Below are 103,744 nucleotides of genomic sequence, written 5' to 3'. Positions count from 1 at the left end.
GAGCGCATGGAGAACGAGGGCATCGTCGGACCCGCAAACCACGCCGGCAAACGCGACATCCTCGTCGATGGCGGCCGCCCGCTCCCCGACGACGAGGATTGATCGGGCGCGCACTGCCCGATCCCACAGTGACGCCATGACGAAAAAACCGGCCCAATGGGCCGGCTTTTCTCATGCTGCGTTTTCGAGGAAGTCCTCGGCGAAGTGGCAGGCAACGAGGCGCCCGTCGACCTCGCGCTTTTCCGGACGCTCGGCCCGGCAGCGATCCTTCACGAAGGGACAGCGCGTCGAGAACACGCAGCCCTTCGGAGGGTCGAGCGGAGACGGCAACTCGCCGCGCAGCACGATGCGCTCGCGCTTGCCGGCATCGACGCGCGGCGTCGAGGCGAGCAATGCCTGCGTATAGGGATGCAGCGGGCGGGCGTAGATGCGTTCCTTCGGGCCGTGCTCGATGGCATTGCCGAGATACATCACCATCACGTCATGGGCGATGTGCCGGACGACGCTGAGATCGTGCGAGATGAAGAGATAGGCGAGCTTCAGCTCTTCCTGCAGATCGGCGAGCAGGTTCAGCACCTGCGCCTGGATCGAGATGTCGAGCGCCGAGACCGGCTCATCCGCGACCAAAAGCTTGGGCGACAGGATCAGCGCACGGGCGATCGCGATGCGCTGGCGCTGGCCGCCGGAAAACATGTGCGGATAGCGGGCGTAGTGCTCGGGACGCAGGCCGACCTTGGCCATCATGGCGCGGGCCTTCTCGGTCCGCTCGGCCTTGGAGAGCGTCGTGTTGATCTTGAGCGGCTCCTCGAGAATCGTGCCGATCTTCTTGCGCGGGTTGAGCGAGCCATAGGGGTTCTGGAAGACCAGTTGCACGGTGCGGCGCAGGCGCTTGCGCTCGGCTGCCGGCGGATGCACCGCATCGAGCCCATCCAGCGCCAGAGCGCCGGAGGTCGGGGTCTCGATCAGCGTCGCCATGCGCGCCAGGGTCGATTTTCCGCAGCCGGATTCGCCGACGATGGCGAGCGTGCGCCCGGCCTCCACCGAAAAGGAGACCTTGTTCACGGCCTGCAACTGCGCCGGCGGCTGGAACAGGCCGCGCTTGACCGGATAGGTCTGAGTGAGCTCGCGCGCTTCGATGACGGGGTTGCTCATCGCGTCGCCTCCGTCGTCAGGCCGGCCCCATCGCGGGCGCGCTCGGCGTCCCGGTCGGGGTCGCCGAGCGGGTAGTGGCAGCGCACGCGCCCGTCCATCCAGGGCCGCAGCTGCGGCTGGACATTGCGCGAATGCTCGGTCGCATAGGCGCAGCGCGGGCTGAACAGGCAGCCCTTCGGACGGTCGTTCAAGCCCGGCACCATGCCGGGAATGGTGGCGAGGCGTCGCGCGTTCTCGCTGCGCTCCGGCAGCGCCGCCAGCAGCGCGGCGGAATAGGGATGCTGCGGATCGGCAAAGAGCGCGTCGACCTTGCGCTCCTCCATGATCTGCCCGGCATACATCACCATGATGCGCTGCGCCGTCTCGGCGACGACGCCCATATTGTGAGTGATCAGCACCAGCGCCATGCCGCGCTCGCGCTGCAGCGACATCAGCAATTCGAGGATCTGCGCCTGGATGGTGACATCGAGCGCGGTCGTTGGCTCGTCGGCGATCAGCAGCCGCGGATTGCAGGCGATCGCCATCGCGATCATGACGCGCTGGTTCATGCCGCCGGAGAGCTGGTGCGGGAAAGCGGTCAGGCGGCTTTCCGGCGCGGGGATCCCGACCTGCTCCAGAAGCTCGATGGCGCGGCGCTTCGCGGCCTTGCGGTCCATGCCTTCGTGCTTGCGCAGAGTCTCGGCGAGCTGGAAGCCGATGGTGAAGCAGGGGTTCAGGCTCGTGCTGGGCTCCTGGAAGATCATCGCCACGTCCTTGCCGGTGAGCTGGCGGCGCTCGCGGGCGGACATGGTCAGGAGGTCGCGGCCGTCGAAGCGCAGCTTGTCGGCGCGGACGCGGCCGGGATAGCCGACGAGACCCATCAGCGCGAGCATGGTGACGCTCTTGCCGGAGCCGGATTCGCCGACCACGCCGAGCACCTCGCCCTCGTCGAGGGTGAGGTCGATGCGGTCGACGGCGCGCAGCGTTCCCTGCGAGGTCGGGAATTCGACGCTGAGGTTTTCGATTTCGAGCAGGGGCATGGGATCAGCGCTTCAGCTTGGGGTCGAGCGCATCGCGCAGGCCGTCACCAAGAAGGTTGAAGGCGAGCACGGTGATGAGGATGGCGAGGCCGGGGAAGGTGACGACCCACCAGGCGCGCAGCACGAATTCGCGCGCATCAGCGAGCATGGTGCCCCATTCCGGTGTTGGCGGCTGGGCGCCGAGGCCGAGGAAGCCGAGCGCGGCCGCGTCGAGGATCGCGGTGGAGACGCCGAGCGTCGCCTGCACGATGAGCGGGGCGGCGCAGTTCGGCAGGATCTCGGAGAACATCAGCCTGACCGTCTCCGCCCCGCTGACCCTGGCAGCCACGACATAGTCCTTCGAGGACTCCGCGATGACGGCGGCACGGGTGATGCGCACGTAATGCGGCAGCACCACGATGGCGACGGCGAGCATCGCGTTCATCAGTCCCGGGCCGAGGATGGCGACGATGACGATGGCCAGCAGCAGGCTCGGCATCGTCATCAGGATGTCCATGAAGCGCATGATCGCGATGTCCGCGATGCCCTTGAAATAGCCGGCGATCAGGCCGAGCACGACGCCGACGACGATGGCCAGCGCCACCACGGCGATGCCGATCACAAGGGAGAGCCGGGCGCCGTAGATCAGGCGCGAGAGGATGTCGCGGCCGATCGCGTCGGTGCCGAGCGGATAGGAGAACGAGCCGCCATCCTGCCAGAAGGGCGGCTTCAGGAAGACCGCATTGTTGGTCATGTCGGGGTCATGCGGCGCGATCAGCGGCGCGAAGAGCGCGCAGAGCAACACCACGACGATGACGACGAGGCCGGCGACGGCGCCGCGATTGGCGCTGAAATAGCTCCAGAATTCGCGAAGGGGGTGCGGCGGCGCGCCGCTGGCGGCCGCTGCGGCGGGGGCTTCGAGGGTTTCGGCGCTCATGGGCGTTGGCTCCGGTGGGCGCAAGTCGTGAGGGGGCGGCGGATCATCGGGCATGCCGGATGCGCGGGTTGATCAGGCCGTAGAGCAGGTCGACCAGCAGGTTCACGCTCATCACGACCATGCCCAGCAGCAGCGTCCCGCCCTGCAGGACCGGGTAGTCGCGCCGGCTGATCGCCTCGATCAGCCATTTGCCGACGCCCGGCCAGGAGAAGATCGTCTCGGTCAGGATCGCGCCGGTGAAAAGCGTGCCGACCTGCAGGCCGATGACCGTGACGACCGGAATCAGCGCGTTGCGCAGCGCATGCAGAGCGACGACGCGGATCGGCGCCATGCCCTTGGCGCGGGCGGTGCGGATATAGTCCTCGCCGAGCACCTCCAGCATGGCGGATCGGGTCATGCGGGCGATGACCGCAAGCGGCACGGTGCCGAGCACGATCGCCGGCAGCACGAGATGCGACAGCGCCGACCAGAAGGCGTCGATGTCGCCGGCCAGCAGGCTGTCGATGGTGAGGAAGCCGGTGACCGGCTCGATGAAATACTGCACGGCGATGCGGCCCGAGACCGGCGTGATCCCGAGTTGCACCGAGAACAGCAGGATCAGCAGCAGACCCCACCAGAAGATCGGCATCGAATAGCCGGTCAGCGAGATGCCCATCACGCCGTGATCGAAGATCGAGTTGCGCTTGACCGCGGCAATGATCCCCGCCGGCAGGCCGACGAGCAGCGCGATCAGGATGGCGCAGAGCGCGAGCTCGATCGTGGCCGGGAAGAGCTGGCCGAACTCGGACAGCACGCTCTCGCGGGTCACGATCGACTTGCCGAGATCGCCATGCACGACCCGCTCGATATAGACGCCGTACTGCGTCAGCAAAGGCTTGTCGAAGCCGTATTCCTTCACGAGCTGGGCATGGCGGGCGGGATCGATCCCGCGCTCGCCGGCCATGGTCTCGATCGGATCGCCGGGAACCAGCCGCACCAGAAAGAAGGCGAGCAGGGTAATGCCGACAAAGGTCGGAATGACGAGGCTCACCCGGGTCAGGATGAAACGGAGCATGGTTCTCCCAGTCTTATCGGCCGAGACGCATGGTCGCCCGCGGCGTTTTGTCTTGTGGATTTATTCAAAAGCGAAAGCCGGCGCAGCGCAAACACCAGATCGAACGAAAGATCAAGGAGGGCTGCTTTAAGAATCCTCGCCGATATTCGTAACCGACGGTACGCTGCGGCGAGTCAGACAGAAGAGTTGCGAAGAAACGACCGCAGGCGCGCAACATTGTGACCGAGACTTGTGCCGGCGCGGCAATACATGCAACGCCGGCACAAGGCTGGAAGAGCAGCGCCGTCGCGCGGCGCCACCGGTTATTTCGCGATCGAGACGCCGTAGAACGGCTGCCCGCCGAAGAAGTGGATCTTGTAGTCCTTCACTTCCTTGCGCACCGGCGTGAACGCCTGCGCATTGGCGAAGAGCAGGCCCGCGACATCCTGGTGGAACAGCTCCTGGAAGCGCTTGTAGAGCTTGGCTCGTTCGGCCTGGTCGGTGATCGTATTCGCCTTGGCGAGCGCGTCAGAGGCCTCCTGGTTGCACCAGCCGGCGCGGTTGGCCCCGGTCTTCACGCCCTCGCAGGTCCAGCCCGAGAGCAGGATCTGGCTCGGATCGGGATAGTCCCAGGTGTAGCCGAACATGCCCACCTCATGCTCGCCGGCGCGCCCGCGCTTGAGATACTCGCCCCATTCGAAGGTCTGGATCGTCGCCTTGACGCCGATCTTGGCCCAGTCGGCCTGGATCAGCTCGGCCGCCCGCCGCCCGTTCGGCATGTAGGCGCGCACGACGGGGATCGCCCAGAGCGTCGTCTCGAAGCCGTTCGGCAAACCCGCCTCCTTGAGCAGGGCCTTGGCCTTCTCGGGGTCGTAGGGGCGCGGCTTGAGATCATCGTCATGCGACCACAGCGCCGGCGGCACCGCCGCGGCAGCGGCCTTGCCAGTGCCCTGATAGACCGCATCGATGATCGCGGGGATGTTGGTCGCATAAGCCAGCGCCTCGCGGACCCGCCGGTCGTCGAACGGCTTCTTGCGCTCGTTGAAGGCGAGGAAGCTCTGGTCGGCGATGCTGCCCTGCAGGACGTTGAGATTGGCGTCCGCCTTCATCGCCGGCAGATCGCCCGGGTTCGGATAGCGCGCGATCTGGCACTCGCCCGACTTGACCTTGGCGAAACGCACAGCGGCGTCCGGCGTGATGACGAAGATCAGGTCGTTCACCAGCGCCATCCGGTCGCGGTTCCCGACCTTCTTGCTCCAATGGTCCGGCACCGCCTTGAAGCGAACCGTCGAATCCTTCTGATAGGCGACCAGCGAGAAGGGCCCGGTGCCGATCGGCGACAGGTCCAGCTGCTCGGGCGTGCCGGCCTTGCTCATCGCCGCGGCATATTCCGCCGAAAGAATCGACATCGGCTCGACCGAGAGCGCCGACAGCAGCGGCGCGTTCGGCTTGGAGAGCGTGAGCTTCACCGTGTAGTCGTCGACCTTCTCGATCGACTTGAAGCTCGGCTTCACGATCTCGGTGAAGAACTGGTAGTTGCCGCTGCCGACCTTGTTGTAGGGGTTCTTCTCGTCGGACATCCGGGTGAAGGAGAACACGACGTCATCGGCATTGAAGTCGCGCGTCGGGGTGAAGCTCTTGTTCGAATGCCACTTCACGCCCTTGCGCAGCTTGAATGTGTAGGTCAGCCCGTCATCCGAGATCGTCCAGGATTCGGCGAGGCTGGGGATGATCTGCGAACCGCCGCGCTCCGTCGCCGTCAGCCGCTCGTAGATCTGCGCCGCGACGTCGTAGGCCGTGTTCTGGCTGCTGAACTGGGGGTTGAGGAAATCGGGGCTCGCCTCGGTGCAGACCACCAGCGCCTGGGCCTGGGCGGCGGCTGGAAGAAGGCAGGCGCTGAGGCCCAGCGCAAGGGCGGCGGACAGGACGTGGCGTGACATGGTCCATCTTTCGAAATCGTGGGGAGAGCCGGGATCGGGCGTCGGGCCTTGCGTCCCGGCGCCTCCCCGCTCCTTGTGCCGCGGCGCCCGACGGAGCCGCGGCCATCGCTTGCATTTGCCGCGCCAGCTTCGCGCCGGCACGGCAAAGAGGGGCGGCCCTCAGTTGGCGATGTCGACGCCGTAGAAGGTGTGGCGACCGAAGGGCGAGAGCTTGAAGTCCTTCACCTCCTTGCGCACCGGCTTGAGCTGGATCGCGTGGGCGATGGTGAACCAGGGCGACTGCTCCTTGAAGATCACCTGCGCCTGCCGGTAGAGCTTCTCGCGCTCGGCCTGGTCGGTGATCGACTTGGCCTTGGTCACGAGCTCCTCGAAGGGCTGGTAGCAGAACTTGGCGACGTTCGAGCCATTGGTCTTGGCGGAATCGCAGCCGAGCAGCGTGTGCAGGAAGTTGTCCGGGTCGCCGTTGTCGCCGGTCCAGCCGAGCATGCCGGTCTGATGCTCGCCCGCCTGCATGCGCTTGCGGTACTCGCCCCATTCATAGGTCTTGATCTCGGCCTTGACGCCGACCTTGGCGAGGTCCGCCTGCATCAGCTCCGCGATGCGCTTGGCGTTGGGGTTGTAGGGGCGCTGCACCGGCATGGCCCAGAGGTCGATTTCCATGCCGTTCGGATAGCCGGCCTCGGCCAGCTCCTTCTTGGCCGCCTCCGGATCGTAGGGGTCGTCCTTGATCGTCTCGTTGTAGGACCACATGGAGGGCGGGATCGGGTTGATCGCCGGGATGCCGCTGGAGAGATAGACCGCGTCGATGATCGCCTTCTTGTTGATCGCCTTGTTGATGGCGTGGCGAACGCGCACGTCGTCGAACGGCTTCTTTGTGGTGTTGTAGGCGAGATAGCCGATGTTCAAGCCCGGCTGCTCCAGGATCTGGACGTTGGCGTCCTTCTTCATCGCCTCGAGATCGGCCGGGTTCGGATAGGGCATGACATGGCATTCGCCCTTCTGGAGCTTGGCCCAGCGCACCGAGGCATCCGGCGTGATCGCGAAGACGAGGTCGTCGATCTTCGCCTTGCCGGCCCAGTAGGCGGGGAAGGCCTTGTAGCGGATGATCGCGTCCTTCTGGTACTGCACGAGGTAGAACGGCCCGGTGCCGATCGGGTCCTGATCGAGCTTCTCGGGCGTGCCGGCCTTCAGCATCGCATCGGCGTATTCCTTCGACTGCACGCCGGCATACTGCATGGCGAGGTCGGCGAGGAACGGCGCCTCGGGCCGGTTCAGCGTGATCTTGACCGTGTAGTCGTCGACCTTCTCGACCGACTTGAGCAGCTTCGGCATGCCCATGTCGTTGAAGTAGGAGTGGTTCGAGCTCGTCACCTTGAAGAAGGGGTTGTCCTCTTTCCACTGCCGCTCGATCATGAACAGCACGTCGTCGGCGTTGAAGTCGCGCGTCGGCTTGAAGCTCTTGTTGGACTGCCACTTGACGTTCTTGCGCAGGTGGAAGGTGTAGGTCAGCCCGTCCGGCGAAATCTCCCATTTCTCCGCAAGCGCCGGCTGGACCTTGGTGCCCCCGCGCTCGAACTGGACGATGGTGTCGTAGATCTGCGTGCCGGCATCGAAGGAGGTGCCGGTCGTGTTGACGCTCGGTGCGAAATTCTCCGGGCTGCCCTCCGAGCAGTAGACAAGGGTCTTGGCCGCGAGCGGCTGCGCGGCCATCAGCGCCGACGCCGACAGCGTCGCCAACAACAATCTCTTCATGGGAACTCTCCTTGACCCCTCTGCGCCGGTTTCGGCGGGTTACGGCTCCGTTGCATCGGAAGCTCCGTGGGCGGAAACCCCCGGGCCGCCTTGCCAACAAGCTTATTGAAAGAGACGGGGCGGCGATAGTCGTCCGAAAGGCGGGCCGCAGCGCATGACGGCGGACGGTAAACGGCACCATGCGCCCGCATCGGCAGGCGCCGCCCGCCATCACTCCTCGTAGGCCGCGCGGGTGATGCCGTAGCGCGCCAGCTTGTCGTAGAAGGTCTTCCGCGGAATGCGCAGCGCCTCCAGCGTGGCCTTCACGTCGCCGCGGCTGGCCTCCAGCGCCTCGCGGATCAGATTGGCCTCGATCGCGCCCAGGCGCTCGGGCAGGCTGAGTGCCGCGGCGTCCCCGCGGATCGGTTCCGCCGGCAGGTCGCCGGCCAGCCCGAGCACGACCCGTTCGGCGAAATGGACCAGTTCGCGCACATTGCCGGGCCAGTCGTTCTCGACGAGATGGCGCTCGACGGCGCGGTCGAGCCGCGGCAGCTCCCGTCCGTATTTGCGCGCGGCGCGCCCGAGGAAATGCGCGAACAGCAGCGGAATGTCGCGGCGACGCTCGCGCAGCGGCGGCAGGCGCAGCGTGACGATGTTCAGCCGATAGTAGAGATCCTCGCGAAAGTCGCCACGCCGGTTGGGGTCGCCGAGGTCGAGCTTGGTCGCGGCCACCACCCTCAGATCGACCTTGCGAATGTCGTTGGAGCCCAGCGGCGCGATCTCGCGCATCTCCAGCACGCGCAGCAGCTTCACCTGCGCGCCAACCGGCATGCTCTCCAGCTCATCGAGGAAGAGCGTGCCGCCGCTGGCGTGCTCGATGCGGCCGACGCGCTTTTTCTGCGCGCCGGTGAAGGCGCCCGGCTCATAGCCGAACAACTCACCTTCGATGACGCTGTCGGGCAGAGCGCCGCAATTCAGCGCGACGAAGGGCTTTTCGCCACGCCGGCCAAGGCGGTGAAGCAGGTTCGCGACAACCTCCTTGCCGGTGCCGGTCTCGCCGAGCACGAGCACGTCGACATCGACGTCGGCGAGATCGCGGATCGTCTGGCGCAGGCGCAGGATCGCCGGCGTCTCGCCGATCAGCCCTTCATCCTCCACGGCCGCGATGGCAAGAGCACGCAGCCTGCGGTTTTCCAGAACCAGGGCGCGCTTCTCGACGGCGCGCCGCAGGGTCTCGGCCAGGCGCTCGCCGGCATAGGGCTTGGCGATGAAGTCGTAGGCCCCCTCGTTCATCGCCCCTACGGCCATGGCGATATCGGCGTGGCCGGAGATCAGCACGACCGGAATGTCGGCATCGAGCGCCTTGAGGCGGCGAAACAGCTCGATGCCGTCCATGCCGGGCATGCGAACGTCGCTGACGACAGCCCCGGTGAAGCCCGGACCGATCTCCGCCAGCAGCGCATCGGCGGAGGCAAAGGCCTCGACCTTGAAGCCCGCGAGCTGCAGGGCCTGCGCATTGGCTTCGCGCAGATCCGCGTCGTCGTCGACGAAGGCGATATCGAGGCCGGCGAGGTCGGTGGTAGACGTCATCGGACAGGCTCCGCGTCGGCCCTGCGGAGGGTGATGATGAAGGTGCAGCCCTCTCCGGGCCGGCAGGCCGCCACAAGCGTGCCGCCGAACCCCGTGACGATGTCGTGGCAGATGACCAGGCCGAGGCCCAGGCCGCGCGGCTTCGAACTGCGAAACGGCGTGAACAGCGTCGCGACCGCTTCCTCATCCAGGCCCGGGCCGCGATCGATGATGGCGATCGAGGCGCCCTCCTGCGTTTCCGCGACGCTGAGCGAAAGCAGCGGCGGCACCGGGTGCTGCGCGACCGTCTCGATGGCCTCGACGGCATTGCGCAGCAGATTGACCAGCACCTGCTCGAGCTCCACCGGCCGTGCGAGCACCCGCAGCCCCGCGGGACCCGTCTCGACCTGGGGCACGATGCCCGCCTGGCGCAAGGGCGCATCGAGGATCATGAGTGCGCCAGCGACCGCCTCGCTGAGCAGGACCGGCACGAGGGCCCCGCTGCCGCGCCGGGCGAAGCCGCGCAGGGTTTCGGTGATCGTCCCGATCCGCTCCGTCAACCCGATGACCTTGCCGAGCGCGCCGGCCGCGCCTCCCGGATCCGCGCCGGCGACGAGGGCGCGGGCGTTCTCGGCATATGTGCGCAAGGCTGCAAGCGGCTGGTTGATCTCGTGCGCGACGCCCGCCGTGACCTGACCGAGCGTGGCCAGGCGGTTGGCCTTGGCCAGTTCCTCGCGCATGTCCAGGAGGCGCATCTGCGCGCGGGCACGCTCGGCCATCTCCTCCAGAAGCTTTCGATTGCTGCCGGCGAGCTCTGCCGTGCGCTCCTCGACGCGGCGCTCCAGCTCCGCCTTCGCCTCCGACGCAGCGAGCAGCCGCATCGTGGCCTGCTGGCGCCGCCGCAGCAGAAGCGCCGCCAGCAGCAACCCGACGAGCAGCACGAAAGCGACCAGCGTCTGCAGACGCGACTGCTCGGCGCGAATGGCCTGGTCGACCGGCAGCAGCATGTCGAGATGCCAGCTCGTGGTCGGCACGTCCCGGCGGGCCAGCACGTTGAGGGCGCGGGCAGGGGCGGTGCTCTGGACGAGATCGCCATCCTGCGTCAGCGGCAGCGGTTGAAGCGGTGCCTCGCCGAACTGCAGCGAGCGGCGGATCTCCTTCTGCGTCTCCTCGTCGAGCGGCGTCTCGACGTGAAAGCGCCAATCGGCGGTCGTCGAGAGCAGCACCACACCGCGCTGATCAGCGACGTAGATCTGCCCTCCCAGCGCGCGCCAGTCGGCCTCGACCCGGTCGAACTCGACCTTAACCACGACAACGCCGAGCAACCTCTCACCGTCCTTGATCCGGCTGGTCAGATAAAGGCCGGGGCGCTGGCTGACCGTGCCGAGCGCGAATTGTTCGGCGGATCCCTTGAGGATCGCGCCGAGGTAATAGTCCCGGAAGGCGTAGTCGTTGCCCACGAAGCTCGTCGGCTCGTCCCAGTTGCTGGCCGCGATGGTCATGCCCGCCACGTCGAGCAGATAGATCACGGCCGTGCGCGTTTCCCGGGCGATGCTCGCGAATTTGAGGTCGAGCGTGTGGCGGCTGCCGCCGGACAGCGCGCTGCGGACGTCCGGGTCGCGCGCCAGAATGACCGGTAGGGCGCGCTGCTTCTCCAGCTCGCCGCGCAGGATCGCAATCGCGAGCGTCGAGCCATCCTCCGCCCGGGCCGTCACCGCCGCGACTGCGCGGCTGCGGCCAAGATCGGCGGCTCCGATCAGACCGACGGCGAGCAGGAGCGCGGCCGCAAGCCCGAAGGCCAGCCAACTCCAGCCGAGCGGCGAAGCGGGAACGCGAGCCTGCGCGGCCATGCGGCGGACGAAACGCATGCCTCGATCATGAGCGATTTTCCACACAGGACAAGCGATGATTGCGCGGATTATCGCATACCGATTCCAGAATGAGTCCACGGATTTCTGATAAACTATTGATATTGTTGGTATTTATAACTTCATCCCGGCTGGCATGTCGCTTGCGAAAAGCCGCTCGCTTCGCCCAGAGCCAAAAACAGCCAACCGGAGGAAACCATGGCTGCCCATTTCGAACCCGCGACGGCTGCGCCGGCGCGTCCCCGCAAGTTCTACCAGCATCTCTATGTTCAGGTTCTCGTCGCGATCGCGCTCGGCATCGCGCTAGGCCATTTCTGGCCGCAGACCGGCGCCGCGATGAAGCCGCTCGGCGACGCCTTCATCAAGCTGGTGCGCATGATCATCGCGCCCGTCATCTTCCTGACGGTGACGACCGGCATTGCCGGCATGAGCGACATGAAGAAGGTCGGCCGGGTCGCCGGCAAGGCGATGATCTATTTCCTGACCTTCTCGACCTTCGCCCTGATCGTCGGGCTGATCGTCGCCAACGTCGTCCAGCCGGGCTCCGGGCTGCATATCGATCCGAACACGATCGATACCAAGGCTGTGCAGAGCTACGCGACCAAGGCGCACGATGCCAGCATCGTGGCCTTCCTGATGAACATCATCCCGGACACCATCGCGGGCGCCTTCGTCTCCGGCGACATCCTGCAGGTCCTGTTCTTCTCGGTGCTGTTCGGCCTGTCGCTGGCGCTGGTCGGCGAGCGCGGCGAGCCGGTGCTGTCCTTCCTGCAGTCGCTGACCTCGCCGATCTTCAAGCTGGTCTCGATCCTGATGAAGGCGGCGCCGATCGGCGCCTTCGGCGCCATGGCTTTCACCATCGGCCGCTATGGCATCGGTTCGGTCGCCAACCTGGCCCTGCTGGTCGGCACGTTCTACCTGACTGCGGCCCTGTTCGTGCTGGTCGTGCTCGGTGCCGTCGCCCGTTACAACGGCTTCTCGATCCTGGCGTTGATCCGCTACATCAAGGAAGAGATCCTGCTGGTCATCGGCACCTCGTCCTCGGAAGCGGCGCTGCCGGCGCTGATGGAGAAGATGGAAGCCGCCGGCTGCAAGCGCTCGGTCGTCGGCCTCGTCATCCCGACCGGCTATTCGTTCAACCTGGACGGCACCAACATCTACATGACGCTCGCCGCGCTGTTCATCGCCCAGGCGATGGACATCCACCTGCCGCTCGCGGACCAGGTTCTGCTGCTGCTCGTCGCCATGCTGAGCTCCAAGGGAGCGGCCGGCATCACGGGCGCAGGCTTCATCACGCTGGCGGCGACGCTGATGGTGGTGCCCTCGGTTCCGGTGGCCGGCATGGCGCTGATCCTCGGCATCGATCGCTTCATGTCCGAGTGCCGCGCCATCACCAACTTCATCGGCAATGCCGTCGCGACCATCGTCGTGGCACGCTGGGAGGGCGAGCTGGATCAGGCCCGCCTGCAGGCGGCGCTGAGCGGAGCGACCGTCACCAGCGAGGATGGCGAGCCGCTGCCTCTGGCGGCCTGAGCGCACCGGCAACAGAATAGCCTGACGCAGCGCCGACCGGGTTAAATCAGCCCGGCCGGCGTTTTCATGAGCGAGCTCTCGCGCCGTTCAGCCGGCGCGGACCGTCGCCAGCGCCGCCTCGATCGCAAGCCCGACCGCGAGGATGCGACGATCCTGTCCGCCGGACCCGGCCACCATCAGGCCGACAGGCGCCTCGCCCGGCCGGTGGCAGGGCAGGCTCGCAGCGCAGCCGTCGAGAAAGTTGATCAGGGTGGAGTTGCGCAGGATCAGCAGGTTCGTCGCGCCGTAGGCCGCCTCTTCGGCCAGGTCCGCGATCCGCGGTGCAACGATCGGCACCGTCGGCATCAGCAGCGCATCGAAGCCGGCGAGCCGCGCTTCGACAGCCGCGATCCAGCCCTGACGCGCCGCCAGCAGATCGAGATAATCCGCCAGCGCCATCTCGGCACCGCGCTGGATACGGACCAGCACGCGCGGATCGTAGCGGTCGGCGGCTTTCGCGATCAGCGCCCGGTGCCAGTGCCAGGCCTCGGCACCGGCAAAGCTGCCCTTGGCCTGCAGGCCCGCGAGCGCGCCGAATTCCGGGACGGCGATCTCGCTGATCCGGGCACCGGCCTTGGACAATGCATCGAGCGCACGCCGAAAGGCCGTGGCGACCGTCTCGTCCACGCCGTCGAGCGCGAGCGTCGTCGGCACGGCCAGGCGCAGACCTGCGATGTCGGCCCGCGCGGGAATGCCCTCGCCGGAGCCGGACAGCACCGCATCGAGAAGCGCGCAGCAGGAGAGGCTGGGCGCCAGCGGACCGATCGAGTCGAGGCTGGTCGAGAGCGGCAGGCAGCCCTCGCGCGGCACGCGCCGCGCCGTCGGCTTGAAGCCGGCGATACCGCACAGCGCCGAGGGAATGCGGACCGAGCCGCCGGTATCGGTGCCGATCGCGCCCGCGGCCATGCCATCCGTCACCGAGACGGCCGCGCCCGATGACGAGCCGCCGGGGATGCGGGCCGCGGCGCGATCGTACGGGTTGAGCGGTGTGCCGTAATGCGGGTTGATGCCGAGCCCGGAAAAGGCGAACTCGGTCATGTTGGTGCGGCCGACCAGCACGGCGCCGGCGGCCAGTAATCGCTCAACGACGGGCGCATTCGCCGTTGCCGCCGGCGCATCGTCGAGCGCGGTGCTGCCGGCCCTTGTCGTCTCTCCCGCGACGTCGAACAGGTCCTTGATCGAGATCGGCAGCCCTTCCAGCGGCGAACGCACGAAGCCGGCCTGGCGCATGAGGTCGGATGCACGTGCCGCGGCGAGCGCCCTGTCACCATAGAGGCGGGTGAAAACACGCGGCCCCTCGCCCGTGCCGGCGCGGGCCAAGGCGCCCTCCACCAGGGCTTCGGAGGTGGTGCGGCCCGCGCGGAGCGCATCCTGCAGCGCGGAGAGGGTCTCGGTCATCGTCTGCTCGCCATGGTCGCCGGCCGAACCGGCTGAAGACCCCGAGGCCTAACAGAGTCCCAGCGGGCGGGCGATTGATTTCCGCCCCGAACATGGTTTCCTGCGCCGCAGGACGAATGCGGGGCTTCGATGAGTCACCAGGAACGAGGCGCTGCGGCGCCGGGCCGGCCGATCGCCGGCATGAAGCCCAGCCTGATCGGTTTCGGCGGCGCACCGCTCGGCGATCTCTACCAGCGTCTCGACGAAGGACTGGCGCAGGCGACGGTCGCAGCCGCTCTGACGGCCGGGATCAACCTCGTCGACACCTCGCCGCTCTATGGCCACGGCCTCTCGGAACATCGCATCGGCGCCGCCCTGCGGCGCGTGCCGCGCGAGAGCGTCATCGTCTCGACCAAGGTCGGGCGCTGGATGAAGCCCGGCGCTCCGAAGACCGACGGCTCCGGCTATCGCGGCGGGCTGCCGCATCCTGCGGTGATCGACTACTCCTATGACGGCGCGATGCGCTCTCTGGAACAATCGCTGCTCCGGCTCGGTACCGACCACGTCGACATCCTGCTGATCCACGATGTCGATGTCTGGACCCATGGCGACCGGATGGAACAACGCTTCGCCGAGGCGATGAACGGCGCCTACCGGGCCCTGGAACGACTGCGCTCCTCCGGCGCGGTGAAAGCCATCGGCGTGGGCGTCAACGAAGCCGAAATGTGCGAGCGCTTCGCCAGAGCCGGCGATTTCGACGTGATGATGCTGGCGGGGCGTTATACACTTCTGGAGCAGGGCGCCCTCGACGGCTTCCTGCCGCTGGCGCTGGAGAAGAAGATCGCCGTCATGCTGGCCGGCGTCTTCAATTCCGGCATCCTCGCAACCGGCGCCCGCAAGGGCGCCTATTACAATTACCGGCCGGCGCCGCCCGACATCCTCGCCAGGGTCGCGCGGATCGAGGCGGTCTGCGCCGCCCATGGCGTGGCGCTGCCGCAAGCCGCACTCGCCTTCGCCGCCGCCCATCCGGCAGTCGCGACCGTCGTGCTCGGCGCGGTCGCACCGGAGGAGGTCGCGCGCAATCTCGACCTCGTCGCCCGGCCCGTGCCCGCTGCGCTCTGGCCCGCGCTCAAGGCCGAAAAGCTCATTCCCGACCACGCCCCGGTGCCGACATGCTGAAGACCATCGACCCGATCCTCGGCCCCGATTTGCTCTGGCTCCTCGCAGCGATGGGCCATGGCGACGACCTCGCCGTGGTCGATGCCAACCATCCGGCCGAGACGATCGCGCGGGCGACCACCTCCGGGCGGATCGTCCGGCTGCCGGGGCTCGCCATGGCCGAGGTGGTGCGCGCGATCCTGACCGTGTTGCCGATCGACGATTTCGAGCCCGAGCCGATCCGCCGCATGCTGGTGGTCGACGATGCCGCGGTCGTGCCCCCCGTGCAGAAGGAGGTCGAGGCCGTGGTCGAGGCGGCAGGAGCCGTGCCGACGCCGCTGCCGGGCATCGAGCGTTTCGCCTTCTACGAGGCGGCGCGCAAGGCTTTCGGCGTCGTGCAGGTCGGCGACGCCCGGCCTTACGGCTGCTTCCTGCTCAGGAAGGGTGTGATCGCCGGCTGAGCCGGCCATCCCCATTCGCCATCAAACGGCTTTGGTGACACCACCGTCGACGCGGATGTTCTGGCCGGTGATGTATCCGGCATCGGCAGAGAGCAGGAAGGCGACCGTGCCGGCAACCTCGTCGGCGCTGCCGTAGCGCTGCATCGGCACGCTGGCGCGGCGGGCGTCGGTCGCCGGCAGGCTGTCGATCCAGCCGGGCTGGACATTGTTGATGCGGATGCCCTCGGCCGCGTATTTGTCGGCATAGATCTTGGTGAAGGTCGCGAGCCCGGCGCGGGCCATCGCCGATGTCGGGAACATCTCGCTCGGCTCGAAGGCCCAGGCGGTCGAGATGTTGACGATCGCGCCGGATTTCTGCTGCTGCATCACCGGCGTGACCAGCCGGATCGGCCTGACCGCGCTGAGGAAATAGACGTCGAGGCCCTTGTGCCAATCCTCGTCGGTGAGATCGACGATCGGGGCGCGCGGCCCGTGGCCGGCGCTGTTGACCAGTGCATCGACGCGCCCCCAGCGGTCCAGCGTCGCGTCGACCAGCCGCTTCACATCGTCGTTGGACTGGTTTGAGCCGGTAATGCCGAGGCCGCCGAGTTCGGCGGCCAGGGCCTCGCCCTTGCCCGAAGAGGACAGGATCGCCACGCGATAGCCGTCCCTCGCCAGGCGGCGCGCCGTGCTCGCACCCATGCCACTGCCGCCGGCGGTGACGATCGCTACCTTTTCCATGCCCTGCTCCCACGGATGACCATTGTCAGGTCACCATAGTTGGCAAGAGCGGGCGCGCGATGCCACAGCAATGCTGCATGGGCAGGTTCGCGCGACCGCATGACGCCGGGTCGGATCAGATGTCGTCGCTGATCCGACGGATCGCGATCCGGTCGACGAAGGGCGCATCCTCGCCTTCCTGCGTGATCGCGATCTCGCCGTCGCGGACCCGGAAGCGAATGAGGGTTCCGCCGGTGCCGCGCCAGTCGGCCGTCTCGCCGTCGTCCTCGTAAAGCTCGCCGGTCGCCCCCTCGACCAGCCCGCAGACCAGCACCTCGCGCAGATCACCGATGCCAGTGGGATCGCCAAGCGGGATCAGCGCACCGGCGCGCACGAAAACCGGCAGGCGACCGAGCGGTGCCGGCACGGTCACGCTCGCGCCGCCGTCGAAGTGCTTGCCGGTATGCCAGTCGTACCAGCCGCCTGCGTGCTCCGGCAGGTAGGCGCTGCGTTCCAGGGCGCCCTCCTCCAGCACCGGCGCGACCAGCACGTCCGGTCCGAGCATGAAGGCATCGTCGGTCTTCACGGCCGTCGCGTCCTGCGGGAAGTCCCACAGCAGCGGGCGGATGGCCGGGGTGCCGTCGCGGCTGGCGCGCCACATCAGCGTGTAGAGATAAGGCATCAGCCGGTAGCGCAGCGCGATCGCTTCGCGCACCTGCGGCACCATCTCCGGGTACATCCAGGGCAGGTTGACGACGCCGTCATCGTTCCAGGAGTTCATGACCATGCGCGGCCAGAGGCTGCAGAACTCGTTGAAGCGCACGAAGAGTTCGGGACCGGGTGTCGGGCCGTGGAAGCCGCCGACATCGTGGCCGGTCGAGAACATCCCCGACAGGCTCATGTTGAGGCCTTGGGTCAGGTTGTAGCGCAGCGTCTTCCAGGCGGTCTCGTTGTCGCCGGACCAGGTCTGCGCATAGCGCGAAATGCCGGCGCAGCCGCCGCGCGTGATCGCATATTGCCGCTTGCCCGGTTCGCGCGCAGCCTGCGCTTCGTAGGAGAGCTTGGTCATCAGCAACGGCTGCGCCGGGCGCGCCAGAGCCTGGCGGAAGGGGCGCCCGTCGCCGTCGCACAGCGCGTCCTCGTCCCAGATCTCGTATTCGTTGTTGTCGTTCCAGACGGTGGTGAAGCCGTAGTCGAGCAAGGCTGTCTCGATGCCGTTTCGCCACCAGGCCCGGCCCTTGGGGTTGGTGTAGTCGAGATGGAAGCCGAGCCCGTCCCAGAACTGGGCGACGGCCGGCTTGCCGCTGTCGCCGTCGCGCACGAGGAAATCGCCGTCGAGCGCCTCTTGCAGGCGCGGGTGGTCGTCGAGCAGGCAGGGCTTGAGATTGGCGACCGTGAAGATGCCGGCATCGTTCAGGCGTTGCATCGTCGCTTTCGGATCCGGGAACTTGTCGCGGTTCCAGTTGAAGGCGTAGCGGCGATGGCCGATCTGCGTGTAGCCCGAGCCGAAATGAAAGCTGTCGCAGGGGATGCGATGGGTCTCGAGCTTGCCGATGAAATCGCTGATGCGGGCATCGGCGTCGGGCGCATCGGCGATCGCCATCGAGGTGACGCCGAAACCGAAGGACCAGAGCGGCGCGAAAGCCTGCCCGCCGGTCAGCCAGGAGAAGCGCCGCACGACATCAGGCACGGTCGGGCCGGCCACGACGTAATAGTCGAGGTCGCCGTCATCGCCTTTCCAGGAGCGGAACAGGCCGTGGTAATTGTCGAGCGTGCAGCCGAAATCGACGCTGCCCGTCGAGAGGTTGTCGTAGTAGATGCCATGCGCTCCGGCCGGCCCGTCGACGATGAAGAAGGGCAACATCTTGTAGAGCGGGTCGGAGAGTTCGGCGTCGAAGCCGCAGGGATCGACCGCGTCGATGGCGAAGCGGCGGCCGGTGCGGTCGAGGGGACCTGCCTTGTCGCCGAGGCCGTAATGGCGCTCGCTGTAGTCGCGGGTCATGAAATGCGCGAGCGCGCCGGTGCGGGGCGAGACGAGATAGGCCTGGGTGGTGCGGTCCTGCAGGAAGGGCTTGTCCTCGCCGACGCGATACCAGGCGATGCCGAAGGGCGAGAGCGTGACCTCGGCGCTCAGATGCCCTGCCGTGAGGAAGACCTTGCCTTCGTCCTGCTTCACCAGCGTCCGGGGGCATGAGAAGCCCTCCACGCTGTCGCGCGGACGGCCCTCATAGGGCGGCTCCACCCCTCCAGGCGCGATCGACCAGCCGCGATCGAGCCGGTAGCCGTCCCGCGGCTTCAACGTGACGCGGCCGATATCGCCTTCGAGGATGCGCAGCGAGAGCGTGTAGCCGAGCCCCAGGTCGAACAGGGCGGCTTCGCCATCGCGGCCGAGATAGCGGCCTTGGCTGAGGGCTTTCATGGAATCTCTCTCGGCAGTCTCTAGGGCCGGATCGCCCGGCCGGCTTCGTCGAACAGGTGAAGGCTCTGCTGCGGGAAGGCGAGCGCGACCTCGTGGCCTCGCTCATGCTCGCTCTGGCCGTCGAGCCGGAGCGTGATCTGCGGCAGGCCGGCGGCGGTTCCGTACAGGTAGCTTTCGCCGCCAAGCCGCTCGACCAGTTCGATCGAGAGCGGCAGCCCCAGCCCGCCCGGCGCCAGCGCCAGATGCTCCGGGCGGATACCGAGCGTGACCTTGCTGCCGGCGGCGAGGCTGCCGGTGGCGCAGGCGACCTCATGGGCGCCCTCGCCCAGGGCGACCTTGCCGGCTGCCGTCACGCGGCCGGGCAGCAGGTTCATGCGCGGCGAGCCGATGAAGCCGGCGACGAAGAGGTTGTCGGGGCGGTTGTAGAGATCGAGCGGCGTGCCGACCTGCTCGATCCGCCCGCCCTGCAGCACGACGATGCGATGCGCCAGCGTCATCGCCTCGACCTGATCGTGGGTCACATAGATCATCGTGCCGCCGATCTCGGCATGGAGGGCGGCAAGCTCCTTGCGGGTGGCGACGCGCAATTCCGCGTCGAGGTTCGAGAGCGGCTCGTCGAACAGGAAGATCTTCGGATCGCGCACGATGGCACGGCCGATGGCGACGCGCTGGCGCTGGCCGCCGGACAACGCCTTGGGCCTGCGCTCGAGATAATCGGTCAGCCGCAGCATCTCGGCAGCGCGCTTCACGCGCTTGTCGATCTCCGCGCGTTGCAGGCCCATGTTCTCCAGCGCGAAGGCCATGTTCGCCCGGACGGTCATATGCGGATAGAGCGCGTAGGACTGGAACACCATGGCGAGGCCGCGCTCGGATGCCGGCAGGTGGGTTGCGTCAGCGCCGTCGATCGCGATCGTTCCGCCGGTGATCTCCTCCAGCCCCGCGATCGAGCGCAGCAGGGTCGACTTGCCGCAGCCGGAGGGACCGACGAAGACGACGAACTCGCCATCGGCAACGTCGAGATCGATGCCGTGCAACACCGTGGTCGCACCATAGGCCTTGCGGACACCGGAAAGCTTCAGGCCGGCCATTATTTCATTCCCGTGTTGGCGATGCCGGTGGTGATGAAGCGCTGCAGGAAGACGAAGACCAGCGCGACCGGCAGGAGCGACACGACCGTCATCGCCAGCAGGTAGTGCCATTGCGTCTGGAGCTCGCCCTGGAAGGCGTTGAGGCCGATCTGCAGCGTGTAGGACTCCGTCTTGGTCAGCACCGCGAGCGGCCAGAGGAACTCGTTCCAGCGCCACATGATCGAGAAGATCGCGAGCACGGCCAGCGCCGGCATGGCGAGCGGCATGACGATACGCCAGTAGATCTGCCATTCCGAGGCCTTGTCCATGCGCGCGGCCTCGATCAGGTCCCGCGGGAGCGTCAGCATGTACTGACGCAGCAGGAAGACGCCGGTCGGGGTCGCCGCGCCCGGCAGGATCACCGCCCAGAGCGAATTGACGAGGCCGAGCTTGGTGACGACCAGATAGACCGGCACCAGGATGATGGTGATCGGGATCATCAGCGTGCCGATCACCATCAGCATCACCGCCGTCTTGCCCTTGAACTCGTAGATCGAGAGTGCATAGGCCGCCATCGAGTTGATGATCAGCGTGATGATCGTGGCGACCAGCGTGACGAAGACGGAATTCCACAGGAAGCGGGTGAAGGCGAAGCGCTCCAGCGGCTCGGTATAGTTCTCGGTGGCGAGCTTGAACTCGCGGACGGGCGTGCGCTTGTCGATGGGAACGCGGATCGTCTCGCCCGGCTTGGCCGGGTCGACCATCTGCGCCTGGATGCCGATGCGGCGGAGCTGCGCCAGCACGCGCTTGGAGCCGTCCGGCATCTCGACCTCGAAGAGCGGCAGCGGCTGGGATTGACCCGGGACCGTCACCTCCTTTTGCGACATCGGCAGCAGGGTCGGCGGGAATTCGAGCAGGCCGGCCTGAGTCTTGAAGGAGGACAGGCCGAGCCAGAGCACGGGCCCGAACATCAGCACGACGCCGAGCGCCAGATAGGCATAGGCCGCGACATCGGTCCAATGCCAGCGGCCGGGCTTGCGCCGGGCGGTGGCCAGTTTGGCGACGAGGCTCATGCGGCCCCCTTGCGGCGGCTGACCGCGAGCTGGAGCAGGGTGAGCGCGAACAACACGACGCCGAGCACGACGGAGGCCGCGGCCGCCAGCCCGAAATTCTGGACCTGATTGGCGAAGGCCGTCTCGTAGATGTAGTGCACGATCATCACGGTGGCGGTGCCCGGCCCGCCGCCGGTCAGCACGAAGACCTCGTCGAAGGTCTGCACGCCCTTGATCAGCGCCAGCACGATGACGACGATCATGTTGGGCCAGAGCAGCGGCAGGGTGATGCGCCAGAAGACCCGCCAGCGCGGCGTGGCGTCCATCTCGGCCGCCTCGTAGAGATCGGCCGGGATCGCCTGCAGGCCCGCGAGCAGGATCAGCGTGTAGAAGCCCATATGGGCCCAGACCGAGACGAAGACGATCCAGAACATCGCCCAGCTCGGATCGACCAGGAACAGGATGCGCTCGCCGCCGAGCGAGGTGATGGCGGCGTTGAGCAGACCGTCACGCTGCAGGATCCACTTCCAGGTCAGCGCCACGACAACGGGCGAGAGCAGCACGGGGAAGAAGTAGACCGCCCGGAAGAAGCCGCGCGCGCGAATCCGCATGTTCAGCACCACGGCGGTCAGCAGCGAGAACAGCACCATCGCCGTGACCTGGAAGACCGTGAAGCGGGCGGTGTTGGCGACGCCGCGCCAGAAATGATCCTCGCGGCAGGAGGATGGATCGAGATATGATCCGCAGTCGAAGAGATAGCCGTACTGCTCGGCTCCGACATAGGGGCGCTCGCTCGGGAACAGCCCCGCCCCGCCCGTCACCGAGAAGACGAAATTGATGACGAGCGGAAGGAAGACGAAGAGCGAGAAGAAGGCGAGGTTCGGCAGGATGAAGACGTAGGCCATGCGCCGCTCGCCGATCAGGCGCTGCAGCGCCTGCATCGGCCAGTCCACGAGCCGCATCAGGAGCGCGAGCGGCGCGGCGAAGAGGCCGGCGGCGCCCGTACCATGGCGGCGCGGCGTTGTTTCGGCGGAGGCCATGGGCCTTACTTCTTGCGCTCGGCAATCTGCTGGGCGACGTCGGATTCAATGCGCTTGTAGGCCTCGTCGAGCGTGGTCTCGCCCGAGATCGCCTGGCCGAGACGGCTGATCACGGCGTTGAAGATCACGCGGTTGTTGACGTAGCCCTGCAGCCTGTAGGCGACGGGCGAGAGCTGGGCGACCTGGTCCGAGAAGACCTTGAGCGCAGCCTTGGCCTGCGGGCTGGCGTTCTTGTAGTCGAGCCCCTTGGCCGCGATGCCGAGATGGCCCGGCACGAAGAGCGAGCGGGCGTAGAACTCGCTCAGCACGGGCTCGCTGGCGAGGTAGTCCATCACCTTGGCGACGGCCTCGGGATGCTTGGTCGTCTTGATGGCGACGAGTCCCGCCCCGCCGGGCATGCCGGAGCAGCCGCCCGGGCCGCAGGGCGAGGGCACCGCGACCCAGTCGAACGCGTCGCCCACCGTCTTGTCGAACTGGGAAATCTGCCAGGAGCCAGACTGGTACATCACGACCTGGGCGTTCTTGAACTCGTCATTGGCGCCGCGATAGGCCGTGCCCGAGACCGAGCCCCAGAGCTCCTTCTTCATCACACCGTCGTTGTGCCAGTCGTAGACGAGTTTGGCGGCGCGCTTGAAGCCGTCGTCGATCACGGCGGGCTCGCCCTTGGCGTCGAAGACCTTCGCGCCTTCGGACACGGCGACCGAGAAGAAGCGGTGGCCGGAGCGATCCATCGCCAGCGGGAACGGCACCTGAACCTTCTCCGCCACGGCCTTGACCGCCTTGCCCCACTCCTCCCAGGTCGCCTTGGCGCCGGGCATGGCGATGCCCGCCTGCTCGAACAGCGTCTTGTTGACGAAGGGGCCGGTGACGGTGAGCTGCGTCATGAAGCCTGTGATCGCGCTGGAATCGCCCTCGGGACGCATCCAGGGCAGGAACGGCCCGAAATTCTTTTCCCAGTAGGAGGCGTCCTTCAGATACGGACGCATGTCGAGCGCGTAGCGGGCGACGCCGCCGAGATCGACGACGCGGGCGATGTCCGGTCCCTGCCCCGAGGCGAGCTGAACCGGCAGATTCTCGGTGATCGCCTTGTAGGGCACCTGGTCGAGCACGACCTTGATGTCCTGGTTCTGCGCTTCGAAGCGCTTCAGGAGATCGGAGACGACCTCGCCCTCGTTGCCGTCGGAATACCAGGCGATGCGCACCGTGGTCTGGGCGAAAGCGGTCGTGGCGAGGAGGCCGATGGCGAGGCCGGCCGTCGTGGCGAACGCGGAAATCCAGTGCTTCCTCTGCATGGGCTCCATCCCTGAACGAGCACGACGCCTCATCGGGCGTCTTGACAACCAGTAAGGCAAACGTTTGCCTTGATTGTCAACCGGTCGATGAAACGGCATGGCTGGGTAAGCCGGGCCGATCCGGCAGGCGGCGGACAGGGCGCAGGAGGCGGGCCACGACATGACGCCCAGAGCGATAGGGAAGTCAGGCAGGCTGCGGCACGAATCCGTTTCGCTCGCGACGGTGGCGCAGGATACCGGCGTCTCTGTCGCGACGGTGTCCCGCATCGTCAACGGTAAGAACGGACGCGCCTCGGCCGAGACCGTCGCCCGCGTCGCCGAGGCGATCGAGCGCCTCGGCTACCGCCCCAGCCCGGTCGGCCGCGCCCTGCGCCGCCGCACGAGCCGAGTGGTCGCCATGCTCTCTCCCAATCTCGACAACCCGGCAATGGCCGCCATCGCCGTGTCGACGGAGGCGGCGCTGCGAAAAGCCGGTTACGTCATGATCCTCTGCGACACGCACGACCGCCCCGAGCTGCAGGACGACTATCTGCAGGCGATGCGGGACCAGCTCGTCGCCGGCTACGTTCTGGTGAGCGCCGTGCGCAGCAAAGGGCTGGAGCAGACGCTCGGGCGCGGCGAGCCCGTCGTCTTCGTCGCCCGGCGCAACCCGCTGGGCGGCGGCCCCTATGTCGGCATCGACAATCGCGCGGCAGGCGCCGACGCCGCCGATTTCATGCTGGCGCGCGGCATCGAGCGTCCGGCGGTGCTGCTCGCCGCCGAGAACGCGTCCAGCACCGCCGAGCGTGCCGCAGGCTTCGTCGACCGGCTCGTCGCGCAGGGCGTGCCGGCCGACGCGATCCGCCGGGCGAGCGCGCCCGGGCTCTCGCACATCGAAATCGGCTACGCCGCGGCGCGGGCTCTGGTCGCGGGCGGAGGCTGGCCGCGCGGCGTGCTCTGCGTCAGCGACATGATTGCCTACGGGGCGTATCGGCTCGCGGCCGAATCCGATCTCGCGATACCGCGCGACTGCGCGCTGGTCGGTGTCGACGGCAATGCGATCAACAACTGGATCGCACCCTGGCTGACCTCCATCCGCATCCCCTACGAGACGTTCGGCCAGCATGTTCTCGAGCAGCTGCGCTCGCAGTGGAGCGGGGCCGAGGCCTCGGAGGTCTACGTGCCGCATCAACCGCTGATCTAGCGCAGCGGGGCCAAAGGGCCCAGGCATACAGGCAGGCCATCGGGCGCGAGCCACTGGCGACCGGAGGCTTCAGCCGCCGAGGGCAGGAGCCCGGGCCGGGACCGGCGACGCCTGCCGCTCGAAGAAGTGCTCGCACGCCTCGCCGACGCGCTGCACGGCAGCATCGTCGACGTCGAGATGGGTGACCCAGCGCAGTGTCCCGTAGCGGCCGCTGACGCCGATGCCGCGGCTGCGCAGGAAGGCAGCGAAGGCGCTGGTGTCGAGTGCCTTCGGCGTCATGAAGACCATGTTCGTGCGGGCCGGCCCGGCGCCGAGTTCGGGATAGCGCATCAGCAGTTGCGACAGAGCTGCTGCGCGGCGGTGATCCTCGTCGAGGCGCGCGATATTGCGTTCGATCGCATAGATCGCGGCCGCAGCGAGAACGCCGGTCTGGCGCATGCCGCCGCCCAGCATCTTCCTGATCCGGCGCGCCGTCTCGATGAATTCCCGCGGGCCGACGAGCACCGACCCGACCGGCGCCCCCAGCCCCTTGGAGAGGCACATCGAAACGGTGTCGAACTGGGCGGCGATCCAGGCCGCGTCCCGGCCGCTCGCCACGGCGGCATTCATCAGGCGCGCGCCGTCGAGATGGGTCGCAAGACCGCGGGAGCGCGCAAGCCCGGTCGCAGCCTCGAGATAGGCATCCGGCAGCACCTGACCATTGAACGTGTTTTCCAGCGCCAGGAGACGCGTCCTCGCGAAATGGAAATCGTCCGGCTTGATTGCGCCGGCGATCGCATCGAGCGCGATCGTGCCGTCCGGCTCATTGGGGAGCGGCTGCGGCTGGATCGAGCCCAGCACGGCCGCGCCGCCGCCCTCGAGTCGATAGGTGTGGGCCATCTGCCCGACGATGTATTCATCGCCACGGCCGCAATGAGCCATCAGCCCGGCGAGGTTCGCCTGTGTGCCCGTCGGGAAGAACAGGGCGGCTTCCTTGCCCAGCCGCTCGGCGCTCATCGCTTCCAGCCGCCTGGTCGTCGGACAATCGTCGTAGACGGCATCCCCGACTTCCGCGGCCGCCATCGCGGCCCGCATCCCGGCGCCGGGGCGCGTCACCGTATCCGAACGGAAGTCATCCACGATCATCGATCCGATCCTTACTGGCAGCCTGCGTACCCTATCGGGCACGCGCCCTGCCCATCATGCAAAAAGCGGGGGGTGGCCTCAGCACTCCGGCAGGTTGACCGCGAGGCCTCCGAGGCTGGTTTCCTTGAAGCGCTCATTCATGGCCTCGCCGGTTTGCCTCATCGCCTCGATGCAATTGTCCAGCGGCATGAAATGCGAGCCGTCGCCGCGCAGCGCCAGCGACGCGGCTGCGACGGCCTTGATCGCGCCGATGCCGTTGCGCTCGATACAGGGCACCTGGACCAATCCGGCGGCCGGGTCGCAGGTCATGCCGAGATGGTGTTCCAGCGCGATCTCGGCCGCGTTCTCGATCTGGGCCGGCGAGCCGCCCAGCACCGCGCAGAGCCCGGCCGCGGCCATCGCAGCGGCCGAGCCGACCTCGCCCTGGCAACCGGCCTCGGCCCCGGAGATCGAGGCGTTGTGCTTGATCAACCCGCCGATCGCCGCGGCCGTCAGCAGGAAGTCGGCGACCTTGCCGGGCTCCGCTCCGATGCAATGGTCGAGATAGTAGCGCAGCACCGCCGGCACGACGCCGGCCGCGCCGTTGGTCGGCGAGGTCACGACCCTGCCCCCGGCGGCGTTTTCTTCGTTGACGGCCATCGCGTAGACGCTGAGCCAGTCCGCCGATGCATGCGGCTGCAAGCGGTTGGACTGTCGCTCCGCCAGCAGCTGCCGATAGATCTTCGCCGCCCGGCGGCGCACATGCAGCCCGCCCGGCAGCTCGCCCTCCCGATCCAGGCCGCGTTCGATGCAGTCGTTCATGACCGACCAGAGATCGGCGAGGCCACGCTCGACCTCCTCCCGCGATCGAAGGTGCAGCTCGTTCGCATGCTTCATCTGCGCGATCGAAAGTCCACTCTCGCGGGCCATGCCGAGCATCGCCGCCGCATTCGCGAAGGGATAGGGCCAGCCGGCATCCTCACTGGCATTGGGGCGCGCATCACGCTCCTGCGCCGTCACCACGAACCCGCCGCCGATCGAGTAATAGGTCTCGGACAGCAAGACCGCCCCATCCGCAGCCCGGGCCGAGAGCACCAGCCCGTTGGCGTGTCCGGGCAAAGGCGGGCCGTAGTCGAAGACGATATCGACGGCTGGATCGAAGGCCAGTGGCGGCAGCCCAGCGAGCCGCAGCCTGCGCTCGCGCCCCAGCTCGGCGAGCTGCCGTTCGGCAGCGTCGCCATCGAACCGGGCCGGCGTCCAGCCGAGCAGGCCGAGCGCCACGGCGCGGTCGGTGGCGTGGCCCTTTCCGGTGAAGGCGAGCGAGCCATGCAGCGTTGCCCCCAAGGCCGCTGCCTCCGCACGGGAGGGATGCTCGCGCAAGAGATCGAGGAAGCGTCCCGCGGCCGTCATCGGCCCCATCGTGTGCGACGACGAGGGCCCGATACCGATCTTGAACACGTCGAACACGCTCAGGAACATGACCACCCCCCTCGAAAACCGTCTGCTGGCACCCGAAGGGCGGCTTCGGCTGTCGGCCGCGCCCCAGGCGGAAATCGCCGCGCCCGTCGCGCTGCGGGTCGGCTCCGCCGAAACACTGACCATCGACGCTTCCGATCGCATGACGGGCGGCGAAAGGAAACGTCTGGACGGAGCGTTTGACGTCATAACCCGTCTCGACGAGCTCGGTGGCGGCGCTGCGACGGATGCGGTTGGATGTCGACGCGGCGATGGCGCCGGGGTCGCGACGGCCTCGGAGGGCGACATGCCGAAGTCGAGCATGTCCACGAGGTCTTGCGCCCCCGCCGGCGCGATGACGTTGTCGCCCGGCGCCCCGATGACGATGCGCGGGGTCTCGCCGCCGAAGTCGTTAGCCGGCGCGGCCGACGAGACGCGGCGCCTGACGGGCGGCGAACCAGATCGCTTGCGATCGATGCCACGTCCTGCCCGGCCTCGACGGGCTCGACCGGGTGTCGGGCTGTCAGCGCTGCGCGGCGGGCCAGCCGCCCGGATAGATCAGGCTCTTCACCATGCCCGCCTCGTTGGCGGCATGACGGCGGAAGGCAGCCGGCCCCTCAGAGAGCGGGAAGCGATGGCTGACCACGGCCTCGACATCGACCTTGCCCGCCTCCACCAGCGCGATGGCGCGCGGATAGACATGCCCCATCCGGCGCGAGAACTTGATGTTCAGGCCGCGGCGCCGGGCCTCCGCCGCCGGGATCACGTAGCTGTCGCCGTCCGGGATGCCGACCAGCACGACGCGACCGCCGATACGGGCGGCACGGATGGCGTCGCGAAACCCTTCGGGCGCATTGGTCGCCTCGATGACCAACGGCAATCCTTCACCACGAGTCCATTCGCCGATATCCGCGACGCTGGCGCCGACCTTGCTCGCTCCCAGCCTCAACGCCAGCTCGCGGCGATGCGGCTGCGGATCGCAGGCGAGAATCTCGCCGGCTCCGGCAGTCCGCAGGACTTGCAGGATCAGCAGGCCGATCGGTCCGCAGCCGATCAGCGCAGCCCGCTCCAGCAACCGCGGCCTGGCCAGATCCACCGCATGAATCGCGACGCCGAGCGGTTCGAGCATCACCGCATCGCTCGGCGAGAAGCTCTCCGGCACAGAGACGATCTGCGATTTCGGCACCCAGATTCGTTCCGTCATCGCCCCGTCATGCGGAGGAGCCCCGATGAAGACGACCTCGGGACACAGATTGGGATGCCCGCTCCGGCAATGCTCGCAATGCCCGCAGGCCTGATTGGGATCGACCGCGACCAGCGTTCCGCGAGCCAGACCGAGTCCCGGCAGGTCCTCCGTCAACCAGCCGCTGAATTCATGGCCCGGCACGAAGGGCGTCGAGATCACGGCAGAGCCGATGCCACCGTCCTTGTAATAATGCAGGTCGCTGCCGCAGAGCCCCACGGCCGCGACGTCGAGCAGCGTTTCGCCCGCTGCCCCCTCGCGCAGGTTGAACGGCGCGACGCGGGCATCCCCCGCGGCGTGAAGGAAAAGGGCATGTGACATCGGAGGGCGGTACCCGGTTCGCAACGCGATTCTTCAACATATGTATTTTCTATTTTACATTGGTTTGCGTCAAGCGCGAAGCGGCGCGAGCCTGCACGTTGTGGGAGAGCGCGAAAGCGATGTAAGCCAAGCTGGTAGACCATGCCGACCCCGCCGCGCCGAGCCGCAGGCGGGCCTGCCCATCGCATCAGGATGCCGCTATGCCGGAGGAGCCGCAGACCCAGGTACGAGCCGCCTGGCTTTACTATATGGAGGGGCTGACCCAGGCGGAGATCGCCGACCGGCTGAAGATGACGCGACTTCGCGTCAACCGGCTCCTGGTCGAGGCCCGCGGCAGCGGGCTGGTCAACATCACGATCAACTCCCGGCTGGAGAGCTGCGTCAGGCTGGAGCGCGAGCTGATCGCCGCGTTCGGTCTCAAGGAGGCGGTCGTCGTCCCGAGCCCGGTCGATCCCGATCAGGTGGCCGCCCAGATCGGCAAGGCCGCAGGCGACTTCGTCTCGCGGTTCGTCGAGGACAAGCCGTCCGGCATCGTCGGTGTCGGCTGGGGCGGCACCTTGCGGGAAACCATCCGCCACATCCGGGGCGGGCAGTATCGCGATCTCGCCGTCACCGCGATGATGGGAGGCCTGACCTACGGCATCGAGATCAACACCTTCGAGATCGCCAGCCGCTTCGCCAGGCTCTGGCAGGCCGAATGCCACTATCTCGCGGCTCCGATCTATGCCGGCACGCCGCAATCACGCGATACGATCGTGGCCCAGGACGTGTTCGAGGCCGCCTTCCGGCGCATCCAGGCAACCGATGTCGCGATCCTGAGCGCGGGCGACCTGAGCGAACGCTCGCTGCTGGTGCGGTACGGCCTGCCGGGCGACGTCGGTGTCGGGGAGCTGGCCCGGGCGGGCGCGGTCGGTGACATGCTGGGCCAGTTCGTCGATCGTCGCGGCCGGGCCATCGACCACCCGATCAATCACCGCGCGATCGCTCTGCCGCTAGAGGATCTGCGCCGGATTCCCACGGTGATCCTGGCGTCCGGCGGGGCCAACAAGGCCGAGATCATCGCGGCTGCGCTGCGCGGCGGGCTCGCTTCGGTGCTGATCACGGACGAGGATGCGGCAGCCGCCGTCCTGGAGAGCCCAGCGCCCGCCCTAGCCTGACGGCGAGGCTCAGGCGCCGGCGATGGCGTCCAGCAGTTCCGCGTGGATACGGCCGTTCGTCGCGACCTTCTCAAGATCCTCATCGCGCGCGTCGAGGCCGGCGACGGTCGTCACCTGCCCGCCGGCGGCGCGCACCAGCGGCATCGCGGCGGCGTGCGAGACGATATCGGCCTTGAGCCCGATGAAGGCGTCGAGCCGGCCGGCCGCCACCAGAGACATCTCCAGACCACCGGAGACGATGACCCGCACGCCCCGGCAGCGGCCGGCGAGGCGGCGGATCACCGCGCTCGTCCGGTCCGCTTCGCCGGCTGCATAGTGCGACGTCAGGCAGATCGAAACGACGGCATCGCTCAGCCGCCTCGTCTCCGACACGCGCGCCGGCCGGCCATCCACCGTCGCGATACCACCTTCCGCGAAGCGTGCGGAGAGACCGGCGAGCGGCGCATGCGTCAGGCCGAGAACGGTCCGGCCGTGTTCGCGATAGGCCAGCGTCACGGAAAACCACGGCAGGCCGGAGGCATAGTTCACCGTGCCGTCGAGCGGGTCGATGATCCAGCGCGGCGCCTGCTCCGAACCCGAGAAGCCGGCCTCCTCCGACAGGATCGCCGCTTCCGGAGTCAGGGCACGCAGGCCGTCGATGACGAGGCGCTCGGAGGCGAGGTCGGCCGCGGTGACCACGTCGTTGAGCTCCTTGCGCGCGACGGCGAGCTCGCCGCCCTGCATCCGGACCAGCGTTTCGCCAGCTCGGCGCGCCAGCGCTTCGGCTTCATCGAGCAGCTTCAGAAGACGCGGCTCGATCATTGTGCTGCGGTCGCCTCCGTTTTGCCGGGATAGGCGGGATCGAGCACGAAGTCCCGGATCGGCCCGTAGTCGCCGATCGGCTGCAGATGGCTGACGATCCCGGCTTCGGGATCCCAGGCATGCACGGCGAAGGCCGGGGGCTCCATGACCATGCGGTTCTCGGTTCCGCGCCGCAGATCGAGGGCGACCTGATGGGCCGTGCCCGGCGCGACATAGCCGACGGTGCCGGCAAAGCGGCGCTGTATCGGGCGATGATAGTGACCGCAGACGATGCGCTCGATCTCCGGGTGCTTGGCGATCAGGCCGGCGAACCCCGGCGAGACCCGGCAGAGGATGCCGTCCATGCCATCCACGGCGACGCGGAAGGGCGGGTGGTGCATGAAGACCAGCGTGGGGCGCCCTCCCCCATCCGCCAGCGTCTCCGCCAGCCACGCCTCGCTCGCCGGGCTGAGTGCGCCGCCACTCTCGCCGGGAACCAGCGTGTCCAGCCCGATCAGCCGGACGGGAAAATCCTCGATCACGTAATTCAGGGGGCCATCGCTCGGCAGGTAATCCCGCTGCGCCGACAGCGCCGCCACGAAATTCTCGCGGCGATCATGGTTTCCGGGCACCAGGTAGACCGGCATCGGCAAGCGTTCGAGCTCGTCACGCACGATCGCGTATTCCTCGGCGAGACCGCAATCCGTAAGATCGCCGGTCACCAGCACGCAGTCCGGCTGGAGCGGCATCGCGAGCACGGCGTCGATGGCCCGCCGGATCGCTGCATTGGTGTCGATGACGCCATAGGCGGGCCGGCCATGCGGCCGGGCGTGGAAATCGCTGAGCTGGGCGATGATCATCGGACATATCCAAGGTAGGGAAGAGACATGACCGCCCGGCTGTCGCGCCGGGCGGCCGCATTGACGAGCGAAGCCTCGGCCTACTTCATCAGGGCTTCTGTCTCGGACACCATGCGCTCGATGCCGGCCTTGGGCTGGATCTCGCCGCGCATCACGCCCGCGACGACCTCGCGCTGCTGGCGCCAGATGCGCACCGAGTTGCCGCCCGGATAACCCTGCCAGGGCGAAGCGCGGTTGACCTGTCCGTTGATGGTCCGGAAATTGGCGTTGTCCTTGTAGAACGAGCCGAGGAACGCGTCCTCGCCGGTCCGCAGATTGGTCGGCATGTAGCCCGAGGTCTCGACGACGATCTTCTGCGCCTCCGGCCCGGTGACGAACTTCACGAACTCCCAGGCGGCCTTCTGCTTGGCCGGGTCCTTCGCGGTGATGATCGCGGCGTTGCCCCCGGTCGGGAGCGTACCCTTGGCCTTGTCGTCGATCGGGAACAGCGCCGTCTTCAGCGTGAAGCGATCGCCGACGAGGTCGGTCACCTGGCGCAGGCGCGCAGGGGTGTCGAAGAAGATGCCGATCTTGCCGGCGATGAACTGCTGGCGCGACTGGTCCCAGTCGATCAGCGGCATGCCGGCTTCGGTGACGAAGGAGCGCAGGGTCGTCAGCGCCTTCAGGCCGACATCGCCCCCGAAGGCGACCTTCTTGCCGCTGGCATCGAGCAGGGTATGCCCGCCCTGCTGGATGATGCCGCGCCAGAGCCAGTCATCCGGCCAGTCATGGATGTTGTAGGCAAGTCCGGCCGTGTCGCCGCTATGGATCTTCTTGGCGAGCGCGACCGTATCGGCCCAGTTGTCGGGCATCTTGTCGGGGTCGCCGCCGGCCTTCTTCACCAGCTCGGCATTGACGTACATCAGCGGTGTCGAGGCGTTGAAGGCGAGCCCGACCTGCTTGCCGCCGACCTGGCCGAGCGAGAGCAGCGCATCGGAATAGTTGGCCTTGCGCCAGGCTTCCGGTTCGGCCTTGAGCAGCGGGCCGAGGTCGACGATCTGCTTGCGCTTGTCGAGCGCTTCGGTGAGCTCGGTCAAGAGGTGGAAGCCGGAGTAGTAGACGTCCGGCAACTGATTGGTGACGGACTGACGCAGCATCGTCTGATGCCCTTCGTCATAGCTCGCCGCCGGCGCCCTGAAATTGATCTTGATGTCCGGATGCTTCTTCATGAACTCTGCGGCGATGGGCTCGTGGAACTTGGCGAAGGCCGGGAAGGCATAGAGCACGTCCAGCGTGACCTGCTCCGCCCTGGCCGCCGTCGTGGCGAAGAGGGCGAATGCTGCCACGGCAAAGGCTTTGCCGAGAGGTTTCATGCGTGATCTCCTTGGCATGGACAGCACAGCCGTCCGGTTTCAGTTGCTTCAGGCCTGAATTCTGGGTGGCGTAGCGGCTGCGCCGCCTACTTCACCCCCGTCATGGTGATCCCGTCGATGAATCTGCGCCGGGCGACGAGGAAGGCGATGACGAGGGGCGCGGTCAGGATCGTCGCAGCCGCGGTCAGCGCGCCGTAGTTCGATCCGGTCTCGGCATCGGCGAAGAACATCATGCCGAGCGGCGGCGGCGCGAGCTTGGCGTCGGAGATGACGATCAGCGGCCAGTAGAGGTCGTTCCAGTGCGCCACGGCCGAGAAGATCGAGAAGGCGGCGATCGCCGGCCAGGCGCTCGGCGTGACGATGCGCCAGACGATCTCGAACTCGCTCATGCCGTCGAGCCGGGCGGCGTTGATGATGTCGTCGGGAAAGCTGCGGAAGAACTGGCGGAACAGGAAGATGGCGAAGACCGAGAGGAAGAACGGCACCATCATCGAGAAATAGGTGTTGAGCAGGCCGAGCTGGGCCAGCCCGATATAGAGCGGCATCGCCGGCACCTGGACGGGAATGCACAGGCCCAGCAGCACCAGCACGAAGAGCAGGTTGCGGCCGGGAAAGTTCAGCTTGGCCAGCGCATAGGCGCAGGGGATCGCGACGAGGAGCTGGACGATCAGGATGCCGCCGCAGAGGATGACGCCGTTCAGCGCGAAGCGCAGCAGCGGCGCCTTTTCCATGGCGAAGCCGTAGTTCTCCAGCCCGTAGAACTGCTTGGGCCAGAGCGAAATCTCGGCGCTGAAGATCTCGGCCGGCGGCTTGATCGAGGTGACCAGCATCCAGACGAAGGGCGCCAGCATGAAGATCGCGCCGGCGATCAGGACGCCGTGGACCAGCATCAGCGAGAAGAAGCGGCGCAGCATCGGTTGGACGGGCGCGGCCGGAGCGGCGGGCAGCGTGGGATCGGTCATCAGTAGTGCACCTTCCTGTCGAGGGCGAAGGTCTGCACGGCCGAGAAGACGAGAATGAAGGCGAGGAAGATGAAGGTCAGCGCCGCGGCGTAGCCCGTGTGGAAGTACTGAAACCCTTCGAGATAGATGTTGTAGAGGAGCACTTCGGTGGAGCCGATCGGCCCGCCGCGCGTCATCACCGCCACCGTGTCGAAGATCTTGAAGGCGGTGATCATGGTGGTGACCAGGACGAACATCGTCGTCGGCCCGAGCAGCGGCCAGGTGATGGTCAGGAAGCGGTCGATGCCGCTGGAGCAGCCGTCGATGTCGGCGGCCTCGTAGAGATCGCGCGGGATCGCGGTCAGTCCGGCCAGGAACAGGATCATGTTGAAGCCGAGAAGCTGCCAGATGCCGATCACCGCCAGCGTCGCCAGCGCGGTCGAAGGCTCGCTCAGGAAGGCGACCGGGCCGATGCCCAAGCCTTTCAGCAGGCCGTTGACCGGTCCCAGCGAAGGGTGGAGCAGGAACTGCCAGACCGTCGCCATCGCGATCAGGGTCGAGGTGACCGGCAGGAAGTAGACCACCTCGTAGAAGGAGCGCGTGCGCGTGCGCCGGTGCACCAGAACGGCGATCAGCAGCGCGCCGAGCACTCCGCCCGGCACGACGATGGCGACATAGAGCAGCGTGTTGACCAGCGAGCGCCGGATGATCGGATCGGCCAGTGCCTTCTGGAAATTGGCGAGGCCGACCCAATCCATGTCTACGCCGCCGAATTCGTAATTCGTGAGGCTGAGCCAGAGCAGCACCGCGAGCGGCAGCAGCATGGTCAGCAGCAGCAGAACGAAGGCCGGGAGAGCGAAGCCGAGACCGGTCAGCCGCTCGATCCTGATGCGGCGGCGTGCGGGCCGAGCAAAATCGGCGGGCGATGCTTGTGCAAGCGTCATGGTCAGGCCCTCAGGGGCACGACGGAACCCGTCATGACGCCATGCCCGCGTGGCTCGATCCGATGCCCATCGGCCGCGAAGAGATGGGCGGCCGCCTCGTCGAATCCGAGCGTGACCACGGCGGTTTCGTGCAGGCCGGCCGCGACGGCGGGGCTCGTCCGCATCGTCACGTTCACGGCATCGTGCCCGGCATGGTCGAAGTGCAGGATATACTCGGCGCCGAGGTTTTCCTTGCGCCGCAGCCGGGCGGAGAACGAGGCGCGCCCGCCCTCTCCCGGCTCGCCCTGGGCGAGCGAGAGCGCTTCGGAGCGAATGCCGAGAGCCACCGCCTGCCCCTGCGGGAGCGGCACGGCCAGAGCCAGTGGCCGGCCGAAGAGCTCCAGCCGCCCGCCGCCGATCACCGTGGCCGGCAGCAGGTTGATCGCCGGGCTGCCGATGAACTGCGCGACCTTCAGCGAGGCGGGCTTCTCGTAGAGTTCGGACGGCGTGCCCAGCTGCAACACCGCGCCCGCATCCATCATCGCGACGCGATCTGACATCGTCATCGCCTCGACCTGGTCGTGCGTGACGTAGATGAAGGTGGTACCGAGCCGCTTGTGCAGCTCGGCCAGCTCCGTGCGCATGTGGACGCGCAGCTTGGCGTCGAGATTGGACAGCGGCTCGTCCATCAGGAAGACGTCCGGATTGCGCACCATGGCGCGACCGAGCGCGACGCGCTGGCGCTGGCCGCCGGAGAGCTGGGCCGGCTTGCGATCGAGCAGATGGTCGAGCTGGAGCTGCTCGGCGACCGCCGCGACATCGGCCTCGATGCCGCGCATCACGCTGCGGCGCCGGCGGGAGAGCTGCCGCAGCAGCGGCAGCCGTTGCCAGAGCGAGAGACGGGACATGGTCAGCGGCAGGGCGATGTTCGCGCCCACGCTCATATGCGGATAGAGCGCATAGGACTGGAAGACCATGGCGACGCGCCGCTCATGCGGACGCAGCTGGTCGACGCGGCTGCCGCCGATCGCGACGCTGCCGCCGTCCTGGTGCTCGAGCCCGGCGATGATGCGGATCAGCGTCGACTTTCCGCAGCCCGAAGGGCCGACCAGCGTCAGGAACTCGCCATCGGCGATGTCGAGATCGATGCCGCCGAGCACCTTCGTCGGCCCGAAGGACTTGGCAATCGAGGAGAGTGTGACCTTGGCCATGGCGTTCGCCTTTCTGCGGCCCTGCGGGCTCTTCGTGGGGCGTGTTTCGGCCCGGCGCCCACAGGCGGCCGGGGCGGCGTGTCAGGCGGCGCGCGGCGGATAGACCTCATGGATGACGTCGTCGATCCAGAGCGTCTTGAGCGCGGGTATCTCGTGGATCTCGGCCGTGAAATCCGGCCCGTCGAAGGCATAGGAGACGGCGCCGAGCGTGGTCGTGCCGGCCATGCCGGGCTGCAGTTCGGGGCCGACGACAAAGCCGGAGGATGGACCCCAGATGTAGCGCGTGCCGGCGATGGTGAAATCATGCGCGCGGTGCAGATGGCCGCTGGCGACGAAGGCCACCTCGTTGCGACGCACAAGATCGAGCAGATGCGCGCGCGGACGGGGCGGCACGCTCCAATAGCCCATATCGCCCTCGTCGGGCTCCTGGATGAAGAGGGGGCGATGGAGGAACCAGCCGAGCCTGCGGCCCTGCGCGCCGGCGATCTGCCGGTCGAGCCAGGCGAGCTGACGCTGTTCCTCGGCCTCGTCGCTGCCGAACAGCATCGCGTTGAGGCCGATCAGTCGCCATTCTTCGAGATCGCGGACCCAGAAATCCTCGCCGAGATGCCGGCGCCAACGCGCAAGACGCGCGTCGTCCACCGGCTGGTGCGGATGATGCGCCTCGCCCACATCGTGGTTGCCGGGAATGCTGATGACGGGAGCGCCGATGGCGTCGAGCAAGGCACGGCAATGGCGCATGTCCTCATCGACGTCCGCACCATCGACGGTGACGTCACCGGTATGGATGACGAGGTCCGGCGCCTGTGCCACAAGCCACTCCGTCAGCGGCTGCCAATTGTCGGCGAAATGCCGCTTGGTCGGGCTGAGATGGGTGTCGGAAATCTGCACGATACGCTGCATGTTCCCTCCGGAGTTCGCCACGTAATCGGGCGACCGTCTGTCCCCGAAGCAAGCATCGGGCAGCGGCTTTGCCTTGAACCATACAAATGAATGTTTTGTGACACAAATGTATTTTCGAGCCTTGTCGTTCCTGGGAGCGAAGAGGATTGCCGGCTAGAGATCCGTGCTTTGCGGCAGGATGACGAGGTCTCGGATCGTGACATTGCGCGGGCGCGTCAGCATGAAATGCACCGCTTCCGCCACCTCCTCTGGCTCGATGAGTCCGCCGCGGGCGCGCTCGGCGTCGAGCTTCTCCTGCGGCCAGTCGGCGATCAGGGCCGTGACGACGGGGCCGGGCAGCACCGCCCCCACGCGTAGGCCATAGGGGATCACCTGCCGGCGCAACGTATGGACGAAGGCCTGAATCGCGTGTTTCGAGGCGGTGTAGACGGGCTCCCAGACCACTGGAACGACGCCGGCTACCGAGCTGGTGACGAGGATATCGCCGGTCTTGCGTGCGATCATGTGCGGCAGCACGGCATGGATGCTGCGGAAGACGGCGTTGATGTTGAGGTTGAGCATGCGGTCCCAGGCATCGGGATCGCCCTCGCTCACAGGCCCGCCGACATAGGAACCGGCATTGGCATGGAAGATGTCGAGCGCACCGGCCTTGTCGAGGATCGCCGGCAGCATGCTGGCGACGGAGGTGGGGGCAGTCAGGTCGACGACGAGCGGAATGGCGTCGGGGCCGAGCGGCTCACAGGCCCGCGCGAGAGCCTCGCCGTCACGATCGATGAAGACGACGCGCGCGCCGGCCGCGAGCAGCCGCTTCGCGCAGGCCAGCCCGATCCCCGAGGCCGCGCCCGTGATCGCTGCGGTTTTTCCGGTCAGTTCCTGGGTCACGTCGGGGTCTCCGATACGGCTTGAGGTCGGGCCGGATGCATCAGCCCCCTCGCCTGGCGCGCGGCCACCTGCAGCGTCTCGAAGGCGGCAAGGCGCCGGGCGTGCCGTTCGGCGATCTCGCCGCCGGCAGGGGTGAAGACGGCGGCCCCCGGCGCCATCGCAGTCATCGCTTCGCCAAGGTCGGGGTAGGCGCCGGCTGCACTCGCGGCCAGCATGGCCGAGCCGAGAAGCACGGGATCGACGTCGTCGGGGACGAGCACTGGCAGCCCGGAGCAGTCCGCGAGCAATTGTCGGATCAGGGGATGGCGCCCGGCACCTCCGCTGAGCACGACGGCCTCGATCGTGGCGCCCATGGCGCGGCTGGCCTCGATGATCTGGCGCAGGCCGTAGCCGATGCCGGTCAGGCCCGCGACATAGAGCGCGACGAGATGGTCGAGATCGCGCTCCATACCGAGCCCAGCGATCACGGCGCGCGCCTGCGGATCGGCATGGGGCGAGCGGTTGCCGAGGAAATCCGGCACGACGATGAGGTCGCCGGCGAGGCGGGCCGCTTCCGAAGGCGAGGCGGCATGCCGGGTCGCCCGCGTCGCGAGCCAGTCCGCCAGCGAGAGGCCCTCGGCTTGGGCAAGGCGCTGCGCTTCGGGCACGGCCGGATGGAAGTCGATCAATTGCTCGATGGCGGCGCCTGCACCGGATTGTCCGCCCTCGCTCAGCCAGAGGCCCGGCGCCATCGCCGAGAAATAGGGCCCCCAGATGCCGGGGATGAAGATCGGTTCGGCGCTGCTCGCCATGGTGCAGGCCGAGGTGCCGAAGACATAGGCCATGCGGGTCAACGCCGTGCCGTGCGGTGCGCGTGCGCCGATCGAGCCGACACCGCCGGCATGAGCGTCGATCAGCGCCGCGGCGACGGCGGTGCCGGGGTTCAGGCCAAGCTCGGCGGCGGCCTGTTCGGTGAGCCCGTTGCCGAGTGCGGTGCCGGCCGGAACGATCTCGGTGCCGATGCGGGAGAAGCTGTCATCGGCGAGATCGTCGAGACCAATCTCGCGGAAATAACTCGGGTCCCAGCGTCCTTCATGGGCAAGATAGGTCCATTTGCAGGTGACCGTGCAGGTCGAGCGCGCCAGCGAGCCGCTTGCGCGCCAGGTCAGGAAATCCGGCAGGTCGAAGAATTGCCAGGCGGCGTGATAGGTCTCAAGCAGGTTCTCCCGGAGCCAGAGCAGCTTCGGCGTCTCCATCTCGGGCGAGATCGTGCCGCCGACATAGGTGAGGACCGGATGCTTCGTCGCGTTGATGCGCTCGGCCTGGTCAATGGCGCGATGATCCATCCAGACGATGATGTCGCGGCTGGCGTCGTCGTGAGCACCGACCGGCAGCGGCTTGCCGCCCGGCCCGAGCACCACCAGCGAGCAGGTCGCGTCGAAGCCGATCCCTGCGATATCGTCCGGCCCGAGCCCAGACTGGGGCATCGCCTCCCGCACGCTGGCGCAGACCGCCTGCCAGATATCCGCGCTCGACTGCTCGGCTATATCCGGCCCGTCGCGATAGAGCGCGATGTCGCGCTTGGCGGTCGCGACCATGCGCCCGGTCGGGTCGAAGATGCCGGCCCGGACGCTGCCGGTGCCGACATCGATGCCGATGAAGTGCCCGGCCATCTCAGGCGGCAGCGCGGTTCGGCGGCCCGGCGCGGGTGCCGTCGGGGTTGCGCAGGTAGACGCCGCGCTCTAGCTGCTGGCGGCGCAATTCCTCAATGTCGATGTCGGCCGGGGGCCGGTTGCCGCGCACCGAGATCTTGGCGGCGCGGCCGGCGGCCTCGCCCATCGCCATGCAGGTTGCCATCACGCGGATCGCGCCCATCGCCTCATGGGTCGCCGAGATACTGCGCCCGGCGACCAGCAGGTTGCCGATCTTCTGCGGCACCAGCGAGCGATAGGGGATGTCGTAGCAGTCGCCGCACCAGATCAGCGTGCAGCCATCGTCGGATGGGCGGTGGATGTCGATCGGATAGCTCGCCACCGCGATCGCGTCGTCGAAATGGGTGCAAGCGAGCACGTCCTCCTGCGTCATCACGTATTGGCCGCGGATGCGGCGCGTCTCGCGGATGCCGAGGAAGGGCGCGGTTTTGGTGAAATAGGCCTTCTCGAAGCCCGGCACGTAATTGACCAGATAGGTGACGATGTCGTCGATCTGGGCGCGGCCCTCGATCTCGCCCTTGGTCAGGCTGCGGGCGTCCGTGCCATCGGTGCCCTTGACGCGGGTCATGTTGATCCAGACCTCGCCCTTCTTCAGGCCGGTGATGATGATGGTGCGCTCGTTCGGGATCTGCAGGCCGCGCTCGGCTTTGGCCTTGGCCATCAGTTCGCGCATGCCGACGACGATGAACTGGTGGTTCTGGCCGAAATACTCGGCGGGAATGAAGTCGGTGAGATAGGTGCGCGCCGCCGGCGGAGCGTTGGCGATGGAGAGCCTGAGTGTATCGGTGTCGACGCCGGCGAGGCAGAACATCAGCGTCGGCGGCTGCATGCCGCCATGCTCGTTGCCCTTCTCTGTGGGGACGCCGGCGCTGTAGGCGACATCGGCATCGCCGCTGCAATCGATCACAACCTTGGCGAGAATGGCGTTGCGGCCGCTCTTGCTCTCGGTGATGACGCCGCGGATCGTGTCGTTCTCGACCAGGGCGCCGGCGAAGAAGGTGTAGAACAGCACGTCGACGCCGGCTTCCGTCAGCATCTCCAGCGCCACCGTCTTCACCGCCTCGGGCTCGACCAGCGTGATCCCCATATGCAGCGGGCAGGGTCGGTGTTCGCTCGCCCCGTCGCGCTCCTTGCGCAGGCGCTCGATGAATTTCTGCGGGAGACCGTCGATGATCTGGTTGCCCTTCTGGCCGAGGAAGCCGAGCACGGGCAGGCCGATCGTCATGTTGCCGCCGACGAAGCTGCGGCTCTCGATCAGCCCGACGCGCAGGCCGTCCTCGGAGGCGGCCAGCGCAGCCGTGATGCCGGATGGCCCGCCGCCGACGATGAGCACGTCGTATTCGGCCGAGACGGGGATGGAGCGGGCCGGCTCCTCAATGAAGCGGGTCGCAGCGGTCGACATGGCTAGGTTCCTTCGGGGTGTCACGGATGGAGCAAATGCCTGCGGAGCGGCTTTGCCCCGCAGGCGGAGAGCGATCAGGCCGGCATCATCGGTTTGACGCGTTCGATGATGGCGGAGACGGCGTCCTTGACCGGCTTGCGGCCGAGTACGGCGAGCTGAACCTCCTCCAGGAAGGTCGCCTGGGCCCGGGCCGCTTCCGGGAAAGGTGGGAAGGCGCCGCGCGCCGTCGCCAGCACCTTGGCCTCGACCGCGGCGAGCGGGTTCTTCGCCTTCAGGCCTTCGTCGGCATAGGAGGAGACGCGGACCGGGCCGTTGCCGTTGATGGCCATGCCGAGCGTCACGCGCTTGCTGGAGACCTCCCTGATGAAGCTCCAGGCCAGCGCCTTGTCCCTGGCGTTCTTCGGGATGACCATGGCCCAGGCCTCGACGACGGAAGCCATCGGCATCTTGCCCTGAATCGCCGTGGAACCCGGGAAGGGCACGGCCTTGATCTTGCCGGGGAACTTGCTCTGCTCGGCATTGTTGAGCTGCGCCCCCCGGGCGAAGGGCAGGACGGTGAAGGCGGCGCGGCCCTGCTGCAGCCAAGTCACCTGATCGTCGTTCTTGGTCGTGGCGTAGCTGCGCGGCAGGCTGCCGGCCTCGAACATGCCGCGCAGGGCGTTGAGGCCCTGCTCCAGCGCCTCGCGGTTCGGCACCAGCTTGAGATCGGGGCTGATGAAGTCTCCGCCATAGGCGCGGGCGAACATCACGGGGAAGACGGCGAGGTCGCTCGCCAGCACCATGCCGGTCACTGGCGTGCCGGCCTTGGAGGTGAAGGTGGTCTTCTTCGCCTGCTCGATCAGCTCTTCCAGAGTCGTCGGCGGGGCGGAGATGCCGGCCTCCTCCAGCAGCGCCTCGTTGTAGAACAGGCCTTGCGTCGCGTGGCGGACCGGGATTCCGATCAGCTTGCCGTCGACGGTCATGCCCTGGACAAGGCCGGGCGCGATATCGCCGAAGTCCTCGATCGCGTCCTTGTCCTGATAGGGGCCGAGCGGTTCGAACAGCGCGGCGATCTGCGAGGTCGGCCGGTTGTCGATGAGATAACCGACGCCGTAGTCGGTCTCGTTCAGGCTGGCCTCACGGAAGAGCCGGTCCTGCAAAGGATTGGAATCGAAGGTGGTGAAGGCGATCTCGGCATCGTTGGCCTTGCGCCAGCCTGCCATCAGGTCGCCATCGCCGCTGCCGAGCACGGTCTGGTGGACCTTGTGGCTGAGGACGTTCAGCGTCTTGCCAGCTGCGAATGCGGGCCGGACGGCGAGCGCGGCGGCAGCGCCCGTGGCTCCGGCGACGAAAGCACGGCGGGTGAGCTTGGTTGCAGGCTTGTTCGACATGGTTTCCTCCCTCTTTTTTGGTTGGCTACCCCTTCGTCGAACCGGCGGTGAGGCCGGCCACGAGGTAGCGGTTCATGAAGACGACGAAGAGAAGGACGGGCACGAGCTGCACCGTCGCGGCGGCGAAGAGGATTCCCCAGTCGACGCCGTCGATGGAGCCGATCATCTCGGAGATCACGAGCGGGGCGGTCTTGGCCCTGGTCGCGGTGAAGATGAAGGCGAAGAGGAACTCGTTCCACGAGAAGACGATGACGAAGACCGCGACCGCCAGCACGCCTGGCATCGCCAGCGGCGCGATGACCTTGCGCAGGATGGTCAAGCGGCTGGCGCCGTCCATCGACGCCGCCTCGTCCAGCTCGCGCGGGATCTGGTCCATGAAGGTGCGCATCAGCACCGTGCCCAGCGACACGAAGAAGGTCGCGTAGAGCAGGATCAGCACCAGATGCGTGTCATTGAGCCCGAGCCAGTTCACGATTGGGAAGAGCGGCAACGTCACCACGATCGGCGGGATCAGGCGGGCGATGATGAGCCCGCCCATGCTGGCGTTCAGCCAGCGGCCAGAATGGCGCGAGTAGACGTAGCCGGCGCAGGCGCTGGCGACGATGGCGAGCAGCGTCGCGCCGACCGTGATCAGCAGGCTGTTCATCAGCCCGTCGAAGAATACGCCCCAGGAGCGCCACAGCTCGGCATAATGCCGGAACGTCGGCGTGAACAGCCATTTCGGCGGCACCGCAAAGATGTCCTGGCCGGGCTTCAGCGACGACATCGCGATGAACAGGATCGGGAACAGCGACCAGAACAGGATCGCAACGACCGCGACCGCCTTCCCCAGCCCGGCCAGAAGCCGCTCAATGCGCATGGCCGAGCCCTCCGCGCTTGAGCAGGAAGAGATAGGCGCCGGCCAGGGCTAGCGAGATCAGGACCATGATCCAGGCGGTCGCGGACGCGGTGCCGAAGGCGTTGAAGCTGAAAGCTTCCTGGTAAAGGTAGATCGCAACCACCTCGGTCGAGCGCGCCGGGCCGCCTTTGGTCAGGAGCCAGGCCTCCGAGAACAGCCGGAAGGCGAAGATGTAGCGGAAGAGCAGCGCGATCAGCATGGCCGGGCCGAGCAGCGGCAATGTCACCCGCCGAAACGCCTGCCAGCGCGTCGCGCCGTCGATCCGGGCGGCCTCGTAGAGCTCGGCGGGGATGGCGAGGCGCGCCGCATAGACGATGACGAAGGTAAAGGGCAGATGCAGCCACATCGTCAAAAGGCCGATCAGGATCATCGCGTGCGAGGGTTCGAACGACCAGTCGAGCGTCGGCAGGTGCAGCGCCCGCAAGGCCAGCGTGATCGGCCCGGCATCGGGATCGAACAGGAAGCGCCACATCACCACCGCGGTGACCTCGCTGACGGCATAGGGCGCGAGGACAGCGACGAGCAGGAAGCGGCGAAACGGCAGGCCGCTGGCGAAGAGCAATGCCATGCCGAGGCCGATCGCCAATTCCAGATGCACGGCCACGACGACGAGGACGACCGTGTTCACGAGCGCGGAATGGAAAGCCGGATCGGTGAGGACGCGCCAATAGTTCTGCAGGCCGACAAAGCTCGGCGCCTGGCCGAAGCTCGACGTGTTCAGGCTCAGCCAGACGACATAAAGCGACGGCAGCACGATGACGCTCAGGATGAGCAGATGCACCGGCGCCAGCAGCGGCAAGAGACGTGCGGTTCGTTGAAGCTGCACGCGTTTCCTCCAGAATGTCTTTCGCTCCGGGCTCTCTCGGCCCGGTGATTGCGGGCGCCATGCGCCCGTCAGTGAACGGCTTTGGGCGCGGCTGCCCTTTCCTCCATGCGCGGCGAAGCATCGAGACCATCACTCTCATCGGCAGCGCGGGGCGAGAGTTCGCGCACGGAATCGCGGACTTGCAGGCTCGCTGGCAGCACGATGGTCCGAGGCGCCGCCTCTTCGCCGGCCATGCGCGCGCGCAGGCGTTGCCAGGCCGCCGCCGCAAGCTCGGCTATCGGCTGCCGGATCGCGGTCAGCCCGGTCTTACGGGCGCTCATCCAGGGGTAGTCGTCGAAGCCGACCACCGAGACGGGATCGGGAATATCCACCCTGAGCCGCGCCAGCGCCGACAATGCGCTGAGCGTCGTGACGTTGGTCAGCGCGATCACGGCGCTGGGCTGCTCGTGCCGCTCCAGCCAATGCCGGAAGATTTCCGCCCCAGGCTCGGCTACCGAACCGAGCTCGATCACCCTCGCGTCACGGCCCGTCATGGCCCGGATCAGATCGCAGGCGCCGCGAATTCGCTCCCGGATCGGAGAGATGGCAAGGCTTGAGGCGGCGATGACGATGTCACGATGGCCGAGGCCGAGCAGATGGCGTGCCGCGATCTCGCCCGCCTCGCGATTGTCGATCGCGACCGTGTCGACGACCGAGCCTTCCGGCGGCACGCGGTCGGCAAAAACCATCGGCAGCCTGCCGATCTCTCCGGCAAGGACCTGCGGCGGCTCGCCGAGGCAGGGCACCACGATGAGGCCGGACGGGCGCCATGCGAGCAGGGTGCGCAGACGCGATTGCTCCAGGCCGGCATCGTCGCGCGAGCTGGCGACGAGGATATCGTAGCCGTCCGCCTGCGCGAGAACCTCGATCCGCGAGACGAGCGAGGTAAAGAAGACGTCGTCGAGATCGGGCACGAGCACGCCGACGACTCGCGCCTGACCGGAGCGCAGCTGCGACGCCGCCCGATCCACCTGATAGGCGAGCTCCTTCGCGGCCAGCAGCACGCGCTCCCGCAAATCCTCGTTCACCGGCTTGTTGCCGCTGAAGACGTTCGAGACCGTCGCGATGGACACACCGGCGCGACCAGCGACATCCCGGATCGTCACGCGCCTGCCGCTCATGCTGCATCCTGTTAAACGTTTAACTGTAAAACGTTTAACAGCGAGATCGGCGGTTGGCAACAGCGAAGGCTCGCTCTCTTGCAGCGTCTTCGTCGCCTCTTTCCTTCAAGTGCCCGGGGGCCAGGCTCGATCGATGCGGCGCCCTGCTGGCTCAGGCGTCACCCGGTTCGAGCCACGCCCGCTCCTGACGCTTCCTGCCCGCGGAGTCGCCGCGCCCGCGGGAGAAGCGGAAGCTAGGCCAGCATCCTGGTGTCGCCGCAGACGGAAATCTCCTGACCCGACGTCGTCCTGCCGAAGGGCGAAGCGAGGAAGACGATGTGCCGTGCGATGTCGCCGGGGTCGACAAAGCGCTTGATCGAGACGCCGCCGAACAGCCGTTCCGTCATCTCCTCATGCGAGATGTTGAAGCTGCGCGCCTTGTTGGCGATCACGCTCTGGATGCGCGGCCCTTCGACGAGGCCGGGACAGATCGCATTCGCCCGGATACCGAATTCGCCCAGCTCGGCCGCAAGCGCCTTGGTGAAGCCGATCACGCCCCACTTCGCTGCGCCATAGGGCGAGCGCAACGGAAACCCGTGCTTGCCGGCCTGGCTCGACAGGTTGACGATGCTGGCGTTTCCCGACTGCTTGAGGTGCGCGACGGCCAGACGCGTACAATTGAACTGACCGGTCAGATCGACCGCGATGCATTGGTCCCAATCGACCGGGTCGATCTCGTCGACGCGCCCGGTCGGCCCGGCCACGCCGGCATTGTTGACGAGGCAATCCAGCCCGCCGAGGACCGCCAGCGCCTCCTCGAACAACCGCGCCACCGCGGTACGGTCCGAGACGTCGCAGACCGAGCGCGTGATCGCGGGGTCGCTCTGCGCCATGGCGGCCAGAGCGTCACGGTCGACGTCACAGATATGGACGCTGGCGCCTTCGGCCGCAAAGGCACGGGCAGTCGCCCGGCCGATGCCGCTCGCCCCCGCGGTGACCAGCACCCGCAGGCCCTTGATGTCCAGATCCATCCGTTCCTCCTCGTCATCCGGCCGGAAGGGCGCGCCGGGCCCGCGTTGCTTCAGGGCGCGAGCCGCCCCGTGCTTTCGATATGGGCCGCAGCCGCCGAGATGTCGGCCACGAGCGCCGCGCGCGCTGCGGCGGCGTCGCGCCGCCGCAGCGCGTCGAGCAGAGCGGCATGGGCGACGACGGCGCTGCCTCCGTCGAGACGGCGCGGTTCGTGACGCATGTCGAGATTGAGAATGGGACCGGCCTTAAGCCAGAGCCGCTCGATCATCTCGACCAGACTGGGCATTCCCGCCGACCGATAGAGCGCGAAATGCAGCTCGCGGTTGGCGGCAACCGCCGCCGCGGCATCAGGGAGAGCAGCACGAGCCGCCCGCTGAAAGGCGGCTTCATGGCCGGCAAGCACCTCGATCCCGGCCTCATCGGCAACGCGCGCCGCCTCCTCGGCGGCAAAGCCCTCGACCAGCAGCCGCAGCCGCGTGAGCTCGCGAAACTGCGCCAGCGTGAGCACAGGCACGCGCACGGCCCGGCCCGGCCCGGCAAGACCTCGAGTGCTCCGTCGGCGGCAAGCCGGCTGACGGCTTCCCGAACCGGCATCATGGAGACGCCCAGCGCCTCGGCCACGCGCCTGAGCGAAAGCTTTTCGCCCGGCCCCAGCCGGCCGGCGATCAAGAGCATCCGCAATTCCCCGGTGACGCGGTCGCCAAGCGTCTCATGGCTCAGCGCGCCGACCGCGTCGAGACCGGAGGGATCCATTCGCGCGGGTCGGCGTCCGGCGGCAACTCCGCCTGACGTTGCGGGGGACTGGACAGGGGCAACCATGTCTGCCAACCTAACTGTGATCACAGATCACGACAAGAGGATCACGACCGCAAAACGGGAACACGCAGCTTTCGAAACAGCAGCGCTCAAGCGCGCACCGTTCTGGGAGGAACGCCATGACAGATCGACAGCACCCGACATTCCGCCTTTCGCGACGACAGACCCTGGCCGGCCTCGGCGCCGGAGCAGCGGCCGGCATCATCGCGAGCCCGTCGCTCATCCGCGCCCAGACGGCCGACGCCATCCGCTTCGGCCACCTGACGCCGCGCACCGGCTTCCTGGGCCCTCTCGGTGAATACGGCGTGATGGCCGTCGATCTGGCGGTCGAGGAGATCAACGCAGGGGGCGGCGTCAACGGACGCAAGCTCGAGGTGCTGAAGGAGGATTCGGTCAATCCCCAGACCGCCTCCACCAAGGCCGAGCGGATGTTCGAGCGTGACCAGGTCGCCTGTATCCTCGGCGAGATCTCGTCGGCCTCCTGCCTGACGATCTCCCAGGTCGCCGCGCGCAACAAGAAGCTCTTCGTCAATACCGGCGGCAACTCCGACGCGCTGCGGGGCGAAAGCTGCAACCGCTACATGTTCCATGTCGAGCACCAGAACTCGATGTATGTGAAGAGCTGCGGCCGTTCGCTGATGCAGCAGGGCCTGGTCAAGGGCAAGAAATGGTTCTCCCTGACCGCCGACTACGCCTTCGGCCATGATCTGCTCAAGGTCGCCAAGCGCTTCATGGAGAGCAATGGCGGCCAGTTCGCCGCCGACAAGCTGGTGCCGACGGACGCGACCGATTTCTCCGCCTTGCTGCTGGAGATCAGGGCCGCGAAGCCGGATATCGTGATCTCCAACCTCGCCGGCAACCAGATCACCAATTTCCTCAAGCAATATGCGGAATTCGGCCTGTCCTTCCCGGTCGCCGGCTTCGGCTTCGATACCGCGCTCGCCTGGGCTGCCGGCAAGGACAATTTCGGCGGCATCTGGCCCTGCGTCTGGCATCACCTGATCGACACGCCGGCGAGCAAGGCTTTCGTCGCCGCCTTCACCAAGAAATACGGCAAGCCGCCGGAGAACCAGGCCTGGGGCGACTACATGGCCGTGAAGATCATGGCGCAGTCGATGAACGAGCTGAAGAGCACCGACACGGCCAAGATTCTCGAGCACTGGGAGAAAGGCGCGAAATTCGACGTCATGAAATCCCGCGAGGGGTACTTCCGCGCCTCAGACCACCAGCTCATCAGCGAGATGTACACGATCACCGCCCTGCCGGCGGCCCAGGTCAAGAACCAGTGGGATCTCTTCACCTCCTCGCCGCCGGTGCCCGGCCCGAACGAGGATCTGGAAGTGATCGCGACGCAGGGCGACGAAGCCGTCTGCAAGATGAGCTGATCGCGCGCCGCCGCTTCAGGGCGGCGAGGCGCGGCCTCGCGAATCTCACGACCGGGAGGCGCCGTTCGGCGCCTCCCGTCCGCTCCGCGATGGCCGGGCCAAGCCCGGGAGTCGCCGCGGCGCCTGTCACACCGCACCATCCCGCAAAGGCCATCCCTTGCTTACCCTCTTCATCCAGCAGGTGCTGAACGGGTTGCTCGACGGGGTCTATTACCTCCTGATCGCGCTCGGACTGTCGCTGATCTTCTCGCTCGGCGGGATCGTCAACCTGGCGCACGGCGCCTTCTATGCGATCGGGGCCTATCTCACCATCGTGCTGGCGCCGCATGTCGGCTTCGGCGGGGCGATCTTCGCCTCTCCCGTGCTCGTCGCGCTCATCGGCATCGTCATCGAACGCGGATTGTTCCGCCACTTCTACAGGCGCGATCCGATCCTGTCGCTGCTCCTCACCTTCGGGCTGGCCATGGTCGCGGAACAGTCGCTGCGCATGATCTTCGGCGCGCCGCCGCTCTCCTTCTCGATCCCGCCGGCGCTGCGCGGCCAGATCTTCATCGGCGACTTCATCTATTCACGCTACCGCGCGCTGCTGATCGCCATCGCAGCCGTCTGTGTCCTCGGCCTCTGGTTCCTGCTGCAGCGGACGGCCTTCGGCCGGGTCGTGCGAGCCGGCGTGCAGAATCCGGACATGGTCGGAGCGCTCGGCATCTCGTTGCAGCCCTACATGATGGCCGTGGCCGGGATCGGCATCGGGCTCGCCGGCCTGGCCGGCGTGCTGCTGGCGCCGATCTATTCGATCCACCCGGCCATGGGGCAGGAGATCATCACGCCGGCCTTCGTCGTGGTCGTGATCGGCGGCCTCGGCTCGTTCTGGGGCGTCGTGGTCGCGGCGCTGATGGTCGGCCTCGTCAAGGGCATCACCATTGGGCTCGGCTACACGCAATGGTCGACGGCGGTGATCTATCTGATGATGCTGCTCGTCCTCCTGTTCCGCCCGCGCGGCCTGTTCGGCGAGCGCATCCAGCGCTTCGAGTGAGGTGGCGATGAACCCGGAAACCCGTGACCATCTCCCGCTCGCCATCGCCGCGGCCGGCCTTCTCGCCCTGCCGGCCCTGATGCACCTGATCGGCCTCGGCACCACCTCGGCCACGGAGATCGTCGTCTTCGCCATCGCCTGCATGGCGCTCAACGTGCTCGTCGGCATGACCGGGCTCGTCTCCTTCGGCCACGGCGCCTGGTTCGGCATCGCCGCCTATGCGGCGGGGCTGATGCAGCGCAACTGGTTTCCGGGCCAGTTCGCGCTTCCCCTCCTGCTCTCGACCGCATTCGTCGCACTCCTCGCGCTGGCCTTCGGGGCGCTGATCCTGCGCCGGCGCGGCGTCTACTTCTCGCTGCTGACGCTGGCGCTCGCGGCGATGACCTATTCCATCACCTTCCGCTGGACCTCCGTAACCGGCGGGGAGGACGGGCTCGGCGGCATCACGCGGCCGCTTTTCCTCGGCATCGACTTCGAAGCGGCGATGCCGTTCTACATGCTGGTCGCGGCAATCGCCTTCGGCGTGGTCTATGCGCTCTGGCGCTTCCAGCACTCGCCGGTCGGGACGGTCCTCGTCGCGATCCGCGAGAACGAACAGCGCGCGCGCTTCCTCGGCTACGAGACCGCGCGCTACAAGCTCGTCGCGTTTACGGTTTCGGCCGCGCTGACGGGGCTCGCCGGCAGCCTGCTGCTCTTCAACAACCGCATGACCTCGGCGGAACCGATCTCGGTCGCCTTCTCCGGCGAATTGCTCGCGATGGTGGTGATCGGCGGCATGCGCTCCTTCCTGGGTCCCGCCCTGGGGGCGCTCTTCTTCGTCGTCTTCCGCGACTACCTGTCGAGCGCGACGGAGAACTGGCTGTTCTGGTTCGGCCTCCTCTTCGTCAGCTTCATCGTGTTTTCGCCGGACGGGCTCGTCGGCGTCGGCCAGCGGCTCCTGAGGCCGTTCTCCAAGCAGCCGCCGGAGGACGCGGCGATGTCCGCCCGCAAGGCGGGCGCCATCGACCTGCCCGATTTCATGCGGCCCGACGACGCCGGCGACGGCACGATCCTCACCGCGCGCGGACTCGCGAAGAGCTTCGGCGGCATCAAGGCGGTCGAGAATGTCGATCTCGTCATGCGCGACCGGCGGCTGCACGCGCTGATCGGGCCGAACGGCGCCGGCAAGACCACGGCCTTCAACCTCATATCCGGGATGTTCGCCCCGGATCGGGGCTCCGTGCGCCTGCGCGAGCGCGAGGTCGCGGGCCTGGGTCCCGACGCGATCACGCGGGCCGGCATCGGCCGCGCCTTCCAGATCACCAATCTCTTCCCCTCCCTTTCCGTGGTCGAGAACGTCCGTCTCGCTGTGCAGGCCAGGGCGCCGGAGCGCTTCGGGTTCTGGCGAGCGGCGGCCCTGCTCGGGCAGGTCAACGACGAAACCCGCCAGGTCCTGGCGACGATGGGCCTGTCCGGAATCGAAGCCGCGCAGGCCGGTTCGCTGAGCTATGGCGGCCAGCGCCTGCTCGACATGTCGCTGGCGCTGGCGACCAGCCCGCGCGTGCTGCTGCTCGACGAACCCCTCGCCGGCCTCGCCGCGGCCGAGCGCGAGCGCGTCGGCAACCTGATCCGGTCGATCTCGCAGGAGCTGCCGGTGCTGCTGGTCGAACACGACATCGACCGCGTCTTCGCCATCGCCGACCATGTGACGGTGATGAACGAGGGCAGCGTCCTGATCGACGGCACCGTCGAGGATGCACGCTCCTCGTCGCGCGTGCAGGAGATCTATATCGGCTCCGGCGCCCACGCCCTCGCCGCCAAGCCGCGCGAAACCGCGGCAGCCGAGAGCGTCCTCCTCGGCCTGAAGGACGTCGACACCTTCTACGGCAAGAGCCACATCCTGCGCGGCGTCTCCCTCGACGTGCACGACAACGAGATCGTGGCACTGCTGGGCCGCAACGGCGCCGGCAAATCCACCCTGCTCAAGACGATCACCGGCATAGCCCCGCCGGCGGAGGGCAGCATTCGTCTGGCCGGCGCGGAGATCGCCGCGCAGGCACCGGCCGCGATCGCGCGTGCCGGCATTGCCTATGTGCCGCAAGGGCGCGGGCTTTTCGCCGGCATGAGCGTCAAGGACAACATGGAGCTGGGACGGCTGCGGCGGCTCACCGGCAACGGCACGCATTGGGACGACGAGAAGATCTTCTCGTTCTTCCCGCGCATCCGCGAGCGCTGGGCCTCGCCGGCCGACTATCTCTCCGGCGGAGAGCAGCAGATGGTCGCCGTCGCTCGCGCACTCGCCGGCGACACGCGCGTGCTGCTGCTGGACGAGCCATTCGAGGGCCTGGCGCCCGCGGTGGTCGAGGAGCTTTTCGAGGCCTTCGACAGGCTGCGCCGCGAGATCGCGATCGTGATCGTCGACCATCATCTCGACCTCGCGCTGGCCTTGTCCGATCGCACCGTCGTGCTGGAACGGGGCCAGGTCACCCATACCGGCCCCTCGCGCGCGCTCAGCCGGGACCTCGCGCTGCGGCGGCAGGTGCTGTGGCTGTGAGCATTGCGATGTTTCCCCTCCCGAGCCGCGGCAAGGACCCGTTGCCATGACCAAGATCGCCATCGTCGGTTCCGGCCTGATCGGCCGCGCCTGGGCCACCGTCTTCGCCAGCCACGGCTTCGACGTCGCGCTGCAGGACGTCGCGCCAGGTGCCGCCGAGGCGGCACGAACGCACATCGCAACCAATCTCCGGGAGCTGGCCGAGCACGGGCTGGTCGACGATCCGAAGGGCTCCCTCGCCCGCATCCGGGTGGCGTCGGGCCTCGCCGACGCCCTGGCCGGCGCCGACTTCGTGCAGGAGAACGGGCCGGAGACCGTCGAGGCGAAGCGTGCGCTCTTCGCGGAGATGGACTCGCTTGCCACTCCCGAAGCCATCCTGTCTTCATCAACCTCCTTCATCATGGCCTCGGTCGTCAGCGAGGGACTGAAGGGCCGCGCCCGCTGCCTCGTCGGACATCCCGTGAACCCTCCCCATCTCGTCCCGATCGTCGAGATCGCGCCGGCCCCCTGGACCGATCCGGCCGTCGTCGAGCGCGCCAAGGCGATCTATGAGAAAGCGGGTCAGGTACCGATCACCCTGCGCAAGGAGAAGGCCGGCTTCGTCCTCAACCGGCTGCAGGCGGTGCTGCTGGCCGAGGCCTTCCGCCTCGTCGGCGAAGGCGTCGCCAGCGCCGAGGATGTCGACAAGACGATCCGTGACGGCCTCGGACTGCGCTGGGCCTTCATGGGGCCGTTCGAAACCATCGAGCTCAATGCGCCCGGCGGCATTCCTGACTACTGTTCCCGCTACGCCGCCTCGCTCGATCGGATGGTGAAATCGTCGGAAGGCCTGGCAAACCCGTTCGAGACGACGACCGTGGCCGAGGTGATGCGCGAATGGCGCGGCGCCCAGTCCCCCGACCGCGTCAAGCGCCTGAGCGACTGGCGCGACGGCAGGCTCGCGGCGCTGCGAGCGCACAAGCGCACCGCTGCACGCAAGCCGGACTGAAACGCAGAGCCGCGCGAGAAGAGGAGCCGAAGCATGGCGAAGAACCGCAAAGTCATGATCACCTGCGCGGTCACCGGCGCGATCCACACACCCTCGATGTCGCCGCATCTGCCGGTGACGCCGGAGCAGATCATCGACGCCGCCGTGGGCGCGGCGGAAGCGGGCGCGGCGCTGGTGCATGTCCACGCCCGCAATCCGAAGACCGGCCAGCCCGACCAGTCGCCAGAAGCCTTCGAGCCGTTCCTCAAGGTGATCAAGCAGCGCTGCGACGCCGTCATCAACATCACCACCGGCGGCGCGCCGACCATGGGCGTCGAGGAGCGGCTTGGTCCTTGCGCCCATTTCAAGCCGGAGGTTGCCTCGCTCAACATGGGCTCGATGAATTTCGGCCTCTACCCGATGCTGGGACGCTTCAAGACGTTCGAGCATGAGTGGGAGCGCCCCTATCTCGAAGGCTCGAAGGACCGGATCTTCAAGAACACCTTCCAGGACATCGAGAACATCCTGACGACCTGCGCTGAAAACGGCACGCGCTTCGAGATCGAGTGCTACGACATCGGCCATCTCTACACCCTCGCCCATTTCGCCGACCGCGGGCTGGTGAAGCCGCCCTTCTTCGTGCAGTCGGTCTTCGGAATCCTCGGCGGCATCGGCCCGCATCCGGAGGATGTCGCCCATATGAAGCGCACGGCGGACCGGCTCTTCGGGGATGACTACCAGTGGTCGGTCCTCGGGGCCGGACGCCATCAGCTCGCCATCGCGGCGATGGCCGTCTCGATGGGCGGCAACCTGCGCGTCGGCCTCGAGGATTCGCTGTGGCTCGGCCCCGGCCAGCTCGCGAAATCGAACGCCGACCAGGTCCGTGCGGCCCGCCAGATCGTCGAGGGACTCGGGCTCGAGGTCGCAACGCCTGCGGATGCACGCGCCACGCTCCAGCTCAAGGGGGCAGACAAGGTCGCGTTCTGAAGTCGCCGGAGCCGGCGGCTTCCGCAACGCAGAGCCGTGCGACGCCAAGATATATAGCCGCGCCGCGCGGCCGCCGCAGTGGCCCAGACCGGCAGCCCGGCTGCCAGCGGTCGAGCGGACGGTCGGCTCGACTCCCCGAGAGAGGAAGCGCGGACGTCCTGTCTGCGCGATTGCAGCGTTGCGAGCCCCAGGGCCGAACGCGGGCCGGATAAGCACGGTCGGCATTTCCGGCGAGGTACGCCGAGTAGCGCGGCGCGGCGAAGATTCGGCTCGATTGACATTCCGAAACGTTTCGGAATAGCGTTCTGGTCGAGGTCGCTGCCCGTGTCGCTAGCCAAGATCGCCGCCAATCTCAGCCTCTCCATCACGACCGTATCGCGGGCGCTCGGCGGCTTCAGCGATGTCGCGGAGGCGACGCGCTGCCGCGTGGAGGCGGAGGCGCAACGGATCGGCTACCGCGCGAATTCCGCGGCGCGGCGCTTGCGCGGTGGCCGCAGCGACGCCGTCGGAATCGTGCTGCCGACAGCGCCCGGCCAGCTGGGCGAGCCGTTCTACCTGCGCCTGATCGCGGCGATCGGACCGCTGCTGGCCCAGGCCGGTCTCGACCTCATCGTGTCCAGCGCCCATGCCGGCGCGACCGAGCTGGCGCTCTACCGTCAACTGGTCGAGAACCGCCGTGTCGATGCGATGATCGTCGCGCGGACCCGGCTCGACGACGACCGCATCGGCTATCTGCGCGAGGCGCGCCTGCCGTTCGTTACCCATGGCCGCACGCGAGCCGGCGGCCATGCGAGCGTGGATGTCGACGGGACGGCCGCCTTCCAGATGGCGACGCGGCGCCTCCTCGCCTTCGGCCATCGCCACATCGGGTTCATCGGGGCACCGCTCGAATACGGCTTCGGCTTCTTTCGCGAAGCCGGCTGGCGCTCGGCATTGCTCGAGGCGGACCTGCCGCCCGGCCCGGCCCGCTTCGCCGAACCGAGCGAGGAGAACGGCCATCGGCTGACGCGCGAACTGCTGCAGGAGCCGGAGCGCCCGACCGCGCTGCTTTGCGCCACGGATCGCCTCGCGATCGGCGCCCTGCATGCGCTCGGCGACGCCGGCCTTCGTCCCGGCCGCGACGTCTCGGTCATCGGCTACGACAATTCCCCCGTCGCGAGCTATGCGGCAACGCCGCTGACCAGCTTCGAGCCCGATATCGAAGGCGCCGCCAAACGCATGCTCGACATGCTGCTGGCCCAGCTCGCGGGCGGCGACGGCGCCACGATGAGCGAGCTGCGCGACGCGACCCTGATACCCCGCCGGTCCGATGGACCTGTTCCGAGCGATAACGGCCGCAACAAGAGCCGCACCATCTCCAGGGAGGAGACATCCGATGACGAAAGGCCCCACGACGCGGCTTAGGCATTCCGCCGTCCTCGCCGCCCTGACGTTCGCCTGGCTCGCGACGCCAGCCGCTGCCGAGGTCGTCTTCCTGTCGACGCAGCTGCGCCCGATCGAGTCGGCCCAGAAGCTGCGCTCGGAGATCCTCAAGGACTTCCCCGGCGGCGCCGAGTTCGTCACCGAGCAGCCGCCGCAACTCGGCGTGCACATCCGGGCCGAGCAGCAGGCAGGCAAGCCGGTCTCGAGCCTCATCGGCGCCCTCCATGGCGAATTGCAGCCCCTGGCGGCGGAGTCGCTTGTACCGCTCGACGACGTGCTGGAGACGCTCAAGGACCGCGGGCTCAATCCCGGCATGGTCGAGGCCGGCAAGCTCGGCACCACCAAGCAGATGTTCATCCCCTGGATGCAGGCGACCTACATCATGGTCGCCAACAAGCAGGCGCTCCCCTTCCTGCCTGCGGGCGCCGACATCAACGCCCTCACCTACGACCAGCTGGCGCAGTGGGGCGCGAACATCCAGGCCAAGACGGGCAAACGCATGATCGGCTTCCCGGCGGGGCCGACCGGGCTGATGCACCGCTTCTTCGAGGGCTATCTCTATCCGTCCTACACCGGCGGCGTGGTCACGACCTTCAAGTCGCCGGACGCCGTGGCGATGTGGACGACGTTCCGCGATCTCTGGAAGACCGTCAATCCGAACTCGACCAATTACGGCTTCATGCAGGAGCCGCTGCTCTCCGGAGACGTCTGGATCGCATTCGACCATGTCGCGAGGCTGATCGACGCGCTCTCGCGCAAGCCCGACGATTTCGTCGCCTTCCCCGCCCCTTCGGGCCCGAAGGGACTAGGCTACATGCCGGTCGTCGCGGGGCTGGCCATCGCCAAGGGCGCGCCACAGGCGGAAGAGGCGAAGCAGTTGATCGCCTACCTCACGCGGCCCGACATGCAGGTCAAGACGGCCAAGGCCGTCGCGTTCTTCCCCGTGGTCAAGGTCGATCTTCCGGGCGACATCGACCCCGGCCTCAAGCTCGAGATCGACGCGGTGCAGAAGATGACGAGCGCCAAGAATGCGCTGGTCAGCCTGCTGCCCGTCGGCCTCGACCAGCGCGGCGGCGAGTTCGACAAGGTGTATCTCGATACCTTCCAGCGCATCGTCCTGCGCGGCGAGGATCCCAAGGCTGCGCTCGATCGGCAAGGCCAGGCGTTGAAGCGCATCATCGCCGAGACGAAGGCGCGCTGCTGGCTGCCGGACAAGCCGAGCGACGGCCCCTGCCCGGTCGAATGAGGCGGAGGCTGCAGCGATGCGCGAGCCGAAGGCACTGCCTTATCTGCTGATCGCCCCTTCGGCGCTCTTCCTGACGGGCCTGTTCCTCATCCCCCTAGCGCAGACCGCGGTGCTCGCCTTTCAGGAGAGCGGCGGCGCCTGGGGGCTCGGCAACCTGCGCCGGATGACCGACGAGCTCAACTTCCCCGACGCGCTGGCCAACACTTTCAAGGTCGTGCTGCTCGCCGTGCCGCTGCAGCTCGTGCTGGCCCTCGGCATGACGATGGCCCTGCGCAATATCCGGCGCGGCCGCGACCTGCTGGTCTGGGTGTGGTCGATTCCGCTCGGCATCTCCGATCTGGCGGCCGGCCTCGTGTGGCTCGCCATCCTCAACGACCAGGGCTGGCTCAACTCGGCCCTCTTCCGACTCGGGCTGATCGCACAGCCGCAGGCCTGGCTGACCTACGAGACGCCGGCGGCGCTTCTCGCAGCGATCGTGATCGCCGAGATCTGGCGGGCGACCGCGATCGTCTTCGTCATCCTCCTTGCCGGCGTGCAGCTCCTGCCGAAAGAGTACGAGGAAGCGGCGGATGTGTTCGGCGCCACGCCGTGGCAGCGCTTTTTCCGCATCACCGTGCCCTTGCTGAAACCATCGATCCAGACGGCGCTGATCCTGCGCACCGTGCTCGCCTTCGAAATGTTCGCCATGGCGATGGCGCTCGGCGGCCGCAACTTCCCGGTGCTCGTCAGCGAAGCCTTCAACGCACAGTATTTCAGCCAGGACTACGGGGTCGCGGCGGCCTATGCCGTTCTGGTGATGACGATCTCGGTCGCGGCGACAGTGCTCTATCTCGTTGCGTTGCGGGTTCCGGCGGAGCAGCGCTGATGAGCGAGGCCCGCCCGCCCTCTTCAAATCGCGCACTGCTCTGGGCCGGCGTCGCCGTGCTCTGCGCCTGGACCTTGCTGCCGATCTATCTGCTGGCGCTGGGGGCCCTCGGCGGCCGCGAGATCGTCTCGCAATGGCCCAAGCCCTTCGCTCCTCTCGGGCTTTCCCTCCAGACGCTCGGGACCTTCCTGGCGATCGAGGGCGTCTGGCGGGCGACATGGGTCAGCGTCAAGGCTGCCGCGCTGACCATGGCGATGGCGCTCGCGCTCGGCGTCCCCGCTGGATACGCGCTCGCGCGCTTCCGTTTCAGAGGCGCTGGTGCCTATCGCGTCCTGATCCTGATGACGCGGGCCTTCCCGGTCGCGATCCTCGCGCTGCCACTCACCGTCTCCTTCATCCGGCTCGGCGTCTATGACACGCCGCTCGGCGTCGCGCTGGTACATGCGGTGCTCGCGACACCCTTTGCGACCCTGGTCTGCGCCAGCCTGTTCATGGGCATTCCGAAGGAGCTGGAGGAGGCGGCATGGGTCTTCGGCTGCTCGCGCTTCACCGGCTTCCTGCGCGTAGTGCTGCCGCTTGCGCTGCCGGGGATCGCCGCCGCGTCGATCTTCGCCTTCGTGCTGTCCTGGAACGAGGTGTTCGCCGCCTCGGTGCTGACGGTGAGGCAGCGCACGCTGACGGCGTATCTGCTCTCGGTTCTCTCCGAATCGCCGCTGCACCTGCAGTTCGCCGGGGGCCTCGTACTGATCGTGCCTTCGGTCCTCTTCATCTTCCTCGTCCGCCGTCGCCTCTTCGCGATGTGGGGCATCGGCAATCGGTAAGGCGGCATGGCGAGCATCACCATCGAGCGCGTTGCCAAGAGCTTCGGCGAGGTCAGAGCCCTCGCCGAGGTCGACCTGACCGTCGCCGACGGCGAATTCCTGGCGCTGCTGGGTCCTTCCGGCTGCGGCAAGACCACGCTGCTGCGGATCGTGGCCGGGCTGGAGAGCCAGACGACCGGGCGCGTGCTGATCGGCGCGCGCGATGTCTCGGCGCTGCCGCCGCGCAAGCGCGGCCTCGCCATGGTGTTCCAGAACTACGCCGTCTTCCCGCATCTGACGGTCTACGAGAACGTCGCCTTCGGCCTGCGGATGGCCCGCGCCGACAAGGCCCGCATCGCCGCGCAGGTGGAGAAGGCGGCGGCGCTGCTCCATATCGAGGCCCTGCTCAGGCGGCATCCGGCACAGCTCTCGGGCGGCCAGCGCCAGCGCGTCGCCGTGGCCCGTGCGCTCGCGGTCGAGCCGGCCGTCCTGCTGATGGACGAGCCGCTTTCCAATCTCGACGCCCTCCTCAGGCTCGAGATGCGCGCCGAGCTGAAGGCGGTTCTGAGCGAGGCCGGGACGACGACGATCTACGTGACGCACGACCAGACGGAGGCGATGGGCCTGGCCGACCGCATCGCGGTGATGCAGGCCGGGCGGATCGAGCAGATCGGCTCCCCTTCCGAAATCTACGATCGCCCCGCGACGCGCTTCGTCGGCGGTTTCGTCGGCAGTCCGCCGATGAACTTCCTGGAACTGCCCGTGCAGGACGGCAAGGTCGATCTCGGCGGCCTCGCGCTCGCGGCGCCACCAGGTGCCGGAGCCCGGGTTCTCCTCGGGTTGCGTGGCGAGGACATCGCCCTGGCTCGTCCCGCGGAGGCGGGATTCGCCTTCACCCTCAAGGTCGCCGAACTGCTCGGCCCGCAGGTCCTGCTGACCGGCGTGGCTGCCGGCGGCCAGCCGCTGCGCATCGTCCTGCCTGCGGCGGGGCCGCTGCCGCCGCTGACCGCGGGCGGCGACATCCTGCTGAAGCCCGACCCGGCACGACTGCGCTGGATGAACGAGGCGGGCAAAGCGCTCGAGGGCAGTCCATGAACCGTATCGCCAGCGCCCGCGCCATCCTCGCCGCCAATGACCGCGGCGGCTACACGGTCCCGACCGACCGGCTCTATCCCTTTCAGTGGAACTGGGATTCGGCCTTCGTCGCGATGGGCTGGGCCACCTTCGACGCCGCGCGGGCCTGGCGCGAGATCGAGCGGCTGCTCGAAGGCCAATGGGAGGACGGGCTCGTTCCGCAGATCGTCTTCCACGCCCCTTCCGACGATTATTTCCCGGGCCCCGAGGTCTGGGGCGTCGAACATACCCCGCCGACCTCGGGCATCCCGCAGCCGCCGGTGCTGGCGACCGCGGTGCGCTTCGTGCTGGAGCGCCAGGGCCCGGCCGGCATCGAGCGCGCCCGGGCGACCTATCCGAAGCTCGTCCGCAATCATCTGTGGTGGGAACGGGCGCGCGATCCGGAGCGCAGCGGCCTTGTCGCGACGCTGCATCCCTGGGAGACGGGGATGGACAACAGTCCGGCCTGGGACGCCGCGCTCGACCGGGTCCCGACGGAGACGACGACGGAAATCCGCCGTCGCGACATCGGCCATGTCGACGCCGCGTTCCGGCCGCGCGGCATCGAGTACCAGCGCTTCATCCATCTCGTCGATCTGTTTCGAGAGACCGGGTGGAAGGCGCGGCGCATGCTGGAGATATCACCTTTCAAGATCGCGGATGTCGGCACCAACGCGATCCTGCTGCGGGCCGAGCGTGACCTGCTGGCATTGGCGGAGCAATTCGGAGACGGTGGGGAATGCGCGGCCATCGCGGAGCGGATCGCCCGCAAGGAGACCCTGCTCGGGGGGCTCTGGGACGAGGCGCTCGGCCATTATCTGTCGCGCGACCTGATCGGCGGCCATCTCATCCCCATCCGCACCTCGGCCGGGTTTCTGCCGATCTTCGCCGGGCTGCACGGGCGCGCGCCTGCCCTCGCCGGGCGGCTCGAAGGCTGGCGCGATCGCGGGATCGCCCTCGTGCCTTCCACCGACCCCGACGCGCCGTCGTTCGAGCCGCAGCGCTACTGGCGCGGCCCGGTTTGGGCGGTCGTCAACTGGATGATCGCCAGCGGGCTGCAGGAGGCCGGAGAAGCCGCCGCCGCCCGCTCGGTCGCCGCGGATACCCGGCGGTTGATCGGCGACGCCGGCTTCAGCGAGTATTTCAACCCACTCGACCGCGCGGGCATCGGCGGCGAGGCCTTCTCGTGGACCGCGGCGATCGATCTCCTGCTCGGCGAGGGCGAAGGCAGATGAGCGCGACGGCCACCGGCGGCATCGACTGCGACCTGCACCCGGCCGTGCCCGGGATTGCGGCGCTCGTGCCTTATCTCGAGCCGCAATGGGCCGAGGCGGTGGCGCAGCGCGGGGTGCACGATCTGGAACCCACGAGCTACCCGCTGCGCGCGCCCCTGACCTCAAGGCCCGACTGGCGCACCGCCGGAGCCAAGGCTGGCTCCAGTCCTGCGCAGCTCGGCGCCCAGGCGCTCGACGCCTTCGGCAGCCGCGCCGGCATCCTGAACTGCCTTTACGCGGTGACCACGCTGTTCAGCGAGGACATGGCTGCCGCCTTCGCCCGCGCCGTGAACGACTGGCTGGCGGCCGAATGGCTCGATGTCGACAAGCGGCTGCGCGCCTCGATCGTCGTGCCGATCCAGAGCCCGCAACTCGCGGCCGCCGAGATCGAGCGGCGCGCGGCCGACAGGCGCTTCGTCCAGGTGCTGCTGCCCTGCCTCGCGGACCAGCCGCTCGGCCGGCGCAGCCTGTGGCCGATCTACGAAGCCGCGGCGCGGCACGGCCTGCCCATCGGCATTCATGCCGGCTCGACCTATCGCCATCCGGTGACGCCGGTGGGCTGGCCGTCCTATTTCACGGAGGATTACGTCAACCAGGCGCAAGGCTTCCAGACACAGTTGACGAGCCTGGTCTGCGAGGGCGTTTTCTCGAAATTCCCGATGCTCAAGGTCGTGCTGATCGAATCCGGCTTCACCTGGCTGCCGGCCTATCTCTGGCGCCTGCACAAATACTGGCGCGGCCTGCGCATGGAGATACCCTGGGTCGACCGCCCACCGCCGGACATCATCCGCGAACAGGTGCGCTTCACGCTGCAGCCCGTCGATGCTCCGATGGAAGGGGATGCTTTGCTGCGCATCCTCGATCAGGTGGGATCGGACGATCTGCTGCTGTTCTCGACCGATTATCCGCATTGGCAGTTCGACGGGCAGGACGCGCTGCCGCCGCTTTTGGCCGATAGCCTCAAGGCCAAGATCCTGATCGACAATCCGTTCGCGACGTATCCCCGTCTGAAGGAGGATTTCGCATGAACATGGAGCTTCCGGCGCGGCCGAAGCCCGGGTCCGCCATCGTCAGGCCGACCATTGCCGATTGCGACATCCATCCCTGCCTGGCCAAGCCTTCCGACATCCTGCCCTATCTGCCGAAGCGCTGGCAGGACCACGCCATGACCTACGGCATGCTGCCGCGCCACGGCTATCAGAGCGGCCCGGCCTACCCCAAGGGCCAGCCCGATGCCGCGCGCCTCGATTCCTGGCCTCCGGACGGGCGCCCCGGCTCCGATCTCTCCTTCATGCAGGCCCAGCATCTCGACGCCAATCAGGTCGAGCTCGGCATCATGACGGTGATCGCGCCGGCCGCGGGCGCCGCCCAGAACCTCGACTATTCAGCCGCGCTCGCGCGTGCACTGAACGAGTGGCAGGTCGCCGAGTGGGCGAGCAAGGACAGCCGGCTCAAGGCGTCGATCGTGATACCCTATGAGGACGGCGCAGCCGCCGCGGCCGAGATCGATCATTGGGCCGGGCATGACGCCTTCGTGCAGGTGCTGCTGCTCAGCCGGACCGCGGAGCCGCTCGGGCAACGACGCTACTGGCCGATCTACGAAGCGGCACAGCGCGCCAGGCTGCCGGTCGGCGTCCACGCATTCGGCTATGGCGGCTATCCGGTTACCGCCGGCGGCTGGCCGTCCTACTACATCGAGGAAATGGTCGGGCATTCGCAGTGCTGCCAGGCGCTGCTGACCTCGATGGTGATCGAGGGCGTCTTCGAGCGCTATCCCGGCACCCGCATGGTGCTGATCGAGGCCGGACTCGCCTGGCTGCCTTCGCTGAGCTGGCGGCTCGACAAGCACTGGTCCCGGATGCGCGATGAGACGCCCCATCTGCGGCGCCCCCCGAGCGAGTACATCCGCGATCACGTCTGGCTGACGACGCAGCCGATGGAGGAGCCGGAGAAGCGCAAGCACTTCCACGACATCGTCGAATGGATCGGCATCGATCGGCTGCTCTTCGCCACGGATTATCCGCACTGGGACTTCGACGACCCGCTCTGGGCCGTGCCGGTCAAGCTCGACGAGGCCGCACGGCAAGCCTTGTTTCTGGACAACGCCAAGGCGCTCTACGGGCGCGCCTGAGATGGCGAGGCATGTCATCGCACCGGCCTCCGCACTCCCACCCGGAGAGCGCCTCGTCGCAGAGGTCGCCGGCCGGAAGGTCGTGATCTTCAACCTCGATGGAGCGTATTTCGGCCTGTTCGGCCGCTGCCCCCATCAGGGAGGCGATCTCTGCCTTGGCCGGACGACGGGTCTGGTCGAAGCCGGCGCCGAACCGGGTGAGTACAGCTATACACGCCGCGGCGAGATCCTGCGCTGCCCCTGGCATGGCTGGGAGTTCGACATTCGGACCGGGCGATCGCGCGCCGAGCCTGCGCGGGTACGGGCGAAGACCTACGATGTCGAGGTTAAGTCCGGCGCAGAGCTCTTCGACGGCCCGTACCAGGCAGAGACGATCGTCGTCAGCATCGAGCAGGATTATATCGTGGTGCAGGCGTGAGCCTGCCGGACCGGAGCAATCGCCCGCGGTGCTCGCTCATGCGGAGCGTGGCCGGTGACAGGAGCGCGGCGTTCGGCGCGCCCCTGCGGGCGCTGCATCGACGGCTCCTGAAGGAGCTGCACTACTCGCCGCGACGAGGGTTCAGGACAGCGCGCAGCTGGCATCGAGACGCGGCAGGGATCGATCGATGGGCGGGCTCGGCGGGGCAAATCGCCGCAGTGGCGCCGCCATCCGTTTCGTTTGAGGCAGCCGGTATCACTGCCCCGTCCAGCATCGCGAATTTCGCCCTCCGGCTTCGACTGGCGGGATTGCGCTGAGGGACTCCGGCAGCAGGCGCAGGCCCGGGTCACGCGCCCCGGAATCGAAGGATCCCCGCGGCCGCCCCGATAAATCCCGGCAAAAGCCTCCGTGATTGGCCCATGCGGCCGTCTGCGCGGGCAGGGAAACGATCCCGGAGTGCTGCGCAGTGAGCTTGCCGCAGGCCGCGCCCAGGAGGTTGGCCCAGGCGTCGAAAACACGATGCGGAAGCCGGTTCGCGGCACAGATACAGCCGCACGGTCCAGGCCTGATCGCGCTCCGGAAACGCCGAGATAATGGCCGTAAACTCGACCTTAACCCTGATCGGTCATTTCGTCGGAGCAGTAGTGGCTTCGCGCGGGCTGTACCTGTTGCGGTGCGAGGGTGGCAGACCATGCGGCTGATCGTCGGCACAATCATCGTCTTCGTCTGTGTCCTGGGCAGCTACGCGGCGATGGGTGGCCACCTCGAGGTACTTTGGCAGCCTTTCGAGTTCGTCATCATCCTCGGTGCCGCGATCGGCGCCTTTGTCATCGGCAACCCCGGCCCGGTGCTCAAGGCCGTGCCCGGCATGCTCGGCACGATCGTGAAGGGGCCCAAGTACAAGCAGGAATGCTATGTCGAACTGCTGGGCATGCAATATTCCCTGTACAAGCTGGTGAAGCAGAAGGGCATGCTGGCGGTCGAGCAGCACATTGAAAATCCGAGTGAATCGACGCTGTTCAACGCCTTCCCGACTTTTGCAGCGAACCATCACGCGGTCGAATTCGTCTGCGACTACATGCGCATGTTGACGCTGGGCGCCAACAACGTCCACGAGATCGACGCTCTCATGGACGAGGAGCTGGAGACGCACCACCAGGAGCAGGAGCGGATCGTTTCGGCGATGCAGTCGCTCGCCGACGGGACACCGGCGCTCGGCATCGTCGCCGCCGTGCTCGGCGTGATCAAGACGATGGGGGCGATCAAGGAGCCGCCGGAGGTGCTGGGGCATCTGATCGGCGGCGCACTCGTCGGCACCTTCTTCGGCGTCTTCGTCGCCTACGGTTTCTTCGCGCCCATGGCGTCCTCGCTCAAGAGCACCTTCGAGGCGGAATCGAAATATTTCCAGTCGCTCAAGGCGGGACTCCTCGCCCATATGAGCGGCCAGCCGCCGGTGATGGCGGTCGAATTTGCGCGCAAGGCCCTGATGAGCGACGTGCGCCCGACCTTCAGCGAAGTGGAAGCGGCGACCGCCGCTCTGCCCGCCAACATCTGACCCATCTCCAGCAGGACTTCGATGGCCGACCCCACCCAGCCGATCATCATCAAGAAGGTCAAGAGGGCCGCGCACGCGCACCACGGCGGGGCCTGGAAGATCGCCTATGCGGACTTCGTGACCGCCATGATGGCGTTCTTTCTGCTGATGTGGCTGATCAGCATGACGACGCAGGAGCAGAAGGAAGGCTTGGCGGAATACTTCGCGCCGGCCGCTCTCAGCCCTTCGACCAGTGGCTCTGGCGGCGTGCTGATGGGCACCGCCCTCGACAAGGCAGGCAACAAGCCGTCGGCCCCCCGCGACGCGGCAAGGGGTACGTCCGGGCAGGACGCCAAAGCGCGGCCGACCAGCTCGGGCGGCGCCAGTGACCGCGAGGTCAGCCGCCCGGCCGCCGGCACGCAGGTCAACTACAGCGCCATAGCCAGCCTGCGGCAGGCGATCCAGAACATGCCCGAGATCGCCGATCTGTCGCGCAACATCGTGATCGAGCAGACCAAGGAGGGGGTGAACGTTTCCCTCGTGGACGATAACGGCCGTTCCATGTTCCCCGAGGGCTCGGTTAAGCCCTACGAGCGCACCCGCCTCGTGCTGGAGGCGATCGCGCCCACCCTGCGCCGGCTGCCCAACCAGCTCTCCGTCAGCGGCCACACGGCCGCGGCGCGCCCGGGCTCGGTGCAGGCCGTCGATTCCTGGGGGCTCACCGCGGGCCGCGCGCTCGCCGTGCGCGAGATCCTGTCGGGCGCGGGACTTCCCAACGATCGCTTCACCTCCGTGGTGGGACGCGCCGACACCGAGCCGCTCTTCCTCGACAATCCCTATATTCCGCCGAACCGGCGGGTGACGATCACGCTGCTCAATGCGGAGCCGCCGCTGCCCCCGGGCGCCTTTCCCTGACGCGAAGGCGCCCCGGCCGCCTCGGCGCCCGTTCGAGAGCTAACGTCGCAGCTGACAGGGTAAAACAAAAGCTGGGCGCGCCTCGCTGCGTCGCTCTGGAGGCCGCTCTGCCCTTCCTCGGACTCGGCGCCCCGCCGCCGACACTCTCCTGCGGCAGGATGATCGCGGAAGGGCCGGCGCGGGTCTCCGCCGCCGCCGCGCCGGGAGCTGACGTCAAACGGCCTTCCGAAAAGAGACATTCGGCACTTCAGCCAGACACGCGCCTTCCGATAGCGGAACGAGCCCAGCTTCATCACATCTCACGCGCAGCGGATGTCGCTCGCAGCGATATCGGGAGCGCCACTCCTTGCCTGAGAACGAGCCGGGCTCGGGTAATGCCGCCTTCATGCGCTATGGAAAGTTCGCCTCCGTGTGCTGCTGCGACCTCCGATGCGATCGCGAGGCCTAGACCTGAGCCACGAGAGGCGGTGCCCTTGACGAAGGGCCGCATGAGCTCCGCTGGCGAAGCGGAAAAGCCGTCGCCGTCGTCGACCACTTCGATCCAGGCTCTGGTTTCGTCAGCGCCGACCGTAACGAGAAGGCGGCTTCGGGCGCCGTGTGTCAGAGCATTGTCGATGAGATTGCCGAGAGCTTCACGCAGGCTCACGGCATCGCCGTTCACCACCGCTGATGTCTCGGCCGGCACGAAGGCGATGTCGACCTCGCGGGGCAGCGAGAGTGGCACGGCCTTGGCCAGAACCGACTTCGCGAGCTCGTTGAGATCGACCGGCGCGGCGGCAGCCGCGTCCTTGCGGTGGATGACCATCGCATGATCCAGCAACTGGCCGGTCAGGCGTCCGAGTTCCGCCGTCCGCTCATGGATGCGCTTGACGGTGTCGGCCTTGCGCCGCGAGGCGGGCGTGCCGATCAGGATCTCGACCTGGGCATCGAGCGCGGCAAGCGGCGTGCGGATCTGATGCGCGGCATCGGCGATGAAGCGCTGCATGACCGCCATCCGCTCGGAAAGACGGCGCATGAAATCGTCGATGGCTTCGACGAGATTGCGGATTTCCAGCGGCGGCTCGACTCCGATCGGGCGCAGGTCGTCCGACCGTCGTGCGGCGATCTCGCGCTCGATGCGGGTCAACGGCTTCAGTGCCAAGGTCACGGCATAGGCCGCCGCGGCCAGAGCCAGCACGCTCATCACGGCGATGACGCCGAGCGCTTTCAGCGTCAGGTCGCGCGCCAGAGCGCGCCGCGCCTCGGTTGTCTGGGCGACGACGATCGTCGCCCAGTTGTTCGTGCCGGGAAGGTCGATCTGGCGTGCCAGCGTGGCGATGCGCACCGGCTGGCCTTGATAAACTCCGTCTTCGAGAACGACTCCCGCGCGTGTTTCCACCGGGTCGGCGTCCGACGGGACATCGTCGTAGCCGGCGACGACGATGCCGCGCGGATCGACCACCTTGTAGAAAACGAGGTCGTAATCGGCGAGCGTCGCGATCGTGGAGACCGGCGGATCGACGGTCACGACACCGCCCTGGATATAGACATTCTCGGCGATCTGCACCGCGCCGCCGCGCAGGAGCCGGTCATAGGCATGCTGGGCGGCGAGCGACGAGGAATGCCAGGCGGCGGCTCCGAGCACGACCGCCCCCGCTGCCAGCACCGCCGTGAGCACGGCGATGATGCGGAAGCGCAGCGACAGGCGCAGTTCAGACAACCGCAAGCTGGTACCCCAATCCGCGCAGGGTCCTGATCTCGACCGAGGCATCCGCGAGCTTGCGGCGCAAGCGCGCGACGAACTGCTCGACAGCGTTGGGGCTCGCCTCCTGGTCAAAATTGAAGAGCTGCTCGACCAGCTCCTCCTTCGGCACGATCCGGTCCGGGCGCGCGGCGAGGATTTCGAGGACGGTCAGTTCCCGCCTGGTGAGGTTGAGCGGCCTTTCATTGACGCTGGCGACGCGCCCTGCCCGGTCGATGACGAGCGGCCCGACGCGCAGGAGATTGTCGGACTGCCCGGCACTGCGCCGCAGCAGCGCCCGCGCACGGGCTTCAAGCTCGCCATAGTCGAAAGGCTTGACCAGGTAATCGTCGGCACCGAGATCGAGCGCGCCGATCCGCTCGTCGACCGCCGAGCGCGCCGTCAGCACCAGCACCGGCGTCTTCAGGCGCCGCGCCCGCATCTGGCGGAGCACCGCCAGACCGTCCTGACCGGGCAAGCTCAGATCGAGCACGACGAGGTCATAGGCCTGCACATGCAGGAGCTCGGAGGCCGTGATGCCGTCCTGCTCCCAATCGACGGCGTGGCCGATCTTCTCCAGCCGCATCACCACGGCCTCGGCGATATCGGCGGTGTCCTCGACAACCAGCACGCGCAAGCGGATCTCCTCCCGGCTCCGAGTCAGGCTGGAGTCAGTCTCGCAGATTATCACCCTCGGCAAGCGCCCATAAGTGCGCAGGGAAACGAAACAAGGGAGGGTACATGCTGGCCCCGTTCGACGCTGCAACCGCGACTCCGCTCCTCTCGGTGAAGGGCGTGACGCTGCAATACAAGACGCCCGACGTGGTCGTGACCGCGACGCGGCGCGTCTCGTTCGACGTCTATCCGTCCGACCGCTTCGTCCTGCTCGGCCCGTCTGGCTGCGGCAAGTCGACCCTGCTCAAGGCGATCGGCGGCTATCTCACGCCGGTCGAGGGCGAAATCAGCCTGAAGGGCCGCAAGGTCTCAGGCCCCGGCCCCGACCGGATGATGGTGTTCCAGGAATTCGACCAGCTCCTGCCCTGGAAGACGGTGCGCGAGAACGTTGTCTTCGCGCTGACCGCCTCGGGCCGCGCCACGCAGGCCGAGGCCGAGGAGCGCGCCCGCTCCTATATCGACAAGGTCGGGCTCTCCAAGTTCATCGACAGCTATCCGCATATGCTCTCGGGCGGCATGAAGCAGCGCGTTGCCATCGCGCGCGGCATGGCGATGGAGCCAGACGTCCTGCTGATGGACGAGCCCTTCGCCGCCCTCGACGCCCTCACCCGCCGCAAGATGCAGGACGAGCTGCTGCGGCTCTGGGACGACACGAAGTTCACCGTGCTCTTCGTCACCCACTCGATCGAGGAGGCGATCAAGATCGGCACCCGCATCCTGCTGCTCTCGCCGCATCCGGGCGAGGTCAAGGCCGAGCTCAACAGCGTGCCGCCCGAGGAGATGGGCTCGGGCAAGCAGGCCGCGCTCGAAACCCGCATCAACGACATGCTGTTCGCGCATCATTGAACCGGAGGAGACCGACATGACCGACCTCGTCAGCTTCCGTCCGGAAATCATCCGCGACGTCAATTCCAGCGACGCCCCCGTTGTCGCCAAGACCATCGGCTGGGCCGAGCGGGTCTATCGCCTCGGCTTCGTCCGCAAGGGCCTGATCCTCGCGGTGCTCGCCCTCGCCTGGGAGGCCTATGGCCGCTGGCTCGGCAACCCCCTGCTCTTCCCGACCTTCGGCCAGACCGTCCAGGCCTTCGTCGAGAACATCGCCAACGGCGTCATTCCGGCGCGCACGCTGGTCTCGCTGCAGACCCTTGTCATCGGCTACGGCATCGGCATCGTGCTCGCCGCCCTGCTGACGACGCTGGCGATCGGCTCGCGCATCGGCGCCGACCTCCTGGAAACCCTGACCTCGATGTTCAACCCGCTGCCGGCGATCGCGCTCCTGCCGCTGGCGCTGATCTGGTTCGGGCTCGGCACCGGCAGCGTCATCTTCGTGCTCGTCCATTCCGTGCTCTGGGCGATCGCGCTCAACACCCATGCCGGCTTCCGCTCGGTCTCGAACACGCTGCGCATGGTCGGGCAGAACTACGGGTTGCGCGGCCTGAAGCTGGTACGGCTCATCCTGATCCCGGCCGCCTTCCCGGCGATCCTGACCGGCCTCAAGGTCGGCTGGGCCTTCGCCTGGCGCACCCTGATCGCGGCCGAGCTCGTCTTCGGCGTCTCCTCGGGCTCCGGCGGCCTCGGCTGGTTCATCTTCGAGAACCGCAACCAGCTCGAGACGGCCAACGTCTTCGCCGGCCTGTTCACCGTCATCCTGATCGGCCTCTTCGTCGAGAACGTCGTCTTCGCCACGATCGAGCGCAGGACGATCCGCCGCTGGGGCATGCAGCACTGATATCGGAACTTCACAAGGCCGAACGGCCGTCACTCGGAGGAAAGCAACCCATGGCATTCAAGACATTCCTGCGCACCGCCTTCACGATCGCAGCCCTCGGCGCAGCGCTCGCCACCGCCCCGGCCCGGGCCGAAGTCTCGGAGGTCCGCATCTCCAAGGGCTTCGGCATCCTCTACCTGCCGCTCATCGTGATGCAGGACCAGCAGTTCCTGGAGAAGCGCGCCAAGGCCGCCGGCCTCGGCGACATCAAGGTCACCTGGCTGATGCTCGACGGCGGCAACGTCATCAACGACGCGATGATGGCCGGCACGCTCGACTTCGCCGGCACCGGCGCGCCGGGCTTCGTCACCCTCTGGGCCAAGGCCAAGGGTATCCCGGGCGTCGAGGTCGTCGGCGTCTCCGGGATGAGCTCGACCGCGCTGTGGATGATGTCGAACAAGCCGGAGCTGAAATCACTGAAGGACTTCACGTCGGGCGACAAGATCGCCCTGCCCGGCATCAAGACTTCGCTCGCCGCCGTCGTGCTTCAGATGATTGCCGCCAAGGAATTCGGCGACGCCAACTACGCCAAGATGGACCCCATGACCGTGAGCCTGCCGCATCCGGAGGCGCTCGCCGCGCTGGTCGGCGGCAAGACCGAGATCAAGGCGCATTTCACCTCTCCGCCCTTCCAGTACATCGAGGCCAAGAGCCCCGGCATCCACCGCGTGCTCAACTCGGTCGACTATCTCGGCAACCTCACGCTGGACGTAACCTTCGCGCCGAAGAAGTTCGTCGACGCCAACCCGAAGATGACGCAGGCCTTCATCGACGCGATGGACGACGCCAACGCCCTGATCGCCAAGGACAAGAAGCTCGCCGCCGAGATCTTCGCCAAAGGCTCCAAGGTGAAGGTCGACCCAGCCGATGTGCAGGAGATGATCGAGGACAAGGATGCTCGCTTCACCACGACTCCCGAGGGCGTGATGAAGTTCGCCGAATTCATGCACAAGGCCGGCTCGATCAAGGTGAAGCCCGCCAAGTGGAGCGACATGTTCGTACCGCAGCTCGCCGGGCGCTCGGGAAGCTAAATCTTCGCGAGCGAGGGAGACACCACGCCGCCAGACCGCCTCTGGCGGCGTGTTTCCTGCGAGCTGACTCGGATTATCTGAACAGCTTCGGCGCTGTTTGCTAAGTGGGTTTCCGTCTCGGCTATGCCGCCGCCGGATTGGCGGCAGCGCGTTGAAGGAAGCCTGGTCGGGCGTCAGCCATCCCAGGCCCCGATGAGGCCTTCGTGCGGTGGAGAACTCGAGATGCCGGCCGATCGAGGCACGGGCCTCCGACACGCTGGCATAGGCCCGCGGGACAGAGCTCCTCGCATTTGACCGATTTCCAGAGGCGCTCGACGAACACGTCGTCGCGCCAGGCGCCGTTCCCGTCCATGCTGATCCTGATGTCGACTGCGATCAGCAAGGCGGTGAACTCGCGGCTGGTGAACTGCGAGCGCTGGCGCGTATTGAAGCTCTCCGGCTCGCCGAAGCGGGCCATGGCGTCCTCGACGGCTTCGATGCGAAAGGCGGTGTCCATCGCGATCGGGAGCCGCCAGGCCTCGCCCTCCAGAGAGTAGCGGTGGCACGATTCCTGATTGAGTGATGCGGATCACGACAAGGGAACGATCGAAAGGCATGCAGCCCAACCTGCGGATCCTCATCGTGGACGCCAACCAAGTCCGGGCCGCGATCATCGAGGAAGGCCTGCGGGAAGCGGGATACGATCAGCTCGTCCGCATGACGGCGACGACGGGTCTGGTCGCCGCCATCGAAACCCATGACCCGGATGTCGTGGTGATCGATCTCGAGGATCCCAGCCGCGATGCGCTCGCCGACATGTTCCTCGTGAGCCGGCATATCCGCCGCCCCATCACCATGTTCGTCGACCAGTCGGACTCGGCCTCGATCGAGGCGGCGGTCGAGGCCGGCGTCTCCGCCTATATCGTCGACGGACTCAAGAAGGAGCGGATGCAGCCGATCCTGCAAACCTGCATCAGCCGCTTCAATGCCTTCCGCAGGCTGCGCGAGGAGTTGGACGAGGCGCGCTCGCAGCTCGAGGACCGCCGAACGATCGATCAGGCCAAGCGCATCGTCATGCGCCTGAAGGGTCTCTCCGAAGACGAGGCCTACGCCCTGATGCGCCGCACCGCGATGAACGAGAAGCGCAAGCTCGTCGACATCGCCCGCTCCCTCATCACCGCCGCGGAGATGCTGAAATGACGACGCTGCACCTGCGGGTCGGCTTCATGCCGCTGGTCGATTGCGCGCTGCTCGTGCTGGCGAAGGACGAAGGCTTCGCCGAAGCGGAAGGCCTCAATCTCGAGCTGGTGCGCGAAGTCTCCTGGTCGAACCTGCGCGACAAGCTGAACGTGCGCCTGTTCGATGCCGCCCATATGCTCGGACCGGCAGCCATCGCCGCGACGCTGGGCATCGGCGGCGTCCGGGCGCCGATGGCGGCGCCGCTGGCCCTTAATCGCGACGGGGCCGCGATCACACTGTCGCTGCCCTGCTTCGAGGAGCTGTCACGCCTGGCGGAGGGCGACTTGTCCGACACCGCCGTCTCGGCCCGCGCGCTCGCCGCGATGGTCGCCCGTCGCAGGGCCTCCGGCCTGCCGGCGCTGACCTTCGCGGCCGTGTTCGGTTTTTCGACCCACATCTACCTGCTGGGGGAATGGCTCGCAAAGAGCGGGCTGGTCCTGGGCGAAGACGTCCGCTGCGAGGTCGTTCCGCCGCCGCAGACCGCCGAGGCGCTCGCCGGCGGGCGGATCGACGGCTTCTGCGCCGGTGCGCCCTGGAACTCTGCCGCGGTCGCGGCCGGCGTCGGCGCCATGGTGCATGCGGGCGTCGATCTCAGGCGCGGCTGCCACGACAAGATTCTTGCCTGGCGTGCCGACGACGTGCTGCGCCGTCCGGCGGCGGTCACGAAACTCGGCGTCGCGATCCTCAAGGCCAGCGCCTGGGCTTGCCGACCGGAGAATTTCGCGCGCATGGCGCAGCATCTTTCGGCGCCGGACCGGCTGGCGCTGCCGACGGCGCTGATCGAGCGCATCCTGCAGGGCGATCTTATTCAAGGTGCCGGCCGGCCGGCCCGCCGGATCGCGCCCTTCGTGCGCTTCGATCGCGAGGCGCTGCGGCCCGAGCCCGACGACGCCGACTGGGTTCTGTCAGGCATGCAGCGCGCCGGGCAGATCGCAGTGACTTCGGAGATCCGCGAGATCGCGCGAGGCGTCTTCCTGCCTGCATCTTTCGAGGGCATTTCGGCCGCCGAGGGGCGCTAGCCTAAAAAGAAGGCAGATGCATCTCCATTTTGCATCGCAACAATGCGGTCGCCCAGGCCGAACCGGTGTCATCCCCAATTCAAGTTGTTGCGATTCCAAAGCAGCCGGTTGGCTCTCACGGTTGGCACGATCCTTGTAACACCTGCTGCGACGCGGCCAATGCTGCCCGCGCTCCCCAATCCGGAAGACACAGCAACGTCGCTGTCGGAATGCGCCCGCCCGGGCGTCTTTCGCGCGGCGTTTTCTGCATTTCGGCCCGATCTACGCAGGCAGCTTTCCAGCAACCGAGAGGCGATCGATGACGCATAGCTTCAAGACCGGAACCAGGGCGGCCGCATCCCGGAAGCCCGGCACCAGCCGCCGGCACTTTCTCCGGCTGTCCGGCACCGCCGCCTTGCTCGCGGCGGCGAAATCCGCCCTGCCCTCCGGCGCGTTCGCGCAGGGCTCCGGGCCGGAGGTGAAGGGCACGCGCCTCGGCTATATCGCGCTGACCGACGCCGCGCCTCTGATCATCGCCAAGGAAAAGGGCATATACGCCAAATACGGCCTGCCCGACATGGACATCGCCAAGCAGGCCTCCTGGGGTGCGACGCGGGACAACATGGCGCTCGGCTTCAAGGCCAACGGCATCGACGGCGGCCATATTCTCTCGCCAAAGCCCTATCTCTACAGCACCGGCAAGGTCATGCAGAACGGGCAGCCGCTCCCGATGTACACGCTGCTGCGGCTGAACGAGGACTGCCAGGGCCTCTCGGTCTCCAACGAATACAAGGATCTGCCGGTCGGCACCGATTGCTCGGCACTGAAAGAGGCCTTCGAGAAGAAGAAGGCAGCGGGCAAGGAGGTGAAGGCGGCGATGACCTTCCCCGGCGGCACGCACGATCTCTGGCTGCGCTACTGGCTCGCCGCCGGCGGCATCGACCCCGACAAGGACGTCTCGACCATCGTCGTGCCGCCGCCGCAGATGGTGGCGAACATGAAGGTCGGCACCATGGACTGCTTCTGCGTCGGCGAGCCGTGGAACGAGCAGCTCGTCAACCAGAACATCGGCTTCACGGCCGCGACCACCGGCGAGATCTGGTTCAAGCATCCCGAGAAGGTGCTCGGCATGCGCGCCGACTTCGTCGACCAGAATCCCAAGGCCGCGATGGCGATCATGATGGCGACGATGGAAGCCCAGATCTGGTGCGAGAAGATGGAGAACAAGCAGGAGATGGCCGAGATCATCGGCCGTCGCCAGTGGTTCAACGTTCCCGTTCCGGACATCATCGGCCGCATCAAGGGCGACATCAATTACGGGCGCGGCAAGGTCGCCAAGGGGACGAACCTGCTGATGAAGTTCTGGGGCGAAGGCGGCTCGGTCTCCTACCCCTGGAAGAGCCTCGACACCTGGTTCGTGACCGAAAACATCCGCTGGGGCAAGTTCGAGGCGAACACCAACGTCAAGGCGCTCGTCGACAAGGTCAACCGCTCCGATCTCTGGCTGGAAGCCGCGAAGACGCTCGGCATCGCGGGCACGCCGAGCTCGGATTCCCGCGGCGTCGAAACCTTCTTCGACGGTGTCAAATTCGATCCGGCGGCGCCGATGGACTACCTCAACGCGCTGAAGATCAAGCGGATCGCCTGACCATGGCCGAACCCCTGATCATCGTCGGCAACGGCATGGCCGCGACCCGGCTGGCTGAGGAGCTCAGCCAGCGCGCGCTCGGCCGCTATTCCGTCGCGGTGATCGGGGACGAACCCCGACCGGCCTATAACCGGGTGCTGCTCTCGCCTCTGCTGGCCGGGGAGATCGGCGAGAACGACATCGACCTCAAGCCCCCGGCCTGGTGGCGCGATCGCGGCATATCCACCTTCTACGGCCGCTCCGTCGAGCGCATCGACCGGGCGGCCCGGGTGGTGACGCTTCGCGGCGGGTCGAACCTGCCCTACGGCAAGCTCGTGCTCGCGACCGGCTCGACGCCGCTGCGTCCGCCCTTCCCCGGCGGCGCGCTCAGGGGTGTCGTGACGTTTCGCGATACGGCCGATGTCGGAATGATGCGGTCCTATGCGGCGCGCGGCGCCCGTGTCGCCGTCATCGGGGGCGGCCTGCTCGGGCTGGAGGCCGCCCATGGCCTTGCCCGTGCCGGGGCGGAGGTGACGCTGTTGCATCTCGTCGACCGCCTGATGGAGCGCCAGCTCGACCGCGAGGGCGCGGGCCTGCTCGCCGCGGCGATGGCGGCGCGCGGCGTCGACGTGCGCCTCCGTGCCGAGACGAAAGGCTTCCGTGGCCGGGACCATGTCGAGGCCGTCGAACTCACGGACGGCACCGAGATTCCCGCCGATCTGGTGGTCATCGCCATCGGCGTGCGCCCGAATATCGAGATCGCGCAAGCGGCCGGACTTGGCGTCGGACGCGGCATCCTGGTCGATGACGGCCTCGCCACCAGCGACCCCGCGATCTTCGCCATCGGTGAGTGCGCCGAGCATCGCGGACTGGCCTACGGGCTGGTCGAGCCGGCCTATGAGCAGGCGCGGGTGCTCGCCGCCCGCCTTGCCGGGCGCGACGGCGCCTATCTGGGGTCGCTGCTCTCGACCAATCTCAAGGTCTCCGGGGTCGGCGTGTTCTCGGCCGGCGAGTTCGAGGCGGGGGACGGCGCCGAGACGGTCGTGCTGCGCGATCCCGCCGCGGGCGTCTACCGCAAGTTCGTGCTACGCGGCGGGCGGCTCGCCGGCTGCGTGCTGGTCGGCGATACGCACGGCGCCCTGTTCTATCTGGGGTTGATCCGCTCGGGCCAGGATGTCGGCGCGATCCGCGCCGACCTGCCTTTCGGCGAAAGCCATTGCATCGAGGCGGCCGCCTGATGCGCCACGACGCTCCCCTTGCCCCGGCGGCGGTGCGTACGACCTGCCCCTATTGCGGTGTCGGCTGCGGCGTAGTGGCCACGCCCGACGCGCTGGGCGGCGCCGCGATCGCCGGCGATCCGGAGCACCCGGCCAATCGCGGACGGCTCTGCTCGAAGGGCTCGGCGCTCGGCGAGACGCTGGGGCTCGGCGGGCGGGTGCTGCATCCGCTGAAGCGCAACATCGCCGGCGGCTACGACAGGATCGGCTGGGACGAAGCTCTCGGCGCCGTCGCCACAGGTTTGCGGACCATCGCCGCCGAGCACGGCCCGGAGGCGGTCGCCTTTTATCTATCGGGCCAGCTTCTGACGGAGGACTACTACGTCGCCAACAAGCTGGCGAAGGGCTTCATCGGCACGCCGCATGTCGACACCAATTCGCGGCTCTGCATGTCCTCGACGGTCGCGGCGCAGCGGCGGGTCTTCGGCTCGGACACCGTGCCCGGCGCGTATGAGGATTTCGACAGCGCCGACCTGATCGTCCTGGTCGGCTCGAACACGGCCTGGTGCCACCCGATCCTGTTCCGGCGGATGCAGGACAACCGGCGCGAACGTGGCGCGCGCCTCGTCGTCCTCGACCCACGCCTGACCGCGACGGCGGAAGAAGCCGACATGGTGCTGACGCTGAAGCCCGGCTCCGACGCCGTGCTCTTCGCCGGACTGCTCGTTCACCTCTGCGATCGTGGCCTCGTCGACCGGGGCTATGTAACGTGTCATGTGACGGGTCTCGAGGAGGCGCTGGCCAATGCGCGCGCAATCGCGCCCGCGTTGGCCTCGGTATCCCTTGCAACCGGTGTTCCGGCCGACCGGATCGCGGCCTTCTACGAGCTCTGGGCGAGCACGCCGCGCGTGGTCACGGCCTGGAGCCAGGGCGTCAACCAGTCGGCGCAGGGCACGGACAAGGTGGCCGCGATCCTGAACTGCCACCTCGCGACGGGGCGGATCGGGCGCGCCGGCTGCGGACCGTTTTCGCTCACCGGGCAGCCGAACGCCATGGGTGGGCGCGAAGTCGGCGGGCTCGCCAATATGCTCGCCGCCCATATGGGCTATGGCGCCGAGGAGATCGACCGCGTCCGCCGCTTCTGGAACGCGCCGAACATGGCACGCGACGAAGGTCTGAAGGCCGTCCAGATGCTGGAAGCGGTCGCCCGACGCCGCATCCGCGCGATGTGGGTGATGGCGACGAATCCTGCTGTCTCCCTGCCGGATGCGGACAAGGTACGCGACACGCTCGCCGGCCTCGACCTCTTCATCGTCTCGGAGAACGTGCTCTCGAACGACACGCTCGCGGCCGGGCCTCACTACATCCTGCCGGCCGCTGCCTGGGGCGAGAAGGACGGGACCGTCACCAATTCCGAACGCCGGATCTCGCGCCAGCGCCCCTTCCTGCCCCTCCCCGGCGAAGCAAGGCCGGACTGGTGGATCATCTGCGAGGTCGCCAAGCGTCTCGGCTTCGGGAAGAGCTTCGCCCATGCCGGCCCGTACGAGATCCATGCCGAGCACGCCGCTCTCTCGGCCTTCGAGAACGAGGGAACGCGCGATTTCGACATCGGCGCCCACGCCGACCTTACAAGAGCCGCCTATGATGCGCTCAAGCCGGTGCAATGGCCCGCGCCGGCCGATCGGCCGCATGGCACCGCGCGGCTCTTCGGGGACGGCTCGTTCTTCGGTCCGGAGCGCCGCGCACGGATGAGCCTGCTCGCCGGACCCAAGCTCGCCTCGCCGGTGAGCGAGATTTTCCCGCTGCTGCTGAACACCGGGCGGGTTCGAGACCACTGGCACAGCATGACCCGGACCGGCCTCAGCCCCCGGCTCAGCGTCCATGCCGCCGAGCCCTCGGTGCACGTCCATCCGGCCGAGATCGCTCGCTTCGGGCTGGCCGAGGGTGGGTTCGCCCGGCTCGCCAGCGCTTACGGCAGCGCGGTGCTGAGGGTGGCAGCAGACACCGGCGTAACCGAGGGGACCGTATTCGCGCCGATCCACTGGTCCGGCGAGACGGCCTCCGATGCCCGTATCGGCGCCCTCGCGCAGCCGTGCTGCGACCCCTTCTCAGGGCAGCCCGAATTGAAGGCGACACCGGTCTCCATTGCAGCAGTGGCCTATCGTTTCGAAGGCTTTGTCCTGTCACGCGGCCCCTTCGACCTGCCGTCGGGAGGCTGGTGGTCGCGGCTTGCGGTGCAGGGCGGCGAAGGCCGGCTTTTCGCGACCGACGCCGCCGTCGATGCGCTCGCGGCGCTGGTGCGCGAACGCTTCGGCACGGACGAACTGACCGAGCTGGTCGACCATGAAGGCGGCCATTATCGCTGCGCCGTGTTCCGGGCGGGGCGGCTCGTCGCCACGCTCTTCCTCGCACGGGCGGGCCACGCGCCTCTCTGGGACACCGTCAAGACCGTCTTCGCCGATCCGGCGTCGATCGTGGAACGCCGGCTCTCCCTCCTCTCTGGACGTCAGCCCGGGGGACCGGCGCCCGGCCCGACCGTCTGTGCCTGCTTCGGGGTGGGGCTGAACGCGATCCGCACCGCCTTCGAGGCAGGCGCGGCGACGGCCGAGGAGATCGGCGTTCAACTCAAGGCGGGGACCAATTGCGGCTCCTGCCTCCCTGAAATCCGCCGCATCGGTGCGCAGGCGCGCGAGACGGCATGACGAACGCAACCGAACGCTCGGTCAAAGGAGAGACTGAAACATGGGTCAGCCTGTCTTGAAAGATGCGGGTGCGGGCGCCGCGGTCGTCGCGCTCCCGGGCAAACCGTCCGAGGTCGTGCCGTTGCCGGTGGGGCCTGCCAAGCCCTTCCTGGCAAAGCTCGCTCCCTTGGCAAGAGGCGCTCTCGCCAACCTGCTGCCGCCGCTGATCACGGTCGCGCTGATCCTGCTGTTCTGGCAGCTCGCCGCGCATGGACCGCAATCCTCACTGCCGCCTCCGACGAAGATTTGGGAAGAGGCGAAGGATCTGATCGTCCAACCGTTCTACTGGGCGGGCTCGCAGGATATCGGGCTGGGCTGGCGCATTCTCGTCTCGCTGCAGCGGGTCGCCATCGGCTTCAGCCTCGCGGCGGTCGTCGGCATCCTGCTCGGCGTGCTGGTCGGCCAGTCGGTCTGGGCGATGCGCGGGCTCGACCCGATTTTCCAGGTGTTGCGCACCGTGCCGCCGCTGGCCTGGCTGCCGCTCTCGCTCGCCGCCTTCCGCGACAGCCAGCCCTCGGCGATCTTCGTGATCTTCATCACCGCGATCTGGCCGGTGATCATCAATACGGCCGTCGGCATCCGCAACATCCCGCAGGACTATCGCAATGTGGCGCAGGTGCTGCGTCTGAACCAGATCGAGTTCTTCTACAGGATCATGGTGCCGGCGGCGGCGCCTTACATCTTCACGGGCCTGCGGATCGGCGTCGGGCTGTCGTGGCTCGCCATCGTCGCCGCCGAGATGCTGACCGGCGGCGTCGGCATCGGCTTCTTCATCTGGGACGCATGGAACTCGTCCCGCCTCTCCGACATCATCGTGGCGCTGGTCTATATCGGCGTGGTCGGCTTCCTGCTCGACCGCCTCGTCGCCCTCATCGGCCATGTCGTCACCCGCGGCACCGCAACCAACTGAGGGGCAAGCGATGAGCTATCTGAAGATCGACCATGTCGACAAGCGCTTCCAGCGGGGCGCCGCCACCACCGAAGTGCTCAAGGATATCAACCTCGTCATCGACAAGGGCGAGTTCGTCTCGATCATCGGGCATTCCGGCTGCGGCAAGTCGACCCTGCTCAACATCGTCGCGGGGCTGACGCCTGCGACGACCGGCGGCATCCTGCTGGAAGGCAAGGAGGTCAACGCGCCCGGGCCGGACCGCGCCGTGGTGTTCCAGAACCACTCGCTGCTGCCGTGGCTCACGGTCTACGACAATGTCGCGCTCGCCGTGAACAAGGTCTTCGGCGGCAGGAAGAGCAAGGCCGATCGGCATGACTGGATCATGCACAATCTCGACCTCGTCCAGATGGCCCATGCGAAGGACAGGCGACCCGGCGAGATTTCCGGCGGCATGAAGCAGCGCGTCGGCATCGCGCGCGGGCTCGCCATGGAGCCGAAGATCCTGCTGCTCGACGAGCCCTTCGGCGCGCTCGACGCGCTGACCCGCGCCCACCTGCAGGATTCCGTGATGCAGATCCACGCCGCACTCGGCAACACCATGATCATGATCACCCACGACGTCGATGAAGCCGTGCTGCTTTCCGACCGGATCGTGATGATGACGAACGGCCCTTCGGCCCGCATCGGCGAGGTGCTCGACGTCAAGCTCGTCCGCCCGCGGCGGCGGCTCGAACTGGTCTCGGACCGGACCTACATCGCCGCGCGCGAGGCGGTGCTGAAATTCCTCTACGAGCGCCATCGCTTCGTCGAGGCGGCGTGACGGATCCGGTCATGAGCGACGATTTCACGCCCGACCAGAAGCGCTATCTCGAAGGCTTCGTCAGCGGCATGCAGTCCACCCGCACGGCGCGCGGGCTGGCGCCGCTCGGCTCGGGCCCCGGCAGCGCGGCCTCCGTGCCGGCCGGGCCGGACAAGGAGCATCGGGAGGCGCAGGCGAGGACGATCGCAAAAGGCGGCAAGCTCGCCGAACAGGAGAAGTGGAAGGCGACCGAGCACCCCTTCGATGCCTATGCCCGCTTCAAGGCCCAGGCCGAAAGCGGCACCTATCCCAAACCGGACGATAATTTCCGCTGGCGCTATCAGGGCCTTTTCTATGTGGCGCCGGCGCAGAACAGCTACATGTGCCGGCTGCGCATTCCCAACGGCATCCTGACGCACTGGCAGTTCGCCGGCGTCGCCGATCTCGCCGAGCACCTCGGAGGTGGCTATGCGCATGTCACCACCCGGGCCAACCTGCAGGTCCGAGAAATCGAGGCGCAGAACGCTCCTGCGTTCATCGAAGCGCTGAGCGATCTCGGCCTGACGGCGAAGGGCTCCGGTGCCGACAACATCCGTAACGTCACCGGCTCGGCCACCGCCGGGATCGACCCGCGCGAACTGCTGGATACAAGGCCGCATGCCAGGGCCTGGCATCATCACATCCTGAACGACCGCTCGCTCTACGGGCTGCCGCGCAAGTTCAACGTCGCCTTCGACGGCGCCGGCTCGATCGCGACGCTCGAGGACACCAACGACATCGGCTTCCAGGCGATCGAGGTCGTCGAAGGCGCGAGCTTCGAAGGCGAGCCGGTCCGTCCCGGCGTCTGGTATCGGCTCGCGCTCGGCGGCATCACCGGCCACAGGGATCTGGCGCGCGACACCGGCGTCGTCGTGGCTCCCTCGGACGCGGTCGCGGTAGCCGATGCCGTCATCCGCGTCTTTACGGCGAACGGCAACCGCAGCGACCGCAACAAGGCCCGGCTGAAATACGTCCTGGACGATTGGGGGTTCGACAGGTTTCTAGTCGCAGTGGAGGAGAAGCTCGGCCGCAGGCTGGTCCGGGTCGGAGCAACGTTCGTCGCGCCGCGTCCGGCCTATGACCGCCTGGCCCATATCGGCGTCCACGCGCAGGCGCAGGCCGGGCTGAACTGGATCGGTGTCGCGCTGCCGGTCGGCAAGCTCACCGTGGCACAGATGCGCGTCATCGCCGCAATCGCCCGACACAGTGGCGACGGCGATATCCGCCTCACCGTCTGGCAGAACCTGCTGATCTCTGGCGTGCCGGATGCAAGCGTCGATGATGTGCTCGCCAACCTCGAGGCCATCGGGCTTTCGGCCGAAGCCTCTCTGCTGCGGGCCGGGCTGATCGCCTGCACCGGCGCCACCGGCTGCAAGTTCGCGGCCGCCCACACCAAGGAAGACGCACTCGCCATCGCCGCGCATTGCGAGCCGCAGATCGTGCTGGACCAGCCGGTCAACATCCATCTCACCGGCTGCCACAACTCCTGCGCGCAGCACTATATCGGCGATATCGGGCTGATCGGCGCCAGGGTCCCGGTGGGGGAAGAAGGCGACACGGTCGAGGGGTACGACCTCTATGTCGGCGGCGGTTACGGCGTCGATGGCGGCATCGCCCGGGCCTTTCGCGAGAAGATCAAGGCCGAGGAGGCGCCGGCCGTCGTCAAGTCGATCCTGGATGCGTGGCAGATGCACCGGGCCACCCCTGACGAGAGTTTCGTCGCCTTCGCGCGGCGCCACGACATGGAGGCGCTGACGGTTCTGGTCGCAAGGACGGAGGCTGCAGCGTGACCGTCCAGACGCCTGCCCCCATCGTCCAGGTCATCCCCGCGACTGCTCCTTTCAGCGACGAGCAGCGCTCCTGGCTCAACGGATTCTTCGCCGGCCTGCTCTCGCTCGACAACGCCGGCGTCACGGCGCTGTCGCCCACCGAGAACGCCGCGGTCATGACCGAGGCCGAGGATGGTGCGCCCTGGCACGACCCGTCGCTCGAAATGGCCGAGCGCATGACGCTGGCCGAAGGCAAGCCCCTGCCCCGCCGGCTCTATGCGGCGATGGCCCAGCAGGATTGCGGGCAATGCGGCTATGTCTGCGAGACCTATTCCGCGGCCATCGCATCAGGCGCCGAAGGGCGGCTCAATCTCTGCGCGCCGGGCGGCAAGGAAACGCTGCGCCAGATCAAGACATTGATGGAGGAGCCCGGGGCCGCCGCCCCCGCCGTTCCTGCCGGGGCCGCACCAGCTGCGGAACCGGTTCCGAAGGGCCGTTGCCGCGAGAATCCCGCGCTCGCCACCTTCCTGTCCCGCAGAAAGCTCAATGGCCCCGGCTCGGAAAAGGAGACTTGGCACGTCGAGTTCGATCTCTCGGAATGCGGCCTCGACTACATCGTCGGCGATGCGTTCGGCGTCGTCGCGCAGAACGATCCGCGCCTCGTCGACGCCGTGGTCGCGCTCCTGGGCGCGCGGCCGGATGCCGAGATCGCCGGCAAGCCGTTGCGCGAAAAACTGATGACCGACTGCGCGCTCGGCCCGGCGCCGGACGCCCTGTTTCAGCTCATGTCCTATGTCACCGGCGGCGAGGCGCGTGCAAAAGCCCGGCGCCTTGCCGCGGGCGACGACCCCGACGGCGATCTCGACCGACTCGACGTGCTCGGCGCGCTGCACAAGTTCTCGCAGGCGCGCCTCTCGGCGGAGGCCTTCGTCGAGGCGCTCGATCCGCTCCAGCCGCGGCTCTATTCGATCTCGTCCTCGCACCACGCCACACCCCGCCGCATCACCCTGACGGTCGATGCAGTGCGCTACAAGGTCGGCTCGCGCCCGCGCTGGGGCGTCGCCTCGACCTTCCTAGCAGAGCGCGTCGCTCCCGGTGACAAGGTGCCCGTTTATGTCCAGCGCGCCCATGGTTTCGCCCTGCCGCCCGACCCGGCGACTCCGATCATCATGTGCGGTCCGGGTACGGGCGTGGCGCCCTTCCGCGCCTTCCTGCACGATCGGCAGGCGACCAAGGCGCCGGGCCGCAACTGGCTGTTCTTCGGCCATCAGCGCCGGGCCTGCGATTTCTTCTACGAGGACGAGCTGCAGGCGATGAAGGATTCGGGCTTCCTCTCCAACCTGACGCTCGCCTGGTCGCGCGACGGCGAGAAGGTCTACGTCCAGGACCGCATGCGCGAACGCGGCGGCGAAATCTGGTCGTGGCTTGAAATGGGTGCGCATTTCTACGTCTGCGGCGACGCCAAGCGCATGGCGAAGGATGTCGAGCGCACTCTCATCGACGTCGTCGCGGAGCATGGCGGACGCTCTGCCGAAGACGCAATCGCCTATGTCGCGTCCCTGCGGAGGGCCGGACGCTATCAGGTGGATGTATATTAGGGTCGAGACTGTGATTTTGGGCTGCTTGGCGGCTGTCCCTTGAGGGTTTCAAGGTTCTGTCCGCGCTCGCCGATTTGGGGGCCGGTGGTGCTACATCGGGTCTCACAGGGCCGGAGGTTGCATTGTCTCGAAGCGGGCTTCGAAGCCCATCCGTCGACCCTCGCGGATCGTCCGTCCCTGCGTTCCCTCACCAGGCGCCGCCATCGGGTCGGCTTGGGAGCATCACCGCGGGCAAGAGGAAGGCCACGCTATCTCGGGCTTCGAACAAGGTGCCCCGCGCAGCATGGCGTACATGATGAGGGCGAGAGAGATGGGCCTTGCCGATCCGATTGAGGCTGCCACGCGATCGAGGCTCGGATGCCGAAGCTGCGCCGCGACCCTCATAGGCTCGTACTGACGCCCGGACCCATACGCGGCCGGTGCACGCGCTGGCCGCCACGCTGGGCACCATCCTGGACTGAACGTGGCGACGAGGCGTTGGCCATGGCCAGAACACAAGAACCCCGTCTCGTGGCGAGGCGGGGTTTTGGTTTTGGTTGGTTGCGGGGCCTGAAACACCGACAGTCGTTTGAAGGATGAAGTCTTCCGACTGCTTCTCCAGATTATGGGAACATCCGCTTCCGCGTTGCGCCACTGGCTGCCGTTCGCGCCTTGCCCGCAAGCGGACACTCCAAGCTGATGCAGCCGGCGGACTGCTGCCCCGGTAGTTGGAGCGGCATAGCTTCCGAGAAAGTAACGGCAACTGCGGATCGGCAGCGATCGGTATGGCCGGCCGTCAGAAGAATGAAACACCAATCGCGCCCAACGGCCCGTAATCGGCGTGGATCACATCACCTCTCCTGATGTCCACCGGGCGGGTGAAGGAGCCGCCGAGTACGATCTGTCCCTTCTTCAGCCCGGCCCCGACAGCGTGAAGCTTATTGACCAGCCAGGCGATGCCGGCGGCGGGGTGGCCCATGATCGCGGCCGAGACGCCGCTTTCCTCGATGATGCCGTTCTGGGCCAGCGTGGCACCGATCCAGCGAACATCGACGTCGAAAGGGCGGATCGTGCGACCGCCGAGCACAATCGCGCCAAAGGCGGCGTTGTCGGCGATCGTGTCGACGATCGCGCGCGGCACTTCCGTGCGGTAGTCGATGATTTCCAGCGCCGGCACGACGAACTCGGCGGCACGCATCACGTCATGGACGCGGCAGGACGGGCCGGAAAGGTCTTCGCCCATGATGAAGGCCAGCTCGACTTCGAGCCGCGGCTTGATGAAGGTCTCGGCCTTGATCTGGGCGCCGTCGTTGTAGAGCGCGTCGTCGAGGATGCGGCCATAATCCGGCTCGGTCATCTTCGACGCCATTTGCATCGCTCGGGAGGTCAGCCCGATCTTGTGGCCGGCCAGCCTCGCACCGGCAGCGATCCGTGCCTCGGCCCACAGATCCTGCACGCGATAGGCGTCCTCGATCTCCATCTCTGGGAAGGTCTTCGACAATTGAGGGCACGCTATGCGTTCGCGCTCCGCTCGCAGGATGGCGTCCGCAGCCTTGTGGCGGTCGTCTTCGGTCAGCACGGCAGGCATCCTTTTCGGTCAGGCCTACTTGATTGGCGGCCGGGGCAGGACAGCCTCTCCCGGCTCCATCACATAGGTGTAGTCGAGCGCGTACCAGGGCGACGCGACGGTGCCATCGGCCGGATGCGGCTCGTCATGGCGAACGAAGTCGCCCAACAGCGCCTTGGTCACGCCGAACTGCACGTCGGAATCGATGTGGGGATCATTGGCGTCGTAGACTTGGGAAACCAGCACCTTGAAGCCGGGCTTGAAGATCAGCGCATGCAGATGCGCCGGCCGCATCGGGTGGCGGCCTTGTGCCTCCAGCAGACGACCGACCACGCCATTGGTCGGGATCGGATAGCCGACCATCATCACCGAGCTGAACCAGAAGCGTCCCTCGGCATCCGTCGTGAACTTGCCGCGCAGGTTCATCTCAGCCTGCTCAGGGTCCTGGTTTTCATAAAGGCCGACAGGCGAGGCATGCCAGACATCGACCTCGGCGCCCTCGATCGGCTGGCCTGAGCCATCCACCACCCTCGCCGTGACGAAAAGCGGCTCGCCAGGCGTGTCCGACCTGACGATCGTGCCGCCATTAGCGACATGCGGCGCGTTCAGCCGCCAGAACGGGCCGAGCAAGGACTGCGAGGTTTCCGTGTTGCCGCCATCGCCATTGTTCAGAAGGCAGACGAGCGAGGAGATACCGAGCGAGCCCGCCATCAATACGAACTCGTTATGTGTGTCGGAGACGAGCGCCCCGATCTCGTTCAGCACCGCCGTCGCTTCGCGAAACTCGGCCTCGGTTAGGCGAACATCGCGGACGAAGCCGTGCAGATGCGTTACCAGCGACGTCATGATCTCACGCATCCGTAGGTCGCGCGTCCGCTGCATGACCTCCAACACGGCCGGCGTGACGTCGTGGTGCCCTCTGATCAGCATCGATCCATCTCCGTCAGCTTCACCGCTGGTGCCGATAGCGCACCCGGTTGTCCAAGTCCGGGCACCGACCTCTGTCGAAGCCTTACCTGGCTTGCCAGTTCTTCATCATCTCCTTCGGTCGCTCCTATTGGAGCATCGCCCATGACTCCCCTACCGGTCAGGCGAAGCCCGAGACCTCATGAGCGACGTAGGGCTCCTCCAAAGCGGCGATATCGGCTGGCGATAGCGTCACCGACAATGCCGAGAGCGCGTCGTCGAGCTGTGCCATCTTGGTAGCGCCCACCAGCGGCGCCGTGACGCCCTCTTTGTGAAGCAGCCAGGCGAGAGCGATCTGGGCCCGCGGCACGCCGCGTTCGTCGGCGATCACGCCGAGGCGATCGACCACCGCGCGGTCGGCGTTCTTGGACTTGTCGTAGAAGCCCTTGCCGACCTCGTCGGTGGCGGCGCGGGCCGTCGCCGGCTCGTCCTGCCAGGGCCGCGTCAGGCGCCCACGCGCCAGCGGCGACCAGGGTACCACGCCGATCCCCTCGGAGCGGCACAGCGGCAGCATCTCCCGCTCTTCTTCCCGATAGAGCAGATTGAGATGGTTCTGCATCGAGACGAACGGGGCCCAGCCGTGCTGGCGCTGCAGCCCGAGCACCTTCATGAACTGCCAGGCATGCATCGATGACCCGCCGAGATAGCGGGCCTTGCCGGCCTTCACGACGTCGCTGAGGGCCTCCAGTGTCTCCTCGATCGGCGTCTCGTAGTCCCAGCGGTGAATCTGGTAGAGATCAACATAATCGGTACCAAGGCGCTTCAGGCTGGCGTCGATCTCCGCGAAGATCGCCTTGCGCGACAGGCCCTGCCCGTTCGCATCGGGACGCATGCGGCCATAGACCTTGGTGGCGATGACCACGGCCTCGCGCGTGGTGAAGTCGCGGATGGCGCGGCCGAGCACCTCCTCGCTCGCCCCGTCCGAATAGACATTGGCCGTGTCGAAGAAGTTGATGCCGGCGTCCAGCGCCGTGCGGATGAAGGGACGGCCCTCCTCCTCGCGCATCACCCAGCTGTGATTGCCGCGCGTCGGATCGCCATAGCTCATGCAGCCCAGCGCGATGCGGGAGACTTTCAGACCGGTACGGCCGAGATTGCGGTATTCCATGATGTCCTCGGAATGGATCGAAGGCCGGTTCAGTCGGTGAAGATCGCGCTGTCCATAAGCTGCGGATCGCGCGGGATCAGCGGCATGAAGTCCATGCGCTCGAGGATATCGTGGCGAATGTCGATGCCGGGCGCGACCTCGCTCAGGACAAGCCCCTCGTTCTCGAGATGGAAGACGGCCCGCTCCGTGACAAAGACAGCCTTGTGGCCGCGCTTCAGCGCCTGCTTGCCGGAATAGGTGATCTGCTCGACCTTGCGGACAAGCTTGCGCACGCTGCCGTGCTGGGAGATGGCGAGCTTGCCGCCACCGACCTCCAGCTTGCTGCCCTTGGTGTCGAAGGTGCCGCAGAACACGACCTTCTTGGCGTTCTGGGCGATGTCCATGAAGCCGCCGGGGCCGACCGTCAGACCGCCGAGCTTCGAGACGTTGACGTCGCCCGCTTCGTCCAATTCGCCGAAGCCGAGAAAGGCGGTATCGAGCCCGCCGCCGGCATAGAAGTCGAACTGCGAGGGACCGTCGATCATGGCCGAGGCGCTCCTCGCGAAGCCGAAGAGCAGTCCCACGAGCAGCGAGCCGCCATAGGTTCCGTGCTCGATGGTCTGGTAGTAGCGCCCCACCTCGCCGCGCTCGGCGACCATCTTGGCGACGCCCTCACCGATGCCGACGCCGAAATTGATGACGTCGCCCTCGGTCAGTTCCTGATAGGCACGGCGTGCGATCAGCGAGCGGATGTTGAGCGGATCCGGCGGATTGAGCGGCGTCGGGCCGCGGCGCTCGCCGGAGATCAGCGGATCATAGGGCAGATCGTAGCTCATGCGCTGGTCGGGATCGACCACCACGGCATCGACGATGGCGCCGGGAACCCGGACCGAGCGTGCCGGAAGCGAATTCACATCCACCGCCGTGCGAACCTGCGCGATGACGATGCCGCCGGAATTATGCGCCGCAAGCGCCGCGGCGTAGACATCCACATTCGCCGCCTCCTGATCGAGGCTGATATTGCCGTCGGCATCGCCAAAGGAGCCGCGGATGATCGCGACGTTGATCGGGAAGGATTTGTACCAGAGCAACTCCTGCCCGCCGAGATTGACGACCTCGACCAGGTCCTCCTTGGCGGAGGCGTTCATCTTGCCGCCCTGGTGCCGCGGATCGACGAAGGTGCCCAGGCCGACATGGGTGAACAGCCCCGGTCGCTGCCCGCCGATCTCGCGATAAAGCTGCATCACGCAGCCGCTCGGCAGGACATAGGCCTCGATCTTCTCGTCGCGCGCCATCTCCTGCATTTTCGGCGACCAGACCCAATGGCCGCCGATGACGCGCTTGACGAGCCCCTCATGGGCGAAATGGTTCATCCCCTCGGTCTTCTTGTCGCCGATCCCGAGCGCGTGCAGCACGGTGAGGTTGCGCGGATAGCCGGTCGAGAGGAAGCGACGCGAGACAGCGCGAAAGGTGTGCGTGGCCTCCATCAGGCCACCACCACCACCGATCAGCGCAACGGTGTCGCCGTCCTTGATCATCGCGACGGCCTGATCGGCCGTCTTGAACTTGTTGCGGGCCATCAGACGGTCTCCGCCGGCGCGGCGTCTGGCTTGCGGGGAACCATCAGCTGGTGCTCACCCTCCTGCACCACCTCGCCATGCTGGTTGAGGAGCTCGATGGCGATGATCAGGATGCCCATGTCGTCTCGGCTCTTCGGAATGCGCATGTCGGCGACGCGGAACTTCACCTGCAGCGTGTCGCCGATGCGGATTGGCTTCCTGAACTTCCAGCTCCAGCCCAGCGCGATGCCATCGCGGAAGAAGCCGGACTGCACCTTCATGCCGTCGGTGAGGGAAAGGCCCATCAGCCCATGGGCGATACGCCCGCCGAAGACGGTCGACTGCGCATAGACCTCGTCCATGTGGATCGGCGAGAAATCGCCCGCGACGCCGGCATAGGCCAGGACATGGCCCTCGGTGACGGTGACGCGCGGCGTCAGGCGCTCGTCGCCGATCTCGATCTCGTCGTAAAACTTGCCCGGGAGCATGATGGGTCCTTTGGAAAACGGTCGCCCTAGCGGGCACGCAGCGCAACGCGGTCGTCAGTGCAGGAGCTGGCCAAGAAAGGCCTGTGTGCGGGGGTTTTGCGGGTTCGCGAAGAAGGGCTCCGGCTGTCCGCTCTCGATGATCTCGCCGCGATCCATGAAGATCACGCGATCGGCCACCATGCGGGCAAAGCCCATCTCATGGGTGACGCAGAGCATAGTCATGCCGTCCTCGGCGAGGCCGACCATGGTGTCGAGCACCTCCTTGACCATCTCGGGATCAAGGGCGGAGGTCGGCTCGTCGAACAGCATGATCTTAGGCGTCATGCACAAGGCGCGTGCGATCGCCACCCGCTGCTGCTGGCCGCCGGAGAGCTGCGCCGGATATTTCTGCGCCTGGTCCCCGATCCGCACCCGGGCGAGGAAGCGCAGAGCCAGTTCCAGCGCCTCCTTTTTGGAGGTGCCGCGCACCTTCATCGGCGCCAGCATGCAGTTCTCGATCACGGTCAGATGGGGGAAGAGGTTGAACTGCTGGAAGACCATGCCGACCTCGGCCCGCACGGCATCGATATTCTTCTGCCCGGCACCCAGGTCGTAGCCATCGACGACGAGCCGACCCTGCTGATAGCGCTCGAGGCTGTTGATGCAGCGGATCAGCGTCGACTTGCCCGAGCCGGACGGGCCGCAGATCACGATGCGCTCGCCGCGGGCGACCGTCAGGGAGATGTCCTTCAGGACCTGGAAGTCGCCGAACCATTTTTGAAGCGCCGCGATCTCGACGATCGGCGCCTGGGCGGACAGATCCGCGCGGCTTTTTTGATCAGACATGAGTTACTCGTTTGGAAAAAGGCGGGCGGCATGACGCCGCCCGCGCGCCGCTTACTGCACCACCGAGATCGGAAGAGCGGCCTCGCCCTCGCCAGTCGTCGGCATCTTGGCGAGCTCGCCGCCGATCCACTTCTTGTAGAGGGCAGGCAATTCACCGCTGGCGAGCTTGCGGGCGACGAAATCGCTGAGGTAATCGGCCCATTCGCGCGATCCGGGGCGCACTGCGAAGGCGTTGTAGGCTCGCGCCACGACGAACTTCTGCTCGAACTTGCCGGGTCCGACCACCTGGGCGATGTTGGGCACCTGCGTCGCCGCGCCACCGATCATGTCCACCTGCCCGGCGATCAGCGCCTGCACGGTGCTGGCGTCGTCGTCGAAGCGCTGGATCGTCGCGCCCGCCGGTGCCGCCTTGGTGATGGCGATGTCCTGCGGCGTGCCGCGCGGAACGCCGACGCGCACGCCCTTCAGGTCATCCCAGCCTTTGATGTTGGCGCCGACCTTGCCGATATAGATCGTGTCGTTGGTGGTGTAGGGCCGCGAGAACAGCACGACCTTCTGCCGATCGGCGAAGATGCCCATCACCGCCGCCAGCACGTCGACCTGGCCGGTCAGCAGCGCCGCGACGCGGTTGCTGGAGGTGACCGGCGTCACCTCTGCCTTGACGCCGAGATCCTTGGCGAGCATCTCGCCGAGCTCGATGTCGAAGCCGGTCAGCTTGCCCGAGGCGTCGCTGAAGCCCCACGGAACCTGGGAGACCTGCGAGCCGATCTTGAGTACGCCGCCCTTCTTGATGGACTCGACGGTCTGCGCGGCTGCCGCGCCCGCCAGGGCCGAAGCCGCGGCCAGCAGCATAGCCGAGGCCAGGGCGGTGCGACGGAACGATTGAACCCATGTCATTGCTGTTTCCTCCGGTTGGTCTTGTTTCGGGGTCGTCAGGTCTTCACGGCGAAGCGCTTCTCGAGGCGCATGCTCAGGCGTGAAAGCGGGAAGCAGAGAACGAAGTAGACAAGCCCTGCACAGCCATAGGCGAGCAGCGGCTTGTAGGTCGCGCTGGCGATGATCTGGGCCGAGCGGGAGAGTTCGACGAAGCCGATGATGGCGGCGAGCGAGGTGCCCTTGATCAGCTGCACCATGAAGCCGACGGTCGGAGCGACCGAGATCCGCATCGCCTGCGGCAGCACCACGTTGCGCATGCGGGAGACGTAGCTCAGGCCGAGCGCATAGGCGGCTTCGCTCTGCCCGCGCGGTACGGCCTGGATGCTGCCGCGCCAGATCTCGCCGAGGAAGGCGCTGGCGTGCAGCGTGAAGCCGATCGCGACCGCGACCCAGGGATTCACCTTGTAGCCGAGCACAGGCAGTCCGTAGAACACCAGGAAGAGCTGCATCAGCAGCGGCGTTCCCTGGAAGAAGTCGATGTAGAAGGCCGCGCAGCGCTGAAGCCACGTCTTCTCCGAGGTGCGCATCAGCGCGATGGCGAGCCCGACGATGCCACCGCCGGCGAAGGCGATGAGAGAGAGAAGGATCGTTGCCTGCACGCCGGAGAGGATGGCGAGCGCTTCCGGCAGGCCGAATTGCCTGATCATGCCGCCTCACTTCACCGGGTACGAGAAATAGAGACGGTCAACGAGCTTGAACAATGTCGCAAAGCCGAACGACATCGTCAGGTAGAGGATCGTCGCGACGATGTAGATTTCGAAGCTGCGGAAGGTCAGCGTATCGATCGACTGGGCGATGGATGTCAGTTCCTCAGCCGAGATCGACGAGACGATGCTGGTCGTCAGCAGGGTCAGGACGAACTGGCCCGACAGAGCGGGAAAGATGATCCGCAAGGCAGGCTTCAGCACGATGTAGCGGAAGACCTGCAGCGGCTTCAGGCCGAGCGCCGTGCCAGCCTCGTACTGGCCGCGCGCGATCGCATCGATGCCGCCGCGGATCACTTCCGCTGAGAACGCGCCGCAGTTGAGGCTCAACGCCAGGACGGCGGCGCTCCAGGGCTGAAAGCTGATGCCCAGCGCCGGCAGGCCGAAGAAGATGAAGAAGACCTGCACCAGGAACGGCGTGTTCCGGATGACCTCGACATAGGTGCCGGCGGCCATCCGTGCCGCCGCGAAGCGGCTCTGCTTGGCCAGCGCGGTCAGGATGCCGATCATTAGCCCCGCCGCGATCGAGATCGCCGACAGCAGGACGGTGAGCCAGCAGCCCCGCAGCAACTGCTCCCAATAGGGAAGCAGCACCGAGAAATCGAACTGATACGTCAAGGTTTCCTCCGGGCGCCCCGGTCTTTCGCCAGGGTCGCGGGTTCAAGGGATGCGGAAAAACTCCCGGTAGAGGGGAATCTGCTCGGCGAGCATCGGCAGACCGGGATGCGTGCGCATCCCGCGCCGAGCGGACTCGCGCAGCAGCCGCGTCTGCGGCGGCTTCATGATGATGTCGGCGATGACGACGTCCGGCTTCAGCCCGTCGATCGCGAATGGCAGCGGATCGGTCTCGCGCAGACCCAGAGGTGTCGCGTTCACGACGACGTCGCTGGCAGGATCGGGAGAGTCCGACGCTCGGGCCAGATCGGGCCAATGCGCACCGAGCCGAACAACGAGTGCCTGGGCGCGCGAATGCTCGACATCGACGATCGACAGCGCCGATGCACCGGCGCCCAGTATGGCGGCCGCGATCGAGACGCCGGCGCCGCCTGCACCAACGAGCGTGAAGCGCTTGCCGGCGATACTGTGGCCGGCGCTGAGCAGGCCGCGGACGAAGCCTTGCCCGTCGAAATTATCGCCCAGCCAGGCGCCGTCCGGCTCGCGCCGCATCGCATTCACGGAACCGGCCATCTTCGCGGCGCCGGTAAGGCGATCGGCCTGCCGGCCGAGGGCGAGCTTGTGCGGCACCGTGACAAGAAAGCCATCGAGATTACCCATGTGCTTCAAGCCGTCGACGACGATCTCCAGATCACCGGCCGTCGCGGAAATCGGCACAAGCACCGCATCCATACCCCGCTCGGCAAAGAGGCGGTTCATCAGCTCCGGCGCCATGACCTGCGTGACTGGGTCGCCGATCACGGCGAAGAGGCGGGTGCGCCCCGTGATCTCGCGCCCGCCATGAACGCCGTTATCCGTGCCGGAAACTCGCAACCTGGTCGCCACCGATCCGCTCACATCAGAACTGGAATTGATTCCATAAAGATCATAATTCCAGACAGGTCAAGATGAGTGACACAGCGTTCCAATTTGAATACAGTCCAATTGGAATGGAGCACCCATGGATCGGGCGATCGCGATCATTGAGCTTTTGTCGCGCCATGCCGGCGGTCTGCCGCTGATGGCGATCGCCGACTCATTGGCGATCCCACGCAGCGCGACGCACCGGCTCCTCGCCGATCTCAAGGAAGAGGGTTATGTCCGCCAGGAGTTCGACGGGGGCGCCTATCGGCTTACGGCGAAGATCGTCGCACTGGGTTTCAGCCATCTCGCGGCCACCGGCGTCACCGCGCGGATTCAGCCGATCCTCGACGGGCTCGCCGACCACACCGGCGAGCTCGTGACCATGGCCGTCATCCACGACCGCAAGCTGATCCGTGTGGCAAAGGCGCAGGGAGCAAGGCGCGGCCTGCTCTACAATCCGGACGAAGGCGCCGAGGTTTATCTCGCTGCGACGTCGAATGGTCATGCCTGGCTCTCTTGCCTCGATGAGGACGAAGCCATGCAGCTCGTTGCGAGGCAGGGTCTGAAACGGGACGGATACGGCCCACATGCCCCTCGCTCGATGCGCGAGCTGCTCGGTTTCGTCGAGACGGCGCGCGCGCTCGGCTACGCCAAGATCTTCGAGACCTATGAGCGGGGGACGTCAGCCATTGCCATTCCCGTGTTCGGCGTCGGCTCGCAGCGCCCGATCGGTACGATCAGCGTCGCCGGCCCGGTCATCCGCATGACCAGCGAGGCGATGGACCGTCTGCTGCCCCAGCTTCGCGAAGGGGCGGCGGCGATCGCCGAGGTCAGCCAGGACCTTCCGATCTTTGCCGAGGCGGTGAGCTGAGATGTCGAGCCGGATCAGAGCTCTTGGCATGCTCGAGGTGCTGTCTCAGGCGCCGGCCGGTCTGCCGCCGCGGGAGTTGGCCGCGGTGCTGAAAATTCCGCAAGCTGCCGCCGAGAGAACGGTGCAGGGGCTGATCGATGGCGGCTTCCTGTTCCGTGCGTCAGACGGTGCGGTCCGTCTCAGCGTCAAGCTCGCGGCGCTCGGACTAGCCTATCTCGGCACCAGCGGCATTACCGATCTCGTCCAGCCAATCCTCGACGATCTGGCGAAACGGACCGGTGAATTGGTGCGGCTCGCCGTCGTCGAGAGCGATCATCTCACTTGGGTCGCGAAGTCCCAGAGCGCCCAGAGCGGTTTGTTTTACGTCCCGCACACCGAGCCGGAGGTGTACCTTGCCGCCACGGCGAACGGTCAGGCCTGGCTGGCAACCCTCGATGAGGCGAAGATCCGGGCGGTGGTCGAGAAGCAAGGCCTGGATCGACCGGATCTGGGGCCGAACGCGCCGCGCACGATCGAGCAGTTGCTGGAACAGATCGCTCTGACGCACAAGCTCGGCTACGCCTGCGTCACCGAGGCCTACGAGGTGGGCACATCCGCCATGGCCACCGCCATCCGCAAGCGCGGCGTCGGCCATCCGGTCGGCACGATCAGCGTCGCCGGGCCGACGATTCGGATGACGCGCGACAGGATGGCCGAGGTCGCCCCATGGCTCCGAGCCAGCGCCAATGAACTGGGAGCCGCGGCGGCCTCATCACCACTGTTTAGCCTGAACTAGGAGGCAGGAGTTTCCGCCGAGCGACCGTGCTCCTCGTTGCTGGCTTGCGCCAGGAGTGGACCTTTAATCAGTGCCGCGTAGCGGACATGGTATCGAGGCTGACGGAGCCGGGTGCCACCGGCCTGCAATCTTCAGACCTGGAAGCTCCTGATCAGCCGCGCCAGATCGGCCCGGAACTGCTGATGAAGCTGGATGACGCCTGCCGTTGAAAGATCGGCATCCAGGATGACCGGAAGCCCGCAGGAGAGCAGCTGGTAACCTTCCCCCGTCAAAGACAGACGCCTCAATCGGGCATCTTCCGGATCGGCAAGAACGGCGACCAGTCGCCGACGGAGGAGTGGCTTGAGGCTCGCGGTGACGGTGGTCCGGTCGGCGCCTAGAGCAGCGGCGACCTCACCGATCGATGGCGGCGCATCCGCGTCGAGACAGCTCAACAGGATCAGTTGCCCGGTATTGAGGTCGAGATGTTGGAGAGCCGCGTCCGTTCTCCGAGACACAACCCTGGCGGCACGCAGGATCGAAGCCGTCATCCCTGCGGAGGCGTCGTATCCCGAGCCTGCGGCGTTTGGCCGATAGCTCACTCCGCGGCCTCCGCAAAGACGATCGGCGAAGTTGCTGCACTCGAAGGTGCTTCGACCTTGTCGGCGGCTTCCGATGCCGGCCTGATCCTGAACCAGGCCGCATAGAGCGCCGGCAGGAAGAGCAGGATGAGCACCGTGCCCACCGCCGTGCCGCCGATGAGCGTATAGGCCATCGATCCCCAGAACACCGAGTGGGTCAGCGGAATGAAGGCGAGGACGGCCGCAAGCGCCGTCAGGATGACGGGTCGCGTGCGCTGCACCGTCGCCTCGATGACCGCATGATAGTCATCCAGACCCGCGATCCGGTTCTCCTTGATCTGGTCGGTCAGGATCAGCGTGTTGCGCATCAGGATGCCAGCGAGCCCGATGAGGCCCAGGATCGCGTTGAAGCCAAAGGGCTGATTGAAAGCCAGGAGCGTCGGAACCACCCCGATCAGGCCGAGTGGTGCGGTGAACAGCACCATCGTCATCATCGAGAACGAGCGCACCTGGACCATGACGACGATCAAGGTCACGGCGATCATCAGCGGAAAGATCTTTCCGAGTGCATCGTTCGCCTTGGCCGCCTCTTCGATGGAGCCGCCCATGTCGATGCGATAGCCGGCCGGTAGCGCGGCGATCAGCGGCTGGAGAGCGGCCCGCACCTGTTTTGAGACTTCGGGAGGCTGTGTCGCTTCATTGATCTCCGAGCGAACCGTGATCGTGGGCATGCGATCGCGGCGCTTCAGGATCGGCTCCTCGAGACGGATCTCTGAGTGACCGATCTGATCGAGGGGTATCTGCCGCCCGTCCCGGCTCGTCAGGGAGAAGTCGGCGAGCCGGGTCGGGTCGAGGCGCTCGACGCCGGCGCTGCGTGCAACGACCGGCACGTTGCGGATGTCTTCCCGGACCTGCGTGACGGGAACCCCGCTCAGCAGGAACTGGAGCTGCTGACCGACCTGTGCCGGCGACAGGCCGATCAGGTTGAGGCGGTCCTGGTCCGGCACGAAGCGCAGGACCGGCGTGCGATTGCCCCAGTCGCGGTTCGCTTCCCTGACATCGGGGATACCGTGCATGATCTGCAGGGCTTGTTCGGAGATCTTATAGAGCTCCGCGGGATCGGGGCCGACGATGCGGAACTCGACCGGGAACACCGAGGGAGGCCCAAAGACGAACTGCGTGGCGCGGACATAGGCCTCGGGCGCGAGGCCGTTCGAGATCGCCGCGCGCAGGCGCTGCTTGAGCTCTTCGCGGGCATGCGCATCGGGCGTCAGCACGACGATCTTGGCGAAGGCGGGATCGGGAAGTTCCGGCGACAGCGCCAGGAAGAAGCGCGGAGCGCCCTGGCCGACATAGCTGGTGACGATCTTGGCTTCCGGCTGCCGGTTGAGCCAGTGCTCGACCTTTTGAACCGCGGCAGTGGTGGTCTCGATGCTGCTGCCTTCCGGCAGACGGATTTCGACGAGCACTTCGGGGCGGTCGGAGGTGGGGAAGAATTGCTGCTTAAGCCCGCCCATCCCGACGCCGGAGAGAGCGAAGGCGATGCCGACGATCGCGCAGGTCAGAAACTTGTGATCGACGGCGTAGGTGATCAGGCGCCGCAGGCGCCGGTAATTCGGGGTATCGTAGATGGCGTGATGGCCGCCGGAAACGGGTTTGATTTCCGGCAGCATCTTGACGCCGAGATAGGGCGTGAAGACGACCGCCACGACCCAGGACACGATCAGCGCAAAGCCGACGACCCAGAAGATGTTGCCGGCGTATTCCCCGGCCGTGGAAGAGGCGAACCCGACGGGCAGGAAGCCTGCGATCGTCACCAGCGTGCCCGAGAGCATGGGCGCCGCTGTATGGCTCCAGGCATAGGCCGCCGCCTTGAGGCGGTCCATGCCCTCTTCCATCTTCACGACCATGACCTCGATGGCGATGATGGCATCGTCGACGAGCAGGCCGAGCGCCAGGATCAGCGCGCCGAGCGTGATCCGGTCGAAGAAGCGCCCCGTTTCCAGCATGATGAAGAAGACGGCGGCCAGGGTGATGGGGATCGCCGCGGCAACCACGATACCGACGCGCCAGCCCAGGCTCAGGAGGCTGACGAGCAGCACGACGCCCAGCGCCATCGCGAACTTCATCATGAACTCGTCGATGGACGACGAGATGTTCACCGCCTGGTCCGTCACTTTTTCGAGCGACATGCCGAGCGGCAATGTCCGTCCGATCGTGGCGGTTCTGTCTTCGAGCGCCTTGCCGAGGGCGAGACCGTTCCAGCCATCCTGCATCACGGCGGCGAGCATGAGACTGGGCTCGCCCTGATGCCGGATGACGAAGCTCGGCGGGTCCTCGTAGCCGCGGCGGACATCCGCGATGTCGGACAGCTTCAGCGTCCGGCCTCCCGCGACGATGGGCGTGTCGGCGATGGCCTGGACGCCATCATAGGCGCCGTCGACCCGGATGAAGACGCGCGGCCCCTTGGTGTCGACCGAGCCCGCGGGCGTCACCGTGTTCTGCCGCTGGAGGGCGGTGACGATGTCCTGGGCGGAAATGCCGAGCGTCGCGAGCTTCGCATAGGAGAATTCGACGAAGATCTGCTGGGGACGCTCGCCGAGAATGTTGACCTTCTTCACACCTGGCACATGCAGGAGATCTTGCCGGACGGCCTCGGCCTGCCGGGCCAATTCGCGCATCGGCATGCCCTTGGCCTTCAGCGCGTAGAGCGCGAAGCTCACATCGGAATATTCGTCGTTGACGAAGGGGCCGAGCACGCCTGGCGGCAGGTTGCGCGCCTCGTCGGCGAGCTTCTTGCGCGCCTGGTAGAATTCCTCCTGGACGCGGGATGGCGGGGTGGAATCCTTCAGATTGACCGTGAGGTAGGCATAACCCGGCCGCGTCGTGGTCTCGACACGGTCGTACCAGGCGAGTTCCTGCAGCCGTTTCTCCAGCGGCTCGGCGACGAGGTCCTGCATCTCGCGGGCGGTCGCGCCGGGCCAGACCGAGGTGACGGTCAACGTCTTGATGGTGAAGCTCGGATCCTCGGCGCGCCCCAGCTTGACGAAGGCGTAGGCGCCGGCTGCAACGAGCAGAATGATCGAGAACAGGGTGACGGCCCGCTCGCGGACTGCGATCGCCGAGAGATTGAAGCTCATCGCGAGGCCGCCTTGATGTTCGAGGAGGCCCGGACCGGCTGGCCTTCGCGCAGGAGATGCGCCCCGAGGGATACGATCTGGCGCCCGGCCTGCAGCCCCGAAACCACCGCCGTCTCGCTTGTGACGCGAACGAGACGCACGGGTTGGAACGTCACGGCGGAGCCCTCATCGTTGAGAAGCCAGACGCCGGTCTTCTGTCCGTCGTCGAGAACCGCGCCGAGTGGCACCTCCGTCTCGGTGTCTGTCGCCGTATCGGCGAGGCGGATTGTCACGGTCGCGCCCAGCGGCGCCAGCGCGGCCTCGTTTTCGAGGACATAGCGTGCCTCGTAGGTCCGGGTCTGCGGATCGGCTGAATCGGACAGCTGACGCAAAGTGGCGCGGAAGCTGCGTCCCGCCATGCCGTAGAGCGTCGCCTGCGCGGCGGAGCCGATCAGAGGTCTTATCGTTTCAGGCAAGACCACCAGAGCTTCCCGCGCGCCCGTCTGCGCCAGGCGGACGACCACCTGTCCCGCGGAGACCACCTGGCCGGGCTCCGCCAGGGTCTCGACGATGATCCCGTCCGCGTCAGCGACGAGCACCGCGTAGTGGAGCTCGTTTTCCGCGACATTCGCCTCGGCTTCTGCGGCGGCGGCCTGAGCCTTGGCGGTGTCGAGTGCGGCCTTCGCCTGCTCGTAGCGCTGGGGGCTGGCGGCGAACCCGTTCTTCACGAGCACCGCGTAGCGCGCCTCGTCGGCCGTCGCCTGCGTCAGCACGGCCCGGGCGGCTATGGCCGCATTGCGCCTGGCGGTGAGCGCCAGCCGCAGGTCCGTCTCGTCGACCCGCAAGAGCGGCTGCCCCGCCTTCACCGACTGGCCGACATTGACGAGCCGCTCGACGACTTTCCCCGGGACGCGAAAGCCGAGATTGCTCTGCACGCGCGCTGCGATGATGCCCGTGAAGCGCCGGTCAGCGCCACCGACCGGACTCGCCACCGCCACGCGGACGATCGGCGGCTCCTGTCGAGGATCGATGGCCGCCGAAGGAGCGGGCTTGTGCCCTATCAACAGGACGGCGCCCCCAATTCCAGCGGCGATCACGATGCCACCGACTGCGAGCAGGGCGAGCCGGGATTTCCTTGTCATGGCGCTTACCAAATAGATTGCGTATGACATCTATGACTGCTATAGAGTTCGGACGCAATCTAATTTTTCGGAGCAGGGCATGCGCGTCTCTCGGGAGCAAGCGGCACAGAACAGGGAGCGGGTAATCGAGACGGCGAGCCGGCTCTTTCGCGAACACGGCTTCGACGGCATCGGTCTCAAGGACTTGATGGCGGGCGCCGGCCTGACGCAGGGCGGCTTCTACAAGCAGTTCGCGTCGAAGGACGAACTGGCCGCACTGGCGTCGCGGCAAGCGATCGCCAGTGCGGCCGAGCGCTGGTCGTCGGCCGTCGCTTCTCGGCCGGATGACCCGTTCTCGGCCGTGGCGGAGTTCTATCTCAGCCCGGAGCATGTCGCGGAACGCGCCGAAGGATGCCCGTTCGTCGCGCTCGCATCCGACGCGGCACGACAGGGCCCGGAGGTGAAGGCCGAGTTCGAGGCCGGCATCCGCGCGAACCTCGACATGATCGCAGGCCTGTCCGCGGAAGAAGATCGTGATGCTCTTCTGGCGAAGGTGTCGATGATGGTCGGAGCCGTCCTGCTGTCGCGCACGGTCAACGACGAGACGCTGGCACGCCAGATCCTGAACGCGGCTGGCTCACAGATCGCCGCCCATGCGAAGCCGCCCGGTGGCAAGCAGGAGGGCGTGCAGTGAGCGCCGTGGAAGCGGCGCTCGACGGACCGTCGCAGGCTTCCCAAACCGGCCTCGACCCGCTCGGCACAGCGATCGCGCTGCAACCGTTTGGCCGCCAGGCCGGTTCGGCCTCTGTGCTGCTCGGTTTCCTGCAGATGGGCAGCGTCGCCATCGGTTCGACGCTGGCGAGTGCGATGCCGTTCTCGCCGTCGGTCTCGCTCGCCGCCGTCATGACGGCTGCCTCGGTTGGAGCACTCGCGGCCTTCGCTCCCGTCTATCGCGACCGTCCGCCACGCGAAGCACAGTCTTCCGCCATCCTCGAAGCACGGATCTCGAACGATGCGTAGGGTCGTCATCACGGGAATGGGCGCCGTCACGCCACTCGGCTCCGGCGTCGGCAACTCCTGGGAGCGTCTCCTCGCTGGCCGCTCCGGCTTGCGCCGGCTCTCGGACGAGGTCGTCGGCGATCTGCCGACGAAGATCGGTGGGGTCGTGCCATCGATCGAGGAGGATCCCGAGGGCGGTTTCGATCCCGATCGTATCCTCGCGCCCAAGGACCAGCGAAAGGTCGACCGCTTCATTCTGTTCGCCATGGCTGCCGCCGACGAGGCGATCTCTCAGTCCGGCTGGGAGCCCGAGGATGAGCGGCAGAGGGCTCGCACGGCCACCATCATCGCGTCCGGCATCGGAGGGTTTCCTGCAATCACCGACGCTGTCCGAACCGTCGATACCCGCGGCGTGCGCCGTCTCTCGCCCTTCACGGTGCCATCCTTTCTCGTCAACCTTGCCGCGGGCCAGGTCTCGATCCGCCATGGCTTCAGAGGTCCGTTAGGCGCACCCGTGACGGCATGCGCGGCCGGTATCCAGGCGATCGGCGACGCGGCGCGAATGATCCGCGCTGGCGAGGCCGATATTGCGGTCTGCGGCGGCACCGAAGCCTGTATCAACATTGTCAGCCTCGGCGGTTTCGCCGCGGCGCGCTCGCTATCGACTGGATACAACGACCGGCCGGCCGAGGCCTCCCGGCCATTCGATTCCGGACGCGACGGCTTCGTCATGGGCGAAGGCGCGGGGATGTTGGTGATCGAAGCGCTCGATCACGCGCTTGAGCGGGGAGCGGCACCCATTGCCGAGTTCGTCGGCTACGGCACGACCGCCGACGCTCACCACATCACCTCGGGTCCCGAGGATGGCAGCGGCGCCCGCCGCGCGATGGAGATCGCGATCGCCCAGGCTGGAATCGCGCCGGCGGATATCCGGCATCTAAATGCCCATGCGACATCGACGCCGGTCGGTGATCTCGGCGAGATCGCTGCAATTAAGAGTCTATTCGGTGCCGCCCCCGAGTTGTCCGTGAGCGCGACCAAATCCGCGACCGGTCACCTTCTCGGCGCAGCAGGCGGATTGGGCGCCATCTTCGCCATCCTATCGCTGCGCGATCAGATCGCGCCACCCACGCTCAATCTCGAAGACCCGGATCCCGAGAGCGCTGGTGTCGACCTGGTGGCGCAACGCGCTCGGCTGATCGATGCGGAATTCGCGATGGCGAACGGGTTCGGCTTCGGCGGAGTCAATGGAAGCCTTCTGTTCAGGCGTTGGAACGGTGGCGGTTGAGGGGCCGCTCGTCTCGCTCTTCGCCGGCGGGGTGAGACTCTCACTGCGGCAGGGCTCCGGTCGCGTCGCGCGATCAACCACATTCGGGAAACGAACGAAGGCGGTCTGGCGTGATCGCGCCGAGGCGAGAGCCCTATCTGGCATCATCTATTCGAAAGGTTTTCACATGCAGAACGTGAGCGTTTCCCCTGCTGAAAGCACCTTGGGCGCGCCCTCGGGAAAATGGGCGCTCGTAACGGGCGCATCGAGCGGCCTCGGCGTCGAATTCGCCGAGCTTCTGGCGGCGCGAAAGGTCAATCTCGTCCTCACAGCGCGGCGACGAGAGCCGATGGAAAGGCTCGCCCTCGAGCTTCGCCGGAAGCACGGCGTCGAGATCCATGTCGAGCCGGTCGACCTCTCCGCTCCTGGTGCCGCCGGCCGCTTGAAAGAGAATCTGGACGCGAAGGCGCTGCGGATCGACCTTCTGGTCAACAATGCCGGCTTCGGCCTGCACGGCGACTTTCTCGACACGCCGCTCTCGCGCACCGCCGAAATGATCCAGCTCAATGTCACGGCGCTGACGGAGCTGAGCTACGTTTTCGGGCGGGACATGGCCAGCCGCGGCTCCGGCGAGATGCTTCTCGTCGCCAGCCTGTTGGCCTTCCAGCCGGTTCCCACCTATGCGGCCTATGCCGCGACGAAGTCCTATGTGCTCTCCTTCGGCGAAGCGCTCCACGATGAGTTGCGTTCACGCGGCGTCGTCGTCACCACGCTCTGCCCCGGCCATACCGAAACGGGATTCGATGCGGCTGCTGACGCGCGCGTCTCGCCGATGCTGCGCAGGCTGACCATGAAGCCTCGCCCCGTCGCCGAGGCTGGACTGAGCGCGCTGGCTGAGGCCAAGCCATCCGTCATTGCAGGTCTGCTCAACAAGATCGTCGCGCTCTCGAACCGCTTCACCACGCGATCGATGCAACGCGCTTCGATGCGAAAGGTCATGGCGCCATGAGACCGACCTCATCAGCTCGTCAAAGAGGGCAGGCGGCGTTGAGCGGACGAGTTCCGATAGTCCAGGAATGACGGTCTCAGAGTTCCTGGAATGACACAAACGGAGCCATTGATCGATGCGCCAATAGCTGAAATTGGCGCATTCCCAGAAAGCTGACCGTGACGGCTTTGGCGCAAGACGCCCGCGCCCGCCCCCCTTGCCGACATTGGGGATGTTCGCTTGTCGCCCCGATCAGGCTGCCATGGCACTTGCTCTCTGGCCTGCTTTTCTGCGGATGCTGCCAGGAAGGCTACACCCTGGTCGCGGCTGGTCGTTATGGCTGTGCTGGGCGGCGCTCCAAAGGCACCTGCACCAACGACCGCACCATTGGCCGCGTTGAGCTCGACGAGCGAATCCTCAGCGCCCTCAAACAGAGGCTGCTGACGCCTGAACTCGAGGCGGAGTTCTCGCGGACCTATCACCAAGAGTGCAATCGGGCCGCAGCCGACGCCGACGGTTTACGCTCGACCGCTTCCACCGCGATGGCCGCCGTACAGCGGAAGATCGATGGGATCATGGCCGCGATTGAGGACGGCTTGTACCGGCCGGCAACCGGCCGGCAATGAAGCAGCGACTGGCCGACGTGGAAGATGAGAAGCGTTTGCCGAGCGTCCGGCTCTCAGACACCAAAGAGCCCTCCCTCGTCCTTGTGCGTCCCAACTTGGCGGAGGCGTATTGTCGACGCGTGGCCGATCTGGAGAGCCTTCTGGACGATCCCGACTTGCGCGATGAAGAGCTGGAGGCAATTCGCTCCGTGATCGAGCGGATCGTGGTGTCGCGGCGCGATGG

Annotated in this window: 90 protein-coding genes and 2 pseudogenes; 41 read left to right on the top strand and 51 right to left on the bottom strand. The window is 67.0% G+C overall.

Annotated features, from left to right (window positions below; translation table 11 throughout):
• Positions 1–171 precede the first annotated feature (171 nt).
• The 8 genes from BGO20_RS10540 to BGO20_RS10505 all read right to left on the bottom strand — a co-directional run bounded on the left by BGO20_RS10540 (position 172) and on the right by BGO20_RS10505 (position 11,228).
• Positions 172–1,152, bottom strand: coding sequence for a peptide ABC transporter ATP-binding protein (locus BGO20_RS10540; RefSeq protein ID WP_291664760.1), 981 nt, complete (start codon positions 1,150–1,152; stop codon positions 172–174).
• Positions 1,149–2,171 carry an ABC transporter ATP-binding protein gene (locus BGO20_RS10535; RefSeq protein WP_291664758.1) on the bottom strand — a complete coding sequence of 341 codons (1,023 nt, stop codon included), beginning with the start codon at positions 2,169–2,171 and terminating at the stop codon, positions 1,149–1,151. Before BGO20_RS10535 ends, BGO20_RS10540 begins: the two co-directional genes overlap by 4 nt.
• A 4-nt stretch (positions 2,172–2,175) precedes the next feature.
• Positions 2,176–3,087, bottom strand: coding sequence for an ABC transporter permease subunit (locus BGO20_RS10530; protein ID WP_291664756.1), 912 nt, complete (start codon positions 3,085–3,087; stop codon positions 2,176–2,178).
• Between the two features lie 43 nt (positions 3,088–3,130).
• Positions 3,131–4,141 (bottom strand): ABC transporter permease subunit, encoded by a 1,011-nt coding sequence (locus BGO20_RS10525; protein WP_291664754.1) that lies wholly within the window; start codon positions 4,139–4,141, stop codon positions 3,131–3,133.
• 302 nt (positions 4,142–4,443) lie between these two features.
• Entirely contained in the window at positions 4,444–6,060 is a 1,617-nt protein-coding gene (locus BGO20_RS10520; protein ID WP_291664752.1) for an ABC transporter substrate-binding protein, read from the bottom strand.
• A 159-nt stretch (positions 6,061–6,219) separates the two neighbouring features.
• Positions 6,220–7,812: an ABC transporter substrate-binding protein gene (locus BGO20_RS10515; RefSeq protein ID WP_291664751.1), complete on the bottom strand. Its 1,593-nt coding sequence runs from the start codon at positions 7,810–7,812 to the stop codon at positions 6,220–6,222.
• Positions 7,813–8,022: 210 nt separating this feature from the next.
• On the bottom strand, positions 8,023–9,381 hold the full coding sequence (locus BGO20_RS10510) for a sigma-54-dependent transcriptional regulator (RefSeq protein ID WP_291664750.1): 1,359 nt from the start codon (positions 9,379–9,381) through the stop codon (positions 8,023–8,025).
• On the bottom strand, positions 9,378–11,228 hold the full coding sequence (locus BGO20_RS10505; protein ID WP_291664749.1) for a sensor histidine kinase: 1,851 nt from the start codon (positions 11,226–11,228) through the stop codon (positions 9,378–9,380). Before BGO20_RS10505 ends, BGO20_RS10510 begins: the two co-directional genes overlap by 4 nt.
• Before the next feature lie 198 nt (positions 11,229–11,426).
• On the opposite strand from BGO20_RS10505, the gene BGO20_RS10500 reads away from it, so the two are divergent.
• Positions 11,427–12,761, top strand: coding sequence for a dicarboxylate/amino acid:cation symporter (locus BGO20_RS10500; protein ID WP_291664747.1), 1,335 nt, complete (start codon positions 11,427–11,429; stop codon positions 12,759–12,761).
• An 87-nt stretch (positions 12,762–12,848) separates the two neighbouring features.
• Here BGO20_RS10500 and BGO20_RS10495 read toward each other — a convergent pair whose 3' ends face one another.
• Positions 12,849–14,198: an amidase gene (locus tag BGO20_RS10495; protein WP_291664746.1), complete on the bottom strand. Its 1,350-nt coding sequence runs from the start codon at positions 14,196–14,198 to the stop codon at positions 12,849–12,851.
• A gap of 180 nt (positions 14,199–14,378) precedes the next feature.
• On the opposite strand from BGO20_RS10495, the gene BGO20_RS10490 reads away from it, so the two are divergent.
• On the top strand, positions 14,379–15,356 hold the full coding sequence (locus BGO20_RS10490; RefSeq protein WP_299857635.1) for an aldo/keto reductase: 978 nt from the start codon (positions 14,379–14,381) through the stop codon (positions 15,354–15,356).
• Positions 15,350–15,796: an RbsD/FucU family protein gene (locus tag BGO20_RS10485; RefSeq protein ID WP_291664742.1), complete on the top strand. Its 447-nt coding sequence runs from the start codon at positions 15,350–15,352 to the stop codon at positions 15,794–15,796. The genes BGO20_RS10490 and BGO20_RS10485 overlap by 7 nt, the downstream gene beginning before the upstream one ends.
• A 21-nt stretch (positions 15,797–15,817) precedes the next feature.
• Here the strand turns inward: BGO20_RS10485 and BGO20_RS10480 are convergent, their stop codons facing one another.
• The 6 genes from BGO20_RS10480 to BGO20_RS10455 all read right to left on the bottom strand — a co-directional run bounded on the left by BGO20_RS10480 (position 15,818) and on the right by BGO20_RS10455 (position 23,365).
• Positions 15,818–16,516: an SDR family oxidoreductase gene (locus BGO20_RS10480; protein WP_291664741.1), complete on the bottom strand. Its 699-nt coding sequence runs from the start codon at positions 16,514–16,516 to the stop codon at positions 15,818–15,820.
• A gap of 115 nt (positions 16,517–16,631) precedes the next feature.
• The gene (locus BGO20_RS10475; protein WP_291664740.1) at positions 16,632–18,914 is read right to left on the bottom strand and encodes a glycoside hydrolase family 31 protein; all 2,283 of its coding nucleotides are present in this window, start codon (positions 18,912–18,914) and stop codon (positions 16,632–16,634) included.
• 20 nt (positions 18,915–18,934) lie between these two features.
• Complete coding sequence (locus tag BGO20_RS10470; protein WP_465246025.1) at positions 18,935–20,005, bottom strand: ABC transporter ATP-binding protein; 1,071 nt, start codon at positions 20,003–20,005, stop codon at positions 18,935–18,937.
• On the bottom strand, positions 20,002–21,054 hold the full coding sequence (locus BGO20_RS10465) for a carbohydrate ABC transporter permease (RefSeq protein WP_291664737.1): 1,053 nt from the start codon (positions 21,052–21,054) through the stop codon (positions 20,002–20,004). Before BGO20_RS10465 ends, BGO20_RS10470 begins: the two co-directional genes overlap by 4 nt.
• A complete protein-coding gene (locus BGO20_RS10460; protein ID WP_291664735.1) occupies positions 21,051–22,073 on the bottom strand; it encodes a carbohydrate ABC transporter permease in 1,023 nt (340 codons plus the stop codon). Before BGO20_RS10460 ends, BGO20_RS10465 begins: the two co-directional genes overlap by 4 nt.
• 5 nt (positions 22,074–22,078) lie before the next feature.
• The gene (locus BGO20_RS10455) at positions 22,079–23,365 is read right to left on the bottom strand and encodes an ABC transporter substrate-binding protein (protein WP_291664733.1); all 1,287 of its coding nucleotides are present in this window, start codon (positions 23,363–23,365) and stop codon (positions 22,079–22,081) included.
• Between the two features lie 160 nt (positions 23,366–23,525).
• Here BGO20_RS10455 and BGO20_RS10450 point away from each other — a divergent pair, with 160 nt between their 5' ends.
• Positions 23,526–24,548 carry a LacI family DNA-binding transcriptional regulator gene (locus tag BGO20_RS10450; protein WP_291664731.1) on the top strand — a complete coding sequence of 341 codons (1,023 nt, stop codon included), beginning with the start codon at positions 23,526–23,528 and terminating at the stop codon, positions 24,546–24,548.
• A gap of 69 nt (positions 24,549–24,617) precedes the next feature.
• On the opposite strand, the gene ltaE is transcribed toward BGO20_RS10450, so the two are convergent.
• The 3 genes from ltaE to BGO20_RS10435 form a co-directional block, all read right to left on the bottom strand.
• On the bottom strand, positions 24,618–25,673 hold the full coding sequence (gene ltaE, locus BGO20_RS10445; RefSeq protein ID WP_291664730.1) for a low-specificity L-threonine aldolase: 1,056 nt from the start codon (positions 25,671–25,673) through the stop codon (positions 24,618–24,620).
• 78 nt (positions 25,674–25,751) lie between these two features.
• The gene (locus BGO20_RS10440; protein WP_291664728.1) at positions 25,752–27,131 is read right to left on the bottom strand and encodes an L-serine ammonia-lyase; all 1,380 of its coding nucleotides are present in this window, start codon (positions 27,129–27,131) and stop codon (positions 25,752–25,754) included.
• 499 nt (positions 27,132–27,630) lie between these two features.
• A complete protein-coding gene (locus BGO20_RS10435) occupies positions 27,631–28,671 on the bottom strand; it encodes a zinc-dependent alcohol dehydrogenase (protein WP_291664726.1) in 1,041 nt (346 codons plus the stop codon).
• A gap of 200 nt (positions 28,672–28,871) precedes the next feature.
• On the opposite strand from BGO20_RS10435, the gene BGO20_RS10430 reads away from it, so the two are divergent.
• Complete coding sequence (locus BGO20_RS10430; protein WP_291664724.1) at positions 28,872–29,828, top strand: sugar-binding transcriptional regulator; 957 nt, start codon at positions 28,872–28,874, stop codon at positions 29,826–29,828.
• A gap of 9 nt (positions 29,829–29,837) precedes the next feature.
• On the opposite strand, the gene BGO20_RS10425 is transcribed toward BGO20_RS10430, so the two are convergent.
• From BGO20_RS10425 to BGO20_RS10345, 17 genes and pseudogenes are all read right to left on the bottom strand, one after another.
• Positions 29,838–30,629 carry an inositol monophosphatase family protein gene (locus BGO20_RS10425; protein ID WP_291664722.1) on the bottom strand — a complete coding sequence of 264 codons (792 nt, stop codon included), beginning with the start codon at positions 30,627–30,629 and terminating at the stop codon, positions 29,838–29,840.
• Positions 30,626–31,468, bottom strand: coding sequence for a phosphodiesterase (locus BGO20_RS10420; RefSeq protein WP_291664720.1), 843 nt, complete (start codon positions 31,466–31,468; stop codon positions 30,626–30,628). The genes BGO20_RS10425 and BGO20_RS10420 overlap by 4 nt, the downstream gene beginning before the upstream one ends.
• Before the next feature lie 80 nt (positions 31,469–31,548).
• Positions 31,549–32,820, bottom strand: coding sequence for an ABC transporter substrate-binding protein (locus tag BGO20_RS10415; RefSeq protein ID WP_291664718.1), 1,272 nt, complete (start codon positions 32,818–32,820; stop codon positions 31,549–31,551).
• Positions 32,821–32,906: 86 nt separating this feature from the next.
• Positions 32,907–33,734 (bottom strand): carbohydrate ABC transporter permease, encoded by an 828-nt coding sequence (locus tag BGO20_RS10410; RefSeq protein WP_291664770.1) that lies wholly within the window; start codon positions 33,732–33,734, stop codon positions 32,907–32,909.
• A gap of 47 nt (positions 33,735–33,781) precedes the next feature.
• On the bottom strand, positions 33,782–34,705 hold the full coding sequence (locus tag BGO20_RS10405) for a carbohydrate ABC transporter permease (protein ID WP_465246024.1): 924 nt from the start codon (positions 34,703–34,705) through the stop codon (positions 33,782–33,784).
• A gap of 2 nt (positions 34,706–34,707) precedes the next feature.
• Positions 34,708–35,895 carry an ABC transporter ATP-binding protein gene (locus BGO20_RS10400; RefSeq protein ID WP_291664717.1) on the bottom strand — a complete coding sequence of 396 codons (1,188 nt, stop codon included), beginning with the start codon at positions 35,893–35,895 and terminating at the stop codon, positions 34,708–34,710.
• Positions 35,896–35,976: 81 nt separating this feature from the next.
• Positions 35,977–36,798 (bottom strand): metallophosphoesterase family protein, encoded by an 822-nt coding sequence (locus BGO20_RS10395; protein WP_291664716.1) that lies wholly within the window; start codon positions 36,796–36,798, stop codon positions 35,977–35,979.
• A 153-nt stretch (positions 36,799–36,951) separates the two neighbouring features.
• Positions 36,952–37,680 carry an SDR family oxidoreductase gene (locus BGO20_RS10390; protein ID WP_291664715.1) on the bottom strand — a complete coding sequence of 243 codons (729 nt, stop codon included), beginning with the start codon at positions 37,678–37,680 and terminating at the stop codon, positions 36,952–36,954.
• On the bottom strand, positions 37,677–39,332 hold the full coding sequence (locus tag BGO20_RS10385; RefSeq protein ID WP_291664713.1) for an FGGY-family carbohydrate kinase: 1,656 nt from the start codon (positions 39,330–39,332) through the stop codon (positions 37,677–37,679). The genes BGO20_RS10390 and BGO20_RS10385 overlap by 4 nt, the downstream gene beginning before the upstream one ends.
• Position 39,333: 1 nt before the next feature.
• A complete protein-coding gene (locus tag BGO20_RS10380) occupies positions 39,334–40,773 on the bottom strand; it encodes an FAD-dependent oxidoreductase (protein WP_291664712.1) in 1,440 nt (479 codons plus the stop codon).
• A 74-nt stretch (positions 40,774–40,847) separates the two neighbouring features.
• Positions 40,848–42,143: an ABC transporter substrate-binding protein gene (locus tag BGO20_RS10375; RefSeq protein WP_291664711.1), complete on the bottom strand. Its 1,296-nt coding sequence runs from the start codon at positions 42,141–42,143 to the stop codon at positions 40,848–40,850.
• 25 nt (positions 42,144–42,168) lie between these two features.
• Positions 42,169–43,002, bottom strand: a complete 834-nt coding sequence (locus BGO20_RS10370; protein WP_291664710.1) for a carbohydrate ABC transporter permease — start codon at positions 43,000–43,002, stop codon at positions 42,169–42,171.
• Complete coding sequence (locus tag BGO20_RS10365) at positions 42,992–43,867, bottom strand: carbohydrate ABC transporter permease (RefSeq protein WP_291664708.1); 876 nt, start codon at positions 43,865–43,867, stop codon at positions 42,992–42,994. The genes BGO20_RS10370 and BGO20_RS10365 overlap by 11 nt, the downstream gene beginning before the upstream one ends.
• A gap of 68 nt (positions 43,868–43,935) precedes the next feature.
• Positions 43,936–45,027: a LacI family DNA-binding transcriptional regulator gene (locus tag BGO20_RS10360; RefSeq protein ID WP_291664706.1), complete on the bottom strand. Its 1,092-nt coding sequence runs from the start codon at positions 45,025–45,027 to the stop codon at positions 43,936–43,938.
• Positions 45,028–45,260: 233 nt separating this feature from the next.
• On the bottom strand, positions 45,261–46,037 hold the full coding sequence (locus tag BGO20_RS10355) for an SDR family oxidoreductase (protein ID WP_291664704.1): 777 nt from the start codon (positions 46,035–46,037) through the stop codon (positions 45,261–45,263).
• 50 nt (positions 46,038–46,087) lie between these two features.
• The gene (locus BGO20_RS10350; RefSeq protein WP_291664702.1) at positions 46,088–46,549 is read right to left on the bottom strand and encodes an FCD domain-containing protein; all 462 of its coding nucleotides are present in this window, start codon (positions 46,547–46,549) and stop codon (positions 46,088–46,090) included.
• A 74-nt stretch (positions 46,550–46,623) separates the two neighbouring features.
• A pseudogene (locus BGO20_RS10345) lies at positions 46,624–46,710 on the bottom strand (GntR family transcriptional regulator); the annotation flags it as partial.
• A 260-nt stretch (positions 46,711–46,970) separates the two neighbouring features.
• Here BGO20_RS10345 and BGO20_RS10340 point away from each other — a divergent pair.
• From BGO20_RS10340 to BGO20_RS10265, 16 genes are all read left to right on the top strand, one after another.
• On the top strand, positions 46,971–48,236 hold the full coding sequence (locus BGO20_RS10340) for an ABC transporter substrate-binding protein (protein ID WP_291664700.1): 1,266 nt from the start codon (positions 46,971–46,973) through the stop codon (positions 48,234–48,236).
• A 157-nt stretch (positions 48,237–48,393) separates the two neighbouring features.
• Entirely contained in the window at positions 48,394–49,269 is an 876-nt protein-coding gene (locus BGO20_RS10335; protein WP_291664699.1) for a branched-chain amino acid ABC transporter permease, read from the top strand.
• Positions 49,270–49,276: 7 nt separating this feature from the next.
• The gene (locus BGO20_RS10330; RefSeq protein WP_291664698.1) at positions 49,277–51,802 is read left to right on the top strand and encodes a branched-chain amino acid ABC transporter ATP-binding protein/permease; all 2,526 of its coding nucleotides are present in this window, start codon (positions 49,277–49,279) and stop codon (positions 51,800–51,802) included.
• Positions 51,803–51,848: 46 nt separating this feature from the next.
• Positions 51,849–52,790 (top strand): 3-hydroxyacyl-CoA dehydrogenase, encoded by a 942-nt coding sequence (locus BGO20_RS10325; protein WP_291664696.1) that lies wholly within the window; start codon positions 51,849–51,851, stop codon positions 52,788–52,790.
• A 33-nt stretch (positions 52,791–52,823) separates the two neighbouring features.
• On the top strand, positions 52,824–53,756 hold the full coding sequence (gene kce, locus BGO20_RS10320; protein ID WP_291664694.1) for a 3,5-dioxohexanoate:acetyl-CoA acetone transferase: 933 nt from the start codon (positions 52,824–52,826) through the stop codon (positions 53,754–53,756).
• 324 nt (positions 53,757–54,080) lie between these two features.
• The gene (locus BGO20_RS10315) at positions 54,081–55,160 is read left to right on the top strand and encodes a substrate-binding domain-containing protein (protein ID WP_291664693.1); all 1,080 of its coding nucleotides are present in this window, start codon (positions 54,081–54,083) and stop codon (positions 55,158–55,160) included.
• Complete coding sequence (locus BGO20_RS10310) at positions 55,132–56,424, top strand: ABC transporter substrate-binding protein (protein ID WP_291664691.1); 1,293 nt, start codon at positions 55,132–55,134, stop codon at positions 56,422–56,424. The genes BGO20_RS10315 and BGO20_RS10310 overlap by 29 nt, the downstream gene beginning before the upstream one ends.
• 16 nt (positions 56,425–56,440) lie before the next feature.
• Positions 56,441–57,289 (top strand): carbohydrate ABC transporter permease, encoded by an 849-nt coding sequence (locus BGO20_RS10305; RefSeq protein ID WP_291664689.1) that lies wholly within the window; start codon positions 56,441–56,443, stop codon positions 57,287–57,289.
• The gene (locus tag BGO20_RS10300) at positions 57,289–58,110 is read left to right on the top strand and encodes a carbohydrate ABC transporter permease (protein ID WP_291664688.1); all 822 of its coding nucleotides are present in this window, start codon (positions 57,289–57,291) and stop codon (positions 58,108–58,110) included. Before BGO20_RS10305 ends, BGO20_RS10300 begins: the two co-directional genes overlap by 1 nt.
• A 6-nt stretch (positions 58,111–58,116) precedes the next feature.
• Positions 58,117–59,184 carry an ABC transporter ATP-binding protein gene (locus BGO20_RS10295; RefSeq protein ID WP_291664687.1) on the top strand — a complete coding sequence of 356 codons (1,068 nt, stop codon included), beginning with the start codon at positions 58,117–58,119 and terminating at the stop codon, positions 59,182–59,184.
• Entirely contained in the window at positions 59,181–60,437 is a 1,257-nt protein-coding gene (locus BGO20_RS10290) for an MGH1-like glycoside hydrolase domain-containing protein (protein ID WP_291664686.1), read from the top strand. The genes BGO20_RS10295 and BGO20_RS10290 overlap by 4 nt, the downstream gene beginning before the upstream one ends.
• On the top strand, positions 60,434–61,504 hold the full coding sequence (locus BGO20_RS10285; protein ID WP_291664684.1) for an amidohydrolase family protein: 1,071 nt from the start codon (positions 60,434–60,436) through the stop codon (positions 61,502–61,504). Before BGO20_RS10290 ends, BGO20_RS10285 begins: the two co-directional genes overlap by 4 nt.
• Positions 61,501–62,607, top strand: coding sequence for an amidohydrolase family protein (locus BGO20_RS10280; protein ID WP_291664682.1), 1,107 nt, complete (start codon positions 61,501–61,503; stop codon positions 62,605–62,607). The genes BGO20_RS10285 and BGO20_RS10280 overlap by 4 nt, the downstream gene beginning before the upstream one ends.
• Before the next feature lies 1 nt (position 62,608).
• Positions 62,609–63,025 (top strand): Rieske (2Fe-2S) protein, encoded by a 417-nt coding sequence (locus tag BGO20_RS10275; protein ID WP_291664680.1) that lies wholly within the window; start codon positions 62,609–62,611, stop codon positions 63,023–63,025.
• Positions 63,026–63,716: 691 nt separating this feature from the next.
• Complete coding sequence (gene motA / locus BGO20_RS10270) at positions 63,717–64,580, top strand: flagellar motor stator protein MotA (protein WP_291664678.1); 864 nt, start codon at positions 63,717–63,719, stop codon at positions 64,578–64,580.
• 21 nt (positions 64,581–64,601) lie between these two features.
• Positions 64,602–65,474: a flagellar motor protein MotB gene (locus BGO20_RS10265; RefSeq protein ID WP_291664676.1), complete on the top strand. Its 873-nt coding sequence runs from the start codon at positions 64,602–64,604 to the stop codon at positions 65,472–65,474.
• A gap of 292 nt (positions 65,475–65,766) precedes the next feature.
• On the opposite strand, the gene BGO20_RS10260 is transcribed toward BGO20_RS10265, so the two are convergent.
• Entirely contained in the window at positions 65,767–67,179 is a 1,413-nt protein-coding gene (locus BGO20_RS10260) for a sensor histidine kinase (RefSeq protein ID WP_291664675.1), read from the bottom strand.
• Positions 67,166–67,831, bottom strand: coding sequence for a response regulator transcription factor (locus BGO20_RS10255; protein WP_291664674.1), 666 nt, complete (start codon positions 67,829–67,831; stop codon positions 67,166–67,168). The genes BGO20_RS10260 and BGO20_RS10255 overlap by 14 nt, the downstream gene beginning before the upstream one ends.
• Before the next feature lie 104 nt (positions 67,832–67,935).
• Between BGO20_RS10255 and BGO20_RS10250 the strand changes: the two genes are divergently transcribed.
• The 3 genes from BGO20_RS10250 to BGO20_RS10240 are packed head-to-tail and all read left to right on the top strand — an operon-like array spanning position 67,936 to position 70,668.
• A complete protein-coding gene (locus tag BGO20_RS10250) occupies positions 67,936–68,715 on the top strand; it encodes an ABC transporter ATP-binding protein (protein WP_291664672.1) in 780 nt (259 codons plus the stop codon).
• A gap of 16 nt (positions 68,716–68,731) precedes the next feature.
• Entirely contained in the window at positions 68,732–69,598 is an 867-nt protein-coding gene (locus BGO20_RS10245) for an ABC transporter permease (protein WP_291664671.1), read from the top strand.
• Positions 69,599–69,648: 50 nt separating this feature from the next.
• Entirely contained in the window at positions 69,649–70,668 is a 1,020-nt protein-coding gene (locus BGO20_RS10240; RefSeq protein ID WP_291664670.1) for an ABC transporter substrate-binding protein, read from the top strand.
• Positions 70,669–70,803: 135 nt separating this feature from the next.
• On the opposite strand, the pseudogene BGO20_RS10235 reads toward BGO20_RS10240, so the two are convergent.
• Positions 70,804–71,185, bottom strand: a pseudogene (locus BGO20_RS10235) (integrase core domain-containing protein); the annotation flags it as partial.
• 77 nt (positions 71,186–71,262) lie between these two features.
• On the opposite strand from BGO20_RS10235, the gene BGO20_RS10230 reads away from it, so the two are divergent.
• The 9 genes from BGO20_RS10230 (at position 71,263) to BGO20_RS10190 (ending at position 83,566) form a co-directional block, all read left to right on the top strand.
• Complete coding sequence (locus tag BGO20_RS10230; protein WP_291664667.1) at positions 71,263–71,847, top strand: ANTAR domain-containing response regulator; 585 nt, start codon at positions 71,263–71,265, stop codon at positions 71,845–71,847.
• Entirely contained in the window at positions 71,844–72,905 is a 1,062-nt protein-coding gene (locus BGO20_RS10225) for a CmpA/NrtA family ABC transporter substrate-binding protein (RefSeq protein ID WP_291664665.1), read from the top strand. Before BGO20_RS10230 ends, BGO20_RS10225 begins: the two co-directional genes overlap by 4 nt.
• Before the next feature lie 298 nt (positions 72,906–73,203).
• Entirely contained in the window at positions 73,204–74,532 is a 1,329-nt protein-coding gene (locus tag BGO20_RS10220) for a CmpA/NrtA family ABC transporter substrate-binding protein (RefSeq protein WP_291664663.1), read from the top strand.
• 2 nt (positions 74,533–74,534) lie between these two features.
• Complete coding sequence (locus BGO20_RS10215) at positions 74,535–75,749, top strand: NAD(P)/FAD-dependent oxidoreductase (RefSeq protein ID WP_291664662.1); 1,215 nt, start codon at positions 74,535–74,537, stop codon at positions 75,747–75,749.
• A complete protein-coding gene (locus BGO20_RS10210) occupies positions 75,749–78,430 on the top strand; it encodes a nitrate reductase (RefSeq protein WP_291664661.1) in 2,682 nt (893 codons plus the stop codon). The genes BGO20_RS10215 and BGO20_RS10210 overlap by 1 nt, the downstream gene beginning before the upstream one ends.
• 40 nt (positions 78,431–78,470) lie before the next feature.
• Positions 78,471–79,379 (top strand): nitrate ABC transporter permease, encoded by a 909-nt coding sequence (gene ntrB, locus BGO20_RS10205; protein WP_291664659.1) that lies wholly within the window; start codon positions 78,471–78,473, stop codon positions 79,377–79,379.
• A 10-nt stretch (positions 79,380–79,389) separates the two neighbouring features.
• Complete coding sequence (locus BGO20_RS10200) at positions 79,390–80,181, top strand: ABC transporter ATP-binding protein (protein WP_291664658.1); 792 nt, start codon at positions 79,390–79,392, stop codon at positions 80,179–80,181.
• 11 nt (positions 80,182–80,192) lie between these two features.
• The gene (locus BGO20_RS10195; protein WP_291664657.1) at positions 80,193–81,989 is read left to right on the top strand and encodes a NirA family protein; all 1,797 of its coding nucleotides are present in this window, start codon (positions 80,193–80,195) and stop codon (positions 81,987–81,989) included.
• The gene (locus BGO20_RS10190; protein WP_291664656.1) at positions 81,986–83,566 is read left to right on the top strand and encodes a sulfite reductase subunit alpha; all 1,581 of its coding nucleotides are present in this window, start codon (positions 81,986–81,988) and stop codon (positions 83,564–83,566) included. Before BGO20_RS10195 ends, BGO20_RS10190 begins: the two co-directional genes overlap by 4 nt.
• 775 nt (positions 83,567–84,341) lie before the next feature.
• Here BGO20_RS10190 and hpaH read toward each other — a convergent pair.
• The 10 genes from hpaH to BGO20_RS10140 all read right to left on the bottom strand — a co-directional run bounded on the left by hpaH (position 84,342) and on the right by BGO20_RS10140 (position 93,093).
• Positions 84,342–85,133, bottom strand: a complete 792-nt coding sequence (hpaH, locus tag BGO20_RS10185; protein ID WP_465246023.1) for a 2-oxo-hept-4-ene-1,7-dioate hydratase — start codon at positions 85,131–85,133, stop codon at positions 84,342–84,344.
• A 15-nt stretch (positions 85,134–85,148) separates the two neighbouring features.
• Entirely contained in the window at positions 85,149–86,042 is an 894-nt protein-coding gene (locus tag BGO20_RS10180) for a dioxygenase family protein (RefSeq protein WP_291664655.1), read from the bottom strand.
• 157 nt (positions 86,043–86,199) lie between these two features.
• Positions 86,200–87,186, bottom strand: coding sequence for an aldo/keto reductase (locus BGO20_RS10175; RefSeq protein WP_291664654.1), 987 nt, complete (start codon positions 87,184–87,186; stop codon positions 86,200–86,202).
• A gap of 29 nt (positions 87,187–87,215) precedes the next feature.
• Positions 87,216–88,745: an acyl CoA:acetate/3-ketoacid CoA transferase gene (locus BGO20_RS10170; protein ID WP_291664653.1), complete on the bottom strand. Its 1,530-nt coding sequence runs from the start codon at positions 88,743–88,745 to the stop codon at positions 87,216–87,218.
• A complete protein-coding gene (locus BGO20_RS10165; RefSeq protein ID WP_291664652.1) occupies positions 88,745–89,212 on the bottom strand; it encodes a MaoC family dehydratase in 468 nt (155 codons plus the stop codon). The genes BGO20_RS10170 and BGO20_RS10165 overlap by 1 nt, the downstream gene beginning before the upstream one ends.
• A gap of 54 nt (positions 89,213–89,266) precedes the next feature.
• On the bottom strand, positions 89,267–90,037 hold the full coding sequence (locus tag BGO20_RS10160; RefSeq protein ID WP_291664651.1) for an amino acid ABC transporter ATP-binding protein: 771 nt from the start codon (positions 90,035–90,037) through the stop codon (positions 89,267–89,269).
• 51 nt (positions 90,038–90,088) lie between these two features.
• Positions 90,089–90,934, bottom strand: a complete 846-nt coding sequence (locus tag BGO20_RS10155; protein WP_291664650.1) for a transporter substrate-binding domain-containing protein — start codon at positions 90,932–90,934, stop codon at positions 90,089–90,091.
• Between the two features lie 35 nt (positions 90,935–90,969).
• A complete protein-coding gene (locus BGO20_RS10150; protein WP_291664649.1) occupies positions 90,970–91,620 on the bottom strand; it encodes an amino acid ABC transporter permease in 651 nt (216 codons plus the stop codon).
• Between the two features lie 6 nt (positions 91,621–91,626).
• Positions 91,627–92,295, bottom strand: coding sequence for an amino acid ABC transporter permease (locus tag BGO20_RS10145; RefSeq protein ID WP_291664648.1), 669 nt, complete (start codon positions 92,293–92,295; stop codon positions 91,627–91,629).
• Between the two features lie 42 nt (positions 92,296–92,337).
• A complete protein-coding gene (locus BGO20_RS10140) occupies positions 92,338–93,093 on the bottom strand; it encodes a shikimate dehydrogenase family protein (RefSeq protein WP_291664763.1) in 756 nt (251 codons plus the stop codon).
• A gap of 199 nt (positions 93,094–93,292) precedes the next feature.
• On the opposite strand from BGO20_RS10140, the gene BGO20_RS10135 reads away from it, so the two are divergent.
• Together BGO20_RS10135 and BGO20_RS10130 are read left to right on the top strand one after the other, a co-directional pair.
• Positions 93,293–94,066 carry an IclR family transcriptional regulator gene (locus tag BGO20_RS10135; RefSeq protein WP_291664647.1) on the top strand — a complete coding sequence of 258 codons (774 nt, stop codon included), beginning with the start codon at positions 93,293–93,295 and terminating at the stop codon, positions 94,064–94,066.
• 28 nt (positions 94,067–94,094) lie between these two features.
• Positions 94,095–94,841 (top strand): IclR family transcriptional regulator, encoded by a 747-nt coding sequence (locus BGO20_RS10130; RefSeq protein ID WP_291664646.1) that lies wholly within the window; start codon positions 94,095–94,097, stop codon positions 94,839–94,841.
• A 131-nt stretch (positions 94,842–94,972) separates the two neighbouring features.
• Here the strand turns inward: BGO20_RS10130 and BGO20_RS10125 are convergent, their stop codons facing one another.
• Genes BGO20_RS10125 through BGO20_RS10115 form a run of 3 tightly spaced genes read right to left on the bottom strand, consistent with a single transcriptional unit; the run spans position 94,973 to position 99,662 of the window.
• Positions 94,973–95,422 carry a MarR family winged helix-turn-helix transcriptional regulator gene (locus BGO20_RS10125; protein WP_291664645.1) on the bottom strand — a complete coding sequence of 150 codons (450 nt, stop codon included), beginning with the start codon at positions 95,420–95,422 and terminating at the stop codon, positions 94,973–94,975.
• Positions 95,419–98,541 carry an efflux RND transporter permease subunit gene (locus BGO20_RS10120; protein WP_291664644.1) on the bottom strand — a complete coding sequence of 1,041 codons (3,123 nt, stop codon included), beginning with the start codon at positions 98,539–98,541 and terminating at the stop codon, positions 95,419–95,421. The genes BGO20_RS10125 and BGO20_RS10120 overlap by 4 nt, the downstream gene beginning before the upstream one ends.
• Positions 98,538–99,662, bottom strand: a complete 1,125-nt coding sequence (locus BGO20_RS10115; RefSeq protein WP_291664643.1) for an efflux RND transporter periplasmic adaptor subunit — start codon at positions 99,660–99,662, stop codon at positions 98,538–98,540. Before BGO20_RS10115 ends, BGO20_RS10120 begins: the two co-directional genes overlap by 4 nt.
• Positions 99,663–99,741: 79 nt before the next feature.
• Between BGO20_RS10115 and BGO20_RS10110 the strand changes: the two genes are divergently transcribed.
• The 6 genes from BGO20_RS10110 to BGO20_RS10085 all read left to right on the top strand — a co-directional run.
• Positions 99,742–100,335: a TetR/AcrR family transcriptional regulator gene (locus BGO20_RS10110; RefSeq protein WP_291664642.1), complete on the top strand. Its 594-nt coding sequence runs from the start codon at positions 99,742–99,744 to the stop codon at positions 100,333–100,335.
• A complete protein-coding gene (locus BGO20_RS10105; RefSeq protein WP_291664641.1) occupies positions 100,332–100,661 on the top strand; it encodes a hypothetical protein in 330 nt (109 codons plus the stop codon). Before BGO20_RS10110 ends, BGO20_RS10105 begins: the two co-directional genes overlap by 4 nt.
• Positions 100,654–101,928 (top strand): beta-ketoacyl-ACP synthase II, encoded by a 1,275-nt coding sequence (gene fabF / locus BGO20_RS10100; RefSeq protein WP_291664640.1) that lies wholly within the window; start codon positions 100,654–100,656, stop codon positions 101,926–101,928. The genes BGO20_RS10105 and fabF overlap by 8 nt, the downstream gene beginning before the upstream one ends.
• Positions 101,929–102,094: 166 nt before the next feature.
• Positions 102,095–102,916 carry an SDR family NAD(P)-dependent oxidoreductase gene (locus BGO20_RS10095; RefSeq protein WP_291664639.1) on the top strand — a complete coding sequence of 274 codons (822 nt, stop codon included), beginning with the start codon at positions 102,095–102,097 and terminating at the stop codon, positions 102,914–102,916.
• 248 nt (positions 102,917–103,164) lie between these two features.
• The gene (locus BGO20_RS10090) at positions 103,165–103,521 is read left to right on the top strand and encodes a recombinase zinc ribbon domain-containing protein (protein WP_291664638.1); all 357 of its coding nucleotides are present in this window, start codon (positions 103,165–103,167) and stop codon (positions 103,519–103,521) included.
• On the top strand, positions 103,518–103,744 hold a 227-nt coding region (locus BGO20_RS10085; RefSeq protein WP_299857580.1), incomplete at its 3' end, for a hypothetical protein. The genes BGO20_RS10090 and BGO20_RS10085, both read left to right, overlap by 4 nt.

Origin of the sequence: Allobosea sp. 67-29 (assembly GCF_001898115.1) — a bacterium.
Taxonomy (GTDB): Bacteria; Pseudomonadota; Alphaproteobacteria; order Rhizobiales; family Beijerinckiaceae; genus Allobosea.
This window is presented reverse-complemented; position numbering and strand designations above follow the sequence as displayed.

Bases quoted from the DNA above. Each gene is read 5' to 3' on its own strand.
- BGO20_RS10170 (WP_291664653.1), bottom strand. From the start codon at position 88,745: ATGGCCCGCAACAAGTTCAAGACGGCCGATCAGGCCGTCGCGATGATC.
- BGO20_RS10405 (WP_465246024.1), bottom strand. From the start codon at position 34,705: ATGACGCTTGCACAAGCATCGCCCGCCGATTTTGCTCGGCCCGCACGC.
- BGO20_RS10110 (WP_291664642.1), top strand. From the start codon at position 99,742: ATGCGCGTCTCTCGGGAGCAAGCGGCACAGAACAGGGAGCGGGTAATC.
- BGO20_RS10160 (WP_291664651.1), bottom strand. From the start codon at position 90,037: ATGTCTGATCAAAAAAGCCGCGCGGATCTGTCCGCCCAGGCGCCGATC.
- BGO20_RS10400 (WP_291664717.1), bottom strand. From the start codon at position 35,895: ATGGCCAAGGTCACACTCTCCTCGATTGCCAAGTCCTTCGGGCCGACG.
- BGO20_RS10395 (WP_291664716.1), bottom strand. From the start codon at position 36,798: ATGCAGCGTATCGTGCAGATTTCCGACACCCATCTCAGCCCGACCAAG.
- ltaE (WP_291664730.1), bottom strand. From the start codon at position 25,673: ATGATCGTGGATGACTTCCGTTCGGATACGGTGACGCGCCCCGGCGCC.
- BGO20_RS10415 (WP_291664718.1), bottom strand. From the start codon at position 32,820: ATGAAACCTCTCGGCAAAGCCTTTGCCGTGGCAGCATTCGCCCTCTTC.
- BGO20_RS10275 (WP_291664680.1), top strand. From the start codon at position 62,609: ATGGCGAGGCATGTCATCGCACCGGCCTCCGCACTCCCACCCGGAGAG.
- BGO20_RS10135 (WP_291664647.1), top strand. From the start codon at position 93,293: ATGGATCGGGCGATCGCGATCATTGAGCTTTTGTCGCGCCATGCCGGC.
- BGO20_RS10095 (WP_291664639.1), top strand. From the start codon at position 102,095: ATGCAGAACGTGAGCGTTTCCCCTGCTGAAAGCACCTTGGGCGCGCCC.
- BGO20_RS10540 (WP_291664760.1), bottom strand. From the start codon at position 1,152: ATGAGCAACCCCGTCATCGAAGCGCGCGAGCTCACTCAGACCTATCCG.
- BGO20_RS10165 (WP_291664652.1), bottom strand. From the start codon at position 89,212: ATGCTCCCGGGCAAGTTTTACGACGAGATCGAGATCGGCGACGAGCGC.
- BGO20_RS10515 (WP_291664751.1), bottom strand. From the start codon at position 7,812: ATGAAGAGATTGTTGTTGGCGACGCTGTCGGCGTCGGCGCTGATGGCC.
- BGO20_RS10225 (WP_291664665.1), top strand. From the start codon at position 71,844: ATGACGACGCTGCACCTGCGGGTCGGCTTCATGCCGCTGGTCGATTGC.
- BGO20_RS10460 (WP_291664735.1), bottom strand. From the start codon at position 22,073: ATGGCCTCCGCCGAAACAACGCCGCGCCGCCATGGTACGGGCGCCGCC.
- BGO20_RS10280 (WP_291664682.1), top strand. From the start codon at position 61,501: ATGAACATGGAGCTTCCGGCGCGGCCGAAGCCCGGGTCCGCCATCGTC.
- BGO20_RS10330 (WP_291664698.1), top strand. From the start codon at position 49,277: ATGAACCCGGAAACCCGTGACCATCTCCCGCTCGCCATCGCCGCGGCC.
- BGO20_RS10355 (WP_291664704.1), bottom strand. From the start codon at position 46,037: ATGGATCTGGACATCAAGGGCCTGCGGGTGCTGGTCACCGCGGGGGCG.
- BGO20_RS10250 (WP_291664672.1), top strand. From the start codon at position 67,936: ATGCTGGCCCCGTTCGACGCTGCAACCGCGACTCCGCTCCTCTCGGTG.
- BGO20_RS10520 (WP_291664752.1), bottom strand. From the start codon at position 6,060: ATGTCACGCCACGTCCTGTCCGCCGCCCTTGCGCTGGGCCTCAGCGCC.
- BGO20_RS10130 (WP_291664646.1), top strand. From the start codon at position 94,095: ATGCTCGAGGTGCTGTCTCAGGCGCCGGCCGGTCTGCCGCCGCGGGAG.
- BGO20_RS10440 (WP_291664728.1), bottom strand. From the start codon at position 27,131: ATGTTCCTGAGCGTGTTCGACGTGTTCAAGATCGGTATCGGGCCCTCG.
- ntrB (WP_291664659.1), top strand. From the start codon at position 78,471: ATGGGTCAGCCTGTCTTGAAAGATGCGGGTGCGGGCGCCGCGGTCGTC.
- BGO20_RS10230 (WP_291664667.1), top strand. From the start codon at position 71,263: ATGCAGCCCAACCTGCGGATCCTCATCGTGGACGCCAACCAAGTCCGG.
- BGO20_RS10265 (WP_291664676.1), top strand. From the start codon at position 64,602: ATGGCCGACCCCACCCAGCCGATCATCATCAAGAAGGTCAAGAGGGCC.
- BGO20_RS10200 (WP_291664658.1), top strand. From the start codon at position 79,390: ATGAGCTATCTGAAGATCGACCATGTCGACAAGCGCTTCCAGCGGGGC.
- BGO20_RS10525 (WP_291664754.1), bottom strand. From the start codon at position 4,141: ATGCTCCGTTTCATCCTGACCCGGGTGAGCCTCGTCATTCCGACCTTT.
- BGO20_RS10380 (WP_291664712.1), bottom strand. From the start codon at position 40,773: ATGTCGACCGCTGCGACCCGCTTCATTGAGGAGCCGGCCCGCTCCATC.
- BGO20_RS10115 (WP_291664643.1), bottom strand. From the start codon at position 99,662: ATGACAAGGAAATCCCGGCTCGCCCTGCTCGCAGTCGGTGGCATCGTG.
- BGO20_RS10285 (WP_291664684.1), top strand. From the start codon at position 60,434: ATGAGCGCGACGGCCACCGGCGGCATCGACTGCGACCTGCACCCGGCC.
- BGO20_RS10360 (WP_291664706.1), bottom strand. From the start codon at position 45,027: ATGAGCGGCAGGCGCGTGACGATCCGGGATGTCGCTGGTCGCGCCGGT.
- fabF (WP_291664640.1), top strand. From the start codon at position 100,654: ATGCGTAGGGTCGTCATCACGGGAATGGGCGCCGTCACGCCACTCGGC.
- BGO20_RS10310 (WP_291664691.1), top strand. From the start codon at position 55,132: ATGACGAAAGGCCCCACGACGCGGCTTAGGCATTCCGCCGTCCTCGCC.
- BGO20_RS10420 (WP_291664720.1), bottom strand. From the start codon at position 31,468: ATGATCATCGCCCAGCTCAGCGATTTCCACGCCCGGCCGCATGGCCGG.
- BGO20_RS10375 (WP_291664711.1), bottom strand. From the start codon at position 42,143: ATGTCGAACAAGCCTGCAACCAAGCTCACCCGCCGTGCTTTCGTCGCC.
- hpaH (WP_465246023.1), bottom strand. From the start codon at position 85,133: ATGCCTGCCGTGCTGACCGAAGACGACCGCCACAAGGCTGCGGACGCC.
- BGO20_RS10175 (WP_291664654.1), bottom strand. From the start codon at position 87,186: ATGGAATACCGCAATCTCGGCCGTACCGGTCTGAAAGTCTCCCGCATC.
- BGO20_RS10150 (WP_291664649.1), bottom strand. From the start codon at position 91,620: ATGATCAGGCAATTCGGCCTGCCGGAAGCGCTCGCCATCCTCTCCGGC.
- BGO20_RS10480 (WP_291664741.1), bottom strand. From the start codon at position 16,516: ATGGAAAAGGTAGCGATCGTCACCGCCGGCGGCAGTGGCATGGGTGCG.
- BGO20_RS10385 (WP_291664713.1), bottom strand. From the start codon at position 39,332: ATGGCCGGGCACTTCATCGGCATCGATGTCGGCACCGGCAGCGTCCGG.
- BGO20_RS10430 (WP_291664724.1), top strand. From the start codon at position 28,872: ATGCCGGAGGAGCCGCAGACCCAGGTACGAGCCGCCTGGCTTTACTAT.
- BGO20_RS10475 (WP_291664740.1), bottom strand. From the start codon at position 18,914: ATGAAAGCCCTCAGCCAAGGCCGCTATCTCGGCCGCGATGGCGAAGCC.
- BGO20_RS10465 (WP_291664737.1), bottom strand. From the start codon at position 21,054: ATGAGCCTCGTCGCCAAACTGGCCACCGCCCGGCGCAAGCCCGGCCGC.
- BGO20_RS10245 (WP_291664671.1), top strand. From the start codon at position 68,732: ATGACCGACCTCGTCAGCTTCCGTCCGGAAATCATCCGCGACGTCAAT.
- BGO20_RS10295 (WP_291664687.1), top strand. From the start codon at position 58,117: ATGGCGAGCATCACCATCGAGCGCGTTGCCAAGAGCTTCGGCGAGGTC.
- BGO20_RS10485 (WP_291664742.1), top strand. From the start codon at position 15,350: ATGCTGAAGACCATCGACCCGATCCTCGGCCCCGATTTGCTCTGGCTC.
- motA (WP_291664678.1), top strand. From the start codon at position 63,717: ATGCGGCTGATCGTCGGCACAATCATCGTCTTCGTCTGTGTCCTGGGC.
- BGO20_RS10495 (WP_291664746.1), bottom strand. From the start codon at position 14,198: ATGACCGAGACCCTCTCCGCGCTGCAGGATGCGCTCCGCGCGGGCCGC.
- BGO20_RS10155 (WP_291664650.1), bottom strand. From the start codon at position 90,934: ATGACATGGGTTCAATCGTTCCGTCGCACCGCCCTGGCCTCGGCTATG.
- BGO20_RS10410 (WP_291664770.1), bottom strand. From the start codon at position 33,734: ATGCTGCGCCGCTTCTTCTCGCTGATGCTGGTCCACGGCGTCCTGATC.
- BGO20_RS10340 (WP_291664700.1), top strand. From the start codon at position 46,971: ATGACAGATCGACAGCACCCGACATTCCGCCTTTCGCGACGACAGACC.
- kce (WP_291664694.1), top strand. From the start codon at position 52,824: ATGGCGAAGAACCGCAAAGTCATGATCACCTGCGCGGTCACCGGCGCG.
- BGO20_RS10195 (WP_291664657.1), top strand. From the start codon at position 80,193: ATGAGCGACGATTTCACGCCCGACCAGAAGCGCTATCTCGAAGGCTTC.
- BGO20_RS10210 (WP_291664661.1), top strand. From the start codon at position 75,749: ATGCGCCACGACGCTCCCCTTGCCCCGGCGGCGGTGCGTACGACCTGC.
- BGO20_RS10300 (WP_291664688.1), top strand. From the start codon at position 57,289: ATGAGCGAGGCCCGCCCGCCCTCTTCAAATCGCGCACTGCTCTGGGCC.
- BGO20_RS10220 (WP_291664663.1), top strand. From the start codon at position 73,204: ATGACGCATAGCTTCAAGACCGGAACCAGGGCGGCCGCATCCCGGAAG.
- BGO20_RS10325 (WP_291664696.1), top strand. From the start codon at position 51,849: ATGACCAAGATCGCCATCGTCGGTTCCGGCCTGATCGGCCGCGCCTGG.
- BGO20_RS10490 (WP_299857635.1), top strand. From the start codon at position 14,379: ATGAAGCCCAGCCTGATCGGTTTCGGCGGCGCACCGCTCGGCGATCTC.
- BGO20_RS10120 (WP_291664644.1), bottom strand. From the start codon at position 98,541: ATGAGCTTCAATCTCTCGGCGATCGCAGTCCGCGAGCGGGCCGTCACC.
- BGO20_RS10505 (WP_291664749.1), bottom strand. From the start codon at position 11,228: ATGCGTTTCGTCCGCCGCATGGCCGCGCAGGCTCGCGTTCCCGCTTCG.
- BGO20_RS10370 (WP_291664710.1), bottom strand. From the start codon at position 43,002: ATGCGCATTGAGCGGCTTCTGGCCGGGCTGGGGAAGGCGGTCGCGGTC.
- BGO20_RS10180 (WP_291664655.1), bottom strand. From the start codon at position 86,042: ATGCTGATCAGAGGGCACCACGACGTCACGCCGGCCGTGTTGGAGGTC.
- BGO20_RS10215 (WP_291664662.1), top strand. From the start codon at position 74,535: ATGGCCGAACCCCTGATCATCGTCGGCAACGGCATGGCCGCGACCCGG.
- BGO20_RS10455 (WP_291664733.1), bottom strand. From the start codon at position 23,365: ATGCAGAGGAAGCACTGGATTTCCGCGTTCGCCACGACGGCCGGCCTC.
- BGO20_RS10510 (WP_291664750.1), bottom strand. From the start codon at position 9,381: ATGACGTCTACCACCGACCTCGCCGGCCTCGATATCGCCTTCGTCGAC.
- BGO20_RS10290 (WP_291664686.1), top strand. From the start codon at position 59,181: ATGAACCGTATCGCCAGCGCCCGCGCCATCCTCGCCGCCAATGACCGC.
- BGO20_RS10435 (WP_291664726.1), bottom strand. From the start codon at position 28,671: ATGTCACATGCCCTTTTCCTTCACGCCGCGGGGGATGCCCGCGTCGCG.
- BGO20_RS10500 (WP_291664747.1), top strand. From the start codon at position 11,427: ATGGCTGCCCATTTCGAACCCGCGACGGCTGCGCCGGCGCGTCCCCGC.
- BGO20_RS10240 (WP_291664670.1), top strand. From the start codon at position 69,649: ATGGCATTCAAGACATTCCTGCGCACCGCCTTCACGATCGCAGCCCTC.
- BGO20_RS10535 (WP_291664758.1), bottom strand. From the start codon at position 2,171: ATGCCCCTGCTCGAAATCGAAAACCTCAGCGTCGAATTCCCGACCTCG.
- BGO20_RS10450 (WP_291664731.1), top strand. From the start codon at position 23,526: ATGACGCCCAGAGCGATAGGGAAGTCAGGCAGGCTGCGGCACGAATCC.
- BGO20_RS10305 (WP_291664689.1), top strand. From the start codon at position 56,441: ATGCGCGAGCCGAAGGCACTGCCTTATCTGCTGATCGCCCCTTCGGCG.
- BGO20_RS10530 (WP_291664756.1), bottom strand. From the start codon at position 3,087: ATGAGCGCCGAAACCCTCGAAGCCCCCGCCGCAGCGGCCGCCAGCGGC.
- BGO20_RS10425 (WP_291664722.1), bottom strand. From the start codon at position 30,629: ATGATCGAGCCGCGTCTTCTGAAGCTGCTCGATGAAGCCGAAGCGCTG.